103 protein-coding genes and 2 pseudogenes (1 of these 105 running past the window's edge) are annotated in these 112664 nt (G+C 66.5%); 40 read left to right on the forward strand and 65 right to left on the reverse strand.

Annotated features, from left to right (window positions below; translation table 11 throughout):
- Positions 1–59 precede the first annotated feature (59 nt).
- From virB11 to ACP7AG_RS05110, 10 genes are all read right to left on the reverse strand, one after another.
- The gene (virB11, locus tag ACP7AG_RS05065; RefSeq protein WP_426030009.1) at positions 60–1067 is read right to left on the reverse strand and encodes a P-type DNA transfer ATPase VirB11; all 1008 of its coding nucleotides are present in this window, start codon (positions 1065–1067) and stop codon (positions 60–62) included.
- Positions 1064–2239 (reverse strand): type IV secretion system protein VirB10, encoded by a 1176-nt coding sequence (gene virB10 / locus ACP7AG_RS05070; protein ID WP_426030010.1) that lies wholly within the window; start codon positions 2237–2239, stop codon positions 1064–1066. The genes virB11 and virB10 overlap by 4 nt, the downstream gene beginning before the upstream one ends.
- Entirely contained in the window at positions 2239–3027 is a 789-nt protein-coding gene (locus ACP7AG_RS05075) for a TrbG/VirB9 family P-type conjugative transfer protein (RefSeq protein ID WP_426030012.1), read from the reverse strand. Before ACP7AG_RS05075 ends, virB10 begins: the two co-directional genes overlap by 1 nt.
- Positions 3024–3761, reverse strand: coding sequence for a virB8 family protein (locus ACP7AG_RS05080; protein ID WP_426030014.1), 738 nt, complete (start codon positions 3759–3761; stop codon positions 3024–3026). The genes ACP7AG_RS05075 and ACP7AG_RS05080 overlap by 4 nt, the downstream gene beginning before the upstream one ends.
- Positions 3758–4933, reverse strand: a complete 1176-nt coding sequence (locus tag ACP7AG_RS05085; RefSeq protein WP_426011686.1) for a type IV secretion system protein — start codon at positions 4931–4933, stop codon at positions 3758–3760. The genes ACP7AG_RS05080 and ACP7AG_RS05085 overlap by 4 nt, the downstream gene beginning before the upstream one ends.
- Positions 4933–7323: a VirB4 family type IV secretion/conjugal transfer ATPase gene (locus ACP7AG_RS05090; RefSeq protein ID WP_426011687.1), complete on the reverse strand. Its 2391-nt coding sequence runs from the start codon at positions 7321–7323 to the stop codon at positions 4933–4935. Before ACP7AG_RS05090 ends, ACP7AG_RS05085 begins: the two co-directional genes overlap by 1 nt.
- 4 nt (positions 7324–7327) lie before the next feature.
- Positions 7328–7612, reverse strand: coding sequence for a type IV secretion system protein VirB3 (locus ACP7AG_RS05095; protein ID WP_426011688.1), 285 nt, complete (start codon positions 7610–7612; stop codon positions 7328–7330).
- Between the two features lie 3 nt (positions 7613–7615).
- The gene (locus ACP7AG_RS05100) at positions 7616–7954 is read right to left on the reverse strand and encodes a TrbC/VirB2 family protein (RefSeq protein WP_426011689.1); all 339 of its coding nucleotides are present in this window, start codon (positions 7952–7954) and stop codon (positions 7616–7618) included.
- Positions 7955–7959: 5 nt separating this feature from the next.
- Entirely contained in the window at positions 7960–8526 is a 567-nt protein-coding gene (locus tag ACP7AG_RS05105; protein WP_426030016.1) for a lytic transglycosylase domain-containing protein, read from the reverse strand.
- Between the two features lie 130 nt (positions 8527–8656).
- A complete protein-coding gene (locus tag ACP7AG_RS05110) occupies positions 8657–9469 on the reverse strand; it encodes a DUF4198 domain-containing protein (protein WP_426030018.1) in 813 nt (270 codons plus the stop codon).
- A 140-nt stretch (positions 9470–9609) separates the two neighbouring features.
- Here ACP7AG_RS05110 and ACP7AG_RS05115 point away from each other — a divergent pair, with 140 nt between their 5' ends.
- Both ACP7AG_RS05115 and ACP7AG_RS05120 read left to right on the forward strand, forming a co-directional pair.
- The gene (locus ACP7AG_RS05115) at positions 9610–10191 is read left to right on the forward strand and encodes a HupE/UreJ family protein (RefSeq protein WP_426030019.1); all 582 of its coding nucleotides are present in this window, start codon (positions 9610–9612) and stop codon (positions 10189–10191) included.
- Positions 10188–10670, forward strand: a complete 483-nt coding sequence (locus ACP7AG_RS05120; RefSeq protein ID WP_426030020.1) for a hypothetical protein — start codon at positions 10188–10190, stop codon at positions 10668–10670. Before ACP7AG_RS05115 ends, ACP7AG_RS05120 begins: the two co-directional genes overlap by 4 nt.
- 38 nt (positions 10671–10708) lie before the next feature.
- Here the strand turns inward: ACP7AG_RS05120 and ACP7AG_RS05125 are convergent, their stop codons facing one another.
- Positions 10709–12628, reverse strand: coding sequence for a DUF4394 domain-containing protein (locus ACP7AG_RS05125; RefSeq protein ID WP_426030022.1), 1920 nt, complete (start codon positions 12626–12628; stop codon positions 10709–10711).
- Positions 12629–12788: 160 nt separating this feature from the next.
- The gene (locus ACP7AG_RS05130) at positions 12789–13757 is read right to left on the reverse strand and encodes a TonB-dependent receptor domain-containing protein (RefSeq protein WP_426030024.1); all 969 of its coding nucleotides are present in this window, start codon (positions 13755–13757) and stop codon (positions 12789–12791) included.
- A 343-nt stretch (positions 13758–14100) separates the two neighbouring features.
- On the opposite strand from ACP7AG_RS05130, the gene ACP7AG_RS05135 reads away from it, so the two are divergent.
- Complete coding sequence (locus tag ACP7AG_RS05135) at positions 14101–14487, forward strand: neutral zinc metallopeptidase (protein ID WP_426030026.1); 387 nt, start codon at positions 14101–14103, stop codon at positions 14485–14487.
- Between the two features lie 590 nt (positions 14488–15077).
- Here ACP7AG_RS05135 and ACP7AG_RS05140 read toward each other — a convergent pair.
- A complete protein-coding gene (locus ACP7AG_RS05140; protein ID WP_426030028.1) occupies positions 15078–16400 on the reverse strand; it encodes a DUF5690 family protein in 1323 nt (440 codons plus the stop codon).
- 91 nt (positions 16401–16491) lie between these two features.
- Positions 16492–17208, reverse strand: coding sequence for a UTRA domain-containing protein (locus ACP7AG_RS05145; RefSeq protein WP_426030029.1), 717 nt, complete (start codon positions 17206–17208; stop codon positions 16492–16494).
- Between the two features lie 181 nt (positions 17209–17389).
- Here ACP7AG_RS05145 and ACP7AG_RS05150 point away from each other — a divergent pair, with 181 nt between their 5' ends.
- A complete protein-coding gene (locus tag ACP7AG_RS05150) occupies positions 17390–19531 on the forward strand; it encodes a phosphocholine-specific phospholipase C (protein WP_426030030.1) in 2142 nt (713 codons plus the stop codon).
- Between the two features lie 49 nt (positions 19532–19580).
- Positions 19581–20159 (forward strand): HD domain-containing protein, encoded by a 579-nt coding sequence (locus ACP7AG_RS05155; protein ID WP_426030032.1) that lies wholly within the window; start codon positions 19581–19583, stop codon positions 20157–20159.
- On the opposite strand, the gene phnX is transcribed toward ACP7AG_RS05155, so the two are convergent.
- From phnX to ACP7AG_RS05190, 7 genes are all read right to left on the reverse strand, one after another.
- Positions 20156–20968 (reverse strand): phosphonoacetaldehyde hydrolase, encoded by an 813-nt coding sequence (gene phnX / locus ACP7AG_RS05160; RefSeq protein WP_426030033.1) that lies wholly within the window; start codon positions 20966–20968, stop codon positions 20156–20158. The two genes, ACP7AG_RS05155 and phnX, sit on opposite strands and share 4 nt — an antisense overlap.
- A complete protein-coding gene (locus tag ACP7AG_RS05165; protein ID WP_426011701.1) occupies positions 20965–22098 on the reverse strand; it encodes a TIGR03364 family FAD-dependent oxidoreductase in 1134 nt (377 codons plus the stop codon). Before ACP7AG_RS05165 ends, phnX begins: the two co-directional genes overlap by 4 nt.
- 5 nt (positions 22099–22103) lie before the next feature.
- The gene (locus ACP7AG_RS05170; protein WP_426011702.1) at positions 22104–23048 is read right to left on the reverse strand and encodes an aspartyl/asparaginyl beta-hydroxylase domain-containing protein; all 945 of its coding nucleotides are present in this window, start codon (positions 23046–23048) and stop codon (positions 22104–22106) included.
- A 3-nt stretch (positions 23049–23051) separates the two neighbouring features.
- Positions 23052–24959 (reverse strand): sulfotransferase, encoded by a 1908-nt coding sequence (locus ACP7AG_RS05175; protein ID WP_426030034.1) that lies wholly within the window; start codon positions 24957–24959, stop codon positions 23052–23054.
- Complete coding sequence (locus ACP7AG_RS05180; RefSeq protein WP_426011704.1) at positions 24956–25585, reverse strand: aspartyl/asparaginyl beta-hydroxylase domain-containing protein; 630 nt, start codon at positions 25583–25585, stop codon at positions 24956–24958. The genes ACP7AG_RS05175 and ACP7AG_RS05180 overlap by 4 nt, the downstream gene beginning before the upstream one ends.
- Entirely contained in the window at positions 25582–26220 is a 639-nt protein-coding gene (locus tag ACP7AG_RS05185; RefSeq protein ID WP_426030035.1) for a sulfotransferase family 2 domain-containing protein, read from the reverse strand. The genes ACP7AG_RS05180 and ACP7AG_RS05185 overlap by 4 nt, the downstream gene beginning before the upstream one ends.
- A gap of 61 nt (positions 26221–26281) precedes the next feature.
- A complete protein-coding gene (locus ACP7AG_RS05190; protein ID WP_426030037.1) occupies positions 26282–29083 on the reverse strand; it encodes a TonB-dependent receptor in 2802 nt (933 codons plus the stop codon).
- Positions 29084–29622: 539 nt separating this feature from the next.
- Between ACP7AG_RS05190 and ACP7AG_RS05195 the strand changes: the two genes are divergently transcribed.
- Together ACP7AG_RS05195 and ACP7AG_RS05200 are read left to right on the forward strand one after the other, a co-directional pair.
- Positions 29623–31737 carry a phosphocholine-specific phospholipase C gene (locus ACP7AG_RS05195; RefSeq protein WP_426030038.1) on the forward strand — a complete coding sequence of 705 codons (2115 nt, stop codon included), beginning with the start codon at positions 29623–29625 and terminating at the stop codon, positions 31735–31737.
- A gap of 283 nt (positions 31738–32020) precedes the next feature.
- Complete coding sequence (locus ACP7AG_RS05200) at positions 32021–32758, forward strand: FadR/GntR family transcriptional regulator (protein ID WP_426030039.1); 738 nt, start codon at positions 32021–32023, stop codon at positions 32756–32758.
- A gap of 8 nt (positions 32759–32766) precedes the next feature.
- Here the strand turns inward: ACP7AG_RS05200 and ACP7AG_RS05205 are convergent, their stop codons facing one another.
- Genes ACP7AG_RS05205 through ACP7AG_RS05220 form a run of 4 tightly spaced genes read right to left on the reverse strand, consistent with a single transcriptional unit; the run spans position 32767 to position 36602 of the window.
- The gene (locus tag ACP7AG_RS05205; RefSeq protein WP_426011709.1) at positions 32767–34344 is read right to left on the reverse strand and encodes a glycoside hydrolase family 43 protein; all 1578 of its coding nucleotides are present in this window, start codon (positions 34342–34344) and stop codon (positions 32767–32769) included.
- Positions 34345–34356: 12 nt separating this feature from the next.
- Positions 34357–36267: an NPCBM/NEW2 domain-containing protein gene (locus ACP7AG_RS05210; RefSeq protein WP_426030040.1), complete on the reverse strand. Its 1911-nt coding sequence runs from the start codon at positions 36265–36267 to the stop codon at positions 34357–34359.
- Between the two features lie 30 nt (positions 36268–36297).
- A complete protein-coding gene (locus ACP7AG_RS05215; protein ID WP_426030041.1) occupies positions 36298–36426 on the reverse strand; it encodes a hypothetical protein in 129 nt (42 codons plus the stop codon).
- A gap of 29 nt (positions 36427–36455) precedes the next feature.
- A complete protein-coding gene (locus ACP7AG_RS05220; protein WP_426030043.1) occupies positions 36456–36602 on the reverse strand; it encodes a hypothetical protein in 147 nt (48 codons plus the stop codon).
- A 371-nt stretch (positions 36603–36973) separates the two neighbouring features.
- On the opposite strand from ACP7AG_RS05220, the gene ACP7AG_RS05225 reads away from it, so the two are divergent.
- The 6 genes and pseudogenes from ACP7AG_RS05225 (at position 36974) to ACP7AG_RS05250 (ending at position 46039) form a co-directional block, all read left to right on the forward strand.
- The gene (locus ACP7AG_RS05225; protein ID WP_426030044.1) at positions 36974–39559 is read left to right on the forward strand and encodes a glycoside hydrolase family 3 C-terminal domain-containing protein; all 2586 of its coding nucleotides are present in this window, start codon (positions 36974–36976) and stop codon (positions 39557–39559) included.
- A 77-nt stretch (positions 39560–39636) separates the two neighbouring features.
- Positions 39637–41571, forward strand: coding sequence for a sialate O-acetylesterase (locus ACP7AG_RS05230; protein WP_426030045.1), 1935 nt, complete (start codon positions 39637–39639; stop codon positions 41569–41571).
- A 57-nt stretch (positions 41572–41628) separates the two neighbouring features.
- Positions 41629–42594: an alpha/beta hydrolase gene (locus ACP7AG_RS05235; RefSeq protein WP_426030046.1), complete on the forward strand. Its 966-nt coding sequence runs from the start codon at positions 41629–41631 to the stop codon at positions 42592–42594.
- A gap of 132 nt (positions 42595–42726) precedes the next feature.
- Complete coding sequence (locus tag ACP7AG_RS05240; protein ID WP_426030047.1) at positions 42727–44403, forward strand: carboxylesterase/lipase family protein; 1677 nt, start codon at positions 42727–42729, stop codon at positions 44401–44403.
- Between the two features lie 153 nt (positions 44404–44556).
- The gene (locus tag ACP7AG_RS05245) at positions 44557–44910 is read left to right on the forward strand and encodes a tryptophan 7-halogenase (RefSeq protein ID WP_426030048.1); all 354 of its coding nucleotides are present in this window, start codon (positions 44557–44559) and stop codon (positions 44908–44910) included.
- Positions 44904–46039: pseudogene (locus ACP7AG_RS05250) on the forward strand (cupin-like domain-containing protein). Before ACP7AG_RS05245 ends, ACP7AG_RS05250 begins: the two are co-directional and overlap by 7 nt.
- Before the next feature lie 224 nt (positions 46040–46263).
- Here the strand turns inward: ACP7AG_RS05250 and ACP7AG_RS05255 are convergent.
- The 7 genes from ACP7AG_RS05255 to ACP7AG_RS05285 form a co-directional block, all read right to left on the reverse strand.
- On the reverse strand, positions 46264–47895 hold the full coding sequence (locus ACP7AG_RS05255; RefSeq protein ID WP_426030049.1) for a glycoside hydrolase family 43 protein: 1632 nt from the start codon (positions 47893–47895) through the stop codon (positions 46264–46266).
- 8 nt (positions 47896–47903) lie between these two features.
- The gene (locus ACP7AG_RS05260) at positions 47904–49187 is read right to left on the reverse strand and encodes an MFS transporter (protein ID WP_426030050.1); all 1284 of its coding nucleotides are present in this window, start codon (positions 49185–49187) and stop codon (positions 47904–47906) included.
- 79 nt (positions 49188–49266) lie between these two features.
- Positions 49267–50562, reverse strand: coding sequence for an MFS transporter (locus ACP7AG_RS05265; RefSeq protein ID WP_426030052.1), 1296 nt, complete (start codon positions 50560–50562; stop codon positions 49267–49269).
- Positions 50555–51634 (reverse strand): LacI family DNA-binding transcriptional regulator, encoded by a 1080-nt coding sequence (locus ACP7AG_RS05270; RefSeq protein WP_426030053.1) that lies wholly within the window; start codon positions 51632–51634, stop codon positions 50555–50557. The genes ACP7AG_RS05265 and ACP7AG_RS05270 overlap by 8 nt, the downstream gene beginning before the upstream one ends.
- 99 nt (positions 51635–51733) lie before the next feature.
- The gene (locus ACP7AG_RS05275) at positions 51734–54742 is read right to left on the reverse strand and encodes a TonB-dependent receptor plug domain-containing protein (RefSeq protein WP_426030054.1); all 3009 of its coding nucleotides are present in this window, start codon (positions 54740–54742) and stop codon (positions 51734–51736) included.
- Positions 54743–54926: 184 nt separating this feature from the next.
- A complete protein-coding gene (locus ACP7AG_RS05280; RefSeq protein WP_426030055.1) occupies positions 54927–57938 on the reverse strand; it encodes a glycosyl hydrolase family 28-related protein in 3012 nt (1003 codons plus the stop codon).
- A 149-nt stretch (positions 57939–58087) separates the two neighbouring features.
- Positions 58088–61099: a glycosyl hydrolase family 28-related protein gene (locus ACP7AG_RS05285; RefSeq protein ID WP_426030056.1), complete on the reverse strand. Its 3012-nt coding sequence runs from the start codon at positions 61097–61099 to the stop codon at positions 58088–58090.
- A 224-nt stretch (positions 61100–61323) separates the two neighbouring features.
- Here ACP7AG_RS05285 and ACP7AG_RS05290 point away from each other — a divergent pair, with 224 nt between their 5' ends.
- On the forward strand, positions 61324–61866 hold the full coding sequence (locus ACP7AG_RS05290; protein WP_426030057.1) for a gluconokinase: 543 nt from the start codon (positions 61324–61326) through the stop codon (positions 61864–61866).
- Here ACP7AG_RS05290 and ACP7AG_RS05295 read toward each other — a convergent pair.
- Entirely contained in the window at positions 61837–62514 is a 678-nt protein-coding gene (locus ACP7AG_RS05295) for a FadR/GntR family transcriptional regulator (protein WP_426011725.1), read from the reverse strand. The genes ACP7AG_RS05290 and ACP7AG_RS05295 overlap by 30 nt on opposite strands.
- Positions 62515–62839: 325 nt before the next feature.
- Here ACP7AG_RS05295 and ACP7AG_RS05300 point away from each other — a divergent pair, with 325 nt between their 5' ends.
- The 3 genes from ACP7AG_RS05300 (at position 62840) to ACP7AG_RS05310 (ending at position 65369) form a co-directional block, all read left to right on the forward strand.
- Positions 62840–63100: a helix-turn-helix domain-containing protein gene (locus tag ACP7AG_RS05300; RefSeq protein WP_426030058.1), complete on the forward strand. Its 261-nt coding sequence runs from the start codon at positions 62840–62842 to the stop codon at positions 63098–63100.
- Between the two features lie 327 nt (positions 63101–63427).
- Positions 63428–64654 (forward strand): hypothetical protein, encoded by a 1227-nt coding sequence (locus ACP7AG_RS05305; RefSeq protein WP_426030059.1) that lies wholly within the window; start codon positions 63428–63430, stop codon positions 64652–64654.
- Between the two features lie 67 nt (positions 64655–64721).
- Positions 64722–65369 (forward strand): DsbA family oxidoreductase, encoded by a 648-nt coding sequence (locus ACP7AG_RS05310; RefSeq protein WP_426011728.1) that lies wholly within the window; start codon positions 64722–64724, stop codon positions 65367–65369.
- A gap of 240 nt (positions 65370–65609) precedes the next feature.
- Here the strand turns inward: ACP7AG_RS05310 and ACP7AG_RS05315 are convergent, their stop codons facing one another.
- The 5 genes from ACP7AG_RS05315 to ACP7AG_RS05335 all read right to left on the reverse strand — a co-directional run bounded on the left by ACP7AG_RS05315 (position 65610) and on the right by ACP7AG_RS05335 (position 68440).
- Positions 65610–65924, reverse strand: coding sequence for a nuclear transport factor 2 family protein (locus ACP7AG_RS05315; protein WP_426030060.1), 315 nt, complete (start codon positions 65922–65924; stop codon positions 65610–65612).
- Positions 65925–66078: 154 nt separating this feature from the next.
- A complete protein-coding gene (locus ACP7AG_RS05320) occupies positions 66079–66945 on the reverse strand; it encodes a dienelactone hydrolase family protein (RefSeq protein WP_426030061.1) in 867 nt (288 codons plus the stop codon).
- A gap of 59 nt (positions 66946–67004) precedes the next feature.
- On the reverse strand, positions 67005–67940 hold the full coding sequence (locus ACP7AG_RS05325) for a DUF808 domain-containing protein (protein ID WP_426011731.1): 936 nt from the start codon (positions 67938–67940) through the stop codon (positions 67005–67007).
- A 72-nt stretch (positions 67941–68012) separates the two neighbouring features.
- On the reverse strand, positions 68013–68219 hold the full coding sequence (locus ACP7AG_RS05330; protein WP_426030062.1) for a hypothetical protein: 207 nt from the start codon (positions 68217–68219) through the stop codon (positions 68013–68015).
- Between the two features lie 5 nt (positions 68220–68224).
- A complete protein-coding gene (locus ACP7AG_RS05335; protein WP_426030063.1) occupies positions 68225–68440 on the reverse strand; it encodes a hypothetical protein in 216 nt (71 codons plus the stop codon).
- A 188-nt stretch (positions 68441–68628) separates the two neighbouring features.
- Between ACP7AG_RS05335 and ACP7AG_RS05340 the strand changes: the two genes are divergently transcribed.
- Together ACP7AG_RS05340 and ACP7AG_RS05345 are read left to right on the forward strand one after the other, a co-directional pair.
- Positions 68629–69705 (forward strand): alkene reductase, encoded by a 1077-nt coding sequence (locus tag ACP7AG_RS05340; protein ID WP_426011734.1) that lies wholly within the window; start codon positions 68629–68631, stop codon positions 69703–69705.
- A 100-nt stretch (positions 69706–69805) separates the two neighbouring features.
- Entirely contained in the window at positions 69806–70237 is a 432-nt protein-coding gene (locus ACP7AG_RS05345; protein WP_426030064.1) for a hypothetical protein, read from the forward strand.
- A 5-nt stretch (positions 70238–70242) separates the two neighbouring features.
- On the opposite strand, the gene ACP7AG_RS05350 is transcribed toward ACP7AG_RS05345, so the two are convergent.
- From ACP7AG_RS05350 to ACP7AG_RS05365, 4 genes are all read right to left on the reverse strand, one after another.
- A complete protein-coding gene (locus ACP7AG_RS05350) occupies positions 70243–70680 on the reverse strand; it encodes a VOC family protein (protein ID WP_426011736.1) in 438 nt (145 codons plus the stop codon).
- Positions 70681–70862: 182 nt separating this feature from the next.
- The gene (locus ACP7AG_RS05355) at positions 70863–71060 is read right to left on the reverse strand and encodes a hypothetical protein (RefSeq protein WP_426011737.1); all 198 of its coding nucleotides are present in this window, start codon (positions 71058–71060) and stop codon (positions 70863–70865) included.
- Between the two features lie 51 nt (positions 71061–71111).
- A complete protein-coding gene (locus ACP7AG_RS05360; protein WP_426011842.1) occupies positions 71112–73034 on the reverse strand; it encodes an ABCB family ABC transporter ATP-binding protein/permease in 1923 nt (640 codons plus the stop codon).
- Positions 72965–73780: a hypothetical protein gene (locus ACP7AG_RS05365; protein WP_426030065.1), complete on the reverse strand. Its 816-nt coding sequence runs from the start codon at positions 73778–73780 to the stop codon at positions 72965–72967. Before ACP7AG_RS05365 ends, ACP7AG_RS05360 begins: the two co-directional genes overlap by 70 nt.
- A gap of 117 nt (positions 73781–73897) precedes the next feature.
- Here ACP7AG_RS05365 and ACP7AG_RS05370 point away from each other — a divergent pair, with 117 nt between their 5' ends.
- Entirely contained in the window at positions 73898–74530 is a 633-nt protein-coding gene (locus ACP7AG_RS05370) for a TIGR00730 family Rossman fold protein (protein WP_426030066.1), read from the forward strand.
- 68 nt (positions 74531–74598) lie between these two features.
- Positions 74599–74898, forward strand: a complete 300-nt coding sequence (locus tag ACP7AG_RS05375) for a CC_3452 family protein (protein WP_426011740.1) — start codon at positions 74599–74601, stop codon at positions 74896–74898.
- 59 nt (positions 74899–74957) lie between these two features.
- On the opposite strand, the gene ACP7AG_RS05380 is transcribed toward ACP7AG_RS05375, so the two are convergent.
- The 5 genes from ACP7AG_RS05380 to ACP7AG_RS05400 form a co-directional block, all read right to left on the reverse strand.
- Positions 74958–75095 (reverse strand): hypothetical protein, encoded by a 138-nt coding sequence (locus ACP7AG_RS05380; protein WP_426011843.1) that lies wholly within the window; start codon positions 75093–75095, stop codon positions 74958–74960.
- A 272-nt stretch (positions 75096–75367) separates the two neighbouring features.
- Complete coding sequence (locus tag ACP7AG_RS05385) at positions 75368–76513, reverse strand: acyl-CoA dehydrogenase family protein (protein ID WP_426030067.1); 1146 nt, start codon at positions 76511–76513, stop codon at positions 75368–75370.
- 13 nt (positions 76514–76526) lie between these two features.
- Positions 76527–76952 (reverse strand): endonuclease domain-containing protein, encoded by a 426-nt coding sequence (locus ACP7AG_RS05390; RefSeq protein WP_426030068.1) that lies wholly within the window; start codon positions 76950–76952, stop codon positions 76527–76529.
- Positions 76953–77005: 53 nt separating this feature from the next.
- Positions 77006–78220 carry an acyl-CoA dehydrogenase family protein gene (locus tag ACP7AG_RS05395; RefSeq protein ID WP_426011743.1) on the reverse strand — a complete coding sequence of 405 codons (1215 nt, stop codon included), beginning with the start codon at positions 78218–78220 and terminating at the stop codon, positions 77006–77008.
- 132 nt (positions 78221–78352) lie between these two features.
- Complete coding sequence (locus tag ACP7AG_RS05400; RefSeq protein WP_426030069.1) at positions 78353–79234, reverse strand: nicotinate-nucleotide--dimethylbenzimidazole phosphoribosyltransferase; 882 nt, start codon at positions 79232–79234, stop codon at positions 78353–78355.
- A gap of 90 nt (positions 79235–79324) precedes the next feature.
- On the opposite strand from ACP7AG_RS05400, the gene ACP7AG_RS05405 reads away from it, so the two are divergent.
- On the forward strand, positions 79325–79552 hold the full coding sequence (locus tag ACP7AG_RS05405; protein WP_426030070.1) for a DUF1289 domain-containing protein: 228 nt from the start codon (positions 79325–79327) through the stop codon (positions 79550–79552).
- A 5-nt stretch (positions 79553–79557) separates the two neighbouring features.
- Here ACP7AG_RS05405 and ACP7AG_RS05410 read toward each other — a convergent pair whose 3' ends face one another.
- Positions 79558–79890, reverse strand: a complete 333-nt coding sequence (locus ACP7AG_RS05410; protein ID WP_426030071.1) for a hypothetical protein — start codon at positions 79888–79890, stop codon at positions 79558–79560.
- A gap of 274 nt (positions 79891–80164) precedes the next feature.
- Between ACP7AG_RS05410 and ACP7AG_RS05415 the strand changes: the two genes are divergently transcribed.
- Positions 80165–80665 (forward strand): TIGR02281 family clan AA aspartic protease, encoded by a 501-nt coding sequence (locus ACP7AG_RS05415; RefSeq protein WP_426011746.1) that lies wholly within the window; start codon positions 80165–80167, stop codon positions 80663–80665.
- Between the two features lie 3 nt (positions 80666–80668).
- On the opposite strand, the gene dusA is transcribed toward ACP7AG_RS05415, so the two are convergent.
- Positions 80669–81685: a tRNA dihydrouridine(20/20a) synthase DusA gene (gene dusA / locus ACP7AG_RS05420; protein WP_426030073.1), complete on the reverse strand. Its 1017-nt coding sequence runs from the start codon at positions 81683–81685 to the stop codon at positions 80669–80671.
- A gap of 126 nt (positions 81686–81811) precedes the next feature.
- On the opposite strand from dusA, the gene ACP7AG_RS05425 reads away from it, so the two are divergent.
- Complete coding sequence (locus ACP7AG_RS05425; protein WP_426030074.1) at positions 81812–82867, forward strand: site-specific integrase; 1056 nt, start codon at positions 81812–81814, stop codon at positions 82865–82867.
- A 108-nt stretch (positions 82868–82975) separates the two neighbouring features.
- On the opposite strand, the gene mnmH is transcribed toward ACP7AG_RS05425, so the two are convergent.
- Positions 82976–84064: a tRNA 2-selenouridine(34) synthase MnmH gene (gene mnmH / locus ACP7AG_RS05430; protein ID WP_426030075.1), complete on the reverse strand. Its 1089-nt coding sequence runs from the start codon at positions 84062–84064 to the stop codon at positions 82976–82978.
- A 159-nt stretch (positions 84065–84223) separates the two neighbouring features.
- Here mnmH and selD point away from each other — a divergent pair, with 159 nt between their 5' ends.
- From selD to chrA, 3 genes are all read left to right on the forward strand, one after another.
- Complete coding sequence (selD, locus tag ACP7AG_RS05435; RefSeq protein WP_426030076.1) at positions 84224–85279, forward strand: selenide, water dikinase SelD; 1056 nt, start codon at positions 84224–84226, stop codon at positions 85277–85279.
- Between the two features lie 292 nt (positions 85280–85571).
- Positions 85572–85886 carry a PadR family transcriptional regulator gene (locus ACP7AG_RS05440; RefSeq protein ID WP_426011751.1) on the forward strand — a complete coding sequence of 105 codons (315 nt, stop codon included), beginning with the start codon at positions 85572–85574 and terminating at the stop codon, positions 85884–85886.
- 16 nt (positions 85887–85902) lie between these two features.
- Entirely contained in the window at positions 85903–87129 is a 1227-nt protein-coding gene (gene chrA, locus ACP7AG_RS05445) for a chromate efflux transporter (protein ID WP_426030077.1), read from the forward strand.
- Positions 87130–87165: 36 nt separating this feature from the next.
- Here chrA and ACP7AG_RS05450 read toward each other — a convergent pair.
- Positions 87166–88205 (reverse strand): annotated as a pseudogene (locus ACP7AG_RS05450) (substrate-binding domain-containing protein).
- A gap of 253 nt (positions 88206–88458) precedes the next feature.
- On the opposite strand from ACP7AG_RS05450, the gene ACP7AG_RS05455 reads away from it, so the two are divergent.
- The gene (locus tag ACP7AG_RS05455) at positions 88459–88788 is read left to right on the forward strand and encodes a YnfA family protein (RefSeq protein ID WP_426030079.1); all 330 of its coding nucleotides are present in this window, start codon (positions 88459–88461) and stop codon (positions 88786–88788) included.
- A gap of 23 nt (positions 88789–88811) precedes the next feature.
- On the opposite strand, the gene ACP7AG_RS05460 is transcribed toward ACP7AG_RS05455, so the two are convergent.
- Together ACP7AG_RS05460 and ACP7AG_RS05465 are read right to left on the reverse strand one after the other, a co-directional pair.
- On the reverse strand, positions 88812–90323 hold the full coding sequence (locus ACP7AG_RS05460; RefSeq protein WP_426030080.1) for a phosphoesterase: 1512 nt from the start codon (positions 90321–90323) through the stop codon (positions 88812–88814).
- A 109-nt stretch (positions 90324–90432) separates the two neighbouring features.
- Complete coding sequence (locus ACP7AG_RS05465) at positions 90433–90861, reverse strand: MerR family transcriptional regulator (RefSeq protein ID WP_426011755.1); 429 nt, start codon at positions 90859–90861, stop codon at positions 90433–90435.
- A 74-nt stretch (positions 90862–90935) separates the two neighbouring features.
- Between ACP7AG_RS05465 and ACP7AG_RS05470 the strand changes: the two genes are divergently transcribed.
- On the forward strand, positions 90936–91580 hold the full coding sequence (locus tag ACP7AG_RS05470) for a cation transporter (RefSeq protein WP_426030082.1): 645 nt from the start codon (positions 90936–90938) through the stop codon (positions 91578–91580).
- Here the strand turns inward: ACP7AG_RS05470 and ACP7AG_RS05475 are convergent.
- Positions 91532–92005 carry a hypothetical protein gene (locus ACP7AG_RS05475; RefSeq protein WP_426030083.1) on the reverse strand — a complete coding sequence of 158 codons (474 nt, stop codon included), beginning with the start codon at positions 92003–92005 and terminating at the stop codon, positions 91532–91534. The two genes, ACP7AG_RS05470 and ACP7AG_RS05475, sit on opposite strands and share 49 nt — an antisense overlap.
- Before the next feature lie 115 nt (positions 92006–92120).
- On the opposite strand from ACP7AG_RS05475, the gene ACP7AG_RS05480 reads away from it, so the two are divergent.
- From ACP7AG_RS05480 to ACP7AG_RS05500, 5 genes are all read left to right on the forward strand, one after another.
- A complete protein-coding gene (locus tag ACP7AG_RS05480) occupies positions 92121–93416 on the forward strand; it encodes a TolC family protein (protein ID WP_426030084.1) in 1296 nt (431 codons plus the stop codon).
- Positions 93413–94672 (forward strand): efflux RND transporter periplasmic adaptor subunit, encoded by a 1260-nt coding sequence (locus ACP7AG_RS05485; RefSeq protein WP_426030085.1) that lies wholly within the window; start codon positions 93413–93415, stop codon positions 94670–94672. Before ACP7AG_RS05480 ends, ACP7AG_RS05485 begins: the two co-directional genes overlap by 4 nt.
- Positions 94673–94681: 9 nt before the next feature.
- The gene (locus tag ACP7AG_RS05490) at positions 94682–97819 is read left to right on the forward strand and encodes an efflux RND transporter permease subunit (RefSeq protein ID WP_426030086.1); all 3138 of its coding nucleotides are present in this window, start codon (positions 94682–94684) and stop codon (positions 97817–97819) included.
- 103 nt (positions 97820–97922) lie between these two features.
- Positions 97923–98540, forward strand: coding sequence for a class I SAM-dependent methyltransferase (locus ACP7AG_RS05495; RefSeq protein ID WP_426030087.1), 618 nt, complete (start codon positions 97923–97925; stop codon positions 98538–98540).
- 69 nt (positions 98541–98609) lie between these two features.
- Positions 98610–99188 (forward strand): S1/P1 nuclease, encoded by a 579-nt coding sequence (locus tag ACP7AG_RS05500; protein WP_426030089.1) that lies wholly within the window; start codon positions 98610–98612, stop codon positions 99186–99188.
- A gap of 18 nt (positions 99189–99206) precedes the next feature.
- Here ACP7AG_RS05500 and ACP7AG_RS05505 read toward each other — a convergent pair whose 3' ends face one another.
- Positions 99207–99743, reverse strand: a complete 537-nt coding sequence (locus ACP7AG_RS05505; RefSeq protein WP_426030090.1) for an antirestriction protein ArdA — start codon at positions 99741–99743, stop codon at positions 99207–99209.
- 243 nt (positions 99744–99986) lie between these two features.
- On the reverse strand, positions 99987–100235 hold the full coding sequence (locus ACP7AG_RS05510) for a DUF7662 domain-containing protein (protein ID WP_426030091.1): 249 nt from the start codon (positions 100233–100235) through the stop codon (positions 99987–99989).
- Between the two features lie 162 nt (positions 100236–100397).
- Between ACP7AG_RS05510 and ACP7AG_RS05515 the strand changes: the two genes are divergently transcribed.
- Complete coding sequence (locus ACP7AG_RS05515) at positions 100398–100829, forward strand: helix-turn-helix domain-containing protein (protein WP_426011766.1); 432 nt, start codon at positions 100398–100400, stop codon at positions 100827–100829.
- A gap of 265 nt (positions 100830–101094) precedes the next feature.
- Here the strand turns inward: ACP7AG_RS05515 and ACP7AG_RS05520 are convergent, their stop codons facing one another.
- On the reverse strand, positions 101095–101319 hold the full coding sequence (locus tag ACP7AG_RS05520; RefSeq protein WP_426011767.1) for a DUF2274 domain-containing protein: 225 nt from the start codon (positions 101317–101319) through the stop codon (positions 101095–101097).
- Entirely contained in the window at positions 101316–101708 is a 393-nt protein-coding gene (locus ACP7AG_RS05525; protein ID WP_426011845.1) for a TrbI/VirB10 family protein, read from the reverse strand. The genes ACP7AG_RS05520 and ACP7AG_RS05525 overlap by 4 nt, the downstream gene beginning before the upstream one ends.
- 136 nt (positions 101709–101844) lie before the next feature.
- On the opposite strand from ACP7AG_RS05525, the gene ACP7AG_RS05530 reads away from it, so the two are divergent.
- Positions 101845–102123, forward strand: coding sequence for an HU family DNA-binding protein (locus tag ACP7AG_RS05530; protein WP_426011768.1), 279 nt, complete (start codon positions 101845–101847; stop codon positions 102121–102123).
- A 142-nt stretch (positions 102124–102265) separates the two neighbouring features.
- Here the strand turns inward: ACP7AG_RS05530 and ACP7AG_RS05535 are convergent, their stop codons facing one another.
- The 3 genes from ACP7AG_RS05535 to ACP7AG_RS05545 form a co-directional block, all read right to left on the reverse strand.
- Positions 102266–103276 (reverse strand): hydroxyacid dehydrogenase, encoded by a 1011-nt coding sequence (locus tag ACP7AG_RS05535; RefSeq protein WP_426030092.1) that lies wholly within the window; start codon positions 103274–103276, stop codon positions 102266–102268.
- A 180-nt stretch (positions 103277–103456) separates the two neighbouring features.
- The gene (locus ACP7AG_RS05540) at positions 103457–103741 is read right to left on the reverse strand and encodes a hypothetical protein (RefSeq protein ID WP_426030093.1); all 285 of its coding nucleotides are present in this window, start codon (positions 103739–103741) and stop codon (positions 103457–103459) included.
- 95 nt (positions 103742–103836) lie between these two features.
- A complete protein-coding gene (locus ACP7AG_RS05545; protein ID WP_426030094.1) occupies positions 103837–104040 on the reverse strand; it encodes a hypothetical protein in 204 nt (67 codons plus the stop codon).
- 282 nt (positions 104041–104322) lie between these two features.
- Here ACP7AG_RS05545 and ACP7AG_RS05550 point away from each other — a divergent pair, with 282 nt between their 5' ends.
- From ACP7AG_RS05550 to ACP7AG_RS05565, 4 genes are read left to right on the forward strand one after another with little or no spacing between them, the layout of a single operon-like run.
- The gene (locus ACP7AG_RS05550) at positions 104323–108114 is read left to right on the forward strand and encodes a LamG-like jellyroll fold domain-containing protein (protein ID WP_426030095.1); all 3792 of its coding nucleotides are present in this window, start codon (positions 104323–104325) and stop codon (positions 108112–108114) included.
- Positions 108115–108164: 50 nt separating this feature from the next.
- A complete protein-coding gene (locus ACP7AG_RS05555; RefSeq protein WP_426011773.1) occupies positions 108165–108368 on the forward strand; it encodes a hypothetical protein in 204 nt (67 codons plus the stop codon).
- Positions 108358–109488, forward strand: coding sequence for an aldose epimerase family protein (locus tag ACP7AG_RS05560; protein ID WP_426030097.1), 1131 nt, complete (start codon positions 108358–108360; stop codon positions 109486–109488). Before ACP7AG_RS05555 ends, ACP7AG_RS05560 begins: the two co-directional genes overlap by 11 nt.
- 58 nt (positions 109489–109546) lie before the next feature.
- Positions 109547–109726, forward strand: a complete 180-nt coding sequence (locus ACP7AG_RS05565; RefSeq protein ID WP_426030098.1) for a hypothetical protein — start codon at positions 109547–109549, stop codon at positions 109724–109726.
- Positions 109727–109747: 21 nt separating this feature from the next.
- Here the strand turns inward: ACP7AG_RS05565 and ACP7AG_RS05570 are convergent, their stop codons facing one another.
- The 4 genes in view from ACP7AG_RS05570 to ACP7AG_RS05585 are tightly spaced (at most 16 nt apart) and all read right to left on the reverse strand, a layout consistent with a single transcriptional unit that may run on beyond the window.
- Positions 109748–110704, reverse strand: a complete 957-nt coding sequence (locus ACP7AG_RS05570; RefSeq protein WP_426030099.1) for a helix-turn-helix domain-containing protein — start codon at positions 110702–110704, stop codon at positions 109748–109750.
- 8 nt (positions 110705–110712) lie between these two features.
- Positions 110713–111789: an acetamidase/formamidase family protein gene (locus tag ACP7AG_RS05575; RefSeq protein WP_426030100.1), complete on the reverse strand. Its 1077-nt coding sequence runs from the start codon at positions 111787–111789 to the stop codon at positions 110713–110715.
- 16 nt (positions 111790–111805) lie between these two features.
- Positions 111806–112597, reverse strand: a complete 792-nt coding sequence (gene ygiD, locus ACP7AG_RS05580) for a 4,5-DOPA dioxygenase extradiol (RefSeq protein WP_426030101.1) — start codon at positions 112595–112597, stop codon at positions 111806–111808.
- A protein-coding gene (locus tag ACP7AG_RS05585; protein ID WP_426030102.1) for an aromatic ring-hydroxylating oxygenase subunit alpha crosses the window boundary here: on the reverse strand, positions 112594–112664 show its 3' end. Its footprint extends 1144 nt past the window's final position; only the last 71 of its 1215 coding nucleotides appear in the window; the start codon falls outside the window, past its right edge — the gene reads right to left on this strand; the stop codon is at positions 112594–112596. The genes ygiD and ACP7AG_RS05585 overlap by 4 nt, the downstream gene beginning before the upstream one ends.

The following is a 112664-nucleotide window of genomic DNA, read 5'->3' on the forward strand; positions in this document are numbered from 1 at the left end:
CCCCCGCGGCGGCGCCCCCCCCCCCCCCCCCGCCGCGATTGTATTAACTATCCGAGGTTTTAGCGCGAAGCCGAGCCGGGCTTGAAAGCAATCTCCGACACGAGCCGCCGGCCATCGCGTCGCGACAACTGCACCGCAACGTCTATGACCGCCCCGACATAGTCGACGATCTCGCCGCGCCCCAAGTTCGCGCCGGCTTGCATGACCATCAGGGCGATCTGCTCGACGGCGCCGCGCGGACTGTCGGCGTGGACCGTGGTGATCGAGCCGGGGTGACCCGAATTGACGGCCCGCAGGAAGCTATAGGCCTCGGCCCCGCGCAGTTCACCCAGGATGATGCGATCGGGCCGCATCCGTAGCGAGGCCTGCAGCAGGTCCTCGACACTGATGCGCGCCTCGCCCTGTCCGCCGCGCGCCGCGATCAGGCCGACGGCGTTGGGCCGATCTAGCCGCACCTCGGCCGTGTCCTCAATCAGGATCAGCCGCTCGTCGCGCGGGATGGCCTTGACCAGGGCGTTGAGGAAGGTGGTCTTGCCCGTCGAGGTGCCGCCGGACACGATGATGTTCTTCCGGCCGCGCACCGCCAGCTTCAGAAAGGCGGCGATGTCGTCGGCGTCGAGCAAGGCCTGCAGTTCCTCGTCGAGGGTGGCGCGGGCGTCCAGGCTGACCCGGCGCGCGCCATCGAAGGCCCCGGCGGCGGCATAGTCGTCAATGTTCAGGTCGGTGACCACGTGCTTGCGGATCGCCAGGGCCATGGGTCCACGCGTCGCGGGCGGCGCCGCGACCTGCACCCGCGCGCCGTCCGGCAGGCTGGCGGCCAGCAGTGGATGCTCGCGACTGATCCCCTGATTGCCCAGGGCGGCGATCTGAGTGACCAGGCGCCACAGGGCGGTTTCGGTGAGTTCAGGCGCGTCGTGACGCTCGAGGCCGCCACCGATGGTCTCCACCCAGACTTCGCCAGGCGCGTTGATCAGGATGTCGGTGATGTCGTCGCGCGTCAGCCATTCGGCCAGCGGTCGCAGATAGGCGTCGAGATAGACGCGCGGCTCGCCCACTCGAGCGTTCATCGCACACCGCCCACCGGCGAGAAATCCAGGTCGCGGGCCACGAAGATGCGGATCGGCGAGCCTTGTGGCACCTTGATGGTCGGCGAGATGTTGGCCGGCTGGGCCAAGGCCCCCAGGCTGGCGGCGTCCTGGCTGGAGCCGATGACGATCTGGGTGCTGGCGCGCTCCGAAAGACCCGCCACCGCGCCATTGACCACAGACAGCAGGATCGCGCCGCCGAACCGCTGGAAGAAGTGCCGATCGACCTGGCCATCCATGCCCGCCCGGCCCAGCGCATCGGCGCCCGACGAGGCGATCTGGATCGAGGCGCCGTCCGGCCGCAGGATCCGCGTCCAGATCACAAAGGCGCGGGACTGGCCCTGGGCCAGGCCGCTGCGGTACTGGCCGATGACCCGGCTACCGCGTGGGATCAGCACCGTCGAGCCATCAAAGCTGCGGACGTCGCGGCTGACCACGGCGCGGGTGAAGCCTGGGAGATCAGAACTGAGCGCGGTTTCAAGCACCGCCGGGATCATCGCACCCTGGGGCACAACCGACTGCGGATTGCGCAGCATGGTCGCCTGGGCGCTCTCGGGCTCGATCGCTCCGACGCGCTGGGCAAAGGCCTCGTCGCCGTTCAGGGCCGGGCCGGTCGGACCGCCGGGCTTAACCTGGGCGGCGGCGGCGAGTCCGGTCAGGGTCGTGTTGCCCGCGCCGCCCGCCGGACCCTCGGCCAGATCGACGATCAGCGCGGGGGCGCGACGATGAACGCCCGGATCTATGCGCGGCGCGGGTGGGGGCGACCCGATGATCACCGGCACGGCGTTGTAGGCGGCCGCGACAGGGGTGGGGATGGCGCTCGTGTCAGGCAACAAGGGCGGCGGTGGCGGCAAAAGCGCGTCGCGGCCCGCCGTCTCGGCGACCAGCAGGGCCGGCGGCGGCGCGGAATCTATGGTCGCCACCGTCGAGACACCCGCCGCGCCCAGTTGGGCGTTCGCCAAGCGCGTACGGTCTGCGCGCTGGGCGCTGAGCCAGACGAACATGACGATGGCCAGGATGGCGGCCACGCCAAGGGCAAGCCACAAGCCGTTCTTGCTTTCCGCCCCCGCCACGGCCGGACGCAGGCTCTCGCCGATATCGATCGGCGGTTCCTGGTCACTGGGCAGAGGACGAGGATCGCGCGCGTCCACCATCAGGGCCTCCCGCCGGCGGCGGCGCGCGCGGTCTTGGCGTCGTTGGGCCTGGGCGCGTCGGCGCCGGCCGAGGGCTCGCGCCAGGCGCCGTTGATCACCGTGGTCACATCCTTGCCGTTGCGCAGCTGGAAGCGCGGCGCCAACTGTTCAACGACCTGAAAGCCGTCGCGAACGCTGTAGTTGACGATGCTTTCGGAGCCGTCGGCGGACAATAGGAACAGGGCCGGCGTCGACACACCTTCGGCCCACTGGAAATAGGTGAAGCGGCCGTCGTCGAACACCAGAGACGGCAGGGCCGCGCGTGAGCCGGTATAGGTATAGGCCGTGTTGCGACGCTCGGGCGGCGGAGGCGGCGGCGGCTCGACACCGACGGCCACGGTCTCCAGGGGGTACAGAAAACGCACCACATAGGCCATGTCGGCCTGCCTGGGGCCGGTCGCCTTTCGCGCCACCATCTCGAAACTGTAGCGTCGCTGGTCGGTGACGACCGTCATGTTGGTGGGGGCCGCCGCCTCAACGGGTTTGATAAACAGCAGGTTGGCCTTGCGATTGGGGGTGACCTGCCACGCAAGCGCGTCGCCGATCGAGACATTCTCGATCCGCTCGCCGGGTGCGAACTCCAGCATCATCTGGTAGCCGAAGAAGCCGCGCAGCGAGACGACCTGATCGGGGTCGTACATCACCGTGCGGATGCGCGGGTCGGTGGCGCCGGGCCTGGGCGCCTGTACCGCTTGCGCCGCCACGGGCGAGAAGCTCGCCAGCACTGCGGCGATCAGGATCGCCCTCATGGCGTAACGCCCGCCTGGTCCAGGCGCACGGAGCCCGCCGCCGTCGCCTCGGCGTCGCGGCGATAGGACAGCACCTGGAAGCCGAGCGGATTGAGGAACCGATCGCCCATTTTCATCGGCGCGCCGCTGTAGCGGAAGGTCATCACCGCCGCATAGGATCGTTGCTCACCCATGATCGCCCCGGAGTCGCGCCGCAGGGTGTCAAACCGCACCAGGGCCGTTGTCGGGCTCATCAGCGACACGCTCTTGATCTGTGTGCTGAGGATCGTGGTCGCCGGATAGAGATTCAGCGGGCTGGATGGCGTCTTGCGGTCCAGGCCCAGCTGATACTGGGCGCGGGCCGAGCCGGCGGACCACAGGGTGACCTTGCGATAGTTCTCGCGCAGATCGGTGGCGTCGAAGGTCTCGCGCGCTAGCACATATTGCACGACAAAGGCCTGGGTGACGGCGGCGTTCTGGGTCAGAGGGCCGGTCTGCAGGCCCCGTGAGGTCTCGACATAGCCGGTCTGGCGATCGACGACGATGGTGTAGGGCACGACGGTCTTGAGGGGCGCCATCAGGGCGATGGCCACGGCCTCCAGGACCGCCACCGCGACCGCGGCCGCCGCGATGATCCAGGCCACGCGCCGCGAGGCGCGCAGGCTGCCATGAATGTCGGACGCCCACGAGGCGGCCTGATCATAAGCCGCCTGCCGCCCCTTGAAGGGCGTCTTGCCGGGGGAGAAATCGTTCATCGCGCGCTCCTGCCGCCGGCGCGGATGCGTCGCGGGCTGGCGTTACGTCGGGGGGCCTGGCCAAGCCGGGGCTCGGCGGCGAAGGTCGGCGCGGCGCCGCGATCGATCACCGTCGTGACCGAGGTCCGCCGGTCCGTGCTGGCGCCATCGCTGGCCATCATCTGGATGTCCCGGCGGTCAAGGGCGGCAGCGGCAGCGGCGATGCGCACCGCGCGTGGCTGGCTGACGATGACATCAGCATTGGCGTTCGTGGCCGCCTGGTCCGAGGGCGTCGGCGCCTTGCGGGCCCGTGGTAATCGAAGGCCGTTGGCGATCATCGCGCCGGCGATCAGGGCGCCGACGGCGACACCGGCGAACACCAGGGCCAGGACCAGCACGCCATAGACCGGCCCCAGCGGATATTGCTTACGAGCGATCACCTCGGCCAGCTGCAACAGGCTGGGCTCGATCAGGGTCAGGGCCACGCCCAGCAGCAGCACGATGGCCAGGGGCGCGAAGGCGAAGGCCAGGCTGGCGCGGAGCCAGCCCTCGAACACGCCCCGCGTCGTGTCGAAAAGCAGCAGGGCGATGAAGATCGGCCCCAGGGCCAGCAACAGGCCCAGCACGATCTTGGCCGCCAGCAGCACGCCCAGGCTGGAGAGCAGCAGGATGGCCGACGCCGCCGTCAGGCCAAAGGCTCCGAAGCCCGCGCCGCCGATCAAGGGTGAGGCCGTGCCCGGAGCCTGTTTGGCATATTCGGCGGCATAGACCTGAAGCAGGTCGAAGGTCTGTTGCAGCCGCGCGAACACATCGACTTGCGGCGCGGCGCCCTGGGCGTCTCCGCCGCCCAGCATGGCGTTGGCGATCGCCCGGGGACCGTCAAACAGGAAGGCGTAGACCACCGTCTGATAGGTGCTCCACTGGGTGGTCAGGGCCAGCACGGCGCCCAGCTTGATCATTGTCATGGCCAGGTCGCTGATGCGCAGTTGCGCGCGACCCAGCAGCAACTGGTAGCCAAACAGCGCGACGAAAATGGTGAGCAGCGCGGTCAGCAATCCGCCAAGGCCGCCGGTTGGCGCGAACAGCGCGCCGTAGCTGCTCTCGACCAGGCCGCGCACATTGCAGTCGACCACCTGCAGCAGGCTGGTGACCAGCGGATCGTCCGCCTTTGGAACAGGACAGGCGCCAGCCATCACGCCCGCTCCAGCAGGCGCGGCAGCCAGTCGGCCGGCGCGTCGCCGACCTCGCCGCGCAGGGCGTCCAGCCGCCGCACGCTGGCCTCGCGCCCCGACAGCACCATCAGCAGGTCTGGCATGCCCGACAGGTTCAGCCGCGCCACGACGCTGTCATTGCCGTGCTTGATCAGGAAACAGTGGGCGGTGTCGGGCAGGGTGCGCACCAGGTCGAACTCGTGCGACGTCAGGCCAAAGCCGCCGCAATAGTCCACTTCCTGGGCCTTGGGATTGACCATGAAGATCTGGGTGGCGGCCTGCTCGATGATGGCGCTGGCGATCTTGCTCGACAGGGCGTCCTGGGCGCTCTGGGTGGCAAAGCCGATGATGCCGTTGCGCTTGCGGATAGTCTTTTCCCAGTCCTTGATCCGCGCCACGAACACATCGTCGTCCAAGGCTTTCCAGCCCTCGTCGATGACGATGATCGACGGGCTGCCGTCCAGACGCTGCTCGACCCGGTGGAACAGGTACATCATGGCCGGAGTGCGGGCGGCTGGATCGTCGAGGATCTGGGTCATGTCGAACCCGATGGTCCGCGCCTCCAGGTCCAGGCCATCCTCGGCATTGTCGAACAGCCAGGCGTAGTCGCCCGACCCGTGCCAGGGGGCCAGGCGCGAGGCCAGGTCGCTGACCGTCGGCCGGCGCCCGCCGCGGAACAGTTCGGCGAAGTGGCGCAGGCGACGATATTGCGCGGGCTGCTCGAAATTGGCGTCGACCGCCTCGGCGATGCGGGCGACATCCTCGGCGTCGAGAAGCTCGCCGCGCGAGGTCAGCAGCTTGGCGGTCCAGTCGGCCAGGAACTTGCGATTGATCGGGTCGTCGGCCAGCAGCAGCGGGTTCAGCCCCGTCGGCTGGCCCGGACGCAGCACGTCATAGCGGCCGCCGATGGCCCGCAGGAAGATCTCGGCCCCGCGGTCCTTGTCGAAATAGATGGTGCGCGGCGAGACCTTCTGGGCCTGGGCCAGCAGGAAGGCCATGACCACGGTCTTACCCGAGCCCGACGGGCCAATGACAGTGAAATTGCCCAGGTCGCCCTTGTGGAAGTTGAAATAGTAGGGCCCGGCCGAGGTGGTCTCCAAGGCGGTGATCGCCGGACCCCAGTGGTTGCCGTCGGCCTGGCCCACCGGGAAGTTGTGGCAGCTGGCCAGGCCGGCGAAATTGCCACTGGAGATCAGGGCGCGCCGAGCAATGTCCTTGAAGTTGCCGGGGAACTGCGCCCAGAAGGCCGGCTCCAGATTGACGTCTTCGCGGACAGCGATGATCCCTAGCTCGGTGAAGGCCGATTGCACGTCGGCGGCGGCCTCGTTCAACGCCGTCAAGCCGTCTGCCTTGACCATCACGGTCAGGTGATGCTCGCCGAAGGCCGAGCGGCCAGCCGAGACGTCGTCCTTGGCGGTGATCAGGTCGCGGCGCAGGCTGAGGGCTTCGTCGTCGGCGGCCCGCATGCGACGCAGCGCCAGGTTCATGCGGTCCAGGGTCATCTGCCGGTCGACGAAGCCAAAGCTTTCGGTCAGCACCATCTCGTGGGGCAGCCGCAAAAGATCGTCGAGCATGCCCGGCGCGGTCTGGCCGGGATAATCCTTCACGGAGACCATGGCCGCGAAGCTGGCGCCCATAGGGCCGGCAGGCGCCATCTCGATGGCGTCGGCCCCGAAACTGATCCGCCGATAGGGCAGATAGAGGCCCAGGTCGGCGTTGGGAATTCGCACCGGCCGGGTCTCGCCGTTGAACAGCAGCGACAGGAATTCCAACGGCTCCGAGCACAGGCCCTGTGGCCCGTCATAGGCCGTCAGCAGCCGCGCGCCATAGGGGGACAGGGCCGCCAGCAGCGTGTCGCGCGCCGCGTTCAGGGCGCCCAGGTCGCGGGCCGCCGAGGCGACGGCCTCGGTCTTGTCGCCTGCCCCGCGCAAACCCGAGAACAATTCCTGCAGCCAACCGACCTTGCCCTGCAAGGGCCGGCGCACCAGGGTCAGGAACAGCTCGTTGACATAGAGCTTGCGGCTGTCGAGCTTGGCCCGCCAGGCCTCGTCCAACGACCGCGTGAACGGGTCTTCGAACACCCCGTCGATCTGCGCGTCCACCTGTCGGCGGATGATGTGGTGGTAGAGGGCGAAGCGGGAATTGGCGACGCCGCGCAGCATCGTCTCGCGCACCGTCTTGCGATAGTTCAGCTCGTCAGTGTCGGCGGTCTCGAAGGAAAAGCCTTTCAGGTGCAACACCTGGATCAGCCGCCCGTCTCGGGTCTCGATCGTGGAGTCGTCGACGTGGCGGGCATAGGGCAGGCGCGCCCCCGCCGCCTGTTCGCGTTTGGGGTCAGGCTTGCCGGTCAGGCGATTGAGCGCGACGGTCATCGGCTCAGGCCGAATAGGAATTGCAGCGCCAGAAGGCGTGGTTGCGCACCCGAGGACAGCGGCTGAGCTTGATCAGCCACAAGTCGAAGAAGCGTGGCTCCTTCAGGCAGCCGACATAGCCGATCGCGTGGATGACCAGGGCCGCCAAAAGCACCCAGAACGACTTGGTGATCAGGAACAGCTCCATCGTCACCACGGCGTTGAGCACGAAATAGCTGTAGGTGACGCCGGCGAACATCTGCGGCCGGGTCAGGGCGCCGAACACCGGCTCGCGTTCGAGCTGCGCCATGACCTAGCCGACGCCGCTGGAGACGGACTGGATACCGGCGACGATGGCCGCCGCTCCGAACACGATGAAACAGCCCAGGATCACCGTGGCGCCGCGCTTCCAGTCGATGCGGCCGGTCAGCATCATCAGGCCGGTCGCCCCGACTGCCAAGACCGCCAGGGCCGTGGCGACATTACCGAGCAAGGTGCCTTGCAGCCAGTTGACCGCCGACAGGATCGGGCTGGACCCGGCCGGGTCAAGCTGCATCGACTGCGCATGAGCGACGCTGGCCACGCTGGTCGCGACCATCGCCAAGGCCGCCATGGCTGCAGAACGCGCCGCATGTCTGTGGTCACCCGCCATGAATCTCATCTTCCATCGTCGGCTTCAGCCCGTTGGCTGAGCCAGTCCATGATCGCCGCAACATAGGCGCGGGTTTCCTTGAAGGGCGGCAAACCGCCGTAGCGATCGACCGCGCCGGGGCCAGCGTTGTAGGCGGCCAGCGCCCTGACGATGTCGCCGTCATAACGCTGGAGCATCTGGTTGAGGTACTTCGCGCCGCCGAAATAGTTTTGCGCCGTGTCATAGGGATCCACGCCTAAAGCGCGCGCGGTTCCCGGCATCAGCTGCATCTCGCCCACGGCCCCGGCGCTCGACACGACGCGAGGCCGCAGCCGGGACTCCCGCCAGGCCACCGCCTCCACAAGATCCGCGCTCAGGCCAACCGCGTCGGCCGCCCCGGTCAGGGCGGTCACCGACGACTTGGCGCCAGAGGTTGTCGCCGTCTGCCGGTTCAGGGGCGTCGCCCCTTCGCTGAGAAATTGCGACGGCCGATCATAGGTGGTCACGGCGCCGTCGGCGCTGATCTCCAGGACCTGGGCCTTGGCGGCTTGAGCTGCCATAGTCAGAGCCGTCACGACGATCACGGCGCTCATCCGACGCCATCGCCGCGTCTGGCCGCTCGCCGATGGTCCCGCCATAGATCCCTCACAGCCCCGCTCATTCGAGATACGGCGACGAAGGCCTAGAGTTTCAGCCCTCGAAAAATAAGTCCGTAGCGGGTGTCTAGCGCGGGAAGCCAAAGCTGAGGCTGGAGAAGGTGGTGTCCAAATCGCCGCGCGGATCCTTGATCGGCTTGGTCCAGATCACGTTGAGTAGCCACAGTCCCCTCAGCGGCACGTCGAAGGCGGCGCGGCCGGCGCTGTCGGTCTGCTTAACCGCCAGAGGCCGCATGTCAAAATCGAGATTGGTGAGCTTCACCGTGGCGCCCGCCAACGGTCGGCCCTCGTAAAGGACCCGAACAGGCAGGGGCTCGCCGGGTTTCAGCGCGTAGGGATTGCGCTCGGGCACGATTTCCAGCGTCAGTCCCAGGGGCTTGGTGACCCGGGCGTCGTCGCCGGGCAGAGGCGCGCCGACCAGCACCAGAGCCTTGGCGCGGCGGCTGTAGATCTCGCGGCCTGGCGCGTCGGTCTTGCCTTGAGCCTGTCGCGTTTGAAGAGCCGCGGTCAGTCCCTCGGCCTTGGCGTAGTCGTTGAACCGGATGGCCGGCAGATCGCTGTCGGCGTGGTTGGTCTCCAGGGCGAGAATGTGTAGCCCGGGCGCAGCGAAGGCCAGCGACATGTCTTGCGCGCCGGCTCGGATCAATTCGGGACGTCGATCGGCGATCCCTTTTGGTCCGATGTCGCGCAACGTCACCACCCGGTCGCTGCTGACCCAGCGCTGGCGCGCCTGACCGTGGCCGACCTGGATCGAGACCGGGGTCGATTGCCCCGCCGCCACCCGGAAGTTGGTCGGTTGCAGCCAAAAGTCGTGCGCCAGCGCCACGCCGCCAGAGGCCCACGCCAAGGCCACCACCAAGGCCGCGCCGGAAAAGCGCATGCTTGAACGCGGCTTGGCATCCGATCGCACCCTGCGGCCGTAGTTGGGTGCAGGCGATGAGACCGTCGAATTCGGCATGGGCGTTTCCGGACGTCATTGGGGAACAACAGATGTACGGCGCGCCTCCCATAAAGGTTTCAATGGCCACGACGATCTTCTTCGGCGCCCTGTTTTTCGCGCAGCCGGCCCTGGCCCATAGCGGCACGGGCCTGGCCGGCGGCTTCCTGTCGGGCTTCCTGCATCCGCTCAGCGGCTTCGATCACATGCTGGCCATGGTGGCCGTCGGCCTATGGGGCGCGTTTCTGGGGCGACCGCTGATCGTCGCCCTGCCGGTGATCTTCCCGACCGTGATGGCGTTCGGCGCGATGCTGGGGATGGCCAATGTACCGATCCCGCCGGTGGAGTTCGGCATCGCGCTCTCCGTCGTGACCCTGGGCGTACTCATCGCGGGCGGGATCCGTGCGCCGGTTTGGGCCGCCGCCCTCATCGTCGCGGTATTCGCGATCTTCCATGGCTACGCGCACGGCAAGGAGCTGCCTTCGGCCGCCGACCCGATCGGCTACAGCGTGGGCTTCGTGCTGTCCACGGGCTTGCTGCACGTGGTCGGCATCGGCCTGGGCATGCTGCACAAGGTTCGCGGCGGTGTCGTGATCACCCGGGCCGTGGGCGGGCTGATCGGCCTGGCCGGCCTGGGCTTTCTCTATGCGGCGATCATGTCGTGAGGGGCGGCGCGCTTCCCCCAGCCCTGCTCTGCGCGGCCCTCGCCTTTGCCCTCTCCTTCGCACCGGCGCGCGCGCGGTGGTCGGCCATCGTCGCTCTGATCGTCGTGGCGGCGCTGGCCAGCCTGGCCACCCAGGCGGTCGCGTGGCGAGAGGCGGTGTTTCTGGGCTGCTGGATCAGCGTGGTAATCGCCGCCGCGGCCGTGCATCTGCCCGGAGGCGTCGGACCACGGCTGGCCCTGGCGCTGGGGATCAATAGCGGTTTGTGGGCCGGGTTGGTCATCGCTGTCGCCGGCTCGCGCCTAGACCTGATCAAGGCGCTGCCGGTCGTCCTGCTGTGCGTGCCGGGCGCGTGGTTGGTTCGGAGCGGGCGGCGGATCGTGCTCAAGGTCGTCGCAAGCTGGCTGATCGCCGTGTCGGTTCTCGCCGCCAGCCTACCGCTTGTGCCCACGCCAGGCTACCAGGCCGACCACATGGAATAGCCGCCGCCCCCGTTCCGGAGGCGGCGGTCATCTCAGGCCTAGAAGGCGTATTTCACCGTCATCGCCAGGCCATGTTGCGTCGTCTCTTCGCTGAACCGACCGCTGTAGTCGACGCGCACCGCGAAGCGATCCGAGGACAGCACGCTAAGCCCCGCCCCGACGAGCGCGGCGTCGGCGTCATCGACAGCGGTCGAGCGGAAGGCGAAGGGCGCCAGGCCCGGCTGCTGCACCGTGGCGTAGAGGGTCTCGCCGAAATCGTCATCGTTGAAGTCGTGGACCCAGGCGATGCGGAACTCAGGCTTCAGCGTCGCGCCGCCCGCCTCGAACACGCTTGCAAGCTTGACGCCCAGCTGGCTTTCGAAGGCCTCTCCGGCGAACTCGTCGACCGCCAAGGCGCTGCTGCTGCCCTGTTCATTGAAGTCGTCGACCTTACTGCGCGAATAGTGCAGGCCAACGAAGGGCTCAACCTGGAAACCCATCATGTCGTAGGTTGCGCCGGCCGTCAGGGCGGCCGCTGTCGTCTTCAGCTTGGTGCTCGCCGTATTCACGCCCGCATACCCGGGTCCGATCAGCACTTGCCGGCGAAGGTCCAGGTCCGCGTCGGTGTAGCTGGCGAAACCGTCGACATAGAAGCGGCTGGCGAAACCGAACGAGCCGTAGACGCCGCCGAATGCGCCTTCGCTGTCGGCGTGACCGCCCTGGGCGTCGAGCTTGGCGGATCCGTCGGTGTAGCCGCCAAACGCGCCGATCACGAGGGCGGGGGTAAGGGCGTAGTCAACGCCCAGCACGAAATTGGCCGAGTTGAGCTTGGCCTGCGACCGCTCGAAGGCGGCGTCATACTCCGTCGTGCTGACGCGCGCGTCAAAGAACATGCCCAGCTTGCCGCCGTCGCTCGTGGTCATGCCACCGGCGCCGAGGTTATCGCCCCCCCGGACATTGCGCAGATGGTTCGAAACGGCGGTGTCCTGGGCCTGGGCCGACACGCGTCCGATTTCGGGAAGATTGACATAGCTGGCCGGAGTGAGGGCGGCCAAACCGGCCGAGGTCCCGGTGGGGCTAGGGTCAAGGGCGTTGAACAGCTCGACCAGACCCGCTGTGGGCGCGGCGGCGAAATTGTCCAGGGTGGCGCCGACGGCGCTCTGGTTGGCCGTCACGCCCAACTGAGCAAACGGCGTTGGGGCGAAGGTCAGGCCGCCATAGGTCGTCGCGCCCGACAAGGCGCCCACGGGCGTGGCGACGCCGGTGGCCAGATTGATGCTGTAGAGGCTGGTGACCCCCGAGGCGGGGTTGGTCAGGGTGGCCAGCGCCTGGCCGGTCGAGGAGATGTCGAAGCCCACTGACGAGTTGGTCGTATAGCCCAAGGCGCCGACCGCGATCAGGGTTCCGCTATTGGGCGACACCGGCGCGCCGCCAGGGCTGCCCTGGGTGGCCAAGAGGCCGTCCGGCGTGATCACATAGAGCGTGGTCGGCGTGCCGCCGGCGATGTTGTTGCTGTAGGCCGCGCCCAGCACGCCACCGGCCACCGTCGCGTCCGTGGCGGCGATGGCGCCGGTGTCGGGATTGAGCCGCAGGTTCTGACCCAGGTTGGTCACGACCCGGATGCGATCGACCGAGGGGTTGAAGTCGAAGCCGACCGCCGTTCCGGTCAAGGTGATCGGCGCGCCGACGGCGAAAGCCTGGGCGGTGTTGCGATTGATCACATAGAGCTGGCCGCCGCTGCCCAGGCCAAACAACATGCGCGGCGAGGCAGGGCGCGCGTCGATGCCGATCAGGGTTTCGCCGGCGCGCAGGCCCGTCAGGGCGCGGGTGTTGCGAAAGGTCCCAGGCGTGGCGCTGTCGAAGGTGATCAGCGTGCTTCCGGCGCCGATGACATTGAGGTCCGCCGCGCGGGCGGCTCCCGAACAAAGCGACGTGGTGGCGAGAAGCGCCGCGGCGAGGCGGCCGAAGTTGATTTTCATGATGGGCTCCCTGTCCCCGGGCGGAGCTGGACCGCCCATCCTGAACCCCGCCCCAGGGGCCGCGGTCCTTAGGGGCTACGGGGGCGCCTCGCCTGCGGACGACGGACGCAGCCACGAATCCTGATCTGTGCCATTCGCGCCACAGCGCGAAAGGCACAGATCAGAAGCGATAACGGAGGCTGGCCCGCACGCTGCGAGGCTGGAACACGTGGTAATGGACGTCCTCGACGCCCTCGGTAGGTTCGCCGGCCAGCCGTGAGGCGTGATAGTAGTCGACATCGTGATCGTTGCTGTCGAGCACATTGAGCACGTCAACATACAGTCCGAGACGCTTGAGATCGCGCCCCACTCGGACATTGACCAAGCCCGAGCCGGTGGACTTGACGCTCTCGTCCTCGATCAGCGGATAGGGGCTGAAATAGCGGACCTGGGCGCTGGCCAGCCAGCCCGTTCCCGACTTTGCCGAGACCCCGGCGCTGACGACCAGGGGAATGAATGCGGGAATCTTGTCCCCGACCGGGTCGCTATCGCGAAACCTGGCGCCCGAATATGAAACTTCAAGATTGGCGTTCACCGCCTTGGCGGGGAAATAGTAGAGATCGAGCTCGACACCGCCGCGACGGCTGGGCCGGCTGACCTCGGTATTGCCAGCGTCCCCGACAAAGAGCAGCTCGGAATCCAGCTGCAGGGTCCAGACCGCCGCGGTGGCTTGCAGGCGGTCGCCCAGATAGACCCGCGCACCGACCTCGCCGCCAACCGAGCGAACCAGCGGCGTGACGGGCTGGGCCGGATCGCCGCTGACGGGATCGACGGTGATGGTGACGCCCCGCGCGTCGTTGGAATGGAAGCCTTGGCCATAGCTGGCATAAAGCTCCAGCGGCGCGACCGGCTTGTAGACCAGGCTGGCCTTGATTGACGCCTTGCCGTCTTCAGCTTGGCCGGAATTGGCCGCAAGGGGCTCGGACCCGACGTCGAAGTTATAGTGGTCGTAGCGCAGTCCGACATAGCTGCGTAGCTTGTCGTTGAACCGGTGATCGTTGGCTACAAACAGGCCGACGCTGCCTTCCTTGACGCGGTCGTCGCGAACCAGATTGAGACGCTGGCGCGCGCGGGCGTGAAAAAGGCCCACTTGGCGGATGTCGTCGTAGCGCCCATCGACCCCGGCCCGCCAGCGATCGGCGCCAAGCTCCCACTGCTGCGAAACCTCGAACCCGTAGATGCGGCGATCGTCGACCTGTTCAAACTGACTGCCGCCGCGGCCGGCCCCACACCGGGCGGCGCCGGTTCACTGGCGGCCACCCAGGTTGGGGCCGCAGCGAGAACCGCCGTCATCAGCGCGAGGCGCATTAGCATCAGAGGTCCCACCGCGTTCGCATGAACTCCTGGACCTACGTTCACAACGGCGCTGGGACGCGTCGGCGCGGCTTTATTCGTGAGCCGTCCTGTCATAGGCTTTGGTGGAGGGAGTGCCCATGGACCAGCGCAAGGCCTTGAAATCTGCGGGCTTGGCTCTGCTCCTCGTGCTCGTCACGCTTCCGCCGGCCGCCGGCACGAGCGAGGGCGAGGCCAGCGTCTTGGCGCGAAAGGTCCTCGACTCCACGACGATCGAATGGTCTCAACCCTTCAGCGCTAGGGGAAGCGCCTACCGCGCGCCCAAGGTGATGTTCAACCGCCTTCCTCGCCTCCACCCCGCGCGCGGGGCCGGCTATTCGCCGGGCGAGCTCGTGACCCTGGATCTCGGCGAACTGGAGGAAACTCGCGCGATCTTCCCAAGAGATGGCAACGCCTTGGCAGCCCTGATGATTGCCCATGAAGTTGCCCACCACGTCCAGTTCCTGGAGATGCGCGAGGGTCGCTAGATCCGTCCTGCAGATCCGGCCTACGAACTCCAGGCCGATTGCGCTGCAGGCTGGTGGCTGGGTCGCGCCAATGCACGGCAAGGCGCCGCCCAGGGAGCGCAACTATTCGCGACGCCCAATCTCGACCTACAGCTTCCTCGACTTTTCCAGACGCTCTACACGCTCAAGCATCGCCGGCTGTCGACACCATCGCTTGCGGCCGCGCGACGCCATGGTTCCGACGCCGACCGGATCGTCGCCTTCAAGCGGGGCTTGGCCGCGGTCAACGCGTCCACGTGTTGACCGAGCGCCAAGACTTGAGGCGATCACTCATATAGCCGCCGCGAGGCGATGATCGCCGGCGGCTCAGACCGCGCCCGGGCGCCGCAAGATCGATCAGTTGCGACTTTGGCCCGCATCGGCGGCAGATCAAAGCGGAGGCGATCGCGCTACGCTCGGCCCACCTCTGGAACAGCCGCTCAACTATCGAGACGAGCAATCGCTCAGCGCAAGACGCAAGAAAAAGCGCCTTGATGGAATGGCTTCTGAACCCCCTCGAAGCCGTGACTTCCCTCGTCAACGAGCAGGTGACTAGCACTCAGGTCGCAACGTCAGGCGAGCGCATCCTTGGCGGTGGCTGTCGTCAGAGCATGGGCGTCACGTGTCGGACGGCGGCGCAGGAAGTAGACGCCGGCCAGGCCCGTGCAGACCGCGCCGACAACGCTGGTGGCATAGGCGCTGGCGATGAAGAAGCCGAGCCAGTCCAACCGTACCATGGCGAAGTTGCGCCAGACCAGCAGGGCGACGCTGCCGAGATAACCCGAGGCGTCGGCCACGTAGATCAGGAAGCCCGCCGTGCCGATTTGGCCGCTGAAGGCGATCATCCGGTCGAACAGCATGGCGTTGAACGGCGTGTAGGCCATGTAGAGGCCCGCGCCCGTCAGGATCATCCAGACCAGGGGCGACAGCAGGTGAGCCTGGAAGGCCAGGGTCGAGACGCCCAGCAGAACAAAGCCCGCGAGGATGACGCCGTGCATCACCAGCAAGGCTCTCAGATTGTCGCGCACCAGGATCACGGCGGCCATGACGCCCAGGGTGATGACCGCGACCGGCAACTCGCTGGCCGTAAACACGTCCGAGGCCTGGCCAAAGCCCATCGCGGCCCAGATCTCGGCGGCGAAATTGTCGCGGAAGTCGCGGAACGCGGTCAGCAGCACATAGGCCAGGACCAGCAGCACCAGGCCCGGCGCATAGGTGGCGAAGAACGCCCGGCGCTGCGCCCCGTCCATCGGCTGGCGGCGGACCCGGGCGGCCTCGTCGGCGGCGTTGGGCGGCGGCAGTTGGGTCAGGGCCCACACCGACACGGCCAGTAACGGCATGAACAGCAGGCCGGTGGCGGCCGGCATCCAGAAGGGGCTGACATGCTCCACGACCAAGAGCCATTTGCCGACCGACTTCACCACACCCGAGGACAGAATGAAGCTGGCGCATAGGATCGCGCCCAGCACTTCCGAGACCCGCCGACCTTCCATGTAGCCGAACACCAGGCCCCAGATCAGGCCCAGCGGCAGGCCGTTGAGGAACAGGGCCGCAACGTTCCACGGGGCGGGCAGGATCGCGAACAGCACCAGGGCCAGCCAGGAAAAGGCGATCAGGCCCAGGATCGCCACGCCGCGCCGGGCTGGGCCGATCTCGGAGATCAGCTTGACGCCGATCATCTTCGATATGGCGTAGCCGGCGACCTGGGCCAGGACGAGGGCAATCTTGTAGTCGAGGACGAAGGCCCAGCCATCGACCGCGCCGAAGGTCGCCGCCGCGAACGGCTTTCGAAAAGCGTACATCGAGAAATAGGCGCAGAAGCCAGCCAAGCCGGCGAACAGGGTGAACGCCAGCGGGTTGGCTCGCTCCAGCCAGCGTCGAGGACCTGAAATCATGAAACGTCCCTTGATCGAGCTTTTTGGTCTATACCAAATCAGCGACAGCCAGATGACGCAGTCGCGGGCGCGAAACCACCCTTTTCACAGCCTACCGCACGCGGATATCGACGCTGACCTTCAAGGCGTCGTGACGCCAGTGTTCGCGGTCGAACTCGACCACGCGACCTTGGGCGTCGTAGCAGGTTCGGATCACGCTGAGGCCCGGCAAACCCGACTTGACCCGCAGGGCCTCGGCCTCGTCGCGGGTCAGGGCGCAGGGCTGCATGTCGACCTTGTTGCGCGCCACGCCTATGCCATAGACCGATTTCAGGACGCTGGTCAGCGAGCCGTCTAAATCGTGTTCCACCAGGCCCGGCGCCAGGGACGCATCGACGATGATGCTCTCGATCAGCACAGCCCGGCCGTCGATCGAGCGCCGCCGGCGAATCCAGTACATCGGCGCACCCACGGGGCGTGAAAAGATCTGCGCCAGCATGTCGTCGCAAGCGATCTCAACCTTGCTCAGCGTCTCCGTCTCCGGCCGCCGCCCCTGCGCCTCGACATAGGACATGAAGCCTTCCCAGCGGGTCGGGTCGTAGACGACCGGTGGCGGCGAGACATACCAGCCGCTGCGGTCCTTGCGGTAGATGACCCCCTCAGCCTCCAGTTGGAACAACGCCTCGCGGATGGTGCCGCGCGCCACACCGCCGCCGATCTGCATCTGGCGCTCGGACGGCAGGCGCTCACCCGGCTTGAACTCGCTACCGGCGATGCGCGCGGCGATGTCGTCACGCACGCCGATATACTGGAGATCGGGCTGTTGCATGGGACGACCTGGCCAGCGGTCGAATCCCGCCACGGCCGATGATGGGAGGGCGCCCCTCCGGGGTCAAGGAACTGGATCAGACCACTGACGAGCCCGCTTGGCGCAAGGTCAAGCTTTCACGAAAGTTTCGTCCCCGTCTCGATCTGTCTGGTCTATACCAAATCGAATTAGGAGAAGAGCCATGACGACCGACCGCCGCTCTTTCCTGCGTTCTGCGGTGAGCGCCGCCGCCGCAGGAGCCGCTGGCCTGCTGCCGGCCACGGTCGCCAGGGCCATGGCCATCCCCGCGCGCCACCGCACCGGCACGATCATGGACGTCGAGCACGTGGTGATCTTCATGCAGGAGAACCGGGCGTTCGATCACTATTTCGGGGCGCTGAACGGCGTGCGCGGCCTGGGCGATCCGCGCCCGCAACGGCTGCCCGGCGGCGCCTCGGTCTGGCGCCAACCTAGCCGCGAACATCCGGACGGCTTCGTCGCTCCATTCCATGGCGACGCCTCGATCACCGACGCCTACACGGTCGACGGCGCGGATCAGGGCCACCAGGCGGCGGTCACCATCGTCAACGGCGGCCGCTACGACCAGTGGGGTCACTCGGGCGAGTTGCACAAGCGGATGGTCTATTACAAGGCCTCGGACCTGCCGTTTTACCACGCTCTGGCCAGCGCCTTTACGATCTGCGACGCCTATCACTGCTCGACCCTGACCCAGACCTATCCCAACCGCCTGCACCTGTGGACGGGCTGCAACGGCGGTGGCAAGGTCGGCGGCGATCCGCAGATGAGCAACTACGGCGAGGACGAGACGCCCAGCGCCGACATGGCCACAGACAAGGTCATGGCCCGGGGACCGCACGACTGGACGACCTATGCAGAGCGCCTGCAAGCGGCCGGGGTCAGTTGGAAGGTCTATCAAGAGTACGACAATTTCGGCGACAACATCCTGTCGGTGTTCAAGCCGTTCCGCCCCTGCGCCAAAAACTCGCCGCTCTATGAGCGCGGCCGCTCGTGGGTGAGCGAGGGCAAGACCGGCGCCGATCGCACGCGTTCGGACGGCGAGCAACTGGTCGAGGCGTTTCGCGCCGACGTCGCTGCAGACCGCCTTCCGCAAGTGTCGTGGATCGTCACCGCGGCCGACCTGTCCGAACACCCGCAGGCCGAGCCCTCGAAGGGCGAACATGTCTGCGCCGAGTTGATCAAGGCGCTGGTGGACCATCCGGAGGTGTTCGCCAAGACCGTGTTCATCGTCAATTATGACGAGGCCGGCGGGTTCTACGATCACATGCAGCCGCCCATGCCGCCGCTGACGCCCGAGCAGGGCTGGAGCAGCGTGTCGGTGGCCGGCGAGAGCAAAACCTATAACCCGCAGGACAAGGGCGTCAACAAGGGCGCCCATCCGCTGGGCCTGGGCGTCCGCGTGCCGGCGATCGTGGTCTCGCCGTGGAGCCGGGGCGGTTTCGTCTGCTCCGAAGTCTTCGACCACACCTCGACGCTGCAGTTCCTGGAGAAGCGCTTCGGGGTTCGCGAGGACAACATCAGCGACTGGCGCCGAACGGTGTGCGGCGACCTGACCTCGGCCTTCGACTTCGCCACGCCGAACCAGGATTGGACGGCCCTGACCCTACCGCAGACCGCTGACTACATGGCGCGCGTGGCCCGGTCCAAGACCGCCCCCACCCTGAAGATCCCCGACACGCAAACGGCCTCGACCCAGGAGGGGCCACAGCGCGGCGCGCGTCCCCTGCCCTATGCGCTGTCGGCCGACGCCCGGGTTCGCGACGGCGGCGTCTGGATCGACCTCGTCAATAAGGGACGCACGGGCGCGGTCTTCCAAGTGTTCGACAACACCGATCGGGATGGTCCCTGGCGCTTTACCCTGGCGGCCGGCGAAACCTATGCGGCTGGACATTGGAACAGCACGAGCCGCCCGCCGGGGCCCTACGACCTGACCGTCCATGGCCCTCACGGCTTCTATCGGCGGTTCGCTGGCGACGCCTCGCGATCGCAGCCGAGCGTATCGGTCGCCGCCGACGCTCGTTCCCGCCTGGTCTTGCGCCTCGCCGGCGGCGGAGGCGGCTCGGCCAGTGTCACGGCGCTCATGAACGAGGCCTATCCGCTTGCCGAAGGTGAAGCTAGTCAGAGCTTGGTTCTGCCCCCCAAAGGCGTGGTCCGCTCGGTCTGGGACCTGCGCGGCAGCGACCACTGGTACGACCTGACCCTGACCCTGGCGGACGATCCGGCGTTCATCCAGCGCCTGGCCGGCCATTTCGAGACGGGACGCGCCAGCCGAACCGATCCGGGCATCGGCCGCATGCGCCTGTGAGCCACGCGCCCAAGCCCTGAGCCAGTCCAACACCTAGTACGGATATTCGATGACCTCTCCTATCGCGGCCGATGCTTTCGTGTCCGAACTTGCCGACCTCTTCACCCAACTCGGCGGCCTCCGTTATGGCGAAGACGTCAGCCAGTTGGAACATGCGCTGCAGACAGCCCATCACGCCAAGGCCGACGACGCGCCGCTGGCCCTGGTCGCCGCCGCCCTGCTGCATGACGTCGGCCACATGATGCAAAAGGCCGGCGAGGACGCCGCCGACCGCGGCGTCGATACCCGCCATGAACACATCAGCGCCGGCTATCTGGCGCGGGCGTTCGGCCCCGAAGTGACCGAGCCGATCCGCCTGCACGTGGCGGCTAAGCGCTATCGGGTGGCCGTCGACCCCGCCTATCATGAGCGCCTCAGCACGGCCTCCTTGCAGAGCCTGGCCCTGCAAGGCGGCCCGATGAGCGAAGGCGAGCTTGAGGCGTTCCTGGCCGATCCTGCGGCGCAGACCGCCCTGCGGCTGCGCGGCTACGACGAAGCCGGCAAGGCGCCCGAGGCCGAGGTGGCCGGCTTCGAGACCTATCACGACCTTCTTCGCGATCTGATCGAGCGGGCGAACAAGGTGGGCTAGCGCGGCGCCTCGCCCCGCTCGATCCGCGCTTCGATCTCCGCCAACACAGGCCTAAGATCGGCGACACTCTCGATCACATAGTGCGCGCCGGCGTCGCGCAGGGCGTCGGCCGACGTCGCGATCCGCGCGGTGCGCTCGGAGGCGGGCAGGATCGCCAACGCGCCCTGCTCCAGGCCAACCCCATTGCCCGAGGCCGACAGGCCGACCGTCCAGGCGCCGACCTCCAGCCCCTCGCCGATGCCGACGACCGCGTCATCGACCTTGACGCAGGCTCGCCCCGGCCAGGCGCCGAGTTCGACCAGGGCCTTCCACATCATCAACGGCGAGGGCCGACCCTGCGCCGTTTCGCCCGCGCAAACCACCACGTCGGGCGCGTAACCCTGCTCGGCGGCCAGCAGCAGGATGTCGGCCATCATCGGGCGCGTGTAGCCGGTAGTCGAGCCGATCTTCGCACCCCGCGCGCGCAGATCGGCCGCGATCTCGGCCGCGCCGGGGATCAGCCTGGCGCAGTCGCGAGCCGCCGCGCGCATCTTCGGCTCCACCGCGTCATGCAGACGCGTGACGTCGTCCTCGGCGGACGCCGCGCCGTGGCGTTCTGTCCAGAGCGCCGCGATGCGCGGCATGGCGAGCAGCGCCCTCACATGGTCGCGCTTGGCCCGGCCCATGTCGGTCCGCGCCTCGACCTCGGAAATCTCGACCCCCGCCTGGCCGAATACCTCACGCAAGGCCACGACCGGCGCGCGACACCCAAAGTCGATCATCGTGCCGGCCCAGTCAAAGACGACGGCCTGGATGGGACTGCGTATCATGCCATGACTCCTTGGGGACGTGCGTATAGGTCGGCGATAACCTCCTCGCCCAGCCCGAAGGCGGTCGAAGCGCCCGTGCCGCTGGTCACGGTCACCAGGCGCACGCAAGGCAGCGGCGCTTCGACCAGACTGTGGCCGGCGGCCGAGGCATAGGTGCCGGTCCAGCGCTCCAGGACCGGCGGCGACGCCTGGCCGAACACCTGGGCGAACTCGTCCAGGATCAGGGCGTCGACATCGTCGCGGGCGAAGGGGTCGGGCGTGGCGGCATAGTGGTGGCTGTCGCCGACCACCAGCGAGCCGTCGGCGCTCTGCACCACGATCAGGTGGACGCCGTGCTGCAGGTGCGCGCCTTGCTCGGCTTCCAGTCGCGCACGCAGGGCGTCCGCCTGCGGCAGGGCGGCGTAGCCTAGATAGCGGACGAGGCCGAGGTCGGACATCACCGGCGCGGGCAGGCGCCAGCCGGGATCGGCCAGGCGCAACATCTGTAGCTTGCACCGCGTCACCTCGGCGCGGGAGAAGCGCTCGGGAAACAGGGTGACCAGGTCATCGCCCGGGCAAACAACGATGGCGTCGGCATGGACCACGCCGACCGAGGTTTCCAGACGCCCGGTCTCGACGCCGCGCACGGCGGCGCCGCGCAGGAAAGTCACGGCGTGTGCGGCCTCCAGCCAGGCCGCCAGGCGGGGGATGGCGGTGCGGGACTCGACGCGCAGATCGACCTGGCTGGTCAAGGCGCCCAGCACCTTGCCCTGCCCCGGCAGGCGGTCGCCGAGGTCGGCGGCCTCGCGCCAGCCGCAGCCCTCGGCCATCTCGGTTTCGAGGAAGGCCTCCAGCACGGCCATGGCCTCGGGACGGCGGGCGACCATGGTAAGCCCCCTTTGCAGCACGTCGATTTCGGCGGGGCCGGCGATCTCGCTCCAGACCTCGGCCGACCGACGGGCGCGTCTCCAGACCTCGCCCCGCGCCTGGCCCGTGACCGTCACGAAGCCGAAGTTGCGCACCGAGGCGCCGTTGGCCTGGGCGTCGCGATCGATGACCACGACCCGCTTGCCAAGCCGCACGGCGGCCAGGGCGTGCGCCAGCCCCACCACGCCGGCGCCGACCACCGCGAGATCGAAATGCTGTTCCAAGTTCGTCACCCTTCGTCCGCGACCAGGTGCTGCAGCACGCGCTTTTCTAGCACCAGCAGCGCGCTGGCCTTGTTGGAGCGCATGACCAGCCCGGCGGCGAGCGGCTTGGCGGCCTGATGCAAGGCGCCCGCCAGGCGCAGGAACTCCGCTCGTCCTCGGCCGCCGGCGCCATGCAGCGCGCAGAGCTGGCGCCAGTCGAGCACGAAGCTCTCCAGCAGCAGGCTCAGCCGCGCGGCGCGGGCCTTGGCCTCGACGGTGTCGGTGGCGACCGTCAGCTCCGCGCGCAGGTCGTCGATCAACAGCTGTACCTCGGCGGAGGGCATCACCGGCGAGCGATGGTCGCCCTCGGTGAGCAGGTTTGAACTGTTCGCGGGGTCCCAGGTCACCGTCCGCCATTGCGCGCGCGGCGGCGCCTGGCCGCAGGCGAATTGCCAAAAGGCCGCCGTGCCGGTGGTGTCCGCAACGAGATGGATTCGCTCGACGCTGGCCCTGTTCTCGACATGGTGCGGACGCCAGTTGTCGAAGATCCACGCTTCGCCGGCAGCCATGTGTACGTCTTGCCCGTCGCAGTGAAAGCGCACAAGCGGCGAGGTGATGATGGGGATGTGCACCCGCACCCGCGTATGCCAGTGGTAGTTGATATCGGCATGCTCGGGCACGCCCGAACCCGGCGCGAGGCGCATCAACCGCGAGCGGCTCCAGACCACGCCAAAGCCCGCGAGGACCTGGCGCAGATAGGGCATGCCCGCCAGCCAGGGCGTCGACAACATCTGTCCGTACACGGAATCGGTCTCCCCGCCGCCGGCGCTGATCAGCAGCGCCGCGCTGTTGCCGGGCAGGCGGTCGGGGTGCGGGGCCCACGCCTGGTCCGGCAAGGCCGCGACCTCGGCCTGCAGGCGCGCCACGTCAAAGAGCACCGGGAGCTGAAAGAAGGGTTGGGACAGCCGCATGCGTCAGTCCCTGTAGCGGGTCAAGGCGTCGCCCAGCGCGTCTCGCAGCGGGGAGAGCCAGGGGGCATAATGCCGCCATTGGTCCAGCCCCTCCCGGCCGATGGGCTGGCGCACCTGCTCGGAACTGGGCGTGCGCACGCTGCGCCGAGTCTTGTGGAACGCCAGGCAGGCCGGCTCGAACGGCAGCCCGCAATGGTCGAGCATACGCCGCACGCCGCCTTCAAGATCCTCGACCAGGTCCTCGTATCGCACCCTCAGCACGCGCCCGGGCAGCACGTCGTCCCAATGCCGCATGAGGTCGAGATAGGCGCGGTAGTGGCGGGCGATGTCCTCGACGCCATAGCTGAACTCTTGATTGGTGGTCCCGAACAGCTGCTTGAGGTTGCTGAAGCCGCAGGCCATCGGTTCACGCCGCACATCGATGATCGTGGCGCGTGGAAACATCAGATGGATCAGGCCGATGTGCCAGAAATTGTTCGGCATCTTGTCGATGAAGAACGGCCGGCCCAGCCCGCGATAGGTGCGGGTCTCGGCCAGGAAGCGCTCTCCGAACAAGCGGACATCCCCGGCGGTCAGGCTTAGCAACGCCTCGGGGCGTAGCGGCAGGCGGCAATCAGGATCGCGACCGCAAAGTTCGCCGACATAGCGGTCGATCTCTGTCAGTTCGTGCGTACCCTCCACACAGGAATGGGAGGCCAGGATCTGTTCGATCAGGGTCGAGCCAGAACGGGGCAGACCCAGGATGAAGATGGGCGTGGCATCGTCCACGCCCCAGCCAGCGCGCGCGGCGAAGACATCGGCTGTGAACACCTGCTTCAAGCGGAGGGCGCAGGCTTCCGCGACGTCGGGGCGATAGCGGCCGGCGGTGCGCCGCATCGCATTGCCGCGCTCGTAGTATCGCCAAGCGGCAGCGTGGTCTCCCCGGTCCTCCAGCGCCTTGGCCAGTGCGAAACACAGATAGATGCGGTCCATGTTCTGGACGGCAGGCTGGGATTCCGCATCGACCATGCGCGCGATGTCGTCGTCGATGAAGCGATAGGTCTTCAGGTTGGCGAGGCTGAACCAGGCCACGCCGTTGTCCGGCCGCGCCGCCAGGGAGGCGCGATAGTCCGCGATGGCCTCCTCCCGCCGACCCGTGATCTTCAGGGCGTTGGCTCGCCACAGGCGCAGGTCGGCGACTTCCGCTCCCGATTGAACCGGCCCGGCCAGCAGCGTCCCATAGAGATCGATCACCGGCTCGTGGTCGCCCAGGCCCACACACGCCGCGCCGTACTGCTTGAGGTAGTCGCGGTTATCCGGGTCGTGCCCGAGCAGGATTTCGGCCTCCTGCCGCGCCCGCAGGTGCTTCTGCCGCTGCAAGAGCACCATGGCGTAGTCGAGACGCGCGGCGTTGTAGTCGGGCGCGCGCTCGAGCGCCGCTTCCAGCATCGCCTCGGCCTCGTCGAGATCACCACGTTCTTGGCGTATCCGTGCGAGCAGGCGCAGAGCGCCGACGTTGAGATGATCGTCGGACAAGTAACGGCGGATAACTTCCTCGGCCAGTTCGAGATCGCCATCGGCGAACAGGCTGTTGGCGGCGACCACTGCGGAAGGCAGCTGGCGCAGCGCGGCCAGATGCCCCGCCGCCGTAGCCGTCTGGGCGGCGTCGCCGTGCATGCGATAGAGTTGCTCCAGCATGTCCCAGCTGGCCGGCAGCGTCGGGTTGACGCGCACGGCCTCTCGCAACGCCTCGATGGCCGCCGGCGCATTCCCAAGGACGACGTGGCAGTGGCCGCGCTCCTGATACAGGCGGCTAAAGCGAGGGTGCAGCGCCTGCAGGCGTGCGAGCGCGGCCAGCGCTTGCGGGACGCATTGCCGAACGCGCAGGTCCCTGGCCTCCCGCAGCAAGGCGTCGCGGTCACTGGAACTCATCGCGCCGCACCGGCCAGCAGGAACGGCTCCAGCCAGCTCGGTTCCGGCTGGTCGGCGTCATAATACTCGAAGATCAAATGGACGCGGTCGGTCTCGCCGTCGTTGCGCACCCAATGCGGGCCAAGGTTGTTGACCTCCACCGCCTCGCCCGCCGGAAAATGGTGTTCGCCGCCGCCGAAGAACGACACCACCCCAGGGTTGGTCGATAGCGGCACGTGGATCTTGTGCGGCCACTTCGCCGCCGGATTGGCGTCGATGTGCGGGTGGATCACCCCGCCCGGGGGCATGCTGGCCAGCATCACTCGCGGGAACACCCCGCGCGCATAGCCGTAGTCGCGGACGGCCCGCGCCAGCACGGGCTCCAGCAGGCCGCGCCACTCTGGCCAGGCTGCTCGATCGTGGGACCCGCGCCAGTCGCGGGGGCTGTCGATGAAGCGCAAGACGATATGGCGCGTCACGTCCAGCACCTGGAACCTGTTAGGCTTCCCAGCGTCCTCAGCGTCCCAGACCGCCTCGGGGATCTCCAGCACGGCCGCCCGCAGCGCGGTGATGTCGACCGGGCCAAGCTTGCGGACGCCCGTCGTCTTGCGCGGGTTGGCGGCGGGCGCGAGCGGAATGGCGTTCATCGCAGGCCTTCGAACGAGTAGCCGAACAGATCCAGGTCCTGAGCATAGCGCGCGGCGACGCCGTCGATCAGGGTCTGGTCATAATAGGGCCGATAGTCGCCGCGCTGGCTGCCGTTGACGCGGTCGAGGGGCCGGTTGGCGATGCCGAGGCGCGCGCAGATCGCGTCATACGCCCCCTGCATGTTCTCGACGCGACCGACCATGTCGGTCAGCAAGGTCTCGCCGTCCTCGCCCACCAGCAGCGAAGCCTGTGGCTGGAACAGGACATGGCCCTCCGGAGCTTCTTCGAAAAGAAAGTGGCGCATCATGTCGTGCGGTCGACGCTGGAAGTCATCGCCGCCCCGCAGCATGAAGGCGCAGTACGAGACGAAACGATCGAACGGGTTGCGCACGAAGGCGAACTTGAAATAGCCGCTGAAGACCTCCTCGCCGAGATACGGGCGCACCTGCCGCAGCGACAGGTGACCATGCCGGATCGCCGCCAGGTCCTCCCAAGGGAACCGCTTGTCGACGAACAGCCCCACCTGCTCGACGTCCTCGTCGCCCAGTTGCTCGCGCAAGGCTTGCCGCACGGAGTGGGTGCCGGTCTTGGGTACGGCGGCAAAGATGAAACGGTGGCGGTGAGAAATGATCATGTTTCTGGACACACGGAAAAACGCCCCCTCCCTGGAGAGGGGGCGCTGGGTCTAGGTCGTCTTAGAACTTGTAGCTGAGCCCCATCATGTAGGTCCGACCGCTCTGGTTCTGGTTATAGAGATAGCGGTTCTGGCCCCAGAACTGGGTGTCCTTCTCATTGGTCAGATTGACGGCGTCCAACGACACCTGGAGCTTGTCGGTGAGATTGAAGAAGGCCGAGGCGTCCACATAGGTAGACCCCTCGAAGCCTCGCGTGTCGGCGCTCATGACATCGCTGTTATAGCCGGTGTACCAGCGGGTGCGGTGGCTCAATGAACCGCGGGCGCCCCAACGATCGGTTTCATAATAGAGGGTAATATTGTAGTTGGACTTGGAAATACCGGTGAGATCCGTGTTGGAATTCACATAGGTATAGTTCGCCACACCGCCTAGTTTATCGAAGGGCTCAGGCAGGAACGAGAACTGACCTTGCGCCACGAATTCGACGCCGGTCAGCTTCACTTTGTCCGAACTGTTGGTTGGAACGTCGAAATCGGTGACGATGGTGCTGCCCGTTGCACCCGGGATCGTGCTGTAGGGTACCCCCGTCTCGCTAAAGGGGACGTTGTGCAGGGTATTGGACGTGATGAAGTTCGTGATGTCCTTGCGGAACACACCCGCTGAAAGCAGGCCTGACTTGCCGAAATAGTATTCCACCGACAGGTCCAGCGTGGTGTCTTTGAAGGGCTTGAGGTCGGGATTGCCGCGCGACGCGGTGATCTCGCCGTTATCCTCATCCTGGAACGCGCTGCCCTTGGCCGCCATCGAGCCCAGGCTCGGACGGTTCAGATTCTGGGTGGCCGAGAAGCGCACCAGCACTTCGGGCGTCAGGTCCAGCACCGTGTTCAGGGCCGGCAGAACGCCTTCATAGCTGCCTTTCACGTCCGTCGTGCCGAGATAGGCGTAGCTGTCGCCCTGGATCCAGCCGGTGCTGTGGGTGTCGGTGCTGTAGCCGCGCAGGCCGATATTGCCGCGGAAGCGCTTGCCGAACAGTTCGCTGTCCCAGTCGGCCTGCACGTATTCGGAGATGGTTTCCTCGCTGGTTTCGTAGACATTCTCGATGTCCTGCAACGCGCCGCCTGTCCCATCGGTATTGGGTCCGAAGCGGTGGTATTCCTTGTACTTGGCGAAGGCCTTGGCGTAGTCGCCCACCAGCCACGACCCGGCGTTGTTGGTGAACACCGAGCTGATATCGGCCACGGACGTGCCGCGCGTCTTGGACCGCGTTCCGTTGACGTTGTCGTCATAGAAGAGGTCCCGGCCGCCCTGGGTGAACTTGTGGTAGGCGATCCCCGCGCGCACCGTCAGCGCGTCGGTCAGTTCATAGCGTGCGTTCAGCACGCCCTCGCGCAATTCCGAGTGGTTATTGAAACCGCGATAATAGAACGAATCCATCGCGTAATTGGCTGGGTTGGTCGGATCCCAGCCCGGATAGCTGAACGACGCCGATTGGCCGTCGGCGCCATAGTTGGCGATCAGGTTGCCCTTGGCCCGCATGTAGAGTTTGTCGTCATAGGGGGTCTTGTAGGTGGACTTCTCGTAGCCGACATGGCCGTCGATCGACAGGCGATCGGACGCATCCCACTTGCCGGTCAAGGCCAGCTGGTTGAAGCGGTTCTCGTTCAGCGACCGGCGGTGCTCGCTGCCGAAGGTCGTGCCGGTGACGTCGGTCTTGGTTACGTAGTTGTCCTTGTCCCAGGCCAGATCGTTGATCACCGACCCCTTCTGGAAGATGGCCGGCCAGACGCCGCCGGCCGGGGTGTCGAAGGCGACCGAGCCGTCGGACTTCAGCGGGCGCGTGGCCAAGTGCATCTCGTCGCGGTGGGTGGTGAACTCGCCGTGCAGCACGTCGAGCGTCAGCAGCAGGTTGTCGATCGGCTTCCACTGCACCGCGCCCGTCAGGCCGAGACGTTCGGCCTTCGAGTCCCAGGAGGAGATGCGGTTGCCGTCGGCGAAATACAGATCCCCCGACAGGAACTTGGTCTTCTGGGCGGCGCTCAGATGCGAGATGTCCAGACCCTTGGCGACCAAGCCTTTCAGGGTGTCGGCGTCGGGCTGGTCGTAGTTATAGGTGTTGTGGCCCTGCTCCGTCGTCTCGCGCTTGGAGTAGGCGACCGAGACCGCCACGCCGAACTTGTTGTCCCAGTTACGGCTGAACAGCGCGGCGACGCGGGGTTGCGTATCCTTGGTATATTCGTTGGTGCCCAGCTTCAGCGACACTGCGGCCTTGGAGCCCGGCGCGTAGTCGAACGGCTTGCCGGTGAACAGGGCCACCGTGCCGGCCATGCCGCCCTCGTTCTGGGCGGCCTCGAAGGTCTTTTCGACCTCCACCTTCGAGAACAGTTCCGAGGCGAAGATGTTGAAGTCGAAGGCCCGGTCGCGCGAGCGCTGGCCACGGCTGTCCTGGGCGGAGTCGACATTGCCCAGCACTTCCATGCCGTTAAGCTGCACGCGGCTGAAATCGGGGCCGAGGCCGCGCAGTGAAATGCGCCGGCCCTCGCCCGCCTCACGGGTGATCTGCACGCCCGGCAGGCGCTGCAACGACTCGGCCAGGTTCAGGTCGGGGAACTTCGCCATGTCCTCGGCGACGATCGCGTCCTTCTGGATGACCGAGTCCCGCTTGATGGCCCGCGCATCGCTCAGCGACTTGCGAAAGCCCGTGACGACCACCTCATCGACCAGATCACTGGCGGCCAACGCGCCGGAGGCCTGCTGCGCGAGCGCCACCGACGAACTGGCGCTGACGACCAGCGCCGAAACGGTGGCCAGCCAAAAGTTCTTGCGGTTCGGGCACATGGCCCGAACAGGATATTGCTTCGACATGAGTGTTCCCCGCCCCAACTGGTATGGACCAGGAAACCTAAGCAGCTTGCGGCGACATCTGCGTGACAGTTCCCTGTCCTGAGCGCAGGAAATTCGCCCGCCCCGTATAAACATCAGCAGTGACAAGAGTAATGGCCGAGAAATCGCAGATCGGCGGCAGCATGGTGCGCCGCGCCGCAGGTTCAAACTTGGCGGCGAGGCGCGTCTGGGCGTCCGAAAAAACTGGGATCCCCGAGTGGCCTGTACCGCATACCAGCGATAGTGCTTATTTGGACTATACCAATACGAACTCACGCAACGTCGAAAGCGGGCGAGCCAGGTGATCTCGACGTCCGAGTCTGAGCGGAGCCTCAGGGCAATTTCTTGCCGCCATATGCCGGAGCGAAGCTTGGCGGCGGGATAGAATTCAGCCATCGCCTGACCGCGGGTCAGCATGCAGCCCCTAAAGCGCAGAATCGCCTTCGACCGTCTCGTTCTGTCGCCTCAACGACATCAGGCGTGGCTAGACACTGAGAACCACACACCTTCCGGAATTTTCCATGCCCCCAGTCGATCGTCGCGCCTTCCTGCTCTCGGCGACCGCCGCCTTGGCCTTGCCGCCCGCTGTCGCCAAAGCTCTGGCCATCGACGCGGACGTGCGCGCTGGCTCCCTGAAAGACGTGGAGCACGTGGTGATCCTGATGCAGGAGAACCGCGCGTTCGATCACTATTTCGGCGTGATGAATGGCGTCCGAGGCTTTGGAGATCGCTTCCCGATTCCCTTGCCCGACAGCCCGGGTTTGCACCACAAGACGGTCTGGACCCAGGTCAACGACACGGCGCAGGGCGGACCGCCGCTAGTCTCGCCCTTCCCGTTGGACACCCTCGCAACCTTCGCCCACATGCGGGTCGAGGGTACGCCCCACAGTTGGTCCGACGCCCAGGCGGCCTGGAACGAAGGTCGCATGAACCGCTGGCCGGCCGCCAAGACCGAGCGCGCCATGGGCTATTACCGCCGCGAGGACATTCCGTTCCAGTACGCGATGGCCAACGCCTTCACGCTTTGCGACGCCTATCACTGTTCGACCCAGACCGGCACCAACACCAACCGTCTGTTCCTGTGGACAGCCACCAACGATCCGTCCGGTCAGCTCGGCGGCCCCTCGATCTCCAACAGCCACGACAGCTTCGTCGCCGACGGCGGGGCGGCCGATCCCTATCGCTGGACGACCTATGCCGAGCGGCTGCTGGCGGCCGGCGTGACCTGGCGCATCTACCAGGACATGGCTGACAATTTCACCGACAACCCGACGGCCGGATTCAAGGCCTATCGTGACAGCCATGACGCCCTTCCCGGGTCAGACCCAAGGCTGAAGGCCCTGGCATTGTCGACCCGCAAGCTGGACGGCCTGCGGGAGGACGTCCTGGCCGGAAGCTTGCCGCAGGTGTCGTATATCGTGGCGCCGGCGGCAGATTCCGAGCATCCCAGTCCCTCCAGCCCGGCCCAGGGCGCTGACTACACCGCCCGGGTGATCGACGCCCTGACCGCCGATCCCAAGGTCTGGGCGCGGACCGTGCTGCTGGTGATGTTCGACGAGAACGACGGCTTCTTCGACCACGTCCCGCCGCCCGCCCCGCCCTCGAAGGCGGCGGACGGAACGGTTCTGGGCGACTCGACGGTCGATACCGCCGGTGAATATCATCTGGTGCGCAACCCAACCGAGGCCAAGGCCGAGCGCGACGAGTTAATGGGACGTCCCTACGGGCTTGGCCCCCGGGTTCCGTTGTATGTGCTGTCGCCGTGGAGCCGGGGCGGCTGGGTAAATTCGCAGGTCTTCGACCACACCTCGGTGATCCGCTTCCTGGAAACGCGGTTCGGAGTGACAGAGCCCAACATCTCGCCCTGGCGACGGGCGGTTTGCGGCGACCTGACCACCGCCTTCGACTTCAAGACTCCGAATAACGCCCCCTTCGTCAAAGCCTTGCCGACCACACGGGCTTTGGCCGACCGCGCCGCGGCGCTCAAGGACACCACCGTTCCGCCGACACCGGTCGCGCCGGCGGTCCCGACCCAGGCCACGGGCCCTCGCCCCTCGCGCGCCCTGCCCTATGCCCCGCGGATAGACGAGGGCGCGCGGGACGGTCGCATGGGACTGATCCTGGCCAATGACGGCTCACAGGCGACGGTGCTCCACGTCTATGACCGTCTGCGGCTGGACCAGCCACCGCGCCGCTACACCGTCGAGCCGGGCAAACGCGTCAGCGACGTCTGGCCCACCGGGGCCTACGATCTCTGGGTGTTGGGTCCCAACGGCTTTCACCGCCATTTCATCGGCGCGACGCCGGAGACCGACCCCATCCTGCGAGTCGAAGCCAGGAGAACCGCTGGCCTGGTCGGCCTGATCCTGCGCAATCCCAGCGAGACCAGCCTGACCCTGACCGCCACGCCCAACGCCTACAAGACCGCCTTCGGCCCCTGGAAGACGACGCTGGCCCCGGGTCGCGAAATCCGCAAGGACCTACGGGTCAAGGCCAGCGGCGGCTGGTACGACCTGTCGATCGAAGCCGACGGCTACCTGCGCCGCGTGGCGGAACGGCTGGAGATGGGCGTCGACTCCATCAGCGATCCGGCCATGGGCGGCATGGCGATCATGGATCAGCCGTTTCGCGGCTGAACAGCCTGACTTGCTCGAACCGGACCGCGGGCTCGCGGCCCGGCGCGCGACACATGGTTCGAATTGGTCACGAGGGGAGCCAGCCCTGGCCCTGGAGCGAAATCCGGCCTCACGGCGGGATTTTTCGTATCGCGCTTGGCGCTCGCTCCCGCTAATCAATCAAGCTCAACTTCCGGCCGAACCGGCCACAGCACGGCTGCGAATGGGTCGATCCGATAAACTTGCCAAGGCTCGCGCGCTTGAGCTTATGGGGGCGCGCAAGTATCTGAAGAGCATCACGCCCATGACGTCGGACGAGCCGAACGACACACCGATCGCGCGGTCGGCTCGAGGCTCTGGGCGTCGCCTTCGCGGCGCTGTAGCCCACTATCTCGGCACGGCGATTGTCTCCGGCCAAATCGCGCCGGGCGACAAGTTGACCGGAGAGATCGCCAACGCCGAAGCGCTCGACGTGTCGCGCAGCGCCTATCGTGAAGCGGTGCAGGTGTTGACAGCCAAAGGCCTCTTGGAAAGCCGTCCAAAGGCCGGCACGCGGGTGCTGCCGCGCAGCCGCTGGAATATCCTCGACCCGGCGGTGCTGGCTTGGGCGTTTTCCGCCGAACCCGACGTGGCGTTCGTCCGCGATCTCTTCGAACTGCGGGCCGTGGTCGAGCCAGCCGCCGCGCGGTTCGCCGCTGAGCGTCGCGACAAGAACGATATCAAGGCATTGAGGGACGCCCTGGCCAAGATGCGTCGCCACACCTTGGCCACCGAAGCTGGCAGGGCCGCCGATCGAGCCTTCCACGACGCTTTGCTGGGCGCCACCCACAACAACGCAATGATGGCGCTGAGCGCCAGCATCGGGGCCGCCGTCAGTTGGACCACCGAATTCAAGCAACGCACCCGGGGCCTCCCCCGCGATCCGATCCCAGACCACGCTAGGGTCTGTGACGCGGTCGTCGCCGGAAATCCTGACGCTGCGGGCGCGGCCATGCGCGCGCTTGTCGAGCTTGCGTTGGAGGACACACGCTCGGCGATGTAGCGGCGGCGTCATCGGTTCGAGGATTCAGGCCGAGCGAGCGTGAAGCTGTCGATATCCATCCGCCCCTCGCCGCCGCTTGGATTGAAGCAGAAGAGGCTAAACTGTTCACCCTGAAAGGTGCCAGTGCGCCAGGCGAAGGCCAACGGGAAATCGCCGGGCATCTCCGTCCAGGCGCGACCGTCGAGGCTGTAGGCCAAGGCTGCCTTGTCCGTGGTGAAGTCCATGTCGACCGAGAGCCACAGATCACGCAGCGGGATCGGCCGCGCCTCGCTCAGCGGCGTGGTCTTGGCCCCAGCCTCCGTGCTTTCAACCACCCGCGCGCTCAAGGCGCCTTGGCCATTTCCCGCGCCCGTCACCACCAGTTGGTTCGAGAACTTCCCAAAGGCGCCAAAGCCGCAAACATCACCCGGCGCCAGGGCGCGAACATCGAGTTTGACGACGCCTCGGCTTCGAGGCCCCTGCCCTTTCTGGACCAGGGTGTTTCTCGCCGCCCAGAAATCCGGGCTGGTTGTGGTCTTCAGACGGAGAAAGCCGGGCCGCTCGCCGAGCGACCAGCGGCTGTCCTGTGGATTATGGTTCCATTGCCATTGGCGCCCCAGTGAGCGCCCCGTGAAGTCATCCGAGCTGGGCGGCTCGACGAACGGCCTCCCCGGAATAGGCTTGGGGGCGCGGTCGGGAACCCGTCCGGGCGCGGCGGGCGTGCCCCAGACCGGCCAGTCGTCTTGCCAGAACACCGGGCTGATATTGGTGACGCGGCCAATTGCGCCGGCGTCGCGCATGACAAAGCCGTACCAACCGCCGTCGGGAAGATCGACTAGCGCGCCCTGATGGCCTCCGGTGGTGTCGTCGATCTGGTCACGGGTCTCCCACGGACCTGCCAGGCTCCTGGCCCGCGACACCGTCAAGGCTAGACGCCGGGGGATGGCGTTGAACAGATAGTACCATGCGCCGCGCCGGATCAGCTTGGAGCCTTCGGCCCCCTGGATGTAATGAACGGTTTGCTCGGCGGTCACGGCGGTAAGGCCGGCGTTCAGGCTCAGAAGGCGCACCGTGCCATCCGAGCCGACCGAGGTCACGATGAAGGCCTTGCCATCGGTATCGAAGAACAGGCCTGGGTCGAAGGCTTCGCGGTCAAGTTCATGCACGCGCCAAGGCCCGCGAATGTCAGTGGCCGAATAGACGCGTGTGTTGTGTCCTACCGGCGTGACAGCGATGTAGAAGCGGCCGTTATGGTGGCGCAGGCTAGGCGCGAACACCCCATGCCGGTAGTCGCCGCCGCCGCTGAGGTCGTATTTCGGATTCCCCTCGAGGCGCGGCATGACGTGGCCGATGATGTCCCAATTCACGAGATCCTTGGAATGGAGGATCGTCAAGCCCGGGGCGTTCACGAAGGTGGTGGAGGCGAAATAGAAATCCTCACCCACCCGGATGATGTCGGGATCGGGATAGTCGGCATTGAGCGGGGGGTTCTGATAGGTTCCTGAATCGCCGTCGGCGCGCCAAACCTGGGCTTGCACGTTTCCGGCGCAGGCAAGCAACAGCAAGCCGGCGATCGCCGAGATCAACGTGCTGATGGTTCTGGCCACGGCCTTTCCTGCTCAGCGCGCATCGGAGCCGGTCAAGGCCGCGTCGCCCCAGGTCACCGGATCGGGGAAGCGCGCGGCCTGGGGCGTGCGCGCCACCAGCTCGATCAGCTTGACCCCACCGACATCGGCGCTAAGCGGCGTGGCTGCGGCTCCAAAGCGTAACGGAGCCGAGCGCGCCAGGAGCTTGCCGTCGCCATAGACCTCGAACGTGACGGGCTGGCTGCGATCGCGCGCCGAATCGTCCAGCCCGACAGTTGCGTTGAAGCGCTTGAAGCCGGGGTTGCGGACCTCCAGCCGCGAATTGCCCAGCACGCCGATCCCGGCGACGAACTTTCGGCCAGCGACGGCCAGTTCCTGGCCATAGGGCGTGCTGTCAGCCTGGGCTCCGCCCCAGCCGCCATAGCGCGGCGGCTCCCCGGTCCCTCGGGTGCCGCGCCACGGGAGAAGCCCGCGATGGATCAAGGGCTCGGCCTCGGGAATGACGACGCCATCCACGGCCGGATTCACCAGCCCAGGGCTTTCGGAAAGATAGACGCCGTCGGCGAGGATCCGCGCACCATGGGCGGTGAAAACTCGCGTCTCGCGCGGCTGCAGCTGGAATTTTCGCTCGCCACGAAAGGCGAGCGCCTCGCCGGACCAGAGATCGGTGAGATCGACATCGGCGTCGGCCAGGAACTTCAGGTGAGCTGCGGTCAGCGTCGCCTCGATGGGCGCGGAAGTCCGGTTGAGGATCGCCACGGCCTTGTCGCCGCTGACCAATGTCTTGACGAAGATGCTGACGTCGTCGGAGTCGAAGGCCAGCACGGCCTGGTTGCCGGCGACATCCTGGTTGATGGCGATAAGCCGGGGCGCGCCAAGGATGTCGAGCAAAGCCTTGGACGCCTTGCGCAGATCATAGCCGATGATCAGCGGCGCATTGACCATCGCCCACAGCGCGAAGTGCGACCGCGCTTCGGTGAGATGGTTCTCGTCGAAGTCGCCGCTCCCGACATAGAGCATATCCGGATCGTTCCACGATCCTGGATGAGCGTAGAGCGGGCGCCGCGCCACGCTGTCAATGTTGTGCAGCATGCGGCTCCAATTGGGCGAAATGTCCTCGCTGGTGCGCGACATCGCCCCGACGTCCTTGGCCCAGGCGCGGACGTCGGCCGCGCCCCAGATGCAGATCGAATAGACAAAGTCGCCATCCGGGTTGTGACGATCCAGCGCCGCGCCGACCTCGCCATAGAGGGCGCGCACCGCCCCGACATTGGTTCTGCCTAGCGAGTCCGAATCGACTAGCGGCTCCAGGGCGCGGTAGAGGCCGGCCTTCACCTGCGGATGGCTGGCGGGCAGGCCGCGAATGCCACAGCCATCCACCTTGATCAGGTCAAAGCCCCATTCTTCGAAGTACAGTGCGATATCCTGATCGACGTGACCGTAGAGCCCGACCTCCCGCTCGGCCACCGTCCCCTCGGGTTGGTTGGGAAAGGTCGAGGTGAAGACCTGACCGCAGCTGTTGCGGCCGATATCGGAATAGATACCCGCCTTCAGCCCCATGGCGTGCAGACGGTTCGTCAGGGGGCGAAAGGTGGTGTCGCCGTTCAGCGTCGCGGCCGAAGGGAAGCGGTCGGCGCGGATCAGCATCCGACCATCGGCGGCCCGGCGCTTGAGCCACCAGCCGTCGTCAATATCGACATAGCGATAGCCCTTGGCCGCCAGACCCGCATCGACGAGGATCTGAGCCGAGCCCATGATCTTTTCCTCGTCGATGTCGCTGGTAAAGGCGTTCCAGCTGTTCCAACCCATTGGCGGGGTGCGCGCCGCGCCACGCTGATAGGCGCTCCAGCGTCCGGAGGCGGCGAGCGGATCGGCGGCGGCGGTCGCGGCGTGCGCGGCGAACAGCGCGATCAGGGCCGCAGCGACGAGACGAACAAACATCATGACCAATCCTGGAAACGGGTTTGGGCTGGCTTAACGGCCCTTGAACACCAGATTTTTGCTGAAGAACGGCAGAACGTGCTCCTGGAACCGCACTGCCACGTCGCTGGTATGGTCGCCAGGATAGATCTCGAAGCTGTTGGCGATGCCGGAGCGGTCCATCGCCGCGTGAAGCTTGGCCGCGTCCAGCTTCAGGCCGTCGCGGTCGGTGGCGCACTAGTCGCCATCTGAGCGTCGGCCATCCCTGGCAGGGCCAGCATCAGGGCCATGATCATCGGACGCAGGGCGCGGGTCGGACCTCGGTGACGGCGCGGGTCACGCGTCTCGCTAACCCTCATTCAAACCTCCCACATCGCGCGATGTCGCTCTTGCACATCCCAGCTTGTTAGCGTTACCATTTGTCCGGCAAATAAAGGCCTGTCAATCGCTCGACGCTACGGTCTGCTCCGTACGCCGCCCATGGGCGTCGAGCGGTGACTGACCGGCAGCGTACTGCTCGTGAGACAGCCATAACAAACGGCGTGTCGCCTCAAGGCGATCTAGCCGGATAAGTGATATTAGGGCGGCCTAGATGCGAAACAGAGTGCCGGAGGCCACGCGCCGACGATGGACCATGGCCGCTGCCGGGACGTTCGTCGCATCGGTCTTGGTCGTTGCGTCTAGCGCTGACGCAGGCCCCGTCGAGCAGACCCTCTCCCCGACCTCCGCCGTGAGCACCCAGGCTGATCGCGCGGCGACCGCGTTGGTCAGCGAGATGACGCGCGATGAAAAGCTCGAACAACTGCTCAACACCGCGCCGGCCATCCCGCGGCTGGAAATTCCGGCCTACAACTGGTGGACCGAGTCGCTGCACGGGGCCTTGGGGCCCCTGCCCACCACCAACTTTCCCGAACCCATCGGCTTGGCGGCGACCTTTGATCCCGCCATGATCCAGGATGTCGCCAGCGCGATTGGAACCGAGGTTCAAGGCCTGCACGCCCTGGCGCGCGAGACCGGCCGCATGGGGCGCATCGGCACGGGCCTGGACACATGGTCGCCCAACATCAACATCTTCCGCGATCCGCGCTGGGGCCGGGGCCAGGAGACCTATGGCGAGGATCCGTTCCTGACGGCGCGGATGGGCGTGGCGTTCGTAGAGGGTATTCAGGGTCCGGACCCTGAGCGCCCACGTGTTATCGCCACGCCCAAGCACTTCGCGGTTCATAGCGGCCCGGAGTCGACCCGACACAGCGCCAATGTCTTCGTCTCCCGCCACGATCTCGAAGATACCTACCTGCCCGCTTTCCGCGCCGCGATCGTCGAGGCGCGCGCCGGGTCGGTGATGTGCGCTTACAACCGGATCGACGGGCAGCCGGCCTGCGCGAGCGATCTTCTGCTCAAGGAGCATCTGCGCGGAGCCTGGGGCTTTAGCGGTTATGTCGTGTCCGACTGCGACGCGGTCAAGGACATCAGCGACCATCACAAATACGCGCCCGACGCGGCCACCGCCGTCGCCGCGGCCATGCGAGCCGGCGTCGATAACGAGTGCAACGGCGCGACCTTGACCGACACGGACGGTCTGGCGGGTCGGTATCGCGAGGCTTTGGATCGTGGCTTGATCACTGTGGCCGACATCGACAGGTCGCTGGTGCGTCTGTTCTCGGCTCGGTTCCGGATTGGCGATCTCCCGGCTACTCCGGCGAGCGCTTCGCGTGCATCCGCGCCCACGACCGTCCTGACGTCCGAACACGAGGCGCTGGCCTTGGCGGCTAGCGAGAAGAGCCTCGTCCTGCTGAAGAACGACGGTGTCCTTCCGCTCAAGCCTGGCCTGCGCATCGCGGTGATCGGCCCCTTGGGCGACGCCACGCGGGTGCTGCGCGGCAACTATTCCTCGTCCTTATCAGCCCCGCCGATTTCGGTCGTCGAGGGTTTGCGACGCGCCATGCCTTCGGCGCAGGTCAGCTACGCGCCGTTCGGGGCCTCGTTCACCGACGGCGACCGCGTTCCGGCCACGGCCTTGCGTACGCCCGACGGCAAGCCGGGCCTGTTGGCGCGCTATTTCAACACCGTCGAGCCGCCACCCATGCGCTTCGCGCCGGGCGCATTCCGCGAGGCCGTCGCAAAGATGCGCTATGCCGAGCAGCCCGTGGTCACGCGCGTGGAGGCGGACGTCGCGGCGCGCAGCCTGGATTTGGCGACGGTGTCGGACCACCACCGCGTAATCTGGACGGGCTATCTGGTTCCTCCCGAGAGCGGGACCTACCGCCTCGGCCTGAGCGGTTTCAACGGAGAAATGACTCTAGACGGCAAGCCGTTCGCCGATCTTCGCAAGGCCGGTTGGGGCAGCTTGCCGACGATGAAGACCCTGAGCCTGGAAAAGGGCCGTCGCTATCCGATCGAGGTGGTTTCCGAATCCCACGTCCTGTCCGGTGTCAGTCTGGTGTGGAAGCGTATCTCCACCAATCCATCCGCCGAACTCGACGCCGCCGCGGCCAAGGCCGACGTGCTGGTGGCGGTCGTGGGGCTGACCTCCGATCTGGAGGCCGAGGAATCGCCGGTCGAAATCCCCGGCTTCAAGGGCGGCGACAAGACGACGCTCGACCTGCCCGCCGACCAGCAGGCCTTGTTGGAGCAGGCCAAGACCCTAGGCAAGCCGCTGATCGTCGTGGCCCTGAACGGCAGCCCTCTGAACTTCGCCTGGGCCAAGGACAACGCCTCGGCTCTGTTGGAGGCCTGGTACCCTGGCCAGTCCGGCGGTTTGGCGATCGCCAATGTCCTGTCCGGCAAGATCAATCCGGCCGGGCGCCTGCCGCTGACCTTCTATCGTTCGGTCAGCGATCTGCCGTCCTTCGATGACTATGCGATGGCTGGGCGAACCTACCGCTATTTCGCCGGCGCGCCCGTGTATCCGTTCGGCTACGGGCTCAGCTACACGGCGTTCGCCTATAGTCCTCTCAAACTGGAGCCGGCGGTCCGGGGCGCGGGTCAGGGCCTGCGGGTGACGACAACCCTTCGAAACACGGGGGGCCACCCCGGCGACGAGGTGGCGCAGCTCTATCTGAGTTTCCCCCAGACGCCCGGCGCGCCTCGCCTGGCACTGCGAGGCTTCCAGCGGGTGGCGCTGAAGCCGGGCGAGACTCGCGAACTCATCTTCACGCTCTCGCCACGTGACCTCAGCTCGGTCGATCTCGACGGCAGGAGGCGGGTCGCTGTGGGACGCTACCGCATCAGCGTCGGCTCGGGACAGCCCGACACCGGCCTCCCAGGCCAGTCGGCCGACGTTTCGGTCGATGAGGCCGTTGCGGTGCCAAAATAGCCTCCCGTCAACGCCTTGGCCGCCGAGTTGTGGCGCGGCCTGAAGCCAACCCTACTGCCCCAACCGAGACCGACTGGATGACGATGCGGATTTTCCTGAGCAGCCTGATTATTGGCCTGAGCCTATCGACAGCGAGCCTGGCCGCGCCGAGGCTGGATGGGGCGATCGCCGAGCACGCCGTGCTGCAGCGCGACCAGCCCCTCGTCGTGACGGGCCAGGCGCGCGCGGGCGAGACCGTCAGCGTTGTCCTGGCCGGCCGATCGGCCCGCGCCACAGCCGATAGCCAAGGGCGGTTTCGCCTGGTCCTGCCGCCCCTGCCCGCTGGCGGCCCGTATCAGATGCTGGTCTCCGCGCAGAGCGGCCAATTGTTCGTCGATGACCTGATGATCGGCGACGTCTTTCTCTGTTCGGGCCAAAGCAATATGGAACTCGCGGCAGAGCAAGCCCAGAACAGTTTTCAGATCGCGGGGGCAGCCGACGCCGATTTGCGGCTTCTGACCGTAGCCAAGCAGACGGCCACGGCGCCGCAGGCCCGCTTCGAGACGCCGCCGGTCTGGACGGCGGCGACGCCGCAGTCGATCGCCAGGTTCTCCGCCGTCTGCTTCTACACCGGCCAGGCTCTACGCAGGACCGTCAAGGCCCCGATCGGATTGATCCACGCCAGTTGGGGCGGATCGCGCATTTCAGCCTGGATGGCGCCCGAAGGGCTTGCCGCCGCCGGCATGAAGCCCGAAGCCCAGACGCTGGCCCTCTACAACCGCGACGCGGCCGCCGGCGACGCCCAGGCCGGCGCGGCGTGGGAAAGCTGGTGGCGAACCCAGGCGCGGGTTCAATCCACCGATGAGCCCTGGCGTGCGGACGGCCGCCTGGACTGGCGCGCGGCGCCCGGCGTCGGCTATTTCACCCGCTGGGGCGTGGTGGCGCTGTCCGACTATGTCGGCATGGTCTGGTTCAAGAAGGAGATTGACCTGACCGCCGCCCAGGCCCGTCAAGGCGCTGTCCTGGCTTTGGGCGCGATCGACGACGCGGATCGGACTTGGGTCAACGGCGCTCCGATCGGGGGCGGCAGCATCGCCAGCGCGCAGCGCCGCTACCGGGTGGCCCCAGGCGTGTTGGTCGAAGGCCGCAATGTCATCACTGTCAATGTCGACAACGTCTATGCCGAAGGCGGCATGACGGGTCCCGCCAGTGAGATGCGCCTGCGCTTCGACGATGGCTCCATACTCCCGTTGGACGCCGGGTGGCGATACGCGCTGGGCGGCCGGCCCAAGTCCAACGCGCCCCGCGCGCCCTGGGACGACATCAACGGCGCGGGCACGCTCTACAACGCCATGATTGCACCCCTGGGCGAGACCGCGCTCCGCGGCGTGGCCTGGTACCAGGGCGAGTCCGACACCGACCTGCCAGGCTATGATCGCCGGCTCGCGGCGATGATGGCCGATTGGCGAGCGCAGTTCGGCGCGCCCGACCTGCCCTTCGCGATCATCCAGCTGTCGGCCTATGGGGCGACCGCTTCGGCCCCCACCGAAAGCGGCTGGGCGCATTTGCGCGATATCCAGCGTCACGTCGCCGAAACCGATAGGCGCGCTGCGGTCGTGGTGACCCTCGATCTGGGCGATCGCCTCGACATCCATCCGGGAGAAAAGCAAGAGGTGGGCCGACGGACCGCCCGAGCCCTGCGCGCCCTGACCTATCAGGAGGCTGTGTCGCCGTCGGGTCCTCGGATTCGCTCGGCGCTCCGCGACGCCGGCGGCGGGGCGACGCTCTCCTTCGCGGACGTCTCGGACAGCCTGACCATGCTCGGCGCCGATGCCGCCATCGGTTTTGAGCTGTGTGCAGCGACTGGCTCCTGTCGCTACGCCAACGCCAAGGCTTCCGGCGATCAGGTCGTGATCATCGGCGACGGCAAGCCCGTGACGCGCGTCCGCTACGCCTGGGCCGACAGCCCGACCGTCAACCTCTTCGACCGCGCCGGCCAACCGGTTGGACCCTTTGAAATCACCGTGCCCTAAGCGCCTCAGGCGCGGCCGAGCCCAGCACGACAACACGCCATGACAGGGAGAAACAGCATGCAATCCATCCGCTCAACAGCATCCGGACGCCCGTCCCAACCCTTGCGCGCGCGCCTGGCCGCGATCGGCGTGGCGCTCGCCTGCAGTCTTGCCACCGGCGCTCAGGCGCAGGACAACCGGATGACGCCCACCGCCATCCCCGCCCAGCCGAACGCCATCGTTTTGGACACCGGCCCCCTGGCTGGAGCGACCGCGCCGGAGGCCTGGCACAGCCAGTACAAAAGCCTCTTCGCCCGCAACGTCACGGTCGCCACCCTCACCCCGTTCCTCCCCGATCCCACCAAGGCGACCGGCGCGGCCGTGATCGTCGCGCCCGGCGGCGGCTTTCGCACGCTGTCGATGGAGAACGAGGGCTGGGATGTCGCGCGCGCCCTCGCCGACAAGGGCGTGGCGGCCTTCGTGCTGAAATACCGGCTCAACCCAACGCCCGCGGACATGCCCGGGTTCGAGCGCTCCATGAGCGAGATGTTTTCGGCGACCGCGAAGGCGCCGCGACCGAGCCCCGAGGCGGCGATGGCGGGCCTGGCCCCGCAGATCGCCGATTCCCGCGCGGCCTTCGCACTGGTCCGTGGCCGCGCGGCCGAGTGGCGGATCGATCCCGACCGGGTCGGCATGATCGGCTTTTCGGCCGGCGCCATGCTGACCTTGGCGACCACCTTGGCGGGCGATGACGCCAAGCCGGCCTTCATCGGGATCATCTACGGCCCGCTGTCTCCAGTCGCGGTTCCGGCCGATGCGCCGCCGATGTTCGTCGCCCTGGCCGCCGACGATCCGTTCTTCGCCAACAGCGGTTTTGGCCTGATCGACAGTTGGAAGGCGGCCAAGCGGCCGGTCGAATTCCACCTTTATGAGCAGGGCGGGCACGGCTTTGGCATGTACCCGAAAACCACGACCAGCACCGGCTGGTTCGACGCCTATGTCCGCTGGATCGGCATGCATGGGCTGCTGGATCGCAAGCGCTGACGGCACACGCCTGAACAAGACTGCGGACGGGGCCGTTTCCAGTCAGACCCGGGCCGCCGCTCAATGGTCGGCAGGGTGCGGCGAAGGCCGAAGATTCTGTCGATCTCAGCCTCTGAAACGGAGCCTTCCGCCATGACACATAATTTGTTCAGGCCTAGCCTCGACCGTCGACGCCTTCTCATCGCCAGCGCCGGCATGGTCGCGGCGCCCTACCTTCTGGGCGCCGCGACCATGCCCGAGGCGGTGATCATCGAGACGGCGGAGGGCCGGTTGCGAGGCTCACGGTCCGACGGAGTCGACGTGTTCCGCGGCGTGCCCTACGGCGCCAGTGTTTCTGGCGCGGCGCGTTTCCTGCCCGCCACCGCCGCCAAGCCCTGGGCCGGCGTGCGCGATGCGACCCGGCTTGGCCCGCCCTCCTTGCAACACCCCGATACCGTCTATGGACTGAACGAGCCTGCGCCCGACGAAAACTGCCTGGTGCTCAATATCTGGAAACCCGCCGGCGGCGGGCGGCGCCGTCCCGTGATGTTCTACAGCCACGGCGGCGGCTACACGACCGGTTCGGCTGGCAGCGCGGCGCAGGACGGCGGCCAACTGGCGCGCGACCACGACGTCATCGTCGTCGCGACCAATCACCGTCTGGGCCTGTTGGGCTATCTCTATCTCGGTGGATTGGGCGGAGAGCCCTATGCCGGCTCGGGCAATCAGGGCCTGTCAGACATCGTCCTGGCGCTGAAATGGGTCGCCCGCAACATCACCGCCTTCGGCGGCGATCCGGACAATGTCATGATCTTTGGCGAGTCCGGAGGCGGGGCCAAGACCGCATGCCTCTACGCCATGCCTTCGGTCGCGCCGCTGTTCGCCAAGGCCGCGATCCAGAGTGGTCCAGCGGTGCGGATCGGCACGACCGAGGCCGCCGACCAGACCACCCGCATGCTGCTGGACGAACTGGGCTTGGCCTCGACCGATTGGCGGCGCCTGCTCGAGGTTCCGGCCCCTCGGCTGCTGCAAGCTCAGGACGCTTTGGCCAAGCGTGCGACTCGAACGAACCCTGAAGGTTGGCGGGGCATCCAGGCGGTAGGCCCCGGCTGCTACGGCCCCCTGGTGGACGGAGCCCTCCTCCCGCACCATCCTTTTGATCCAAGCGCCCCGGTTAGCGCGCGCGACAAGCCGCTGATCGTCGGTTGGCTCGACAACGAGGCGGCGTTTTTCGCCTGGAAAGGCAATGACACCGCGGCCTTCTCTCTCGACGGGGCCGGGCTCAAATCGCGGATGACCGCAGGCTTCGGTGAACGGGCCGACCAGATCATCGACACCTACCGCGCCAGCCGCCCCGGCGCGTCAGACACCGACCTTTATCTGGCCATCGGAAGCGAACGCAACATGGGCGCGGGCTCGATCGTCACGGCCGAACGCAAGGCCGCTCAGGGCGGAGCGCCGGTTTATTATTACAACCTGGCCTATCGTTCGAACATCAAGGCGCCGGGCACCGACTACGAACTCGGCGCGATGCACGCCAGCGACATACCGCTGGTGTTCAACACGATCGGCCCGCCCGACACCCTGGCTGGGAGCCGTCCCGACCGCGTCCAAGCTGCCCGCAACACCAGCGCCTTTTGGGCGTCGTTCGCGCGCGACGGCCGGCCATCGGCCCCAGATCAGCCAGCTTGGCCGCCCTACGAGCTGCAGCGTCGCGAAACCATGGTGATTGACGCGACCTGTAGCGTCGTCGCCGATCGATACGGAGCTGAACGGCGCCTATGGGATGCGATTGAACGCCTCGATGGCCGAAAACCACCCTTAGCGTGACCTTACGGGCGACCGCAGCGTCTCAAAAAATACTCCTACAAATAGACTTTGGCGGTTCGCAACTCTTGACCGCATCGAATTTTCAATCTTACCGCTACCTCTGCGGAACGCCGGTAGGCGAAAAGATGTCGGTAAGCCGCTGCAAATCGGACGGTGCACGGCCAGGTGAACCTGGCGCCGCATTGGCTGGCCGATAGCCGTGGCCGGACGTTCGACCAGGCGGTCTGCCCTCAAGGCGTGCTCTGCGACGAGGGCCTGGCGCCCAAGACCATCACCACGCCCGAATACCAGGGCATGGCCAACTACGCCTACCACCTGGACGCCGGCAAATTCGCGCCGTTCCTGCAGAAGCACTGCACGGAAAAGCTTGGCGTGCGTCATGTGTTGGCCGATGTCGAACGGGTGAATCTGAGCGAAACGGGCGACATCGCCAGCATCACGACTTCGCAGGCGGGCGACGTCGTTGGGGCCGGATCATCGACTTCCTCAAGCTGCACTATGTGCTGACGAAGCGGACCGACAGCGCGTTCTGGCGCGCCAATGTCGATCCGGCGAGCATCCCTGAGCGTCTGCAGAAATTGCTGCGCCTCTGGAAGTACCAGTCGCCGGGATTTCTCGACGAGTTTGACCGGCTGGACGAGGTGTTTCCTGCCTCGAGCTACCAGTACATCCTTTATGGCATGGGTTTCCGCACCGAGGTCGAACCCTTCAACACTGTCGCGGCGCAGGCGCTGGCGTCTCGGTTCCTGGGCGAGGCGGAGGTTCTTACCCAGCGTATCGAGCCCTGTCGCCCGGTGGTGCTGCGCGGCCTCGTCGCCGACTGGCCGGTCGTTGAGGCCGGCGCGCGATCGCCGGCGGCTTTCCGCGACCATGTTTCCAGATTCGACACCGGCGCCCCGATGGAGGCCTTTGTCGGGGCGCCTCAGATCGCTGGAAAGTATTACTACAGCGACGACTTGGCGGGCTTCAATTTCGAGCATCGGCGCATGAGCCTGTCCCAGGCTTCTCAAGCCAGAACCCCATGCCGTTGCTGGGCCGGACAACCGGCCAGCGGATTTGGCTGGGCCATGCCTCCAACGTCTCCTCCCACTACGACACCCTGGACAATCTGGCCTGCGTGGTGGCTGGGGCAAGGCGTTTCACCCTCTATCCGCCGGAGTTGATCGGCGAGCTCTATGTCGGTCCCATCGACAACACCATGGCCGGCCAGCCAGTCAGTCTGGCCGCTTCGTCGCCGCCGGACGACGCGCGGTTCCCCCGGTTCGCCGGGGTGCGCGACCAGGCGCTGATCACGGAGTTGCACGCCGGCGACGCGCTCTATCTGCCCAAGCTGTGGTGGCATCAGGTCGAGGCGACGGCGCCGTTCAACGGCTCGGTAAACTACTGGTGGGACGCCTTCGCCGCGGGGCCGGACTCGCCTTACACCAGCCTCCTCCTGTCGATGATCGCCGTGAGCGAAAGACCGCTGGAAGAACGTCGAGCATGGAAGGCGCTCTTCGAGCACTACGTCTTCCGCGAAAACGGTCATCCCGTCAGCCACTTGCAGCCAGAGCGCCGGGGTCTTCTCGGTCCGCTCGCGCCCGCCAACTACGGCCGAATTCGCGCGAGAGTGATGCAGCTTCTCCGCGGCAACTAAGCGGGATCAGGTGGCTTGCGAAGCAACGCTAGAGCATTTTTCGAGCGAAGTGGTGCCGGTTCGCGTGAAGAAAAATGCGTCAAAACAAAAGATTAGAGCTCACGGCCTGACGCAGTCAGGTCGGGAAATGCTCTAGACAGATGGCCGGCGCCGCCTTGCGTCGCCGGCCATGACGTCAATGAGCACCAAGAAGCGGCCTCGTCAGGTTTCCCTTTGCGGCTCGCCTAGGTCCGATAAGCCCGCTCGACATATTCGAAGCTGTTGAAATCGGCTGACCGCGCCGTGCCCGCAAGATCTTGACAGGCCATGCCGACGAAGGCGCCGGTGAAGTTGGGCGCGCCCGGGGCGGTGGCTTCGTCCGACAGGATCGAGGCGTCGAACACCTCCTGCAGCCAGGTCCATGCCTCGCCGTCCAGGCTGAAGGCGAAGCGCAGGTGCTCGAAATCGACCTCGACCCGCAGGTGGACAAGGCTCGCCTCGGGCAGTGGAATAGGCATGGTGAAGGCGTCGGCTTGGGGGCTGTCGGGCAGAGCCGACATCACCTGGATGTGGCGCCCGTGCTCGTCGTCGCGTGACACGTACAGATAATGGAACTTGTTGGCGCCGTAATAGCAGATCAGCCCCGCCGCCTGCTGGAAATGCTCGGGAACGAAGTCCAACACCGTCTGGGCGGAGTAACAGTGGGCCTGCTGGCGGCGGGCGACCAAGGCCTGGCGATACTGGCTGCCGATCGTCTCGCGACCGAACAGGCGTAGCCAACCGGCGCGCGCGGTCAGGCTGAACAGCTCATCTGGGAACGGCGAACGCAGCCACTGGAAGTCGATCGGCAATGTCGGAGCGTCGAAGACCGTCCGGGTGGGGTCCAGCGGGAACGGCGCGGGCGGCAGGCCCGGTCCGGGCGGAGCTAGTTCGGGTTCGCTCGACCCGTCGCGCGTGCGCAGCCAGCCGTCGGCGCCCCAGACCATCGGCTGGATTGCAGTCTCACGTCCGAGCGTGCAGCGCCCACGATTGGGCAAGGGGCGGCCGCAGAGGTAAACCATCCAGGTCTGACCATCGGACGCCTCGACCAGGTCGGCGTGCCCTGCCCTCTGCAGCGCCGCGTGCGGCCGATCCCGAGCGGTCAGGACTGGTCCGTCGGGATGCAGCGCATAGGGCCCTTGAAGCGCGCGTGACCGAGCCATGGTCACCGCGTGACCAAAGCCCGTGCCCCCCTCGGCCGTGACCAGATGATACCATCCGCCCCGTTTGTAGAGATGCGGCGCCTCGGTCAGGCCTAGCGCCGTGCCGGGAAAGATCAGCTTGCGCGCGCCGACGAGCACCTGCGCCGTCGGGTCATATTCCTGGGCCACGATGCCCGCGAAGTGGTTGCGGTTCGGCCGATGGTCCCACAGCATGTTGAGCAGCCACTTTCGGCCATCGTCGTCATGAAACAGCGACGGGTCGAAGCCGCTGCTGTTTAGGAACACCGGGTCGGACCACGGCCCCTCGATGTTGTCGGCGGTGACAAGATAGTTGTGGAAATCGCGTAGGCTGGCGCCCGAGGCTCCCGACACCGTGGTGCGGCCATAGCGCTTGACGTCGGTATAGATCAGCCAGAACCGACCATCGGCATGGGTCAGGCACGGCGCCCAGACCCCGCAGCTGTCGGGCGCGCCCAGCATGTTCAGCTGGCTTGGCCGGGTCAGAGGTCGGGTCAGCAGCCGCCAGTTCACGAGGTCTCGCGAATGATGGATCTGAACGCCGGGGAACCACTCGAAGGTCGAGGTGGCGATGTAGTAGTCCTCGCCCACCCGCACGATCGAGGGGTCGGGATTGAAACCCCGAAGGATTGGGTTCGAGATCGCGGCTTGCGGCATGGGACGCTCTACAGGGCGGAAACGGTAACGGGCTTGGAGGTTGGCGACGCGCCCGGGTCGCGAACCAGGATCCACAGCAGCGTCGCGCCTGCCAGGTCCAGAACGCCCAGGGCGACGAAGAACGGATCATAGCCGACCGTGGCGACCAGGCTTCCAATCAGCAATGAGAAGATCAGCACCCCCAGATTGGCGAAGAACCCGGCCATGCCGGCGACGGTCGCCACCGCGTTGCGGCGGAACAGGTCCGACGACAGGGTGATCACCGTCACCGACAGGGTCTGATGCGCAAAGCCGCCCAGGCACAGCAGGGCGATGGCGACATAGGGGCTTTCAACTCGCCCGACGAACATCATGCTGGTCATCAGCAACGCGCCCAGCGTGAAAGCCCCACGCCGGGCGTTGATCAGGCTGACCCCGCGCCTCTGCAGGAACAGCACCACCATGGGGCCAAACAGGCAGCCCAGGTCGGCCGCCACGAAGGGCAGCCAGGCGAACAGGGCGATCTGCTTCAACTCGAAATGCCGGACCGTGACCAGGTACAGCGGGATCCAGAACGACAGGGCGCCCCAGGTCGGGTCGGCCAGGAACCTCGGCAGGGCGATGCCCCAAAAATTGCGCTGGCCAAGGAGACTGAGCATCGAGGGCCGCGTCCCGGTGTCCTCAAGATGGCTCTCCTGGCCGGCGGTGATCAAATCGTGCTCGGCGTCGGACAGCGCCTTGTGCTTGTCAGGCGCCTGATAGGTGAAGAGCCAAAGCACCACCCAGGCCAACCCCAGGCCGCCGGCCACCACGAAGGCCGCGCGCCAGTCCCAGACCAGGATCGACCAGGCCACCAAGGGCGGCGCCAGCACCGAGCCCATCGAGGCGCCGATGTTGTAGACCCCGCCGGCCAAGCCGCGCTCCCGAGCCGGAAACCAGGTCGAGACCGCCTTCATGCCCGCCGGATGCGCGCAGCCCTCGGCGACGCCCAACGCCCCGCGGAGTCCCAAAAGCGCCTGCCAACTGCCGGCCAAGCCATGGGCCATGGTGATGACCGACCAGACAGTGGCGAACAGCGCGAAGCCGAGCTTCAGGCCGATGGAGTCGAGCATATAGCCGCAGAGAGGCTGCAGCATGACGCCCAGTTGGAAGGCGCCCGTGATCCAGGAATATTCCTTTGGGCCGATCTGCAGCTCGGCCAGCACCGTGGGCGCGGCCACGCCGAGGGTGCTGCGCGCGAGATAGTTGATCACCGCCCCCAGCATCACGAGCCCAATCATCCACCAGCGAAGGTTTCGGATCTTTCGGCTCATGGCGTGGGTCCACGTCGTGTCGATCGATCGACCGGCCTTCGCGCCTCGCGACCGGACGACGGACTAAGCGTTAGGCGGGTCACGCGGCCCTCGCCCGCGCCTTGTCCAGCCGCGCCATGGCGTAGAAGACCAGCACGCTGGTCACCACCAGCACGGCGGCAAGGGCCAGCATCGGCGCGAGGATGCTGCCCGTCGCATCTCGCACCATCGGCACGAGGTTCTGGGCGATGAAGCCGCCAAGATTACCGATCGCATTGATCGCCGCGATACCGGCCGCCGCCCGCGGCCCGCTGAGAAAGCTTGGCGGCAGGCTCCAGAACACCGGTTGGGCCGCGAAGATCGCCGGCGCGGCGAGGCATAGCATCGCGAACTTCAGCGTCGCGCCGGGCACGATCACGCTCAGGACCAAGGCCAATGCGCCCAGCAGGCAGGGTCCGGCGATGTGCCAGGCGCTGGCGCCATGTCGGGCGGCGTGGCGCGGCACCAGCCAGAGGGCCACGGCGACCAGCAGCCAGGGGACGACATTGATCAACCCATTGACGCTGTTGGAAACGCCGAACGACTTGACGATGGTCGGCAGCCAGTAGCTCAGGCCATAGGCCCCCAGCGGCATGCCGATATAGAGTCCTGCCAGCATTAGAACGCGAGGGTCGAAGATTGCCTTCCAGGCGCCGCGATGGTCGTCAACCGCCCCGCCCCGCTCGGCGTCCAGCACCTTGGCCAGCCAGACCCTCTCGCCTTCCGGCAGCCAACGGGCCTGGGTCGGACCATCGGGCAGGCGCCACAGCACATAGGGCGCCAGCAGCACGGCCGGAACGCCGGTGACCAGGAACACCCACTGCCAGCCCGCCAATCCCAAGGTCCCGTCCAGGTCCAGCAAAAGGCCGCCCAGGACCGCCCCGACCGCGTTGGCTACGGCGCTGGCGATCATGAACAAACCCACCATCCGGGCGCGATGAGCCTGCGGATACCAAAGGGTCAGGACGTAGAGGACACCTGGGAAGAACCCCGCCTCGGTGACTCCGAGCAGGAACCGCAGGACATAAAACATCGTCGCGTTTTGGGTGAACCCCAGGGCCAGGGTGACCAGGCCCCAGGTAAACATGATCCGCGCGAACCAGACGCGGGCGCCTATCCGGGCGAGGATCAGGTTCGACGGCGCCTCGAACAGGAAGTAGCCAATGAAAAACAGCGACGCGCCAAAGCCGTAGGCCGCCTCGGTGAGGCCCAGTGCGTGGACCATGTCGAGCTTGGCGTAGGATACGTTCTGCCGGTCGATATAGGCGATCAGGTACATCAGGCAAAACAGCGGCATCAGCCGCTTGGTCACCCGCCCCACGGTGGCGCGCTCGATGTCGAGAGACGGATCAGGCATGCGATGACCTCTCATGGGTTTTCGCGCCCGCGACCTGGGTGCGTTGTGGCGGAGCTGTGGACTGACGCTCGATCAGCGTGTGGTCCAGAACGTAATCCGCAGAGGCTTCGGCCGAAGGCTCGGCCGATCGCAAGGCGCGCATCAGCCGCTCTAGGGCCACCGCCGCCATCTGCCGCACGGGCTGGCGCACTGTGGTGAGCGGCGGCCAGAGCGTGGTGGCCACGGTCGTGTCATCGAACCCGACCACGGTCAGGTCGCGTGGCACGTCGAGATGGCGGCGGTGGGCCACCGACACGGCCGCAGCGGCCATGTCGTCGTTGCTGGCGAAGATCGCGGTGGGCGGTGGGTTGTTGTCCAGCAGCTCCTCCGCGGCGCGCAGACCCGAAACGTAGGTGAACGCCCCTTGGGCGAGGAGGAGTTCGCCCCCCTCGACTGCGGCGATCGCCGCGCGAGCGCCTTCGAGGCGCTCGGCGCTGGCGGTCTGGTCAGGGTTTCCGGTGATGAAGCCGATCCTCCGATGGCCAAGATCCAGCAGAAGCTGGGCCATGGCCTGGCTGGCGCGGCGGTCGTCGATTCGGACGCTGACCGCGTCGCTCGGCGGGCGTCCCGCGGCGACCACCGCGACCGGGAGATGGGCGGCGCGGAGGATATCGCGCAAGACGGCGGATTCTCCCAGGGGCGGCGTCAGGACCACGCCGTGGAGGCCTGACCCCAGCAGTCTTTGCAACTCGTGGGTCGACAAGGCTTGGCCGCTTTCACCTCGCACCAGGATCAGCCGCGCTCCGGCGTTGGTGGCCTCCTCGAACACGCCGATCAGGAAGTCGCTCATGAACGCGGCGCTGGGATTGGCATAGATCACCCCGATCCGCAGTTCGCCGGCCATGACGAGATTGCGGGCGGCGAGGTTCGGTTCGTAGTTGAGTTCCTGGAGCGCGGCCAGGACCGCCAGGCGCGTCTCTTCACGCACGCTGGTGACGTCATTGATGACTCGCGACACGGTCATGCGCGAGACGCCGGCCAGTCGCGCCACATCGACGATGGTGGCGCCTCGGGCGCGGTCTGGCCTGTTCAATGGACAACCTTCACGTCTGCCAACACTGCGATCCTTGATCCGGCGTACTTGCCGCGACCCGGTTTTTGAACCGAACCGCAGCAAGGGGCCAGGCGTGGGCTAGAAGCTGTAGCGCAGGCCCACGTGATAGAACCGCCCCAGCAGGTCATAGAGCGCCGGATTGGCGTCGAGACCCGTGTTGGTCTGAGGAGAAGGCGTCGGATCCCGGTTCAGGAGATTGGCGACCTTGAAATAGGCCTGCAGATCCTTCGTCACCTTGTAGGAGCCGCTCACGTCGACATAGGTGGCGCCCTTCATCTGGTTGTAGTCGATGGTCGGATAGTTGTTGTTCACCGCCACGGTTCTACCCACCGGACAGCTGCCGGCGGCGCACTCGATGTACTGGCCGCCGATGACGCCGTCGCTGAACCAGCGCTCCTGCAGGCTGAGCATGAACCGGTCCGAGCTCCAACTCTGGACGGCGAGCACCTTCCAGTCTGGCGTGGCCCCGGAGTTTTGGCCCGCGGTATTGACGACGGAGCCGTTGGGGATGCCTTGATTGGTGACGAACTTGTGGGTGTTGGTCGCCAGGGCGCGTAGGTCGAAACGGCCCGGCACGCTTGGCAGTTCGAACCGGTAGCTGGCCTCGATGTCGAAGCCGCTGGTCTTGATCGAGGCCAGGTTGAACGTCTGTGAGTTAACGTAGGCAGTCGTCCCGGCCGGCGGGGCGAAGTTGAAGCTGCTGCAATACTGCGTCAGACCCGCATAGCAGAAATTGACCACCTGCTGAGCGCTCAGGCTGGAAATGCCGCCGTTCAGCACGATGTTGTACCAGTCAACCGAGACGCTGAAGCCCGGCAGCCATTGGGGGTTCGACAGCACCACACCGAGGCTGGTGTTCTTGGCGATCTCGGGCTTCAAGTTTGCATTGCCGACCACGTTCTGGAGAACCAGCAGCGCGCCGGGGCCCGAGGGCTGGCCTGGTGGCGGCGTCGTCGACGTGGGAATGGTGAAGTTGGGTATCGTGGTGGTGACCGGGGCCGCGAAGAGCTCCGAAAGGTTGGGCGCGCGCACGTCACGCGAGGTGACGGCCCGCAGGCGGACGCCGTCGACGGGGGTGTCCCAGGTTCCGCCTACCTTCCAGGTATAGACAGTGCCCGAGGTGCTGTAGTCGGTCCAGCGGCCGGCAGCGTTCAGGTTGGCCTTGCCCGCTGCGTCCGAGTTCACCAGAGGAAGGTTTACTTCCAGATAGGCTTCCTTGACGCTGTATTTGCCGGCGCCAGAGTGATAGTTCCCCGCGTACCAGTTGTTGCCCGCCTTATTGAGCAACGGATCCGCCGGATATTCAGTGCTATAGGGCGAGGCCGCCGAGCCGTCGCCATATGGGTCGCCCTGGACGTGGTAGGCCTCGCGGCGATATTCGCCGCCCAAGGCCACAGCCACCGGTCCCGCCCAGCCTTGAATGGGCTCACCGCTGAAGTTGATGCTGGCGACGTCCTGCTTCTGGACCGAATGCTGGTGCGGGCCGTTCTCGGGCTCGATGTACTTGAGCGCCGCGTCGCTGGGCCGCTGGCCGCCGAAGACGTTGATCGGCGCGCAGCCATTGGCGCGGGCGACGGGGTCGGAACACACGATCTGGCCGTTGACCAGGGTGGCCTGGATGGCCGCCCTGTAGCGCGGGGTCAACATGATGTTGTTGACGTGGATGTTGGTGGTGTTCTCGCCGTGCGTGTAATAGGCGTCGTAGTGCCAATCCGAACCGAAGGCGGCGAACTTGCCGTCGGCGCCGATCACGCCGCGATATTGCGTCCGCGTGGGATGAACCGCGATATTATTGGGCAGCAGGGCGTTGCTGGTGCCGAAGGTGAAGCTGGTGATGTTGTTGGCCGCGCAGGCGGCCACGACCGAAGCCGGCAGATAGGGGTTGGAGCACTGCATCGTAAGGCCGGTGGTGGCCCCGCCCGGATTGGGCTGATTGCTGCTCTCGACGCGGGCGATGTTCAGCGTTCCGTAGATCTCGTTATTGTCGTCGATGTCGTAGGCGACGCGGCCATAGCTGTTCATCCGCTTGATTTCGGACTGCAGCGACGTGCCGATGCCGACATTGCCCGACAGGTCACCGCCGACGCAGAAGCCGCCGGACGAATAGCAGCCGACGACCGCGCCGTTCGCGGCCTTGGACGGCACGCCGTTGGAGCCGTACTGGAACTGGAACGGGTTGCCGGCCTGGTCGAAGGCGGTGCCCTGCAACGGCCCGGCGCTGATCAGGCCATACTTGGTGTACTGATAGGCTTGGGCGTGCTCGCGATAGAGGTACTGTGGCGAGCCGTCATTGGTGACCCCGCGATTGACCAGGGTCGCGGTGGTGTACCAGTCGCGACTGCCCGGCGCGTCTTCACCGAAGCCGCCGGCCGGCACGCCGTCCTCGTCGTCATATTCGCCGCTGACCTGGACGTGCAGGCGATCGTTCAGGAACGCCTTGCCCGCCGCCAGTTGCAGCACGACCTGCTTGTCGTCGCCATAGGTGGTCTGCCCGGCCGAGACATTGGCCTTGAAGCCTTCGAAGTGCTTGTCGGTGATGAAGTTGACCACCCCGCCGACCGCGTCGGAGCCGTATGAGGCCGAGGCGCCGCCGGTCACGACATCGACGCGCTGAACCAGCAGTTGCGGGAAGAGGCTGATGTCGGGCACGCCCGTGATGTTAGCCGGCACCACGCGCTGGCCGTCCAGCAGCGTCAGGGTGCGGATGGTGCCCAGGCCGCGCAGCGAGAACGAGCTCAGGCCTTGCGCGCCGCTCGATGTGCTGAACGTGCCCGTAGTCGCGCCGGTCGAGCCCTGCAGGGAGGGCAGTTGAGCGATGGTCGTGAAGACGTTCGGTTCGGCATTGCGCTCGAGGTCCGCTTGGCCCAGCGCCTGGGTCGGCGTCGGGGCGGTGAAGCCGGTGGACCGAATCCGCGAGCCGGTGACGACAATCTCGGTCAAGGCCGTTGCCTCTGGTTCGGGCGATGCGGGGCCAGCTGACGCCTGCGCGCTGGCCGTTCCAGCCGATACGACCATCGCGATCGCGCTCGTCGCGAGCAACACGTTCAGGAAGGGTGACGCCCCTCGTTTCCGACCTAAAGCACTCATCCCTGCAGCCTCCCGTTTTTCGTTGAGTCCATCTGCGATGGCCTAGGCAGGAAGCTGTCAGACAAGCGGGGCGCTCACCATTACGACCATGGTCGTAGGTCGGCCGATCCGGCGCGCCAGCCGCCAGCCTCGAGGGCGCGCCAAAGGCCTGCCCCCGGACTCCAGGCGGCCGCAAACCCTGGATCTATGGACGCCGGATCGCGTAGAGCGCGTGGTGGGTCAGAACAAACAGCGTCTGCTTGTCGGGGCCTCCGAACAGCAGTTGCAGTGGTCGTTCAGGGATGTCCACGCGCCCCAGCTCCCGACCGTCCGGGGCATGGACGAACACCTGGCCGTTGGCGACATAGACGCGCCCCTCCCCGTCCGTCGCGACACTCTCGCCGCCGCGGTTGGCGAAGGGCTTCAGATCGGTGATCGCGCCGTGTGTTCCAACCAAGCCACTGTAGGTCTTGTTCTCGGAACTGTTGGTCAGGAACACCCGCTGGCCAGGCTTGGCCGTCGTGAACCCGTAGGTGTCGAGCGCATCGGAGAAGCGCAGCCCCCGGAAGTCTGGTGGGCCCATCTGGAAGACGCGATAGACCGGCAAGGCCAGGCTGCCGTCGGGCGAAACATATTCCTTGGACTTCGGCAGCGCCATGTCACGGGCGAACATCTCCGCCAGGGTGGTGAACTGGTCGGTCTTGACGTCGAGCTGGTCCTGAAACTCGCCGTTGTTCCACCAGTTGACTGGCAGCACGGCCGCCGCGCCCGGATGGTCAACCACCGAGGTCGGCACGATGACCGTGACCTCCGTGTCGGGGCTGCCAGGCTTGAAGCTGTAGACGGTCCCGTCGCGGCCGTCCGACGACAGCACCAGCAGGTTTCCAGTCCCGTCGATCGCCAGGCTGACGGGATCCAGGGCGTTGTCTCGCACGATCGACAGCTTGCGCGCATCCGACCAACTGTAGATGCGTTGGTGACGGCGGTCGGTGAAATAGAGGGTCCCGGCCGCATCAACCGCCCCGCCGCCCGCCGAATAGAAGCCGTCGGCCAGCTTCTCCAGGCGGGCGCCAGTGGGGAAGACAGAGGGCGCGACGGGCGGCGGGACGACCGGCAGGTCAAGCACCGCGAACTGGCGCTCGCGCACTTCCAGGCCGCTGGTGACGTCTTGGATTGCGTTCTCGTAGGGATACTTGCTCAGGCGTAGGAAGGTGGCGCAGCCGTTCTCGTCACACAGTCCCACTCCGCTTTCGGCGTTGACCGCGACATTGCGGAAGCGAATGTCATGGGAATTGTAGATACGAGCCGCCGCCGAAGCGGGTCGGCGGGTCCGGGTGACGCGGTAGGCGTGGTAATTGGCGACGAGAATGTCGTGGGAGTCGCGGATTTCCAACGAGACGGTGTCCTCGCCCTCGCCTGCCTCCTCCTCGGTTTGCGGCGCGAGCAACTCCCAGTGGGCGACGCGGTTCAAGCTGATCTCTGTGCGCACGTGATGTTCGACCGAGGCCTGGTAGACATGGCCGGGCGTCTGGGTGTCGGACACGTAGATGCCCGAAGAGGCATAGGTGCTGGGGCTCCAGAGATTGGCGAACGTGCCGCCGCCGCCATCTGTCACCCACAGGCTGGGATACTGGCCCGCCCAGCGCTTGGCGGGGTCGGCGTCAGCCGTGGCGTTGGCGTTGTAGGGGTTGAGCCGCGTCCCGTCATACAGGTTGGTGCCGTGTCCACCCTGGAACTTGACGTCATTGACCATCGAGCGTTCGCCCGAGGTCCAAAGCAGGGCCGTAGCGCGTGGATTCACCCCGCCAGTGTTGAGCCCCAACCCCGAGACGATGTTGTCGCCCGCCGCCGCAGACAGAATCAGGGCCTTGGGCGCGCCGACACCCTGATAGCCCGGCGTGTGATCGGGCAGGACGATCTGGGTGAGACTTGGGTGCAGGCCGATCAGCACCGAGTCCGGTCGCAGCCGCAGGGTGTCGGTGACGACGTAGAACCCCGTCGGGAAATACAGGACCCTATGGCTGTTGATGGCATGCTGGAGGACGGCGGTGTCGTCGGTCGCATTGTCGCCCTTGGCGCCCAACGCGCGGACATCGGTCCATTCCGACACGGGCGGAAGAGCACGGATCGCCGGCGCGCGCGATTCAGGCGAGGTCGCGACAACCTCCGCCTTCATCAGCGTCTTGGTGACGCCCATTTGGCCTAGGCCAGGCAGGGTCAGGCCATGGCTGAAGGACGTCACCCTATAGGCGGCTCCCAGGCCGGGCGCCGTCTTGCCACTGTCGCGGAAGCGAACAAACATTGGGGTGTTGACGGCTGTCGCGTTCTCGAAGCCGACCTGGGTGTAGACGCTGGTTTCATTGGAAATGACGATCGCCGCCTTCGAGACGTTCTCGAACCGGACGTCCTTGCCCCAGAGCCAGTCGCCATAGCCGCGATCGATCTCGATCCCCACGGGCGTGTCGCGGAGGGCAACATTGACCAAGGTCAGGCCAGCCTCATGCTCGCGGATCGCCGCGTCGCGTTGGCCCTCGAAGGTGGAATCGAGCAGCACGAAGCCCCAGGCCGGCGAGGTCTTCTCCGTCAGAATGCCGTAACGCCCGCCCTTGAAGTGCAGGTCCTCGGCTTCATTGCCGACCTGGTACAGGCCCGCCAGGCCAGACCCGATGTCGAACATCATGTGGCTGAGATAGGCGTGCTGGGCGGCGTGGAAGCGGATCGCCGTCGCCGCTGGATTGCCCCGGCCGATCTTGAAATCAATATTGCTCATCGCTGAATAGAAGGTGCCCGAATTGGCGTCGGCGATGTCCTTGTTGAAAGGCACGCTCCCGGGCGGCGGGAACGGGACGCGACGCGACGGGTCCGGCTTGGCCCCGGCGAAAATCACCATGTTGGCCAACCCCCGCTGGAACCCGGGCGCCTTGTCCGCGAGCAGGATCAGCGGGCGGGTGGCGCCGACCCCGAACACCCGCACGCCCGGCCACAGGAAGATCGTCTTGCTGATCCGGTAACGGCCCGAGGGGAGGAAAACGAGCCCGCCGCCCTCCTTGGCCGCAGCGGCGTCGATCGCGCCCTGGATCGCGGCGCTGTCGTCGGCGCGGCCATCGCCCACGGCGCGGACCACCACGGCGCGGGGATCTTCTGGTGCGGTCGCGAAGACCGACACCGAGGTCGCCGCCAGCGCCACCGGAGCGCTGGCCGCTATGATCAGAGCCATCGCCGCCATTCCTGTCGTCACCCAACCTCGCATTGCGGACCTCGAAAAAAACGTCCCGGCGCGAGGGCCGGGACAGTTGGGGGTGGACGTTTATCGGCGCGCGGCCTCTCGGCTGCGACTGCGCGAATTGGGTGTGCGCTGGGCGCGTTTCACGGGGTCACCGCGTAGAGCGCGTTGTGGGTCAGGACGAACAAGGTGCGCCGGTCTGGTCCGCCAAAGATCAGTTGCAGCGGTCGCTCGGGCAGATCGATGCGTCCCGTGGACTGGCCGTCGGCCGCGTATTTGAAGATCTGGCCGTTGGCGACAAACACCTGTCCCTGACCGTCGACCGCGACGCTTTCCCCGCCCCGGTTGGCGAAAACCTTCAGCTCGGTCAGGGCGCCGCCGGGGCCGATCTTGCCGCTGTAGGTCTTGCCCTCGGACTCATTGGTGACGAACACGCGCTCACCCGGGGCGGCCCCTATGAGACCGTGGGTCTGCAGGATGTCGGACCAGCGCCAGCCCACATGGTCCGACGGACCTTGCTCCCACACGCGGAAGGCCGGCAGGACAAGGCTGCCATCGGGCGAGACATATTCCTTGGGCTTCGGCGCGCCAGCGTCGCGGGCGAACATTTCGGCCAGAGTGGTGAATTTGTCAGTCGACGAATCGTACTGGTCCTTGAACTCCCCGTTGTTCCACCAGTTGACCGGCAACAGCGTTGTGGCGGTCGGACGCGCCGCCGCCGGGGTCGCCGCTATGGTCGTCAACGCGTCCTTAGGACCATCCGGATCTATCGAATAGACCGTGCCCTCCGGACCGAACGAGGACAGCACTAGCAGCTTGCCCGAACGATCGATCGCCAGGTTCACGGGGTCGAGCGAATGGTCGCGGACCACCTCGAGCCCCCGCGCCGTAGTCCAGCGGTAGATCCGCTGGAAACGTTTCTCGACGAAGTAGAGCGTGCCGTCCGCGCCCACGGTGGCGCCCGAGATCGACCAGAAACCCCTCGCCAAGGTCTTGATCTTCATGGGCGGAGATGCCGCTGCGGTGGGCTGCGGCTTGGCCGGAATGTCGAGTACGGCGAACTCGCGCTCACGCGTCTCGACCTGCTGGGTCTCGTCGATCAAGGCGTTCTCGAACGGATACTTGCTGGCCCGCAGATACGTGCCGCAGCCACTGGCTCCGCACAGGGCGATGCCGCTCTCGGCATTGATATGAACATTCCGAAAACGGATATCGGACGAGTTGAACAGCTTCACCGCCGTCTTGGCGGGGTGGTAAGACCGAGTCACCCGGTAGCCGTGATAGTTGGCGAACAGGATATTGCGCGAGTTGCGGATTTCCAGCGACACCGTGTCCGGCCCGTCGCCGACCTCCTGCTCCGTCTGTGGAGCCAGGAATTCCCAGTTCTGGACATTGTCGAGAACGAACTCGTTGCGCACATGGTGCTCGACCGACACCTCGTAGATGTGGCCGGGCGTGTCGGTGTCCGAGATGTAGAAGCCGGCCGAGGCGAAGGTGTTGGGGCTCCAGACATTGGCGAAGGTCCCGCCGCCGCCGTCGGTCACCCAGATGCTGGGATATTGCGCGTCCCAGCGGCCGTCGGCCACCGGATCGCCGCTGCGGGCCTGGGCCGCGCCAAGCGGCTTGCCGTCCATGGTCGGCGTGCCGCCGCCACCCATGATCTTGACGTCCGTGACCTGCGAGGTCGCGCCCGACCGCCAGAGCAGCGCCGAGGCGCGGGGGTTGATGCGGCCGGTGAACAGACCGATCCCCGCGAGGATGTTGTCGCCGCTACGCGGTGTCGCGATCATCGGACCCACCGCGCCGACCCCAGCATGGCGGGGATTATTGTCGGGCAAGACCAGTTGGGTCACGGCCGGATGCAGGCCAAGCATCACCGTGTCGGGACGAAGCCGCAGCGTGTCGGTGATCTTGTAGAAGCCGATCGGCAGATAGAGCACGCGGTGGCTGTCGATCGCCGCCTGCAGCGCGGCGGTGTCGTCGGTCTCGCCGTCTCCCTTGACGCCCAGCGTCTTGACGTTCGTCCACGCGCTGACCGGCGGCAGCGGGCGAATGGCCGGCGCCATGACCGCCGGCGACGCCGGCAGCGCGGCGATCTCCGCCTGGGTCTTGTATTCGCCCATCTGGCCCTGACCAGGCAGTGTCAGCCCGTAGGTGAAGGACGCCACCCGATAATGGCGCCCTTTGCCGACCACCGTTTTCCCACTGTCGCGGAAGCGGGCGAAGACCGGCGTATTCGAGGCCACGGCGTTTTCGAAACCCACTTGGGTGAAGACAGTGTCCTCGTTGGAGATGACCACAGCGGCCTTCGAGACGTTCTCGAAGCGCACGTTCTTGCCCCACAAAGAGTCGCTGTAGCCCCGATCGACCTCGATCCCGACGGGCGTGTCGCTGATGGTCACATTGACCAGGGTCAGGTCCACCTCGTGCTCGCGGATCGCCGCGTCGCTCTGCCCGTCGAAGGTCGAGTCGAGGAGAGTGAACTGCCAGGCCGGCGAGGTCTTTTCGGTGACGATCCCGTAGCGGCCGCCATGAAAGTGGACGTCTTCCATGATGTTGCCGGCTTGGTAGACTCCCGCGAAGCCCGCGCCCAGACGGAAGTCCATGTGGCTGAGAAAGGCGTGCTGGGCCATGCGAAACCGCACCCCGGCCGCAGCTGGATTGCCGGCCCCGATCTCGATGTCGACATTGCTCAGCGCCGAATAGAAGGTGCCGGAATTGGCGTCGCGCACCGCTTCCTTGGCGCCGACCACCGTTGGAACCGGCACGGGAACCTCGCCGACGCTATATTGGTCACCGCCCGTGAACACGATCATCGTGCCCACGCCCTTCTGAAAGCCGGGGGTGCTTGGCCCGAGCACGAAGACAGGCCGAGTAGCGCCGACACCGAAGACGCGCACGCCCGGCGGAACCAGGATGCTGCGGCTCAGGCGGTAGCGGCCAGACGGAAGGAACACCACGCCGTGACCGGTCTTGTCGCGGGCGGCGTCGATGGCGTGCTGCACGGCGTCTGTGTCATCGGCCCGGCCGTCGCCCACGCCCTTCACGCTGATCGCGCGCGGATCATCGGGAGCGGTCAGAAAAACGGACTGACTGGCGGCCAGCGCGGGGGACGCGGACGCCAGGAACACCGCCGCCAGTATGATAACTCTCATGCCGCTTCCCTGGTTACTTCAACTACGGATAAGGGGTTGGAAGCGGGTCGCCATCCACGACCATGGTCGTAGTTCTCGCCTGCTCGTCTTGCCCCTAAAACTGCATCTTCACTCCTCGGCGGGCCCGCCGACCTATCGACGGGCCCCATCGCCGGTCAGCCCAAGGACGCCGTGTGCAGCCGCCCTCCCGTCAGACTGGACCAGCGCCTGTCGCCCTCATCATAATGGGGGTGAGCGGCAGCGGAAAATCCACGCTCGGCGCCGTTCTCGCCGATGCCTTGGGCTGTGCGTTTCTTGACGGCGACGACTTCCATGACGCGACCGCGATTAGCAAGATGAGCACCGGCCAACCGCTTGTCGACGACGACCGCTGGCCCTGGATTGATCGGTTGGGCGGCGCCATCGGCCAAGCCTTGACGCCAAGTGGAACAGCCGTGGCGGCCTGTTCAGCTCTAAGGCGCAGCTATCGCGACCGCCTCCGCGCCGCCATTCCGGCGCTCACGCGTTTCGTGCTGCTCGACCCAAATCCTGACGAGCTTCAGCGTCGCCTTGACCAACGCACCGGTCACTACATGCCCGCCAGCCTGCTAGGCAGCCAACTGGCTACGCTCGAGCGCCCGGGGGCGGACGAAGCGGCCACGGCGCTCGCCGCCGAAGCCTCGCCCCTGCAATTGCGCGACGCCACGCTGGCTTGGCTGGAAGCGAACGACCGTCAAACCGGCCGGGTTTGGCGTCTATCAGGGCATGAGCCGTTTTCGCCCCTGTGACAGATGCCATCTCATGGCGAGAGCCGCGCCGTCGCCGTCCTGGACCCGGATCGCTTCCACGATCATCTCATGCTCGCGCATCATTTCGCCGATGGCCTCTGGAGGCCGCGAGCGTGAAATGCCGACACCCGCGCGCATGATCCGATCGACGTCGGGCTGCAGCGCCTCGAACGCGTGCAGGAAGGCCGGGTTGGCGGTGGCCAGTACGATTCGACGGTGCAGCTCCATGTCCTCGACGTGGGCTGGTGCGTTCGACAGCAGCGCCGCGCGCAACGCCATGAGGCCCTCTTCGATACTTGCCATTTCCTCCGCGGACCGCCGGGCCGCCGCAAGGCGCGCCGCTTCCGCCTCGAGCACGAAACGCACCTCGTAGCTGCCGAGCGTAGACGGCAATTCCGAGAGCGGCATGTAGGCGCTCAGCTTGTCGGACGGCCGGTTCTTGACGAACGACCCCGCCCCACGTCGCGCCTCGGTGATGCTGTCGGCCGCCAAGCGGACCAACGCTTCACGCACAATGGTGCGCGACATGCCGAAAATCTCCGACAGGCGAGCCTCGGACGGCAAACGATCCCCCACGGCCAAGCCGTCGGCGTTGATCATTTCCACGATGCCCGTGTACGCCCGGTCGGCCAAGCGGCCTTCGCTCATTCATCGATCTCCCATTCGACAGGCGCACCATTGCGCCATCCGCGTCTCGTAGAAAGCCGCGTTGACCGAGGCGGCAGCTCAGCGCGTCACCGAACTCTGTCGAGCCAGGCCATCACACTAAAACCTGTATGACAGGTTTTAGTGTCTCTCTAGCTATTATAGAATGTGCACGCTCCCAAAGCCAAAACAGCTTGAACTTGTCCAACAGATAGCGTTACCATCAGTGACGTGAACCTGCATCGACCGACCGAGTCGACGGACAAGACAGGCAGGCGCCGCGTCGTTGCAAGATGAATGCGCAGGGATGAAGCAGAGGGGATCAAGCATGACCACGACGGAAGTCCGCGTTCTCGACCGGGGCCCGCAGGCGGCGTTTGGCGACCTTACGCCGACCCAGATGAAGGTCTTGGCAGGCGTCAATTCAGGACTGCTCAACAAGCAGATCGCCTTTGACCTCGGCATCGCCGAGGCCACGGTCAAGGCTCACATGACCGCCTTGATGCGCAAGCTCAACGTTCACAACCGCACTCAGGCCGCGATTGCGGCCCAAGCCATGACGCATGGACTGCGATCCGCCGCCCGATAACCTACCCGCAGGCGAAGATATCCGATCTGGCGAGATCTATCCCCTCACCGCGAGCGCCGCCCCGGCAATTTACATGACCGAACGACTAAGGTTGGATCGACCTTCCGGCCAACCGTGCGAGGCTGACCCGTGCGGTCGCCCACCGCGCGCTCCCAACTTTCCGTGCGCGCCCGCCCAACCAACGACCTCCCTGTCCAACACCGCGTCGCAATGATACCGCTGTTATACGAGCCGCGCATCGGACGTGCGCGCTCTGGCCGACCACTTCGGCCTGCGGGGGGCGCCATGGTTCTACATGACTTCCGAGTGGGGCTTTTGGCCCTCATAATGATCTCTTCCGCCGGCATTGCGAACGCCCAGGTGCTCTATCGCTTTGCGGAGAAGGGGCTGTTTGACGGCCGCTACGGGCCGGTCAGCCAGGCGCAGGAGAAGGCCAAGGCCGGTTTGGTCGCTTGCGGTCGCGCCGCGCCGATCACGGTCGATGGGCAATTTGGTTCTGGTACGCGGACCGCGCTGGCCCGTCTGGCCACCTGCCCCGCCTTCGCCACCGTCCTGGCCGGAGACGCCGATGCGCGGTCTGGCGCGCTGACCCTCCCCTACTGGAACGCCCTGGTCGGTGGCGCGCCACCCAACGTCGATGCGCGCGCCCGCACCTTGATGCTGACCTACGAGGACACCGACTATACCCGGATGGAATGGAACTTCTGCCAGTCCAAGCCACGCTATAATCCGGCGGCTGGCGCCAATCTTTGCTTCTCCAACGACCCGCGATCCTACCTGACCTGGGGGCCAAACGGCGCCACGGGCGGTGGCGGGCGCGAGGTGCAATTGATCTTGCAGGCCGTGGACACCGCGGATCCTGTCGTGCTGGCGTCAAGCTTTGGCGTCGAGGCGGACGCCGTGCGGCGCATGTTCCGCATGCCTGATCGCACCGTTGATCGCACGCTGGAGACCTATCTTTGCGGCGTGTGGGCAGATCCGGCGCGCCGGGCGGCTTGGAAGGCTGGGTTTGACACGACCGGTCGCGTGCCCGCCGTGCGGGCCATCTTCGATGATCTCTACAAGAGCGCAAGCCTCGATGGCGGCAAGATCCGCACCTTCATGAGCGCCTACGCCGCCAACGGCCGCGTGCCCACGGAGATCGACTACGCCTTCTTCAAGGACCGGTCCGCGCACACCAGCCCCGAACTCGGCCCCATTCGCAACGCGATCGCGACCTTGCTCGCGAGCGATCCCCTGGCTCAGGCGTGGAAGGTTCGGCGCGCCATCGCGCTGAAGGTCCGCCCCAGCGCCCAGAGGGTCAATCGCCTGGGCCGCGACGTCACCTTCTATATCGACGGCGCCACGCTGGGCGGCCTGAGCGCCGAAGAGCGCCAGGCCTGGACTGGCCGGGGTCGACTGCACGCTTCGGATGCGGGGCTGTCCGACGCCCAGTCCTTCGCGACCTTCACGCCCGGTCCTCCCTTGGTCACGACGATCGCCAATCCGGCCAGCCTGACACCAGCCGAGCGCGCGGCTTGCCCCGCCGCTGTTCTCGCCACCCGGCGGCCTTGAGTCTTTTGATCCTAGGTCACGCGGCGCCTCATCCTATATGTCGAATCTCCCCACGACTGGACCCGCCATGGCCACGCCCCTGAAGATCGACTTCGTCTCCGACATATCCTGCCCCTGGTGCATCGTCGGCCTGGGTGGACTGGAGTCCGCGCTCGAGCGGGTCGGCGATCTCGTCGAGGCCGAGATTCACTTTCAGCCGTTCGAACTCAATCCAAACATGCCGCCCGAGGGGCAGAACATCGTCGAGCATGTCGCCGAGAAGTACGGCGCGACCCGTGAGCAATCGGCAGCCAACCGCCAGGCGATCCACGACCGGGCCGCCGCCGTCGGCTTCACCATGGTGACCGATGAGAATAGCCGAATCTACAATACCTTCGACGCCCATCGTCTGCTGTACTGGGCGGGGATCGTCGGCCACCAACCGGCCCTGAAGCGTGCCCTCTTCGACGCCTATTTCACGGACGGTCGAAGCCCTGCCGACCACGAGGTGCTGGTGGCGGCAGCGCTGCAGGTTGGCCTCGACCCGCATGCCGCGCATGAGGTGCTGACCTCGGGCCGCTACGCCCAGGAGGTCCGCGAGGCCGAGCGCGCCTGGCAGGCCGCCGGGATCAGCTCGGTGCCCGCCGTGGTGATCAACGACCGCTACCTGATCTCCGGCGGACAGCCCGCGGACTATTTCGAGCAGGCCTTGCGCCAGATCGCCGCCGAGGCCTAGAGCAAGCCGCGCGATATAGGAGTCGCACGGCTTGCTCTAGACTTGTGTTTTCGCATCGCTTTTGCGGAAACCGGTTGCCACTTTTCCGCGCGATGCTCTAGGACGGCGCGAGCGCCAATTCGGCGTCGGCGACCACATATCGGACATGGCGATAGTCCTGAATGAAGGCAATCTGGCCCTCACGCCAAGCTAGCCACATGATGTAGCTGGGCGCTGGCCCCAGGCCGTTCTCGAAAACGGCTATGACCTCGCGGTTCTCCAGGCAGGAACCAGGTGAACCGTTGGGCTCTGGGCGTAGATCGTGAAGAACATCCCCACATCCGCCGCGCCGACACGGAGCGGATGGGCGGATTGACTGAGCCGGACGTCGTCGGCAAGTAGCGCCCGTAGGGCCTCCCAGTTTCGCTGGTTGAACAGCGTCACATAACGCGCGACGGCCGCTGAAGTCGGACGGCTGACGGGCTGGGGCGGCGGCTCGGCGTTGATGGCCTTCAGCCGCGCGCGGCCTCGCGCGCTGCCACCGGTGACCACCACACATTTGTTCTTCAGGCTCATCGTTTCCTCCATCGCTACTGAAGCTAGGACGGATGAGCCTGCGAAAAAGAGCCACCATGAGCACTCCCGCCGCCCTACAGCGCGAAGCTATGCGCGGCTTTGATCCATTCTCGCGACCTGCGGCTGGACCAGCCGGTCCGCGCCGCGACGGACGCTAGGCGAGCGCGCGCTTGTACAACACCAGAAGTTCGGCCCAAGCCTTCTCGGCGGCCGCTTCGTCATAGACCTGGCTACCCTTGACGGTCCAGCCGTGCGCAGCGCCGGTATAGACCTCGACCTTGGCGGGCCGCTTGGCCGTGTCGAAGGCCGCCTTCAACTTGTCCTTCACGGTCGGGTCCGACTTGTCGTCGTTGTCAGCCACCGCGATCAGGAATTCGGCGTGAGTCTTGGGGATCAGTAGATGCGGGCTGGTCGGCTGGTCGGTGACCAGACCGCCGCCGTGGAAGCTGGCCACCGCGGCGATGCGACCCGGCGCCGCCGCGGCCGTGCGAAAGGCCAGCGGCCCGCCCATGCAATAGCCCTGCACGCCAATCTTCCTGGCCTTGCTGGTCTGCTTCTGGGCGTCCAGGAAGGCCATATAGGCGGCAGCGTCGCGGTCGGTGCCTTCGGGGGTCACGGTGGCGCGCAGCGGGGTCAGCTTGGCCCGGTCCTCGGGATTGGCGAAATTAAACGCGCCCTCGATCACCGGCGCCTTCTTGGCGCGGTAGTAGAGGTTGGGCACCAGCACCACGTAGCCGGCCGCCGCCAGCCGGCGGCCCATGTCGCGGAACACCGGCCGCAGGCTCATCACGTCGGGCCACACCAGAACGGCCGGCCAGGCACCCTTGCCCTTGGGGTAGTAAAGGGCGGCGTCGGCCACGCCGTCCGGCGTCTTGATCTGGACGTCCTGCTCGACGACCGTGTCCTGCGCGTGGGCGGCTGTCGCGGCCAGGCCGCCGATCGCAACGGTCATCAGGCCAAAGCCGCGGCGGGAAAGGCGGGGATCGTGCACCAGGCCCTGATGGATATCGTCGTCGCACATGTCGCTTTCCTTCGCTGTCTCAGCCGCCGCGCAAACTCAAGCACCGAGACCTTGATCAATCAATGGGCCTTGCGGCGCGGCACGAGATGCAGCACGCCCACCACGACACTGCCGACGATCGATCCAACCACCGCAGAGCCCGCCGCCATCGCCATCCAACCTGTCACCGCGCCGACCACCGGTGCGGACCCCGCCCAATGCGAGCCCGTTTCGACCAGTTTGGGAATGGCGTGGAGGCCGAAGTGCTCCAGGCCATGGACAATGATCCCGCCGCCGACCCACAGCATGGCCCCTGTCCCGATCACGGTCAGCGCCTCCATGGTCACAGGCATGGCCTTGACCAGCCCGCGTCCGAAGCCGCGCAGCGGGGCCGAAGCCCCCTTGGCCAGATGCAAGCCGATGTCGTCCATCTTCACGATCAACCCGACCACGCCATAGACCACGACGGTCAGCGCGATCCCGATAACCGCCAGCGCGGCGGCCTGGATGGCCAGGGGGCGGTCGGCGACGTCGGCCAAGGCGATGGCCATGATCTCGCCCGACAGGATCAGGTCGGTGCGAATGGCGCCGGCCACCTTCTGGGCCTCGAGCTCGGCGCTGCTCTGGGCCAGTTCCTCGACCTCGTCTCCGGCCTCGTGGTGACCAAAGGACTCGATGATCTTCTCGGTGGCCTCGAAACACAGATAGGCCCCGCCGCACATCAGGATCGGCGTCACGGCCCAAGGGGCGAAGGCGCTGAGGATCAGCGCACCGGGCAGGAGGAACAGCAGCTTGTTGCGGAACGAGCCTACCGCGATCTTCCAGACGATCGGCAGTTCGCGCTCGGGCGTGAAGCCCATGGCGTAACCCGGCGTCACGGCGGTGTCATCGATCACCACGCCGACCGCCTTGGTTCCTGCCTTGCCAGCGGCGGCGCCGACGTCGTCCAAAGAAGCGGCGGCCAGCTTGGTGATGCCGGCAATGTCGTCGAGCAGGGCGGCGAGGCCGGAGGGCATGGGGATTCTCTGGGCGGCGAGTGGAACGGTCCTTCGCGAATAGACCGGACCACCCGCCGAGGTCGAGCCTGATCAGTCCTTCTTGAGGACGGCGTCGGCCTTCTTGTCGATCTTCGTCGCCTCAACCTTCGACATTCGGCCCGCCTTCACGGCCTGGCTGGCGCGAGCCTTGGCGTTGCGGGCGTGGGCCTTGTCCTCGATCGGATAGGCCCGCTTGTCCGGCTCGGCGAACGCCTTGTCGGGAAGCTTGTCACGCTTTTTGGCGTCGAGTTCGGCCATGGGGGTCAGTCTTTGGGATGGGCGAGCCCGAGCGACTCGACCGGCGCGTCGTCGTCGCTGTCGCCGCCGTCGGGCGTGACAATCTCGGCGGGCTCGTCCTGGCGGGCTAGGTCGCGCGCGCCGACTCCGCCGCCCTGCTGGATGTTGCGGTTGGCTTCGACCGTCGAGGGATCGTAGCTGTCGTCGGCTTTGTCGCCGTTGGTCACGTCAAGATCGGCCATGAGAAGTCTCCACTCGTGTTCAGAGCCAACGATCGGACGCTGCGGGACGTTCCGCATGGCCCGTTCAGATTCCCTGCGGCGACCCGCAGAATAAAATCAGCCCCTGTGACAGTTGCGATCCCACCGTGACGCTCCAGATAAGCTGGACGCCGACGCGGTCGTTGGCGACCCCTTCAGGGACTGCTTCCATGCCCACACTGTTCGACCCGCTTCGCCTCGGCGACCTCGACCTGCCCAATCGTATCGTGATGGCCCCGCTCACCCGGCTAAGGGCCGGCGACAGCCAGATCCCCAACACCCTGATGGCTGAATATTACGCCCAGCGCGCCTCCGCCGGCCTGCTGATCAGCGAGGGCGTGCCGGTTTCGCCCCAAGGCGTTGGCTATCAAGGCGTGCCCGGCATCTGGTCCAAGGAACAGGTTGAGGGCTGGAAGCTGATCACCAAGGCCGTGCATGACAAGGGTGGTCGGATCTTCATGCAGATTTGGCACGTCGGCCGGGTCTCCGATCCCTCGTTCCACGACGGCGCCGCGCCGGTCGGCCCTAGCGCCCTGCCCGCCAACGGTCATGTCAGCCTACTGCGCCCCGAGCGTCCCTATCCCACGCCGCGCGCCCTCGAAACCGAGGAAGTCGCCGGCGTGGTTGAGGCCTTCCGCCTCGGCGCCCAGAACGCCAAGGACGCTGGCTTTGACGGCGTGGAACTGCACGGCGCCAATGGTTACCTGCTCGACCAATTCCTGCAGGACGGCTCCAACAAGCGCACCGACCAATACGGCGGCTCGATCGAAAACCGCGCGCGCCTGCTGCTAGACGCCACCGACGCCGCCGTCTCGGTCTTTGGCCCGGGTCGCGTGGGCGTCCACCTGGCCCCGCGCGCCGACGCCCATTCGATGGGCGACAGCGATCTCGCCGCTACATTCGGTTACATCGCCACCGAACTTGGCAAGCGCGGCATCGCCTTCCTCTGCGCCCGCGAATATTCGGGCCCAGACAGCCTGGGCGTAGATCTGCGGGCCAAGTTCGGCGGCGTCTATATCGCCAACGAGCAGTTCACCGCCGAGACCGCCCAGACGGCTCTGGATACCGGCGCGGCCGACGCCGTGGCCTTCGGCAAGGCCTATATCGCCAATCCGGACCTGGTCGAGCGCCTCAAGGCCGGCGCCGCGCTCAATGCGCCGGACCCTACGACCTTCTATGGCCCTGGCGCCAAGGGGTACACCGACTACCCGGCCCTGACGGCTCGCGAGACGGTGGCGGCGGAGTAGCGACAAGCGCTCCGAAGATTTCCGACTGAGTCCGTATCCGCTGTGCCATTTGCCGCGTTGGGCCTTCACCGCGCGGCGCACAGCGGATACAGGCTTAACCATGAGTGAGTCCAACGATCATTGGAAGACCGTCCTGCAACGGGGCGGAGCGGCGCTGGCTTTCAAGATCATCGACCCCGCCAGCGCCAAGCCGACCATGATCGCCGAGCCGGCGCCGCAGAAACGCGCCCTTCCCGTCATGGTCTATTACGCCGTGGCCGCGTCGGCGGTGGTCGATAGCTGGGTCGCCGGAGGTGACGGTCAGGTACTGATCGACCGCCCGGCCATCCTCGCCCGCCAGCGCCTGCTGAACGCCAAGGCCGCTGAACCGCCTGGCAGCACGCCGTCACCATTCTCGACCGGCTATGCGACGATCTACAAGCTGGAACTGGCGCGCTTGGCCTGGCTGGCGATCATCGACGATCCTGCTCAGCGACTGGAAGCCCTGGCCGCGACGTTCGCGCCGCCAGAATTGCGCACCAAACTCGTTTAAGCCGCCTACCAAGCCCCGGTATTAGGCATCGAGGCCCAGGGTTCGACGGCATCCAGATTGCCATCCTGCAGCAGCTCCACCGAGATATTGTCGGGCGAGCGGACGAAAGCCATGTGGCCGTCACGCGGCGGACGGTTGATCGTCACGCCCATGTCCATCAGCCGCTGGCAAGTTTCGTAGATGTCATCGACGCGGTAGGCCAGGTGGCCGAAATTGCGGCCGCCGTCATAATCTTCGGGATCCCAATTATAGGTCAACTCGACCAGAGGCGCGCGGCGCTCCTTGGCCAGTTCGACGTCCTCAGGCGCGACGAGGAACACCAGGGTAAAGCGGCCCTTGTCATTCTCCATCCGGTACATTTCGGTCAGGCCCAGGCCGTCGACATAGAAGCGCAGCGAGGCGTCGAGGTCTTTCACGCGGACCATGGTGTGAAGATAGCGCAAGGGCGGCTCCTAAGCTCGAATGGGGCTGGGTTTGAGACTACAGCGGGCGGCGCCGGTCTCGCACCCCACAATTGTGACCCGTTAGAGCTCTCGACCTGACTGCGTCAGGTCGAGAGCTCTAACCTTTTGTTTTGACGTATTTTTCTTCACGCGAACCGAAACCGCTTCGCTCGAAAAATGCTCTAGCCCGCCGTCGAGGCTGTGTCGCCCTGCAGGACACGTTGGGCGCGCTCCACGGCCTCCAGCAGGCTGGCCAGCGCCAAGCTCTCCGGGCTGTCGGCGCGATAAATTTCGCGCAGGGCGGGCACGCGATCCTGACACGCGGCCATGGCGTCGAGAGCCCGATCGATCTTGCGCGTCAGCATCACAGTAACCGCCATTTTTGTTCTACATTCGTTCTAGCTTGGCGGACGGCCGAGTCAATGACGCGGCTACTCCGCCGCAACCGGTTTCTCTCGGGTCTGCCTGCGCCACAACGCCGCGTATTCGCCGCCAGCGTCTAGCAGAGTTGCGTGCGCGCCGCGCTCGACCACCCTGCCTCGGCGTAGGACGATGATCTCGTCGGCGTCGGCGATGGTTGATAGGCGGTGGGCCACCACCAAGGTCGTGCGCCCGGCCCTGGCTTTGCGAAGCGTGGCCTGAATCGCCGCCTCGGTGCGGCTGTCCAGGGCGCTGGTCGCCTCATCGAGGATCAATACCCGCGGGTCGGCCAGCAGGGCCCGGGCGATCCCGACCCGCTGCCGCTCGCCGCCCGACAGCTTCAGGCCGCGCTCGCCGACCTTGGTCTCCATGCCTTCGGGTAGACCTCGAATGAACTCGCCCAGCTCGGCCGCCTCGGCGGCGGCCCAGACGTCGGCCTCAGACGCCTCGGGACGGGCAAAGGCGATGTTGGCCATCAGGGTGTCGTTGAACAGGGCCACATCCTGCGGCACCAGGGCGACGGCGCGGCGCAGGGAGGTTTGTTTCAGCGCTTTCAAGTCATGGCCATCCAGGGTGACGCGCCCAGCCTGGGGGTCGATCATCCGCAGGGCCAGACGCACCATGGTGGTCTTGCCTGCCCCCGATGGACCGACGATAGCCACTGTCGTGCCGGGTTCGGCGGCGAAGGTCACGGTCTGCAGCCCCTCGGAGCGCTGTCCATGGCGGAAGGACACGCCTTCGAAGGCCACCGCCCCGCCCCGTCTGTCGGCGGGCGGCGGCAGATCGATGGCGTCGGCGGCATCGGCCACGTCCGGCTGGGCGCGGCGCAGCTCGAGCATGGCTTCCATATCAATGAACGACTGGCGGATCTCGCGATAGGCGAAACCCAGGATGTTCAGCGGGCCATACAGATTGACCAGGATCAGCACTGCGGCTGTGACGTCGCCCGGGCCGATGTCGCCATGTGCGGCCTCGCTGCCAGCCAGGATGGCCATGACGCCCAGACCCAGGCTCATCACCGCCGACTGGATGACGTTCAACAGGGTCAGCGAGTTGGTCGCCTTGATATTGGCCTCGCCATAGGTGCGCAGGGCGTTGTCATAGCCGGCCACCGCCCGGTCCTCGGCCCCGAAGGCCTTGACCGTCTCGTAGTTCAGCAAGGCGTCGACGGCCCGGCCGGCGGCCTCGGCGTCGGCCTCGTTCATCACGCGGCGATGACCGATGCGCCAGTCGGAGATCGAGAAGGTGATCACGCCATAGATCACCACGGTGACCACCGCCGTCAGGGCGAAGCGCCAGTCATAGGCCTTGGCCAGCACGACGGCGGCCATGATCAGTTCGACGGCGGTGGGCGCGATGTTGAACACCAGGCCGCGCAGCAGGAAGTCCATCGACCGCGCCCCGCGATCGATCACCCGCGACAGCGAGCCCGTGCGCTTGGTCTGGTGGAAGTCGATCGACAGCGACAGGGCGTGGGCGAAGGTCTCAACCGCCGCCCGAGTCTGGGCCGCCTGGGCGACTGGCGTGAACACTGCATCACGGGCCTGGGGCGCGGCGGCGGCGATGAACCGGATCAAGGCCCAGCCGCCAGCCAGGCCCGCGAAGGCGAAGCTGACCTGCGCGGCGGCGGTCTTGCCCTGGCTCAGCTCATTGACGGCCTTGCCCAGCAGCAAGGGGGCGATCACGCCCAGGAACTTGCCGACGAAAGTGAAGGCCAGGGCGACGGACACGCGCCAGCGCAGCCCAGGCGCCTCGGAGCGCATGACGAGGCGGGCGAGGTCGGTGAGGGCCTTCCAGCCGTTGGGCTTGACGTCCGGGGCCGAGACCGCGCCAGAGACGGCCGCGCCGCCGCGCGCCATGCCTCTCACTGGGCGCCTTCTAGCAATTGCGTGGTCTGCACGCCGCCGCCCGGCGTGATCCAATCGACACGCCAGCCTCGCGGCGTGAGGGTCGACCGCACGGGACCGCCCGACGGCGGCTGGGGTGGGCTCACCTCGAGCACGATCTGTTGCTCCCCCCCCTCGCCGGCGACCTGAATCGTACGGGCGCCAGCCCCCAAGGCCTGGTTGAGCGATAGGGCGAACCGGCCTGCCTCGTCAGCCTTGCCCTCACCACGCGTGGTGCGATCAACGCGGACGCCCAGCCCTGCGCCGGGCATGGCGACACCGGAGATCACGCCTCCGCCGCTGCGGTCGTAGTCGACGGCCAGAATGCGTGGCGACGGCGAGGTCTGGGCCAGGACCTCCGCCCCCGCCCCGGCCCGCAGCAGCACGGCCAAGCCGCCGGGGGTCACCATCAGATAGCCCTGGGCCTGCACTGTGCGCCCCTGCAGGGTCATCGACAGGCCGTAGAGCCTAGGCTCTGCGGCCTGAGGGGCCAGCAAGCGCCAATGGCCGGCCTCGTCAGCCTGACCCAACAGGGCTTCACCAGTCGGCGCGCCCAGCCGTACGCTGGACCCTGGGGCCGCCTGACCCGACAGCACCACGCCGTCGGCCTGACGGGCCGCAGAAAGAACCTCCGGCGGCTTGAGATAGTCGGCCTGGGGCGAGGCTTGCTCGGGGTCCGTCGCGGCCGGAGCATGCCGCCAGCCTTCGCCGCCATCACAGGCTCCCAAAGCCAGGGCCGCGGCCACAGCCAGGAGCATGGCCGACTTGAAACCGATCTTCCGAATCCTGATCATGGCGTATCCAACGACCGACGACGCCCCGCCGGCCAATTTCCTGGGTGTTCACGTGCGGCGCGCCGCGCTTGTCCACAAGAACCGGCCCGCTGTTTATTTTTCCTGGAGTGGACGACGATGCCCGACCTGTCCAGCGAGCAAACCAGCCCCGGCGCCAGCGCGCTGACGTCCGTCTGCGTCTACTGCGGGTCGTCGAACACGGCCGATCCCGCTTTTCTGAACGCGGCCTTCGAAATTGGCGGCGATTTCGCCAGGGCCGGGCTGAAGCTGGTCTATGGCGGCGGCGGCGTGGGCCTGATGGGCGCCACGGCGCGCGGGGCTCATGCTGCGGGGGGCAAGGTCCTTGGCATCATCCCCGACTTTCTGCGCGGCCGTGAGCAGCCGTTCGACGACGTCGAGACCGTGATCGTCACCTCGATGCACGAGCGCAAGATGATGATGTTCGAGCGTTCCGACGCATTCGTGGTGCTGCCCGGCGGGATCGGCACGCTGGAGGAAATCATCGAGCTCCTGTCATGGCGACGGCTAGACCTGCACGCCAAGCCGATCATGTTTCACAACCCACGCGGCTTCTGGGACCCCTTGTTCGCCCTGCTACAGCACACCATCGACGAGGGTTTGACCCCGCCCAGCCTGGCCGATTGCTGGCGGTCCGTTGAAAAGGCCAGCGATATAACGCCAACCCTACTGGCCTGGAGCTTGGAAACCAGGCAAACAAACGCTTCGGACACGCTCCGCTTCTTGACTTAGTAGCGAAAAGAAACGAACCTGAGATGGGCCGACCTCCCCTTGTCGGCCCGGGGATATAGGAAACCATCATGCGTCTTTTTGTCGCCGCGCTTGTCGCGGCTTCCGCCATGTCGTCCGCCGCCTTGGCGGCCGAGGGAGCGGTCCTCAAGCTCAAGGCCCCATCCAAGGCTCCGACCTTGATCCTGGACGGCGCCGCCTGGCGCTGCACCGGTGACGTCTGCGCCGCGCCCGCAGTCAAGTCGCTTCCGATCGGTCGCGCCTGCCGCAAGGTCGCGGCGGAACTTGGCGCGATCACGACCTTCAACTATCGCGGCGAAGAGCTGGACGCCGCCGGCCTCGCCGACTGCAACACGGCCGCCAAGTCCTAGGACTTGGACATTGACGACAGGAAGGGGCGGCCCGCACAGCGGACCGCCCCTTTTTTTTCCTATTTCCGCTCCGACGCCTTTGACGGCTGAGCCGTCGGCTTGAGCGCGGGTCTCCCGCCGACGAGCATCCCGCCCAGCAGGGCGAAGGACAGCATGGCGTGGTTCATCTTCGATACGTTCATGGCGGCGTCTCCCAGACTTCGCTTGAAAAACAAGACAGGCCGTTGGACCAGGAGACGCGCGCGGCTCACAGGGGCTTGCCCCCTCCCAGTCGTCAGCGCGTCATCGTCAAGCATGCCCCAGACTGTTCGAGACGCAAGAAAAATCGTCCGAACCCTGATGAATTCCGCCTACGGACGATGGGCGTTTTCCTTGTTCGAGCAAGGCCTTGCGTCGCAAACAAAAACCGCCCGCGACGGGATGTCGCGGGCGGTTTCGGCTTCAATCGACAGTTGTCCGTGAACGGCGGTCAGGCCGCCTTGCCGAACGACAGTGATTCATAGCGCTTCAGGTGGTGATCGACCGAGCCGAACAGGCCCTCGATGATCGAGGCGCGCTTGAAATAGTGGCCGATGGCCAGCTCGTCGGTCATGCCCATGCCGCCGTGGATCTGGATGGCGTTCTGGCCGACGAACTTGCAGGCCCGGCCGATCCGGACCTTGGCGGCCGAGACGGCCTTGGCCCGCTCGTCGTCGCCTTCGTCCAGCTTGATGGTGGCCATATAGGTCATCGAAACGGCCTGCTCGACCTCGATGAACATGTCGACCATGCGGTGTTGAAGCACCTGGAAGTTGCTGATCGCGGTGCCGAACTGCTTGCGCTGCTTGGCGTAGTCCAGCGTACCCTCGTGCAGCTTGCGCAGCACGCCCACGGCCTCGGCGCCGACAGCGGCCGTGGCCTCGTCCAGCACCTTGTTGACGAGCGGAAGGCCGTGACCCTCTTCACCGATCAAGGCGTCCGCGGGGATCGAGACATTCTCGAAGAACACTTCGGAGGCGCGGCCGCCGTCCACCGTCGGATAGTCGCGTGTGACGATGCCCGGCAGGGTCTTGTCGACCAGGAACACCGACACGCCGCCGGTGTCGCGCTGGCCGCCGCCGGTGCGGGCGGTGACCAACAGGTGGCTGGCGAATGGCGCGCCCACCACCACGGCCTTGTGGCCGTTCAGCACATAGCCCGAGCCGTCCTTCTTGGCCGTGGTCTTGAGGTCCTGCCAGGTGTAGCGCCCCTGCGGCTCGGCATAGGCGAAGGCAATGGTCGTCGTGCCGGCGATGATGCCTTCGATGACACTGGTCGCGCCGGCATATCCCGAGTGCTTCATGAAGCCGCCGCCGATCACCACCGTGCCCACATAGGGCTCGATGACCAGGGCTTTGCCGAACTCTTCCATGATGATCATGTTGTCGATGGCGCCCCCACCCAGGCCGCCCAGCTCTTCGCTGAACGAGGCGCCCAAGATGCCCAGTTCCTCGGCGAAGGCCTGCCAGTAGTCGGCGCGCCAGCCGCTCTCCGAGGCCACGATCTTGCGGCGGGTCTCGAAGTTGTACTTGTCCTGCAGGAAGCTCGCGACGGTGTCGCGGACCATCGACTGCTCTTCGGTGAAGTTGAAGTCCATGAGGCGTTTCCTCTTATGACCCCCCTCCCCCTTGCGGGGAGGGGTTGGGGGTGGGGGTGCCAGCGTCGAGGATGGAGACTACGCGCTGAGCGGCGGTATGCGGGTCGTAGATGGCTTGCTCGTTGGGAATACGGATCACCGTATAGCCGCGTTTTTCAAGCCAGGATTGGCGTTCGGCGTCGCGGGACGCCACGTGGGGCAGGTCGTGAATTCCGCCGTCCACCTCGATAATCACACGATGATGGTGGCAGACGAAATCCACGATGTAGGGACCGAAGGGCGCTTGGCGGCGAAAGTGAGATCCGGAAATCTCGATCTTTCGCAGTGCTTTCCAAAACAGCTTTTCCGCCAGGGTCGGCTCACGGCGCATCCGGCGGGCTGATCGATCGGCCTGCTCTGATGTGTGCAAAGGTCCTGGAGTTCGTTCTGACACCCCCACCCCCTACCCCCTCCCCGCAAGGGGGAGGGGAACTGCAAATGCTTAGGCCTTGATCACAGTCCCAGCACCATCTTGGCGATGATGTTGCGTTGGATTTCGTTGGAGCCACCGTAGATCGACGTCTTGCGGACGTTGAAATAGGTCGGGGCGGCGCGATGAGCGAAGTCCGGGCCGATCGGATGGGCGTTGTCGCCGTCCTTCGGGAAGCCGCGGAAATAGGGCGCGCTGTAATGGCCGGCCGCTTCAAGCACCAGCTCGGTGATCCGTTGCTGAATCTCGGTCCCCTTGATCTTCAGCACCGAGGACTCCGGACCTGGGCCCTTGCCAGCCGCTTCACCGGCCAGGGTGCGCAACTCGGTATATTCCAGGGCCGTCAGGTCGATCTCCAGGTCGGCGACCTTGCGCTTGAACGCCGGGTCGGTCAGCAGTGGCAGGCCGTCATCGCCCAGTTCAGTCTGAGCCAACTGGCGAATTCGCTCGATGCCGCGCTTGGAGCGCGCCACGCCGGCAATGCCAGAACGCTCGTGGGCCAGCAGGAACTTGGCGCAGGTCCAGCCCTTGTTCTCGTCGAAAATGCGGTTTTCGACCGGCACCTTGACGTTCTCGAGCCAGACCTCGTTGACCTCGTGCTCGCCGCCCAGGGTAATGATCGGACGGACGGTCACGCCCGGCGACTTCATGTCGATCAGCAGGAACGAGATGCCCTCCTGGATCTTGGCCACCGGGTCGGTGCGGACAAGGCAGAAGATCCAGTCGCCGTGCTGGGCCAGGGTGGTCCAGGTCTTCTGGCCGTTGACCAGGTAGTATTCCTTGCCGTCGTCGCCAGTGAAACGCTCGGCCTTGGTCTTCAGGCTGGCCAGATCCGAACCCGCGCCCGGCTCCGAATAGCCTTGAGCCCACCAGATGTCGCCCGACAGGGTCGGCGGCAGAAAGCGTTCCTGCTGCTCGGGGGTGGCGAAGGTGTAGATCACCGGGCCGACCATGTTGATTCCGAACGGCAGGATCGGCACGCAGTCGGCGCGAGCGGTCTCTTCCGACCAGATGTATCGCTGCACCGAGGTCCAGCCCGGGCCGCCGAATTTTTCCGGCCAGGCCGGGGCGACCCAGCCTTTCTTGGCCAGGATGCGGTGCCACGAGAGAAAATCGTCTTTGGCCATCTCTTCGCCCTCCTCCTGCTTCTCGCGCAGGCCAGCGGGGTAGTTCTCGGCGATGAACGCCCGGACTTCGTCGCGGAAGGCGACGTCTTCAGGCGAGAAATCGAGGTTCATGGCGGGCTCCCGGGAAATCGGCCTCTCAAGGGGCCGTCTTGACTGTCGGGAGTCACAATAGGGTTCGAACGCGCGTTTGGAAAGATGACCTTAGCGTCAACGTAAACAACGATCAGTTTTGAGCGGAAATGGCTACCGGACCTCGCAGGCCAGCCGCACCAAGGCCAGGGCGGTGACACCGCCGACCCCCTCCTCCTCGACGATGTCCAGGTCGATCAGGGGCCGCTTGTCCAAGACCTGGAGCAGCCGCGCATGGCCCTTTGCCGTCCCGACGTGGGCGGCCTGGCAGTGGGCGATCAACGCCGGATCGATCATATGCAACACGGCGGCCGCGGCGCAGGCGGCGTAACCATCGAGCAGAACCGGAATCTTCTGCACCCGGGCCGCCAGGATCGCGCCGACCAGGGCGGCGGTCTCGCGTCCACCGAGCTGACGCAGGACTTGCAGAGGATCGGACAGATCGTCCTCAGCAGCGGCGCGGGCCACGGCGGCGGCCACCGGCTCGGGCGCCTCGGTCCAGTCGGCGGCGTCTCCGCCGAACAGGGCCAAGGCGATAGTCGCGGCGGTACGCACGGTCTCGGCGGCGATGACGCCTGGGATCAGCAGATCTGGCTGCTTGGCCAGGGCCTCCATACCGAACGCCATCGTCGCGGCGCACTCCTTCTCGCTCATCGAGGCTTTTGAGGCCGCGTCCGGCGTCGGACGATCGACGGCCAGGTCGAAGGCTTCCAGTCCCGCCCCCTGAGCGCCAGCGATACGGCATACATTGGCCCCGCCCGAGGCCACGGCCTCCAGGCGAGCTCGGGCGTAACCCCTCGGCCCCACGCCCTGAACCGCGCCGGCATACAGGGCGACCACGGGACGCAGCACGACAGGCGGCGTCTTGCCGGTCCAGGCCGTCAGCCAGGCCGAGAGCTCGGCCAGACGATCGCCGCCGGGGGGAGCGCAGGCGATTGGCGCGGACGGCGCGTCGGCCGCCAGCTTGCGGATGTCGTCGAATGGAGAAGTGGTCATGGGCGCGGACATAAGCCAGCCCGCGCCCGATGCAAGGGCGTTCGCCGGGTCGCCTCTTGCGCCGACCGGCAGGAGGGGCGAACTTTGACCATGACCTTGGCCGCTCCATCCTCTCCACCCCGCCCCATCGCGACACCCTGCGTGAAGGTGTGCGCGGTGGATGGGCGGACCGGGGTCTGCCTGGGATGCAGACGAACCCTTCCGGAGATCGCCGGGTGGGCGCGCCTGAGCGACGAGGAGCGGGCGGCGATCATGACCGCCCTGCCCCTGCGCCCTGACCCCGTGGCCAGCCTGACGGCCGACCTGGGTTCGTCTTGAACGTCCTAGTTCGCGGCGGAGGCGTTGAGCCAGGCCGAGCAGGCGCCCGAGCGTTCAGCCAGCAATTTTTCCTTCTTGGAGCCTTGGGCCTTGTCGCCTTCCTTCTGGGCGGCGGTGATCTTGTTGCCGGCCGAGACGCGAACCGGCAGTTCGCGAGCGCTGCCTTCCTGCTTCAGGAAGGTGTCGATGTTGCTGGTGTCCAACTTGCCGAGCCCTTCCGACGCGGCCAGGCCGCGGCAGCGAGCGGCTTGCAGGAATTCATAGTTGCTGGTTCCGGCCTGGGCGGCGCCCGCCAGAGCGGAAACGGCGACGACGGTCGCGACGATGATTTTATGCATGGCGGTGTTCCTCGATAAACATTTACTTGCCGCGAGGCATTTGCCGCGAATTGCGCAAGAACTTAAGTTAAATCGAAGTCATATTGCACATTACCTAAGTGTAATCTCGCACAACAACAGTATTACGGTTTTTTAACTTGCAGTAAGATTATTGTTTAATTAACTACAATGGGTCGCATATCTGTCGATTCACGGGTTGAAAACCCATTCGCGACTATTCTCCCCGCAACGGCCGTAGAAACGGTCAGCAAGCCTGTATGGCGGGGTGACTTCGATGCTCAAGTTCGTGACCATCGCGATCGTAGGCGCGCTCTCTGCGGTCGGGGCGGCGAAAGCCGTCGTATCGCTGGATGATCTGCGCCAGCCGGACCTGCGCGGCTCGGCCCCTGCTACCGCCTCCATCGACGACGGCGCGGCCCAGATCGTCAAGGGTCCAGACGGCCACTTCTGGGCCGAGGCCAAGGTCGATGGCCGCGCTATTCGCTTCCTGATCGACACGGGCGCCACCACGGTCGCCCTGAGCCAGACCGACGCCCAGCGCCTGGGCATCGACGTCCGCAAGCTCGATTATCGTTACACGGTGATGACCGCGTCCGGCCAAGCCCGGGCCGCTTCGGTCAAGCTGGCCAGCGTGGCGGTGGCCGGCGCGCAGGTTCACGACGTCGACGCCATGGTCATCGAGCACGGCCTGGACACGTCGCTGCTGGGCATGAGCTATCTGGGCCGCCTCTCCAGTTTCCAAGCCACGCCGCGCGCGCTGGTCCTGCGGTCGTAGGGCTTAGCTCGCGATCCTCTCGGCGAAGCGCGCCTCGCGGGCGTCCATCGCCTGGCGGACAGCGGCCGCCGCCCGATCGACGACGTTCAGCCCCGCGTCGGGGCCGACCCCCTCGACCGTGAGTATCCGGCGCCAGGCCCGCGCGCCCGGCAGGCCGTGGAACAGACCCAGCATGTGCCGGCTCATGGCCGCCAAATGCACGCCCGTCGCCAATTGCTTGGCCATATAAGGTTTGTAAAGCTCGACGGCCTCGAAGGCGTCGATATCTCGCCCTTCGCCGAACACCCGCCGGTCGACCTGACCCAACAGGCCCGGCTCGTGATAGGCCGCGCGGCCCAGCATCACCCCGTCCACGAGCTCAAGCTGCGCCAATGAAACATCCAGATCGGGGACCCCGCCATTGATGATGATCGTGAGGTCCGGGCGCTGGGCCTTCAGGCGATGGACCAATCGATAGTCCAAAGGCGGTACGTCGCGGTTTTCCTTGGGTGACAGCCCCTTCAACCAGGCTTTGCGAGCATGGACCACGAAGGTCGAAACGCCAGCCTTCGCCGACAAATCGACAAGTTCGAACAGGCTCTGTTCCGGATCCTGGTCATCGACGCCGATCCGACACTTGACCGTCACCGGCACGGACACCGCCGCCGCCATCGCCGCCATGCAGTCGGCCACCAGCGCCGGCTCGCGCATCAGGCAAGCGCCGAACCGGCCGCTCTGCACGCGGTCGGATGGGCAGCCTACATTCAAATTGATCTCGTCATAGCCGAAGTCCTCGCCAATCTTGGCCGCGGCCGCCAGGTCGGCGGGGTCGGAACCACCCAACTGCAGGGCCACCGGATGCTGGCCATCGTCGAAGCCGAGCAGCTTTTCGCGATCGCCGTTCAGCACGGCGCCGCTGGTGACCATTTCCGAATAGAGCAGCATCCGCCGAGACAGCACGCGATGCAACGACCGACAGTGACGGTCGCTCCAGTCCATCATAGGCGCACAAGAGAATCTATGTGATTGAAATTGCTGCATTTTTAACGTACATTCAAAGAGTTAGATAGGCGGCGTGTACACCTAAAATACGCTGAAACACGCCACTTTTCGCCACGGTACGACGCCTCACTGTACACAGGGAGTACACGAAAATTGGCCACGTTCGTGAAGCTCCCGTCCGGGTCCTGGCGCGCCGTTGTCCGCCGCAAGGGGCGCTATATAAGCGAGACCTTCCACCGGCGCGAGGACGCGCGGCGTTGGGCCACGGCGGCCGAGAGCACCATCGATCGGGGCGGCAAGCCCAAGTCCACCCGTATCGCGGACAAGCGGACCCTGGTTGACCTGATCGATCTGCATATCGAAGACCTCAAGTCGGTCGGCAAGAAGATCGGTCGAACCAAGCTCGACATGCTTAAGATGTTGAAGGCCGATCCGGTCGGGAAGTCGAAGTTCGCCGAACTGGACCGCCTTCCGCTCATCGCTTTTGGCAAGCGCCGCGCCAAGGGCGGCGCGGGTCCCGTGACGGTGGGCATGTATATCGGCACGATCAAGACCGTCCTGATCAGCGTCGCTGCGCTACATGACATTGAGACCAAGCCCGACCAGGTGGATGTGGCGCGTGTCGCCCTCACCCACCTCGGCCTGATCGGCAAGAGCAACGAGCGTGATCGACGTCCCACCGACGAGGAACTCGAGCGGCTGTTCCTCTACTTCGACACCATGAACCGCCTGACCTTGCCGATGTCGCGGATCATGAAGTTCGCCATCGCCACAGCCATGCGCCAAGACGAGATCTGTCGCATCGTTTGGGACGACTATCTGGCCCGCACAAAGATGCTGATCATTCGGGACCGAAAGGACCCTCGAAACAAGGCCGGCAACGACCAGAGGATCCCACTCCTGGCCGCGTCTGGTTTCGACGCGGTGGCCTTGATCGAGGTGCAGCGCGAGCTTCGGCGCAACGCCGAACAACGCATCTTCCCGTATAACGGCAAGTCGATCAGCGCCGCCTTCACACGGGCCTGCGCCAAGCTGGCGATCAACGACCTCCGCTTCCACGATCTCCGCCACGAGGGCACCAGCCGTTTGTTCGAGCTGGGCCTGCGCATCGAACAGGCCGCTCTGGTCAGCGGCCACAAGGATTGGAAGATGCTCAAGCGCTACACCCACCTCCGCCCGGAATCGATTCACGACGTCCTAGCTGGCAGAACGGCGGCCTGATCCCCACTCGACTGTCGCATCGCGGGCGGCGGTCTGACGACAGGCGAGCCTAGCGCTTCCGCAAGCCGACCTTGCTGTATCCGCCGGCGATAGCCCGCCATTGTGGTCTCAGGTCTCTCCGGCGACGCGCGAACACACGCGGGCGGTGATGATCTCGACAATCCTGGCCGCAGCCCGGTCCAGCGCGGCAGGATTCAGCCGATCGAGAGCGAGGCTGGCTAAGGTTGCGTGTTGGGACTTTCGACGCTCTCGCGCATAGGCCAGATCATAATGGGCGGCCATCAAGGCTTCAGCCAGATCCGCCAGGGCTCCCGCCTCGACCATCTCGCGCCAAGCCGCGAGCCGCTTCTGGCTGGGATGGATCGGCAGGCGCTCGAGGATCGCCAACAGCGCCTCGCGCTGGTGGCCGATATCGCCATAGGCCTCGACCAGGTAGCGCGCCCGTTCCGGCAGTGGCGCGGTAACCTCGATCCGCGGCGCCCGGCGCATCGCCTCCCATAGCATCGGCGGCACGACGCGGTTGCCGATCTTGCTGGACTCGGCCTCCACGACCACCGGCCGCGCTGGATCGAGCCCGTCGAGCGCCGCGATCAGTTGGCTCTCGAACAGCTTCTGACCCGGTTGCGGCTGGCCGGACACCGCCCCGAACAGCGAGCCGCGATGACAGGCCAGGCCTTCCAAGTCGATGGTCTGCACGCCAAGGCGGGCCAGATCGTTGAGGATCGCCGTCTTAGCCGAGCCGGTGTCACCGTCCAGCAGGACCAGGTCCAGATCGCAGGGCGCGTCATAGAGTCTGGCCTGCACCCAGCGACGATAGGTCTTGTAGCCGCCCTCCAGCACCGCCGTCCGCCAGCCAACCCGCTGAAGGATGGTGGCCATGGCGTTGGACCGCTGCCCACCGCGCCAGCAATAGACCAGGGGTTTGAAGTCCTCGGGTCGGTCGGCGAGACTGGTCTCCAGGTGATGGGCGATGTTGCGCGCCACATGGGCCGCGCCGATCCGGTTGGCGCGCAGCCGCGATTTTTGGACGTAGATCGTTCCGACCTCTGCGCGCTGGGCGTCGTCGAGCACCGGCAGGTTGATCGCCCCGGGCAGATGGTCCTGGGCGAACTCGCCGGGACTGCGCACATCGATGATCTGGTCATAGGCCGCGAGCGCGGCGGGATCGGCGGATTTCAGGACTTGAAGCGGCTTCATGTCCGCCTGAGGGTCCGCCACGGGTCGATCATCATCCTGTCGGATCTCGTCATCATCGCTTTTCTCAGCGGCGACTATGCGCGACGCGCCGGGGAATCGTAAGGTCCCCGCGAGAAGACTCGCCCGGATCGTGGTGGCGATGTTGCAGGAGCCGTCCGCTTGCCCGATCCCGTTCGACTGACCTCCCTGGCCCACGGCGGCGGCTGCGGCTGCAAGCTGTCGCCCGCCGTGCTGCGCGAGATTCTGGCCCAATCGCCGGCCGCCGGCCTGTTTCCCAACCTGATGGTGGGAACCGAAACCTCGGACGACGCCGCGGTCTGGCGGCTGAACGACCAGCAGGCCCTGGTTGCCACCACCGACTTCTTCATGCCCGTCGTCGACGATCCCCATGACTTTGGGCGCATCGCCGCGACCAACGCGCTATCGGACGTCTATGCGATGGGGGCGACGCCGATCTTCGCCCTGGCAATCGTCGGCATGCCCATCGACAAGCTGCCGTTGGAGACCATCGGCGCGATCCTGGCCGGCGGGGCCTCGGTCTGCGCGGCGGCCGGCGTGCCGATCGCCGGCGGCCACTCCATCGACAGCGTCGAGCCGATCTACGGCCTGGTCGCCCTGGGTCTGGTCCATCCCGACCGCGTGCTGTCCAACCGCGGCGCGCGGGCCGGCGACGTTCTGATCCTGACCAAGGCCTTGGGCGTCGGCGTGCTGAGCGCGGCGTTCAAGCAGCAGCGCCTGTCGGCCGAGGGCTACGCGGCCCTGATCGCCACCACCACCCAGTTGAACACCGTCGGCTCGGTGCTGGGGGACATCGCCGGGGTCCATGCCGTTACCGATGTGACCGGGTTTGGCCTGCTGGGCCATCTACTCGAGATGTGCCGCGGCGCTGGGCTCGCCGCCGAACTCGACGCCGACGCGCCGGTCCTGCTTCCCGAGGTCGCGGCCCTGGCCCAGGCGGGGGTCCGCACCGGAGCCGCCGTTCGCAACTGGGCCAGCTATGGCGCGGCAGTCCAGATTCCCCCCGCCGCCCCGGACTGGCGGCGGGATTTGCTCGCCGATCCGCAGACTAGCGGCGGCCTGCTGATCGCGGTCGCCCCCGAGGACGCCGACGCCGTTCTACGCACGGTCGTGGACGCGGGCTTCAACGCCGCCAGGGTGGTCGGGCGGATGACGGCTGGACCGCCGGAGGTGAGAGTCGACGCCTTCCTCACCTGAGGGGGCCGAAACCCCGCCCTCGCCTTTTCTTGTCCCTATCCTCTCCCTTGGTGCATCCCGGCAGCAGCAGGGCCGCGCCGGCGGCGAGACCGACGGTGGCAGCGAAGGCGGCGCGGCGGGACGGCGAACGAGTTGGGGAAGGTGTGGCTGGTCTCATCGCGCGCTTGTCCTGTAAGGTGCGCGAGGGGGCTCGAACGGCTTGAACAAGCCGTGACAGGGGTCTCGACCGCGCCTATTACGGCCCTCGTTATCGATATCCGATTTCGTGGAGCTGTCAACGGAATGACCTTGCGTGCTGGAACACCACGATCTCCTCGCCGGCCTGATCCGGCTGCACGTCTTGCATCACGCCGCCGACGGCGAGATCTACGGGCAATGGATGATCGAGGAGCTTGGCCACCACGGCTACAAGCTCAGCCCCGGCACGCTCTACCCGATGCTGCACGGCATGGAACGCAAGGGCTACCTGGCCTCGCGCAAGGAACAGATCGGCAAGACCTTCCGGCGGCTCTATCGGGCCACGCCCTTGGGCTTGGAGGCGCTCGCCATCGCCAAGCTGCGCGTGCGCGAACTGGTGCGCGAGGTCCACGACCAGGCCCCGGCCTGACGGCGGAAGGCCGGGCATGACGACGGCGGAGCCCGTGGCGTCGCCCGCGCCGCGACGATCGGCCTTCGAGGTCCTGGCGGTGTCGCTGGGCCTGGGCCTGACCTCGTTCGGCGGACCGATCGCCCACCTGGCCTATTTCGAACGCGCCTATGTCCAGCGCCGCCAATGGCTGTCGGCGGACGAGTATGCCGGCCTGGTGGCGCTGTGCCAGATGCTGCCCGGACCGGCCAGCAGCCAGGTCGGGGCGCTGATCGGGCTCAAGCGGGCCGGCTGGCTGGGAGCCCTGGCCGCCTGGATCGGCTTCACCCTGCCCTCGGCCCTGGCGCTTTACCTGTTCGCCCTGGCCGCCCCGGCCCTGAAGGATCCGCTGACGCTGGCGGGATTGCATGGCCTCAAGCTCGTGGCCGTCGCTGTCGTCGCCCAGGCGGTGTGGAGCATGGCGCGCAAGCTCTGCCCGGACCTGCCGCGCGCCGGCCTGGCCCTGGTCGCCGCCGCCCTTCTGCTGGTGGTCGGCGGCGCGGCGCTGCAACTGGTCGCCCTGGCTCTGGGAGCCATCGGCGGCGTGATCCTCTGCCGCGGTGTGGACCTGCCGCCGTCGCCGCCGGCCCTGCCCGTGCGCCGGCGCGTCGGCGTCGCCGCCTTCGCGGTCTTCATCGCGCTGCTCGTCGGCCTGCCCTGGCTGGGCAGCCTCGCCCCGGGTTCGACGACGGACCTGATGGGGGTGTTCTATCGCGCCGGCGCCCTGGTGTTCGGCGGCGGCCACGTGGTCCTGCCGCTGCTGCACGACAGCCTCGTTCCGCAAGGCTGGCTGAGCGAGGACAGGTTCCTGGCCGGCTATGGCGCAACCCAGGCCGTCCCGGGCCCGCTGTTCACCTTCGCCACCTATCTCGGCGCGGCGGCCGGGTCCCCGCACGGCGCCATGACGACCGCCCTCTGGGCCCTGGTCGCCACCGTCTTCATCTTCCTCCCGGGCATGCTGCTCGTACTGGCGGGCGTGCCGCTGTGGAGCTGGATCAGCCGACACCCGGCGGCCAAGGGAGGATTGGCCGGGGTCAATGCCGCCGTGGTCGGCGTGCTGGCGGCGGCGCTCTATGACCCCATCTGGACGAGCGCCATCCGCGACGGACGCGACGTCGCCATCGCGGCGACCGGGTTCCTGCTCCTGGAGCGCTGGAAGGCGCCGCCGCTGGCCGTCGTGATCTTGTGCGTCGCCGGCGCCATGCTCATCAAGATGACGACCTAGCCGGCCGGCGAGAGACCCATCGCACCAACCTGCCCGTCACTCCTTGGGCGCGGCCATCGGCCGGGCCGAAACGGCCGCGGCCCTCACTGCCTGATGTTGCGCTGGTGGAAGCGGCACCAGTCCGCGCTGCTGGAGGTATCCGCCGCGCCCCACCGCCGAATCCGACACCAACTCGGCGATGAAGGCTTCAATCCGGGCGTATCGCCGAGATTGGCCGTCTTGACGTAGATGTAGAGGGCACGCGACAGCGGATAGCTGCCGTTGGTGATCGTCTGCGGGGTCGGCTTGACGCCGCTGATGCTAGCCGCCTTGATCAGATGGTCGTTCTGAGCCAGGAACGAGTAGCCAAAGACGCCCAGCACGCCAGGGCGGCGCTCGATGGTCTCGACGATGTCGTTGTCGTTTTCGCCGGCGTCGGTCCAGGCTCCGTCCGGCCGGAGCGGATCGACCTTGGCTCGGAAGGCGGCCGGATCCTTCGCCCGTAGCGCCTGCCCGGACGGCAGCTTGCTCGCCCCCGCCTCGATCGCCAGTTCGACGAAGGCGTCGCGGGTGCCTGAACCAGGCGGCGGTCCATAGACGCGGATCGGCGCGGCCGGCAGGCTTGGCGACACCTCCTTCCAGGTCTGGAAGGGATTGGCGACGAACTGGCCGCCGCGAAGGCTGTTGGCGGCCAGGCCAAGATAGAGTTGCTCGACGGTGAAGCCATAGTCCGGGGCCTTGTCGTCGACCGCGACCACCACGCCGTCGAAACCGATCTTCAGCTCGACGACGCCGGTGACCCCGTTGGCGTTGCAGGCTTCGAACTCCGCCTTCTTCATCGGTCGCGACGCATTGGCGATGTCGGGGAAGCGCTCGCCCGTTCCGCCGCAGAACGACTTGAAGCCGCCGCCGGTGCCGGTGCTCTCGATCTTGGCGATCTTGCCGCCGGTCTTGCGCGTGGTGTTCTCGGCGACGCGGAGCGCGAACGGATGGACTGTCGACGAGCCCGTCGCCCAGACGAAGTCTCGCGCGGCCTGGGCGCTCGAAGCGCCGGAGAGCAGCGCCACGCCCGCAACGACACCGATCAGACTCTTCATGGCTACCTTCCCTTGCGATGCGCCGCACTGCGGCGGCTTCCTCATCTTCGAGACCTGCCCTAAGGGCGTGCTTCATCAAACTCGAAGTTCGATATCGTATGTCGATTTCAATAGCAGCGGCATGTGTCAGAGATGCGAAGCTGAAGTTGGGCGTTGCGCCGCGCCGGCCTGCTCGCGGGAATTTGATCACGTGATCGCCAAGAGCCTCGCCGGCGGGCTAAACGGTCCGACGACGCGTCGGATAGGATCGCCAATGACCAAGACCGCCTTCCTCTACATCGCCGCCGCCGTGGCCGAGATCGCCGGCTGCTTCAGCTTCTGGGCTTGGCTGCGGCAGGGGAAGTCGATCTGGTGGCTGGCGCCGGGCATGGCGTGCCTGGCCCTGTTCGCCTGGCTGCTGACCCAGGTCGACAGCAGCGCCGCGGGCCGCGCCTACGCCGCCTATGGCGGGGTCTATATCTGCGCGTCCCTGGCCTGGCTGTGGTCGGTGGAAGGCCTGCGTCCGGATCGCTGGGACGCGATCGGAGCGCTGATCTGCCTGGTCGGCGCCGGCGTCATCCTGCTGGGGCCGCGCGGCGCGTGAAGCAATTGCGCGGCTGGTCGCGCCTAGAGTTTGTTTATGAACACCGGATTGGAATAGAACCAGAGGTCGGCCCAGGGGTCTTCGCCAGCGACGTCCGCGACCGGCTCCAACTCATCGGTGCTGGTTCCGCGGACCCGCAGGTACAGGCTGGCGTCGAGGCGCGGCAGGGTGTGGGTCACGACGATATATTCCCCATCCCGCACCCAGGTCTCTGGCGTGAACCGCTGCTCGACGCGTGTGGTCGGGTTGGTGTCGGCTGAACGGTCCGCCGCCGGCCCGGTGACCCGGCCCACGATCAGGTCGATGCGCCTGACCTCGGGCCGCCGGCCGGCATGGTTGGCGCCGGCTGGATCGCCCACACGGATCTTGACCTCGACCGCCTCACCGGGCTTGCCGCGGACTTCGCCGTCAATCATCGCCTCGTGGCCGCCGATCGTCCTCACCGTCAAGTCGAGCTCGGAGATCAGGTCGCCGGTCGTGACGAACACGCGGCCGCCGCGAAGACCCTCCAGGATGTCGGCGTGATCGCGCGTCGCGAGCACATAGGTCTTCGAGTATTCGCCTGGCCAGAAATCATCGCCGCCGTCGCGCCAGTTGTGGTGGGAATCCGAGGTGGAGGTGATCCACCAGCCACGCCCCTCGCCCAACATCGCGTCCCAGAACCCGCCCAGTCGGGCGGTCATCTGATCGAAACCGCCAAGCGTCGGGGATTTGCCGTAGCCACCCCTGACGCCTAGCCGATTGCTGGACCCGTCAGCGCGAAGGGCGGACGCTTGGTGCCCCGGCGCGCCCTCCATGCCGATGGCGACATTGGGCGCCGTGTCGTTCCAGTTTCGAAACTCCTGGGGCGTGTAGGCGCCCCAGGCGCCGACGCCGGTGGCCGAACGAGACGGGTGGTTGGCGATGACGATCGGCGGCGACTTCAGCGCCTTCATGTGCGTCAAGGCGTCGATCATCCTTGGCTCGGTGTCCCGGGAGGGATCGCGCGGCCAGGTATCCCGCTTGGAGAAGCCATGCTCGATGCCGTGGAGCGCCTCGCGCTCGTCACGCGTGTTGGGCACGATGAGGCTGCTGTGATCGCCGGCCGGGGTGTCAAATTCCATGCCGTAGAACTGCAAGACCTCCGGCACCAGCAGGCGCGAGCGCATCAGCTCAGGATAGGCCAGATCATGATCGATCTTGGAATGGTTGGGGCCGCCGTGATCGGTCGAGACCATCCAGGCCAGACCGTGGGTCTTGGCCATCTCGGCGTTTGTCGGGATGGGATAGCGACCATCAGCGCCGAGCACCGAGGTCGGCGGCTGGGCTGGATCGGCGGCGTTCTCGGTGTAGTCGGCGCTGAACTGGCTATGGATGTGGTGATCGCCCGCCAGCCAGCGTCGCTCGCCCGACGCCGGCGTCGCGATCGACGCCGAAGGATGCGCGCGATGGACGGCAGGGGGCGAACGGCGATGCCCCGGCTGGTGGCCAAAGGCGGGGGCGGCGATCATCGCGATGCCTACCGCCGCCGAGCTCACCTTCAACCAGTTCTTCAAGGGATCTCTCCGAGGTCGGGAAAAAGCAGCGATGGAATCGCGATCAACGTCGAGCGGTCGGCGGCCGATACCCCCATTGGATGACAAGTCGTCGGGCGGCGCGACTAGGCTACCCCGCGGGTTCGCCGAGGCTTTCAAGGACGTGACATTCGGCGACCTGACCCAGGCAACCCGCATGGGCGAGACGGTGGAGTTCGCGCCTTAGCGTCTGCAGCTGGGCGATCTTCTCATCGACGGCGGCGAGTTGTTGCGCCGCCAGCTGGTTGGCCTGTTCACAGGAGCGATCGGGATGGTCGGAAAGCTCAAGCAGCGAACGGATCGCTTCCACGGGGAAGCCCAGTTGGCGCGCGTGCCGGATGAAGGTGAGCCGTCGAACGGCGTCGGCGTCATACTGCCGCCGGGCGCTCGATGTCCGCGACGGTTCGGGCAGCAGACCGATCTGCTCGTAGAAGCGGATGGTCGGGACCTTAACGCCCGTGAGGGCGGCGAGTTGGCCGATCGCGCGCGGCGCATCCGGCGAGGATCTGAGATTTTCCATCGTGGGCGCATGATAGACCCTTGCTCCTCTAGTCACTAGAGGAAGCAGAGTGTCCTCCTGATTCAAGGGACGCCATGACCGTAGAGACCGACACCAAACCCTGCGCGACCAGTTGCTGCGGCCAGTCCGTCGTCTTCGACGGCACCTCGCCCGCCTATCGCCGCATCCTGATGGCGGTGATCGCCATCAACGTGGCGGCCTTCATCGCTGTCGCGTTTGGCAGCCTGGCGCAGGGGTCCGCGGCCCTGGCGGCCAACGCCCTGGACTTCCTGGCCGATAGCGCCACCTACGCCATCAGCCTCTGGGTCATCGGCCGGTCGGCGCGAACCCGCGCCGGCGCCGCGCTGCTCAAGGGCGCCAGCCTCGCCGTCGTTGCGGCCGCGGTCCTGAGCTTCGCGATCTGGCGGGCGATGACCGGCGCGCCGCCGCAGGGCAATGTCATCACTGGCCTTGGCGTCCTGGGCTTTCTGGCCAACCTCCTGGCCGCCCTGCTGCTGGTGCGGTTTCGCGATGGCGACGCCAATGTGCGATCCGTCTGGCTCTGCACCCGCAACGACCTGATCGAAAGCCTTGCCGTGGTTGTCGCGGGAGGGTTGGTCTGGTTGACCGGATCGCGCTGGCCCGATCTGATCACCGGTGTCTTCCTGGCTGGGGTCTTCCTGCAATCGGCCTATGTCATCGTGCGCCAGTCGCAGGCTGAACTCAGGGCCGCGGCGTGAGGCGCCCACCGGGCTCGCGGAGGATCGACCACGCGAATGCGACCTTGCGCGTCTTGCATCAGGAACGCTCCGGGCGCATCACCGTCGGCATGGGCTTGGCGCTGTTTCGGCAAACGAGCGGGTGGGTCGCCATGCTGTGTGTGGCGATCGCGCTGTCGCTCGCCGGTCAGACGGCGGCGCAGGCCTTCGAGATGGCCGACCACGCCGGACATCATGCGACCCAGGCCGCCGGCGATGTCGGGGATGACCATCACCATTGCGACGACGCGGCGATCGACGATCCCGCCAGCCCCGCCGATCCCGCTGGCGAGCCGCATCAGCACCACGTGGATCACCACGCCGTTGGCCTGGGCGTTGATCTGGCCATGCCCCTCGCGGCCCCCGCCCACCGCCAGAGCGTCGCGCCGGCGCGGAGCGTTCATCATGCGGGCCTGGCCGGTTGCGGCCTGAAGCGTCCGCCAAAGGCCTGATCCAGACCTCGACCTGTCTGTAGCCGCGCCGGCCGCTCGGCCGCGCTGATCCCTGCCTTGGAGATTTCCCATGCCCCCGACCTCGCCGGGCCGCGCGCCCGCGCGTCGCCTCGCGGCCTACGCGCGCGCGCTCATCATGAGCACGGCCCTGATCGTCGCCACGCCCGCCTTCACCCAAACGTCGTCCGCGCCTCTGTCGCTGGACGAGGCGCTGCGGCGAACCCTTTCGGCCGACCCGTCGCTGGCCGGCGTCAAGGCCCGCCTCGACGCCTCGAAAGCCAATGTCCGCCAGGCCAATGTCCGGCCCAATCCCAGCCTTGGAATGGAGGTCGAGAACTTCACCGGCAGCGGGCCGTTCTCGACGTTGGGCCGCACCGAAGCCACGCTGTCCTACCAGCAGACCTATGAGCGTGGCGGCAAGCGCCAGGCGCGCACCGCCCTGGCGCAGCGCGAGATCGGCCTGGTGGAAGCCCGCGCCCAGATCCGGCGCCTCGACCTGGCCAAGGCCGTGCAACTGGCCTTCGTCGATGTCCTGGCCGCGCAGGCCGAGGTCGCCGTGGCTGAAGAGCGCCTGGCCGTGGCCCTGCGCGCCGAGCGGGAAGTCAGCCGCCGCGTGGCCGGCGCGCGTGACCCGCTGTTCGCCGGGGCCCGCGCCGAGGCCGAACTGGCCCAGGCCAGGGTCAGCCTGGATCGGGCCCAGACCAACGGGCGCGACGCGCGCGCGGCCCTGGCCGCCTATTGGAGCGGCTCGGCCGAGTTCTCGGTCCCGGAAGACCTGTTCGAAGACACCCGCCGCTCAGGTGGCGCGACCGCCGCGGTCGATACGCCAGACCTGAAGCTGCTGGCCGTCGAGCAGGACGTCGCCACCGCCCGCATCGCCGTCGAGCAGAGCCGGGCCGTGCAGGACCCCACCGTCAGCCTCGGCGTCCGCCACCTTCAGGACGAAGGTGCGGTGGCCCTGGTGGTCGGCGCGAGCATCCCCTTGGGCCGCTACGACACCAACCGCGGCGCCATCGACCGGGCCCGTGCCGAACGGGCGGTGATCGCGGCCGATCTGGGCGCCTTCCAGATTGAACGCGAGCGCGAGATCGCCCGCCTGATCGCTCGCCGCGCGGCCGCCGCCGCCGAGGTCAAGCGGACCGACGCGGAGGTGCTGCCCAATGCCGAGCGCGCCGTGACCCTGGTTCGCGACGGCTTCAATCGCGGCGGCTTCAGCTATCTCGACGTCATCGCCGCCCAACGCGCCCTGATCGACGCCAGGACCCGCCGGGTCGAGATCCTCAAATCCTTCCATCAAGACGGGGCGGCCCTGGATCGCCTGACCGGCGCGCACGCGATGCTCGCCCGCACGGAGCTTCAACCATGAACCCGACCCTGACCCGCCGCCCCCTGTGGGCGCTGCTTCTGGGCACGGCCGCCCTGGGCCTGACCGCCTGCGGGGCCGGCGACAAGGCCGCCAAGCCCGATGACCATGGCGAGGCCGAAGCCGAGTTCGAGCGCGGCCCCCACAACGGCCGCCTGCTGCGCGACGGCGACTTCAGCCTGGAGGTGACGGTCTTCGAGACCGGCGTCGAGCCGGAGTTCCGCTTCTATCCCTACCGCAAGGACAAGCCGATCGATCCGCGACAGGTGACCGTTGAGGTGGCCCTGACCAAGCTTGGCGGCCAAGTGGATCGCTTCACCTTCAATCCGCGGGAAGACTATCTGCGCGGCGCGGGCGTGGTGGCCGAGCCGCACTCGTTCGACGTGGCGGTCAGCGCCGGCGAGGGCGGTAGGACGCACGCCTGGCGCTATGCCTCCTATGAGGGCCGCACGACCATGACCGCCCAGGCCGCCCAGGCCGGCGGCGTCAAGATCGAGACGGCCGGCCCCATGGCGATCGGCGAGACCGTGACGCTCAACGGTCGGATCGAAGTAACGCCGGAAGGCAAGGGCGAGGTCCGCGCCTGGTATCCCGGCCGGATCATGAGCCTGCGCGGCGAGTTGGGCCAGATGGTCCGCAAGGGCCAGATCGTGGCCCGCGTCGAGTCGTCTGAGAGCCTGCAGACCTATTCGATCCCGGCCCCGATCTCGGGCCAGATCATCGAGAAGAACAGCAATGTCGGCGACGTGGCCCATGACCGGCCGATCTTCGTGATCGCCGATCCGACCAAGCTTCACGCCGAGCTGTTCGTCTATCCGCGCGACTCCGAGCGGGTCCGGGTCGGCCAGAGCGTCGAGGTGCGCAGCCTGTCGGGGACCGACCGCATCCTGGCCACGGTGGAGTCGATCCTGCCCTCGGCCGACATGGCCAGCCAAACCCAGCTGGCCCACGTCCATCTGCCCGATGGGGCCGGCCCCGCCTGGCGGCCGGGCCTGGGCGTCGAGGGCGCCGTCACGGTCGGCTCGCGACCGGCGGCCCTGGCGGTGCGGACCAAAGCCATCCAGCGCTTCCGGGACTTCGAGGTAGTGTTCGCCAAGGTCGGCGACACCTACGAGGTACGGATGCTGGAGCTTGGCGTCCGCACGCCCGAATGGACGGAAGTCCTGGGCGGCCTGGAGCCTGGAACCCAGTACGTCACCGACGGCGCCTTCCTCATTCGCGCGGACATCGAGAAGTCCGGCGCGAGCCACGATCATTAGGGGCGCGTCATGCTGAACCGCATCATCGCCGCCTCGATCGTCCATCGCTGGGCGGTCATGGCTTTCGTCGTCGTACTGGCGGGCTTGGGGATCTGGAGTTTCCAGCGCCTGCCGATCGACGCCACCCCCGACATCACCAACGTCCAAGTCCAGATCAACACCGAGGCCGCAGGCTACTCGCCGCTCGAATCCGAACAACGGGTCACCTTCCCGGTCGAGACGGTCATCGCCGGGGTTCCGGGCCTGGAATACACCCGCTCGATCTCGCGCTATGGCCTCAGCCAGGTCACCGCCGTGTTCCGCGACGGGACCGACATCTACTTCGCCCGCCAGCTGATCAACGAGCGCCTGCAGACCGTTCGCGGCCAGCTGCCCAAGGGCGTCGAACCCGAGCTTGGCCCGATCGCAACGGGGCTGGGCGAGATCTTCATGTACACGGTCGAGGCCAGCCCGGGGGCCCGCAAGCCCGGTGGCGAGGCCTACAGCCCCGAGGACCTGCGCACCCTGCAGGACTGGGTGGTCCGGCCACAGCTGCGCAACACGCCGGGCGTCACCGAGGTCAACACCATCGGCGGCTATGTCCGCCAGTACCATGTCACCCCCTGGCCGCAGCGGCTGGCGGCCTATGGCGTGACGATGGACGAGGTGATCGCCGCACTTGAGAACAACAACGCCAATGTCGGCGCCGGCTATGTCGAGCGCTACGGCGAACAATATCTGGTCCGCACGCCGGGCCAGGCCGCCGGCATCGCGGACCTAAATCGCATCGTGGTCGCCAATCGCGGCGGCGCGCCGATCCGCATCGCCGATATCGCCGACGTGGTGATGGGCGAGGAGCTGCGCACCGGCGCGGCCACCGAGAACGGCCGCGAGGTCGTGCTGGGCACGGTGATGATGCTGGTCGGCGAGAACAGCCGCACGGTGTCGCGCGCCGTGGCCGCCAAGCTGGAGGTCGCCGCCAAGGCCCTGCCGGCCGGGGTCACCGCCAAGCCGATCTACGACCGCACCGACCTCGTCGATCGCACCATCGCCACGGTCGAGACCAACCTGGTCGAAGGCGCCCTGCTGGTGATCGTCGTGCTGTTCCTGCTGCTCGGAAACATCCGCGCCGCCCTGATCACCGCAGCGGTCATCCCCCTGGCCATGCTGATGACCATCACCGGCATGGTGCAGACCAAAACCTCGGGCAATCTGATGAGCCTGGGGGCGCTGGACTTTGGCCTGATCGTCGACGGCGCGGTGATCATCGTCGAGAACTGCCTGAGGCGGTTTGGCATGGCCCAGCACCAGCTGGGCCGGCTGCTGTCACGGCAGGAGCGCTTCGACCTGGCCGCGGAGGCCACCGGCGAGGTCATCAAGCCGTCCTTGTTCGGCGTGCTGATCATCACCCTGGTCTATGTGCCGATCTTCGCCCTGACCGGGGTCGAGGGGAAGATGTTCCACCCGATGGCCATCACGGTCGTCATCGCCCTGACCTCGGCCCTGCTGCTGTCCCTGACCTTCGTCCCCGCCGCCGTCGCGCTGTTCGTGACCGGCAGGGTCGAGGAGAAGGAGAGCAAGCTGATGGGCCTGGCCCGGCGCGCCTATGAGCCAGCCCTGGCCACGGCCTTGCGGTTCAAGACCGCCTTCGTGGCCGGGGCGATCGTCCTGGTGCTGATCGCCGGCCTGGCCGCCTCGCGCATGGGCTCGGAGTTCATTCCCAGTCTCGACGAAGGCGACATCGCCCTGCACGCCCTGCGCATTCCTGGGACCAGCCTGACCCAGGCGGTGAAGATGCAGACGGCTTTGGAGGCGCGGATCAAGCAATTCCCCGAGGTCGACAAGGTCGTGGCCAAGATGGGCACCGCCGAGGTGGCCACCGATCCGATGCCGCCCAGCGTCGCCGACACCTTCGTGCTGCTGAAGGATCGCAAGGACTGGCCCGATCCGCGCAAGCCCAAGGCCCAGCTGGTCGCCGAACTGCAGGAGGCCGTCGAGACCGTGCCGGGTAATAATTACGAGTTCACTCAGCCGATCCAGATGCGCTTCAACGAGCTGATCTCCGGGGTGCGCTCGGACGTGGCGATCAATGTCTATGGCGATGACCTCGACGTCCTGCTGCAAACCGGCAAGGCCATCGAGGAGGTGGTCGGCAAAATCGAGGGCGCCCAGGACGTCAAGGTCGAGCAGACCACCGGCTTGCCGGTGCTGCAGATCACCCCCGACCGCGACGCCCTGGCGCGGTTTGGCCTCAACATCGCCGATGTCCAGGACGTGGTCTCCGCCTCGATCGGCGGCGCGACCGCGGGCCAGATCTTCGAGGGCGACCGGCGCTTCGACATCGTCGTGCGCCTGCCGGAGGTGCTGCGACGAGACGTCGACGAGATCGGTAGGCTGCAAATCCCCCTGCCCGCTTCCGACGGCGCGCGGGGCTTCGTGCCCCTGGCCGACGTCGCCAAGGTCGAGGTGGTGATCGGTCCCAACCAGATCGGCCGCAGCGATGGCAAGCGCAAGGTCGTGGTCACGGCCAATGTCCGCGGCCGCGACCTCGGCTCGTTCGTCACCGCCCTGCGGAAGGCGGTCGATGATCGAGTCGAGGTTCCGACCGGCTATTGGGTCGATTATGGCGGCACCTTCGAGCAACTGACCTCGGCCGCGCGCCGCCTGCAACTGGTCGTGCCGGCCGCCCTGTTGGTGATCTTCGGCTTGCTGTTCCTGCTCTTTCGCTCCTGGAAGGACGCCGGGGTGGTGTTCTCCGGCGTGCCCCTGGCCCTGACCGGCGGGGTCGCGGCCCTGATGATGCGGGGCCTGCCGCTGTCGATCTCGGCGGCGGTCGGGTTCATCGCCTTGTCGGGCGTCGCGGTGTTGAACGGCGTGGTGATGGTCACCTTCATTCGGAGCCTGCTCGACGAAGGCCGAAATCTCGAGGACGCGATCCGCGAAGGCGCCCTTGGGCGTCTTCGCCCCGTGCTGATGACCGCCCTGGTCGCCAGCCTCGGCTTCGTGCCGATGGCGTTCAATGTCGGGGCCGGCTCGGAGGTGCAGCGTCCGCTGGCCACCGTGGTGATCGGCGGCATCGTCTCCTCGACGATCCTGACCCTGCTGGTGCTGCCGGCGCTCTATGCCCTGGCCTCTCGGCGGCGCAAGCCCGGGGAGGTCGCGGCCTGATCCTCCTGAGGAGCGCTCCCGCCCGCCGGCCCCTGGCCGAACGGCGGGAGCGTCTCCATCTTCGGCAGTAGGGATCAGCCCGACGACGCCTCAAGGATACAGGATGCCGGACCGCGCCGAGCACTGGGAAACCCTCTACGTCACCAAGCACGCCGACACCGTCAGCTGGTATCAACCCGCGCCCGCGCCTTCGCTGGACGCCCAGGCGCGGATCACGCCCGCCAAATCCAAAGGATTGATCGATGTCGGCGGTGGCGCCTCCAACCTCGTCGACGCCCTGCTCGAACGCGGCTGGCGTGACCTGGCCGTGCTCGACATCGCCCAACCGGCCTTGGACGTGGCGCGAGCCCGACTTGGGGAAAGGGCTGACGATGTCGAATGGATCGCCGCCGACATCACGACCTGGCGGCCGGAGCGCCGCTATGCGATCTGGCATGACCGGGCGGTGTTCCATTTCTTGACGGAAGCCGCCGACCGGGCCGGTTACCGCGCGGCGCTGGAACAGGGCCTGGCGCCCGGCGGCGCGCTGTTGATGGCCACCTTCGCCCTGGGCGGCCCCGAACGCTGCAGCGGCCTGTCGATCGTCCAATACGGCCCCGAAAGCCTATCGGCCGAACTGGGCGAGGCCTTCAGCCTGCAAGACAGCTGGCGCGAGGACCACGTCACGCCGGGCGGCGGCGTGCAGGCCTTCAACCGGTGCCTGTTTCGCAAGACGGGCTGAACGGCCGGCCGGTCGGCATCCCCTGAAAGCCGTTGGACGCTATCCCCTCCAGGAGGATCGGTTCTAGCCATGGTCCACGTCGTCCATGAAACCCACCCCGAGATCGTCAATCGGCTCAAGCGAGCCGAACGGCATCTGCGCAAGACCATCGCCATGATCGAGGCGGGCCGCACCTGCCTGGAACTGGCCCAGCAACTTCACGCCATCGAGAAGGCGGTCGCCGCCGCCAAGAAGACCCTGATCCACGACCATATCGATCACTGCTTGGCCCACGCGGCCGAGGACGATCCCAAGGGCGCGGCGCTGGGCGGTCCGCGCACCGTGAACCTGCACAGCTATTGGGACAGTGTCGTGGTCGATGGCCTGGGGCCGGACGCCGAGACGATCGCAAAGGCGCTCAGCGCCCAGATCACCCCGGCGCAACGCAAGGCCTGGGCCAAGGACGGGCCCAAGGCCTGGGCGCTGGAAAGCTATGCGGTGGCCAAGGCGAGCGCCTACACCCTGGGCTCGGCGCCGGGCTGCGCTTCGGACACCGCGCCGATCGCGCTGCCCGACGGCTACGAGGCCAAGGCGCGGGCCGCCGCCGCGCTGCAACTCCAACGGGCCGGGGTGCGACTGGCCTATGAGCTCAATCGCGCCCTCGGCTAGGTGGGTGAAACCACGACGTCAGCGGTTCCAGAACACGTGGACCTCGTCATGAGCGGTCTTGATCGTGAAGATGTCGCCATTGAGCTCAGCGTCGCGGCCCATGGCCTCCCAATCGATGTAGTAGCGCAAGCGCTCGGGGATGGCCGTGGCCTCCTCGGTCACCTCCTGGATGCAGTCGGCAAGGCTGTCGAAGACGCCGTGATAGTCCTCGACCAGGGCCGTTCGCGCCGCCTCCAGGTCGTCGCCGAAATGCTCCAGCACCAAGGCGCCCAAGCCGCCGTACACACGCAGGAAAGCGGCGATCTCCACCACCTTGTCGATCCCGGCATATTCGGCGATCTCGACCCCGCCAAAACCCTCGTGATCATGAATGGCGTATTCCTCGGCGCCGGGCACGGGCGAGGCCTTCAGCATGGCGTTGATGGCGTCGCGAACCGTGTCGGTGTTGGCGTCGTCCTCGACATCAATCCAGACGCCATGCAGGCGCCCGTTATTGTAGGCGGCCAGACAAGCGACGTAGATCCGAGGCTCAAGTTTTTCAGCAACTTCTCCCATCTTCCTCATCCTCAAAACAGGGGTTCAACATGAACCCTTGCCCGTCGGCGAGACCGGGGGTGCAAGCGGAGCGGCGGCTTCGCGGGGACCCGGCTGGCAGGCCGGCAAAGCCGGCCGAAGCTGGGCGGAAGACGATCCGAAGCGCGCCGGGGGCGGCGCCCCAAGCCAAGCGCCCGCGGACGCGGGCGAAAAAGACCCTGCTAGATCATCATGCCCCAAGGGGACCTGAACTGCCGGGCCTTGCTAACCTGATCGCTTGAACCTCACGCGGTCCTTGCCGACCAGAAGGAAGGCGTCATAGCCGGCCTCGCGCCAAGCCTTCCGCTGGACATGGGCCGTGTCGGGGTCGGTCACGTTCGCCCACCATTGCGGCCGAGTGGCGCTCTTGGGGACCATGACGCCAAGGGTGCGCTCGATCTCGGGGAAGGTTAGTTCGAACTCGGCGTGCCGTTGGCGACGCAAATGTCCGCACAGGGGATCGTACTTGGCCATCCAACCAGCATGACGGAACGATCCGGACCCGTCCAATCCGCCCCCAATACAGCTTCATTGGAGAACGGGCTTGAAATGGAGCGGCGCAAGCCGTTCTTCCGCTGAACCGCTGCCTTGTGATCGCGTGGCCCTTTCCGAGCCGAAACCCGACGGAGCTGACACTTGACCTCTATCCCCGAAGCTCGAACCCCCAATCTGGTCGATCTCCATGTCGGCGGTCGCGTTCGCATGCGCCGCAAGATGCTCGGCGTCAGCCAGGAACATCTTGCCGACGCGCTCAAGCTGACCTTTCAGCAAGTCCAGAAGTACGAGCGCGGCGCCAATCGGGTCAGCGCATCGAAGCTGTACGAGATCGCCAAGACGCTCCAGGTCCCGGTGTCATATTTCTTCGACGGCCTTGCCGATCCTGTCACCGATGAGAGCGACGATGTCGGCGAGGCGGCCAATCGGGTCATCACGGACTTTCTGAATACGCCCGAGGGCCTGGAACTGGCGGCGATCTTCCCGAAAATTGGAAAGGGTCGTGTCCGCCGCCAGATCCTGGATCTGGTTCGCGCCATGGCGGACGACGATGGCCAGCAGAAGTCGTCGTAGGGATTAGCGAGGCTTGGCGGTCAGTCAGGCGTGTTGCGGGAGGCGAGGATGGCAAGGGGTACATCAACGGCCCGATGATGAGATTGCATCCCGCAGGGCCCATCCTGGGCTGTCCGATGAGGATGACAGTACGTTCCCGGCTGCACACAGTGCTCTCGACCAACCACCTTGCTCTCCCGCCGGTTCGATAGAGGCATGCGTAACGTCGCCGAAAACGCCGGATTGATCGGTCGCCCAACCAGATTCCGTCACATCCCCCTGCCGATCATGGCTTTCCGACCCGCCTTCCACGAACAAACCCCCGGTCCGTCTCAATGAACCGCGACAGCATCGGCCCGATCAGCTTGGCTGGCTCGACGGCCTTGCCGCCGGTCTCCGCGCCCAGGGCCTGGCCATAGGCCACCAGGTCCCGGTGCAAGACGGCCGGCAGGTCCAAGGTGACCTTGACCGGGGTGTCGTCCTCGATCGGTCCCAACTTCAACTTGGTCATGGGCGGCGTCCTTCGTCATAGGGCTCAAGCACAAGATCCCGGGTCAACAGCACGCGCAGCGGCGCGCCGGGCCGAATGGTCAGGGTCGGGGCGCGAGCCAGACTGGAGCCGGCCATCTGGCGGCCGACATCGCCCGCCGCGTCCGAGGCGCCCCGGCGCACCGCTCGCGCCAGATCGGACTCGTCCGACGCGCCCGCCTCGGCTCCGACCGCGAGCAAGGTGCTCAAGGCCGCCGCCGCCAGAACCTCCCGGCCATTGCGATCGACGCCGTCCTGCAGTCCGGTCATGCCCAGCACATCGGCCGCCGGCAGCGCCCCCTGGGCCTGCCGCAGTCGTGCCCGCGACAGGTCCAGCTTGACCATAGTAAAAACTAACCTATTGGCAGATATGAGTTTTCATGGGTTGTGCGAGCCGAAGGAGCACCATAATCAGCCCTATTAACCGTCACCGCTATCATGGGGTGACAAAGCGCGTTTCCCCCGGCAGGCTTGGCTCTCTTTTGATTCCCAGCAGATGAGCTGACTTATGAACGTTTCGGATCTGATCGACGCCACCGTGGCCGCCGACGACAAGCTGACCAAGGCCCAAGCCAAGGCCATCATCGACGGCGTCTTTAAGTCGCTAACCGATGCGGCCGTGAAGGGCGAAGAAGTTTCAATCCCGGGCTTTGGAAAATTCAAGGTGCAGGCCAAGCCGGCCCGCACCGGCCGCAACCCCTCGACGGGCGCGGCGATCGAAATCGCCGCCAGCAAGAAGGTCGCGTTCACGCCGGCCAAGCAGCTGAAAGACGCCGTCAACGCCTAATTCCACGGCGAGCGGTCGGTCTCCTGCCCAGGGCGCCCGACCGCTCATCCTGGCCCGCCGTCCGCCAGAGACAATACCGGACCGCGCGCCCGCGTCCGATGAAGGGGTACGCCCCCACGTCTGACAGTAGCCTCCTGAATGCTTAAGGCGTTCCGACGACGTTTCGGGGCTCGCCCGCCGCGAACGCTTCGATATTGCCCAGTGTGATTTCCATGATCCGCCGCACCGCCTCGTCGGTGTCATAAGCGATGTGCGGCGTCACGATGACATTGGAAAATTTCAGAAGGGCGTGATTGGCCACCAAGGTCCGCATCCCGTCCGCCCCAAGGCCTGAGCCGGCCCGGAAGATATTGGCCTCGTCACGCAGCCAGGGCTCTTCGCTCAGCACGTCCAGCGCCGCCCCGGCCAGCCGTCCCTCGGTCAGGGCGTGGATCAGAGCCTCGACATTGACCACACCGCCGCGCGCGGTGTTGACCAGCACCGCGCTCGGCTTCATCCGCGCCAGCGCCTCCGCCCCAATCAGGTCGCGCGTGCCCTCGCCGCCCGGAATGTGGAGAGTGAGGACATCGCAGGTGGCGAGGAGTTCGGGCAGCGCCACGTAGCGCATCCCCAGCGTCGCCTCCAGGCCGGGATCCGGATAGGCGTCGAAGGCGATTACGGTCATGCAGAACCCCTTGGCGATCTGGATCACCCGTCGGCCGATCCGGCCGGTCCCGACCACCCCGAGAGTCTTGCCGGCCAGGTCGAAACCGCGCAGTCCCGTCTGGCTGAAGTCACCACGCCGGGTTCGCGCTACCGCTTCCGCCACCTTGCGGGCCAAGGCCAGCAACAGGCCGAAGGTATGCTCGGCCACAGTGGGGTCGCCATAGTCGGGAACGTTGCAGACAACGATCCCAGCCGCACGGCAGTAGTCCAGGTCAATATGGTCGTAACCGGTGGAGCGGGTGGCGATCAACTTCAGCTGGCAAAACGGTCGAAGCGCCTCGGCGGTGAGCTTGGAATCAATGAAGGTCGAAAGGACCTCGACCTTCGCCACATCATCCAGCCCCGCGACGTCCAACGGCCCCGACATGCAGCGGACGGAATGGGCGGGCGCCAGCCGCTGGGCCGCGTCGCGTTCCCAGTCCTGGGCCTCGGAGATCAGCACGTCCATCAATCAGCGCTCCCGCGCCTACTGACGCGGAGTGACGAGAGCACGGGCGGGAGCCTGACGCCATTCCGGACCGCCACCTAGGTCAGGAGGAACGGCTCGAGCCGGTTGGTGGAGTCTGGCCAGCGAGGCAGAATGGCGACGTAAACGGTGTAGTCCGCCACGCCGAAGATCAGCGCGCAATCAATTCCCCGCCGCCAGGCCCAGGAGTCGAACGATGGGCCAGGACGCCGAGCGATCCAGCGCTGGCCCCATCGCCTGACACATCAGCGCCCCTATGCAGCAGATGATCGGCCGGCGCACGGACCCGTCCCAGAAGTGCGACGCCTGGACGCTGATCCAACTCAGGGTCATGGCGGCATAGGCCAACAGCCAGATACCCACCGTGGCGATCAGGATCGTCGGGGTTGGCGTAGGACGGGCGGGGATGTCATTGGCCCATTGTGGCCGCTGACGGCGGCCGCGCAAAGCGTCGTTCGCAGATGTCAGGGGACTGGCAAGACGCCAACGGCGACGGAGCCAACTCGCGATTCTGTGGCGGCCAAGTTGTTAATCGAGGGACTTCATTTCACCGCGATCGGATCACCCGCTTCGACCTTTCGGTCCGAAACACCGTGCCGTCCCGGTTCGTGCCGCTCGTGCCGCTCGTGCCCCTGGTGGGCAACGAGGACAGCAGCGGGCTCGTGTTGCGAGCCGATATCTTCAACGTCTTCAACCTTCAGGGTGGCGCCGGCTACGACGAGTTCGGTGAGACGGCCGGCGGTCATCCCAGCGCCACCTACGGCAAGGTCCGGTCCTACCAGACGCCGCGCTCGGTGCGTCGGGCTTCGGCTGGCAATTCTAGTGCGAACACGGCTGCGGGACCTTCGCGTCCCGGGCAATTAATCTCGAAGCAAAGGGCGCCGACTCCGTTGGCGTTCTTTGCGCGACCGGGCCACAACCGCAGCCAAGCGCCGCTCGCGCAAAACGACGTCTTGATATCCATCCACGTTTGGATGACACCGGTTTCCTAGAAGACTCGAAAATGAGCGGAATTCAGGGAGGGCGTCGTGTCCCGGAAAACCAAGATCACCCTCAAGGCCTCGCTGCTGCTGTCTGCGGCCTTGATCGCCAGCGCGGGGTCGGTCCATGCGGCGGAAGCCGGGCCTGGCGGTCTGCTGTTTCATTTGTCGGGCGATAAGGGCCTCACCGCCGATCTCGCCGGCGGTGTCGCGACCCCCAACTTCGCTGACAAGGTCAAGATCAAGGCCGATCCGGTGCGCGGGGCCTATATCGAGGCGGCGGGTGATCAAACGCTCAGCTGGATGGCGCCGGGCAATATCTACGCCCAGCGCGGGACCCTGAGCTTCTGGTGGCGCGCCCGCGATCCGGTGGGCACAACGCCCTTTCCGCTGTTTCGGGTCGGCTATGCCGATCACACCAGCTGGGACATGACCTGGCTGCGCATCGACTGGAACGGCAAGGGCTTCGACGCCTTCGTCACCGACGACAACCTCTCCAGGGTACGGGTCAGTACGATGGCGGTTCCCCCCCGGCCCGACCAGTGGATCCTGGTGACCTTCAGCTGGGACGAAGCCAAGGAAATCGCCCTCTATATCGACGGCAAGAGCGTGGCCTCAAAGGCCCAGGCTGCGGCGCTGGATGCGGGGCTCGATCAGTTCGGACCCCATAGCCGGGTGATCTCGCCTCACCAGGTGCAGAGCGCTTACCAGTTCATCCGCGGCGGCGATGTCGACGACATCCGGGTCTATGACCATGCCTTGGGCGGCGCCGATGTCGCCGGGCTGGCGGCGGGCAGGGATCCGGCGTCGGCGGCCGCGCCGGCCGTGGCTGACGCCAAGACCTGGCTTTACCGCTATGGCTGGGACCGCCCTGGCGCCCTGGCGCCCTATTTGGCCGATCCCGCGACCCGCATCCGCAAGGTCGAGTTCACCGACCAGTTCGACCTGAAGCAACGCATGTCCCAGGGCTCGGACGGCATCGCCGAAACCACCTGGCCAGGGGTCTATAATCGATCCAAGCTTCCGGGCCGCCACGACTATTTCGAGCTCCCCGACTGGAACACCTATGTCGAGGGCGGCAAGGCGATCACCTTCACCCTGCCTCAGGAGCCCTGGAACCGGCTGGAGGTCCAGGGGGCGGCCTATGGCTCACTGACCGCTATCAATGGCGCGGGCGCCGAGACGCTGCTGGCCAAGCGCGCCCAAGGCCCCTTGCGGACCTTCAACAGCTTCGCGGCCTTGACCGGCGGCAAGCTGCGGTTCGACAATACCGTCCAGGAGACCCCGATCCAGGAGTTGGCGGCCTACAATGTCGCCGCCGGGGCCGAGCCGGGCGGTTTCACCCTGAGCTATGTGGTGCGCCCGCAGGCCGACCCGGCCGTCTATCCGAGCCTGGATGATCTCACCGCTTTCGTGAAGGGCCGCTACCCGGCTGGCGAAAGAACCATCCTGGCCGCCCTGCCCGCCTCGGCCCCGGTCAAGCCGGAGGCCGCCGCATCGGCGTCAACTCTGACCAGCCCCATCCTCCACGTCCTGATTCCCGCCGACTTCCGCCTGGGCCGCCCTGGCGGCGCGGTCGGCAAGTTTCAATACGGTTGGCAGGGCCTGGACATGGGCCTGGACGGCGTGGCGCTGGACATCCCGGCCCTCAAGGTCGCGGCCAGTGCAGGCGGACTGATCCCCCTGAACATCAAGGTCAAGGACCCCCTGTGGCCGGGCCGCGACCTGATCGACATCAATGTCTCGGTCAAGCCGGGCGAGGCACGCACGATCTTTCTTGATACCCGCGACCGCATGCTACCGGCGGGCGCCAGCCTCTATCTGTCGATCGCCAGCGCCGCGCCCGATTTCGACGCCAGGGCCCTGGACGCCATGGCGGTGCGCCTGAAGTTCAAGCCTGCGGCCGACAGCAAGGCCGAACACGTCGCCGACCGCCTGGCCCAGGCGCGCGACAACCTGGCCTTCCTGGTCGAGGAGCACGACGTCTCCAAGCGCCTGGCCCGCTACGCGCGGCTGGACCTGGAGCTGTCGGACCTGCTGAAGGTCGATCCCACCAACAAGCACGGCCGCGAGATGTGGGCCGAGCTCAATCCCGAGCAACCCGGCGTTCCGGTCACACTGCCGGTCGCGCCGGCCGGAATCCCCAAATGGGCCTTCCTGCAGGTCGAGGATCTGAAGCGCATTCGCCACTTCATCGAGTGGTGGATCGACAAGCGCCAGGACGCCTTTGGCGACTTCGGCGGCGGCATCTCCGACGACGATGACCTGACCCAGCAATGGCCGCCGCTGGCCCTGATGGGCGACATCCCCGACAAGACCACCGCCTCGCTCAACGCTCTTCTCGACGCGGCCTACCGGAACGACATGCTTCCGCTGGGCTTGTCGAAGATCAAGACCGACGAGCTGCACTCCTACGAGGAGGCCATCAATTTGAAGGCCGAGGCGATGTACACATCGTACGGCGACCCCAAGGTCGTCGAACGCCTGATGGAGACCGCCCGGGCCTATCCGACCATCGCCAAGGCCGGCGCCGATGGTCATACCCACATCATCAGCCGGTTCTTCTCGGCGACCGACGTCTCGACCGACGGCCCATGGGGTTGGTCGCATCCCTATTCCTACCTTATCCTCCACCCGGCGATCGCGCTCGCCGACTTCAACGGCGACCCGACGATGCGCAAGCTAGTCGTCGACCTGGCCGACGGTCACCTGGCGCACGGCAAGCAGGATCCTGACGGGACCTGGCGCTATCCCGAGGAAATCCAGGCCGCCACCGGCGCCTCTCGCGGCGAACTGGCCGGCAAGAGCCGCGGCAATGTCGCGCCCATGCAGATGTTCTGGGCCGCCTGGCGATGGACTGGCGATGACAAGTACTTGCTGCCCCTGAAGGGCGAGATCGCTCGCCAGGCAGGCCGGGGCTTGGACGAGCTCAACAGCGACGTCATCGACATGCTGGGCTTGCGCGCCCAGGCCACGCCGATGATCAAGGGCCAGATCGAGAAGGGAAGCGACGATCCGTTCCTGTTGTACCAGGCTTGGCGTTCGACAGGCGACACCTCCTATCTTGAGCGCGTCTATACGGACGAGATCACCACCGCCGAGCAGCGGATGTGGATGATGACAGACGCCCACTGGTGGAGCGACCGGGTGGAGCTGTTTAGCGACACGCTGCAGCGCTCGCGCCTCGGCGGCATGGCCCTGCGGCGCAACCAGATGGCGCCAGGCCATATCGTTGGCTGGCGGTTCGACACGCCGACAGCGGCCGAAGATGTCGGCATCCTGGTCACCGGCGGCCCCAAGGGGTTCAAGATTACCGGCTATAACCTGACCGGGAAGCCGATCCATGCGGTGATGACCGGTTGGGATGTCACCGCTGGCCAGTGGACCTTGGCCCGGGCGGTCGATGGCGCGGCGGCCGAGCCGGCCTCTTCCGTCGCCTTTGAGCGCACCATTGGGCTCGATGTGGTTTTTGCCCCTGGCCAAACCACGACGTTCGACCTTGCCTTGGTAACCCCCGCCGCGCCGGTCTTCGACCGGCCCGACCTCGGTGTCGGCCAGGACGACGTCAAGGCCGGCAAGGGCCGGCTCACCGTCACGGTCCACAGCCTGGGCGCCAAGCCCGCGCAGGCCAGCGTCGTGGTGCTGGAGGATGCGACCGGCCACGAACTGGCGCGCGCCACCGCCCCCGCCCTCTCCGCGCCCCTCGACCTCAAGCCCAAGACCGCCCAGATCATCCTGGCGTCGACGGCCGGCTGGAAGGCGGGCTATCGGGTGCGCATTCTCACCCCGGCCGGCGCGCCGGAAATCACCCAGCTCAACAACACTGTCATCGCCCCTTGATCAAAAATCGGAGACCCGGAGCCTCACCGCTTCGGAGACGTTGCTTGCCCATGGCCGAAACCCTCACCGTTCCCCGCGATCTCGTCGCGCGTCTGCGCGCCAGGCTGCCCGCCGTCACGCGCGAGCACCTGTTCGACTGCTACGCCATATCCGAAACCACCTGGACCAAGCTGCGCGACGGCAAGCCCGTCAAGCGTTCCACGCTCGAGCGCATCCTGCAACGCTATGAAAGGCTGATGGCTCATGCCGCCTAAGGCGTTCGCCGCCGTCCTGGCCGGCGCGCTGGCTGTCGGCTTGACGGCGTCCAACGGTCTGGCCGCCGAAGTCAGCCGCGCGCCTTACGGTGTCACCGCCGCCGGCCTCGCGGTGGAGATCTTCACCCTGAGGAACGACCACGACATGAGCGTCAAGGTGCTGTCCTATGGCGGGATCATTACTCAGATCAACACACCGGACCGCCAGGGCGTGGTCAAGAACGTGGTGCTGGAGCTGGCCGACCTGAAGGCCTACGAAGCCAAACCCTTCTTCAGCTCGTTGCTGGGCCGCTACGCCAACCGCATTTCCGGCGGCGGCTTCACGCTCGATGGCGTGCGTCACGACTTGCCAAGCGGCCCTGACGGCGTTTCCTCGCACGGCGGCCCGACCAGCATGGCCAAACAGGTGTGGACGGGCGCCCCGTTTCAGCATCATGGCCACGCGGGGGTCACCCTGACCTATGTCGCCACCGACGGCGAAGGCGGCTATCCGGGAACGCTCAAGGTGGCGGTGACCTACACCGTCACCAGCAAGAACGCTCTGCGCATCGACTACCGGGCGACCACCGACAAGCCGACGGTGTTGAACCTTAGCCACCATGTGTATTTCAACTTGGCGGGCGGAGGCACGATCTACGACCAGACCATCCAGGTGTTCGCCAAGGCCTTCACGCCCATCGACGCCCGAAAGCTGGCGGTGGGCACGGTCGCGCCGGTGGCGGGGACGGGGATGGATTTGCGCCAGCCCGGCAAGCTGGGCGCGCGGGTGGCGTTCGACGATCCGCAGATCAAGTTCGCCAATGGCCTAGACAACAACTTCGTCATCGACGGCGGCGGGCGGGGCAGGCTGGTCCCCGCCGTGCACATGACCGATCCCGCCAGCGGCCGCACCCTGAATCTGCGCACTACCCAGCCCGGCGTTCAGTTGTTCAGCGCCAACAGCTTTAACGGTTCGCTGGAGACCCCCGACGGCCGTCCCCTGGGCAAGGGCGCGGGCCTGGCGCTGGAAACCCAGCATTTCGCCGATAGCCCGAACCACGCCAACTTCCCCACCACCGTGCTGCGACCGGGCCGGGTGTTCATGGAAAGCGCCGAGTTCCGGTTCGGGGTCATGAAATAGGCTCGCAGTGCAACCCCCGGCGTCCGCCGACGCTACTCATGCTTACAAGGAGATCGTCATGGCCGACCCGAACACCCCGGACACGCTCGCCAGCTTGAACAAGGCGCTGAGCGATCAGCCGAACCCGAACCTCGACGATCAAGGCGACATCGCCGCCGATGACGCCGGAGCCACGGCCTTGGCCGAAAGGGTCACAAAGGACGCGGGCGTGCAGGGCGAGGGACAGCCCGAGACCTAGACGGTCAGGCGTGCGACGGCCTCAAGCCGCCGCGCTCTGCCGGAACTCGCGGGGCGACTGGCCGTACTGATCCCGAAAGGCCCGACTGAAATGGGCCGAGCCGTTGAAGCCCCAGCGGAAGCAGATTTCCGAGATCGACAGCCGGGCGTGCTGCGGGCTGGCCAGGTCGGTGCGGCAGCGCTCGAGCCGCCGCGTGCGCAGATAGTGGCTGAAGGTCTCGTCGGCGCTGGCGAACAGCTTCTGGACATAGCGGGGCGAGACCCCCTCCTCGTCGGCCACGCGGCGAAGCGACAGGTCCGGATCGGGCAACAGGGTCTCTATGGTCTGGCACAAGCGCTGCAGGTGAGCGGTCGGCGCGCCGGATCCCACGCCGTCCCCAAAGACGTCGGCCTCGGCGCCGCCTTCGACCAGGCAGATGGCCAGAAATTCGGTCAGAGCCAATTCGACCGGCCGAAGCTGATCGATGGTCAGGTCTTCGAGGCCGTCGGCCGTCGCGCGCAGCAAACCCGACAGGATGTGAGCCACGCCGGTCGCGCCCTGCAGCCGGCCGACCCGCAGGCTGACTGGAGCGATCAGCCGGTGATCCAGCGCCACGCGCGGCGCACGGACGAACATCAACCGGCAGCGGGTCGCCAGCCGCAACGCCGCAGCCTGGCCAGTGGGGCCATAGGCGATGTCGCCAGGGACCATGTTCTCGGCCAGATCGTCGGTGACCAGGGTCGCTTCGCCGCTCAGCAGCACCGCCAGCCAGACGGCCGCAGGCTGGCCAGTGCGCCGGCCCGAGATCGCCTGGGCCCCGGCCTCGACCAGGGTGAACTCCAGGCCCAGGGGCGAGGTCTGGCAGATCACCGAAGCGCTGGCCGGCTCGGCGTCCGACAGGCTCTCGATCGGCAGGCCCAGGCGGCTCATCGCCTCTCGCCAGGCCTCGGCCCGTTCGGCGCGGGGGTGGCTATCGGTGCTGAACGACCAGGCCTTCATGGCGCGTCCTAGCCCGTCTTCTTGGGAAAGATGTCGCGCGGGATGCGCACGTGGCAGCCTTGCTTGCCGTCGACCACCTGGGTGACGCCGAAGTCGGACGCTACGCTCATCAGCGAATAGGCGTCGTTTCTGGACAGGCCCACATGGTCGCTGAGCAAGGTCAGCATATTCAACGAAGCGTCACGCATGGCCACATTAAGATCTTCGTGGAAACCATGGACGATCCACCACTTTGGGGTCTCCAGAAGCGGTCCGGGGGATTCGAAATCCTTGCGCAGCACGATCTGCATCAGCACGTTCAGCGAGCTCTCGATCGCCGTGCCAGAAATCTCGCCGTCGCCCTGCGAAACATGGGGGTCGCCGATCGAGAACAGCCCGCCCTCGACCTGGACCGGGTAATACATCGTCGCCCCCGCCCCGATCCGCCAGTTGTCGATATTGCCGCCGTGGGCGCCGGGCGGGATGGTGCTCACCCGGCCGTCGACGGCCGGCGCCACCCCGGCGGTGCCCAGGTGCGGCCGAGCCGCCACGCGCACCCCGTTTAGGGCCGGCTGGCGGTCGCATTCCGGGCAGCTGGTGATCGTGCCGGGGATCAGGTACGTGCCCGGAAAGTCGTATGCATAGAGGGCGCTGGCGGTGTTGGCGTTTTGATCGAGCTCATAGATCGTCACCCGCTCCTTCTCGCCGAATTCCTTGTAGAGGTAGCCCCAGTTGGCGGCGAGGTTTGAGCCGTAATTGTTGCGCGGGACCATGCGGAGGTAGCGCACCTCCAGCACATCACCGGGCTTGGCGTCCTCGACATGGATCGGGCCGGTCATGATGTGGACGCCGGGATTGCGATCGACCTCGGGGATCTCGGTGAAGATCCGCGTGACCGCTTCGTCCATCATCAGATGGGGCGCGTCGCCGGCGTGGTGAGTGATCGCCTCGGCGCTGACCAGGTCACCGCTCCTGATGCGCAGGGACGGCGCGATCGACGGATCGAAATAGCCCCAATGTACGCTCGAAGGCGTGGCGAGCAGCGTGTGCAGCGCCCCGGGCAAGACATCGGGGCGGGACTCACCGGGTTCGCAGATGAAGGGCATCGGGATATCTCCGGTCTTAGGCGGCGGGCGCCAGCGTGACCGAGGTCATGCTCAGCGAGCCATACTCGATGTGGTCGGGGGCGAAGGTGGCGGTGTCGCCCGGCAAGCGCGCGCCCAGCACGTAGAGCAGCGGCCAGTAGTGGTCGGGGCTGGGCACGGACTTGGCCGCGTCCTGCCCCTGGGAGTCGTAGTTCACCGCCCGCTCGGGCGCGTCGTCGGCGACGGACTGCTTGATGTAGTCGTTGAACCGCCGCGACCAGTCATAGGGCGCGCAGTGGCGGTCGCCCCAGTTCATGGCCGGCAGGTTGTGAACGATATTGCCCGTGCCGATGATCAGCACGCCCTCGTCGCGCAGCGGGGCGAGGCGCTTGGCCAGCTCGAAATGCCATTCCGGCGGCTTGCTGGCGGCCATGCTGAGCTGCACCACGGGCACGTCGGCGTCCGGATAGACCTTGCTCAGCACCGACCATGTGCCGTGGTCCAGGCCCCAGGCCTGCTGATCCAGCACCACCGGCTGCGGGGCCAGAAGCTGCGCCACCCGCGCCGCCAGCGCGGGCGAACCCGGAGCTGGATACTGCACGTCAAACAAGGCCTTAGGGAAGGACGCTCCGAAATCGTGGATGGTGCGCGGGGCGGTCATGGCCGTGACGCCGACACCTTGGGTCAGCCAATGGGCTGAGATGCAGAGGACAGCCTTGGGCTTGCCGAACGCCTCGCCCATGGCCTTCCAGGCCTGAGTAGTGTCGTTGGTCTCAAGCGCGATCATCGGGCTGCCGTGACCGAAGAAGGCGACAGGCATCCGGCTCATGCGGCCACCTCCGGCTGGGCGGCTTGCATCACAGCCCAGGCCTTCTGGTAGCGGGGCGTCAGCCAGC

The organism is Caulobacter sp. DWP3-1-3b2 (assembly GCF_049896325.1).
Lineage (GTDB): Bacteria > Pseudomonadota > Alphaproteobacteria > Caulobacterales > Caulobacteraceae > Caulobacter.

Excerpts from the sequence above, each read along its gene's own strand:
- ACP7AG_RS05375 (WP_426011740.1), top strand. The coding sequence starts at position 74,599 with ATGCGTCTTTTTGTCGCCGCGCTTGTCGCGGCTTCCGCCATGTCGTCC.
- ACP7AG_RS05260 (WP_426030050.1), bottom strand. The coding sequence starts at position 49,187 with ATGAGCCGAAAGATCCGAAACCTTCGCTGGTGGATGATTGGGCTCGTG.
- ACP7AG_RS05415 (WP_426011746.1), top strand. The coding sequence starts at position 80,165 with ATGCTCAAGTTCGTGACCATCGCGATCGTAGGCGCGCTCTCTGCGGTC.
- ACP7AG_RS05230 (WP_426030045.1), top strand. The coding sequence starts at position 39,637 with ATGACGATGCGGATTTTCCTGAGCAGCCTGATTATTGGCCTGAGCCTA.
- ACP7AG_RS05210 (WP_426030040.1), bottom strand. The coding sequence starts at position 36,267 with ATGATGTTTGTTCGTCTCGTCGCTGCGGCCCTGATCGCGCTGTTCGCC.
- ACP7AG_RS05340 (WP_426011734.1), top strand. The coding sequence starts at position 68,629 with ATGCCCACACTGTTCGACCCGCTTCGCCTCGGCGACCTCGACCTGCCC.
- ACP7AG_RS05180 (WP_426011704.1), bottom strand. The coding sequence starts at position 25,585 with ATGAACGCCATTCCGCTCGCGCCCGCCGCCAACCCGCGCAAGACGACG.
- ACP7AG_RS05330 (WP_426030062.1), bottom strand. The coding sequence starts at position 68,219 with ATGGCCGAACTCGACGCCAAAAAGCGTGACAAGCTTCCCGACAAGGCG.
- ACP7AG_RS05555 (WP_426011773.1), top strand. The coding sequence starts at position 108,165 with ATGGCCGAAACCCTCACCGTTCCCCGCGATCTCGTCGCGCGTCTGCGC.
- chrA (WP_426030077.1), top strand. The coding sequence starts at position 85,903 with ATGACGACGGCGGAGCCCGTGGCGTCGCCCGCGCCGCGACGATCGGCC.
- ACP7AG_RS05520 (WP_426011767.1), bottom strand. The coding sequence starts at position 101,319 with ATGACCAAGTTGAAGTTGGGACCGATCGAGGACGACACCCCGGTCAAG.
- ACP7AG_RS05560 (WP_426030097.1), top strand. The coding sequence starts at position 108,358 with ATGCCGCCTAAGGCGTTCGCCGCCGTCCTGGCCGGCGCGCTGGCTGTC.
- ACP7AG_RS05095 (WP_426011688.1), bottom strand. The coding sequence starts at position 7,612 with ATGGCGCAGCTCGAACGCGAGCCGGTGTTCGGCGCCCTGACCCGGCCG.
- ACP7AG_RS05510 (WP_426030091.1), bottom strand. The coding sequence starts at position 100,235 with ATGGCCAAGTACGATCCCCTGTGCGGACATTTGCGTCGCCAACGGCAC.
- ACP7AG_RS05265 (WP_426030052.1), bottom strand. The coding sequence starts at position 50,562 with ATGCCTGATCCGTCTCTCGACATCGAGCGCGCCACCGTGGGGCGGGTG.
- ACP7AG_RS05300 (WP_426030058.1), top strand. The coding sequence starts at position 62,840 with ATGACCACGACGGAAGTCCGCGTTCTCGACCGGGGCCCGCAGGCGGCG.
- ACP7AG_RS05480 (WP_426030084.1), top strand. The coding sequence starts at position 92,121 with ATGCCCCCGACCTCGCCGGGCCGCGCGCCCGCGCGTCGCCTCGCGGCC.
- ACP7AG_RS05115 (WP_426030019.1), top strand. The coding sequence starts at position 9,610 with ATGGCCACGACGATCTTCTTCGGCGCCCTGTTTTTCGCGCAGCCGGCC.
- ACP7AG_RS05320 (WP_426030061.1), bottom strand. The coding sequence starts at position 66,945 with ATGTGCGACGACGATATCCATCAGGGCCTGGTGCACGATCCCCGCCTT.
- ACP7AG_RS05370 (WP_426030066.1), top strand. The coding sequence starts at position 73,898 with ATGCCCGACCTGTCCAGCGAGCAAACCAGCCCCGGCGCCAGCGCGCTG.
- ACP7AG_RS05280 (WP_426030055.1), bottom strand. The coding sequence starts at position 57,938 with ATGGCTCTGATCATAGCGGCCAGCGCTCCGGTGGCGCTGGCGGCGACC.
- ACP7AG_RS05465 (WP_426011755.1), bottom strand. The coding sequence starts at position 90,861 with ATGGAAAATCTCAGATCCTCGCCGGATGCGCCGCGCGCGATCGGCCAA.
- ACP7AG_RS05405 (WP_426030070.1), top strand. The coding sequence starts at position 79,325 with ATGACCTTGGCCGCTCCATCCTCTCCACCCCGCCCCATCGCGACACCC.
- ACP7AG_RS05255 (WP_426030049.1), bottom strand. The coding sequence starts at position 47,895 with ATGCCGCAAGCCGCGATCTCGAACCCAATCCTTCGGGGTTTCAATCCC.
- ACP7AG_RS05335 (WP_426030063.1), bottom strand. The coding sequence starts at position 68,440 with ATGGCCGATCTTGACGTGACCAACGGCGACAAAGCCGACGACAGCTAC.
- ACP7AG_RS05080 (WP_426030014.1), bottom strand. The coding sequence starts at position 3,761 with ATGAACGATTTCTCCCCCGGCAAGACGCCCTTCAAGGGGCGGCAGGCG.
- ACP7AG_RS05125 (WP_426030022.1), bottom strand. The coding sequence starts at position 12,628 with ATGAAAATCAACTTCGGCCGCCTCGCCGCGGCGCTTCTCGCCACCACG.
- ACP7AG_RS05285 (WP_426030056.1), bottom strand. The coding sequence starts at position 61,099 with ATGAGAGTTATCATACTGGCGGCGGTGTTCCTGGCGTCCGCGTCCCCC.
- ACP7AG_RS05490 (WP_426030086.1), top strand. The coding sequence starts at position 94,682 with ATGCTGAACCGCATCATCGCCGCCTCGATCGTCCATCGCTGGGCGGTC.
- ACP7AG_RS05385 (WP_426030067.1), bottom strand. The coding sequence starts at position 76,513 with ATGGACTTCAACTTCACCGAAGAGCAGTCGATGGTCCGCGACACCGTC.
- ACP7AG_RS05215 (WP_426030041.1), bottom strand. The coding sequence starts at position 36,426 with ATGGACCGCTCCGGCATCGCCAACAGCTTCGAGATCTATCCTGGCGAC.
- ACP7AG_RS05135 (WP_426030026.1), top strand. The coding sequence starts at position 14,101 with ATGGACCAGCGCAAGGCCTTGAAATCTGCGGGCTTGGCTCTGCTCCTC.
- ACP7AG_RS05175 (WP_426030034.1), bottom strand. The coding sequence starts at position 24,959 with ATGAGTTCCAGTGACCGCGACGCCTTGCTGCGGGAGGCCAGGGACCTG.
- ACP7AG_RS05570 (WP_426030099.1), bottom strand. The coding sequence starts at position 110,704 with ATGAAGGCCTGGTCGTTCAGCACCGATAGCCACCCCCGCGCCGAACGG.
- ACP7AG_RS05145 (WP_426030029.1), bottom strand. The coding sequence starts at position 17,208 with ATGCAACAGCCCGATCTCCAGTATATCGGCGTGCGTGACGACATCGCC.
- ACP7AG_RS05110 (WP_426030018.1), bottom strand. The coding sequence starts at position 9,469 with ATGCGCTTTTCCGGCGCGGCCTTGGTGGTGGCCTTGGCGTGGGCCTCT.
- ACP7AG_RS05400 (WP_426030069.1), bottom strand. The coding sequence starts at position 79,234 with ATGACCACTTCTCCATTCGACGACATCCGCAAGCTGGCGGCCGACGCG.
- ACP7AG_RS05475 (WP_426030083.1), bottom strand. The coding sequence starts at position 92,005 with ATGATGAACGCTCCGCGCCGGCGCGACGCTCTGGCGGTGGGCGGGGGC.
- ACP7AG_RS05310 (WP_426011728.1), top strand. The coding sequence starts at position 64,722 with ATGGCCACGCCCCTGAAGATCGACTTCGTCTCCGACATATCCTGCCCC.
- ACP7AG_RS05240 (WP_426030047.1), top strand. The coding sequence starts at position 42,727 with ATGACACATAATTTGTTCAGGCCTAGCCTCGACCGTCGACGCCTTCTC.
- ygiD (WP_426030101.1), bottom strand. The coding sequence starts at position 112,597 with ATGAGCCGGATGCCTGTCGCCTTCTTCGGTCACGGCAGCCCGATGATC.
- phnX (WP_426030033.1), bottom strand. The coding sequence starts at position 20,968 with ATGATACGCAGTCCCATCCAGGCCGTCGTCTTTGACTGGGCCGGCACG.
- virB11 (WP_426030009.1), bottom strand. The coding sequence starts at position 1,067 with ATGAACGCTCGAGTGGGCGAGCCGCGCGTCTATCTCGACGCCTATCTG.
- ACP7AG_RS05355 (WP_426011737.1), bottom strand. The coding sequence starts at position 71,060 with ATGGCGGTTACTGTGATGCTGACGCGCAAGATCGATCGGGCTCTCGAC.
- ACP7AG_RS05545 (WP_426030094.1), bottom strand. The coding sequence starts at position 104,040 with ATGACCGCCGGCCGTCTCACCGAACTCGTCGTAGCCGGCGCCACCCTG.
- ACP7AG_RS05500 (WP_426030089.1), top strand. The coding sequence starts at position 98,610 with ATGGTCCACGTCGTCCATGAAACCCACCCCGAGATCGTCAATCGGCTC.
- ACP7AG_RS05185 (WP_426030035.1), bottom strand. The coding sequence starts at position 26,220 with ATGATCATTTCTCACCGCCACCGTTTCATCTTTGCCGCCGTACCCAAG.
- ACP7AG_RS05345 (WP_426030064.1), top strand. The coding sequence starts at position 69,806 with ATGAGTGAGTCCAACGATCATTGGAAGACCGTCCTGCAACGGGGCGGA.
- ACP7AG_RS05575 (WP_426030100.1), bottom strand. The coding sequence starts at position 111,789 with ATGCCCTTCATCTGCGAACCCGGTGAGTCCCGCCCCGATGTCTTGCCC.
- ACP7AG_RS05410 (WP_426030071.1), bottom strand. The coding sequence starts at position 79,890 with ATGCATAAAATCATCGTCGCGACCGTCGTCGCCGTTTCCGCTCTGGCG.
- ACP7AG_RS05170 (WP_426011702.1), bottom strand. The coding sequence starts at position 23,048 with ATGCGGCTGTCCCAACCCTTCTTTCAGCTCCCGGTGCTCTTTGACGTG.
- ACP7AG_RS05155 (WP_426030032.1), top strand. The coding sequence starts at position 19,581 with ATGACCTCTCCTATCGCGGCCGATGCTTTCGTGTCCGAACTTGCCGAC.
- virB10 (WP_426030010.1), bottom strand. The coding sequence starts at position 2,239 with ATGGTGGACGCGCGCGATCCTCGTCCTCTGCCCAGTGACCAGGAACCG.
- ACP7AG_RS05100 (WP_426011689.1), bottom strand. The coding sequence starts at position 7,954 with ATGGCGGGTGACCACAGACATGCGGCGCGTTCTGCAGCCATGGCGGCC.
- ACP7AG_RS05085 (WP_426011686.1), bottom strand. The coding sequence starts at position 4,933 with ATGGCTGGCGCCTGTCCTGTTCCAAAGGCGGACGATCCGCTGGTCACC.
- ACP7AG_RS05275 (WP_426030054.1), bottom strand. The coding sequence starts at position 54,742 with ATGAGTGCTTTAGGTCGGAAACGAGGGGCGTCACCCTTCCTGAACGTG.
- ACP7AG_RS05565 (WP_426030098.1), top strand. The coding sequence starts at position 109,547 with ATGGCCGACCCGAACACCCCGGACACGCTCGCCAGCTTGAACAAGGCG.
- ACP7AG_RS05505 (WP_426030090.1), bottom strand. The coding sequence starts at position 99,743 with ATGGGAGAAGTTGCTGAAAAACTTGAGCCTCGGATCTACGTCGCTTGT.
- ACP7AG_RS05190 (WP_426030037.1), bottom strand. The coding sequence starts at position 29,083 with ATGTCGAAGCAATATCCTGTTCGGGCCATGTGCCCGAACCGCAAGAAC.
- ACP7AG_RS05235 (WP_426030046.1), top strand. The coding sequence starts at position 41,629 with ATGCAATCCATCCGCTCAACAGCATCCGGACGCCCGTCCCAACCCTTG.
- ACP7AG_RS05075 (WP_426030012.1), bottom strand. The coding sequence starts at position 3,027 with ATGAGGGCGATCCTGATCGCCGCAGTGCTGGCGAGCTTCTCGCCCGTG.
- ACP7AG_RS05295 (WP_426011725.1), bottom strand. The coding sequence starts at position 62,514 with ATGAGCGAAGGCCGCTTGGCCGACCGGGCGTACACGGGCATCGTGGAA.
- ACP7AG_RS05150 (WP_426030030.1), top strand. The coding sequence starts at position 17,390 with ATGACGACCGACCGCCGCTCTTTCCTGCGTTCTGCGGTGAGCGCCGCC.
- ACP7AG_RS05325 (WP_426011731.1), bottom strand. The coding sequence starts at position 67,940 with ATGCCCTCCGGCCTCGCCGCCCTGCTCGACGACATTGCCGGCATCACC.
- ACP7AG_RS05455 (WP_426030079.1), top strand. The coding sequence starts at position 88,459 with ATGACCAAGACCGCCTTCCTCTACATCGCCGCCGCCGTGGCCGAGATC.
- ACP7AG_RS05365 (WP_426030065.1), bottom strand. The coding sequence starts at position 73,780 with ATGATCAGGATTCGGAAGATCGGTTTCAAGTCGGCCATGCTCCTGGCT.
- ACP7AG_RS05470 (WP_426030082.1), top strand. The coding sequence starts at position 90,936 with ATGACCGTAGAGACCGACACCAAACCCTGCGCGACCAGTTGCTGCGGC.
- ACP7AG_RS05290 (WP_426030057.1), top strand. The coding sequence starts at position 61,324 with ATGGGGGTGAGCGGCAGCGGAAAATCCACGCTCGGCGCCGTTCTCGCC.
- ACP7AG_RS05485 (WP_426030085.1), top strand. The coding sequence starts at position 93,413 with ATGAACCCGACCCTGACCCGCCGCCCCCTGTGGGCGCTGCTTCTGGGC.
- ACP7AG_RS05200 (WP_426030039.1), top strand. The coding sequence starts at position 32,021 with ATGACGTCGGACGAGCCGAACGACACACCGATCGCGCGGTCGGCTCGA.
- dusA (WP_426030073.1), bottom strand. The coding sequence starts at position 81,685 with ATGCAGCAATTTCAATCACATAGATTCTCTTGTGCGCCTATGATGGAC.
- ACP7AG_RS05305 (WP_426030059.1), top strand. The coding sequence starts at position 63,428 with ATGATCTCTTCCGCCGGCATTGCGAACGCCCAGGTGCTCTATCGCTTT.
- ACP7AG_RS05090 (WP_426011687.1), bottom strand. The coding sequence starts at position 7,323 with ATGACCGTCGCGCTCAATCGCCTGACCGGCAAGCCTGACCCCAAACGC.
- ACP7AG_RS05535 (WP_426030092.1), bottom strand. The coding sequence starts at position 103,276 with ATGGACGTGCTGATCTCCGAGGCCCAGGACTGGGAACGCGACGCGGCC.
- ACP7AG_RS05315 (WP_426030060.1), bottom strand. The coding sequence starts at position 65,924 with ATGAGCCTGAAGAACAAATGTGTGGTGGTCACCGGTGGCAGCGCGCGA.
- ACP7AG_RS05530 (WP_426011768.1), top strand. The coding sequence starts at position 101,845 with ATGAACGTTTCGGATCTGATCGACGCCACCGTGGCCGCCGACGACAAG.
- ACP7AG_RS05105 (WP_426030016.1), bottom strand. The coding sequence starts at position 8,526 with ATGAGCGCCGTGATCGTCGTGACGGCTCTGACTATGGCAGCTCAAGCC.
- ACP7AG_RS05495 (WP_426030087.1), top strand. The coding sequence starts at position 97,923 with ATGCCGGACCGCGCCGAGCACTGGGAAACCCTCTACGTCACCAAGCAC.
- ACP7AG_RS05220 (WP_426030043.1), bottom strand. The coding sequence starts at position 36,602 with ATGAGGGTTAGCGAGACGCGTGACCCGCGCCGTCACCGAGGTCCGACC.
- ACP7AG_RS05140 (WP_426030028.1), bottom strand. The coding sequence starts at position 16,400 with ATGATTTCAGGTCCTCGACGCTGGCTGGAGCGAGCCAACCCGCTGGCG.
- ACP7AG_RS05195 (WP_426030038.1), top strand. The coding sequence starts at position 29,623 with ATGCCCCCAGTCGATCGTCGCGCCTTCCTGCTCTCGGCGACCGCCGCC.
- mnmH (WP_426030075.1), bottom strand. The coding sequence starts at position 84,064 with ATGAAGCCGCTTCAAGTCCTGAAATCCGCCGATCCCGCCGCGCTCGCG.
- ACP7AG_RS05395 (WP_426011743.1), bottom strand. The coding sequence starts at position 78,220 with ATGAACCTCGATTTCTCGCCTGAAGACGTCGCCTTCCGCGACGAAGTC.